95 protein-coding genes and 3 pseudogenes (1 of these 98 only partly in view) are annotated in these 108,494 nt (G+C 55.8%); 55 read left to right on the plus strand and 43 right to left on the minus strand.

Going from position 1 to position 108,494, the window contains the following annotated elements; all coding sequences use genetic code 11:
• Window positions 1–271, minus strand: a pseudogene (locus tag BM155_RS06570) (restriction endonuclease); its annotated part reaches 161 nt to the left of the window's first position; the annotation flags it as partial.
• Window positions 268–1,248, minus strand: coding sequence for a DNA cytosine methyltransferase (locus tag BM155_RS06575; RefSeq protein WP_074901835.1), 981 nt, complete (start codon window positions 1,246–1,248; stop codon window positions 268–270). The gene BM155_RS06575 and the pseudogene BM155_RS06570, both read right to left, overlap by 4 nt.
• A gap of 502 nt (window positions 1,249–1,750) precedes the next feature.
• On the opposite strand from BM155_RS06575, the pseudogene gyrB reads away from it, so the two are divergent.
• A pseudogene (gyrB, locus tag BM155_RS17540) lies at window positions 1,751–2,143 on the plus strand (DNA gyrase subunit B); the annotation flags it as partial.
• 97 nt (window positions 2,144–2,240) lie between these two features.
• On the opposite strand, the gene BM155_RS06585 reads toward gyrB, so the two are convergent.
• The 3 genes from BM155_RS06585 to BM155_RS06595 form a co-directional block, all read right to left on the minus strand.
• Complete coding sequence (locus tag BM155_RS06585; RefSeq protein WP_067149804.1) at window positions 2,241–2,918, minus strand: phosphoadenosine phosphosulfate reductase domain-containing protein; 678 nt, start codon at window positions 2,916–2,918, stop codon at window positions 2,241–2,243.
• A 122-nt stretch (window positions 2,919–3,040) separates the two neighbouring features.
• Window positions 3,041–3,490 carry a GNAT family protein gene (locus tag BM155_RS06590; protein WP_074901838.1) on the minus strand — a complete coding sequence of 150 codons (450 nt, stop codon included), beginning with the start codon at window positions 3,488–3,490 and terminating at the stop codon, window positions 3,041–3,043.
• 79 nt (window positions 3,491–3,569) lie between these two features.
• A complete protein-coding gene (locus tag BM155_RS06595; protein ID WP_083421114.1) occupies window positions 3,570–4,757 on the minus strand; it encodes a class I SAM-dependent rRNA methyltransferase in 1,188 nt (395 codons plus the stop codon).
• A 190-nt stretch (window positions 4,758–4,947) separates the two neighbouring features.
• Between BM155_RS06595 and rimO the strand changes: the two genes are divergently transcribed.
• Entirely contained in the window at window positions 4,948–6,273 is a 1,326-nt protein-coding gene (rimO, locus tag BM155_RS06600; RefSeq protein WP_067149813.1) for a 30S ribosomal protein S12 methylthiotransferase RimO, read from the plus strand.
• 51 nt (window positions 6,274–6,324) lie between these two features.
• Here rimO and BM155_RS06605 read toward each other — a convergent pair whose 3' ends face one another.
• The 5 genes from BM155_RS06605 to glyQ form a co-directional block, all read right to left on the minus strand.
• Complete coding sequence (locus BM155_RS06605; RefSeq protein ID WP_074901843.1) at window positions 6,325–9,306, minus strand: S8 family serine peptidase; 2,982 nt, start codon at window positions 9,304–9,306, stop codon at window positions 6,325–6,327.
• A 232-nt stretch (window positions 9,307–9,538) separates the two neighbouring features.
• A complete protein-coding gene (gene gmhB, locus BM155_RS06610; protein ID WP_074901846.1) occupies window positions 9,539–10,108 on the minus strand; it encodes a D-glycero-beta-D-manno-heptose 1,7-bisphosphate 7-phosphatase in 570 nt (189 codons plus the stop codon).
• Window positions 10,109–10,213: 105 nt separating this feature from the next.
• Complete coding sequence (locus tag BM155_RS06615) at window positions 10,214–10,477, minus strand: DUF2442 domain-containing protein (protein ID WP_197463016.1); 264 nt, start codon at window positions 10,475–10,477, stop codon at window positions 10,214–10,216.
• Between the two features lie 108 nt (window positions 10,478–10,585).
• Window positions 10,586–12,667 (minus strand): glycine--tRNA ligase subunit beta, encoded by a 2,082-nt coding sequence (gene glyS, locus BM155_RS06620; RefSeq protein WP_067149821.1) that lies wholly within the window; start codon window positions 12,665–12,667, stop codon window positions 10,586–10,588.
• Complete coding sequence (gene glyQ, locus BM155_RS06625) at window positions 12,667–13,623, minus strand: glycine--tRNA ligase subunit alpha (protein ID WP_067149823.1); 957 nt, start codon at window positions 13,621–13,623, stop codon at window positions 12,667–12,669. Before glyQ ends, glyS begins: the two co-directional genes overlap by 1 nt.
• Window positions 13,624–13,778: 155 nt before the next feature.
• Here glyQ and BM155_RS06630 point away from each other — a divergent pair, with 155 nt between their 5' ends.
• Window positions 13,779–14,669, plus strand: a complete 891-nt coding sequence (locus tag BM155_RS06630) for a lysophospholipid acyltransferase family protein (RefSeq protein WP_067149826.1) — start codon at window positions 13,779–13,781, stop codon at window positions 14,667–14,669.
• Between the two features lie 39 nt (window positions 14,670–14,708).
• On the opposite strand, the gene BM155_RS06635 is transcribed toward BM155_RS06630, so the two are convergent.
• From BM155_RS06635 to def, 9 genes are all read right to left on the minus strand, one after another.
• Entirely contained in the window at window positions 14,709–15,896 is a 1,188-nt protein-coding gene (locus BM155_RS06635) for an ABC transporter permease (RefSeq protein WP_074901849.1), read from the minus strand.
• A gap of 4 nt (window positions 15,897–15,900) precedes the next feature.
• Window positions 15,901–17,058, minus strand: a complete 1,158-nt coding sequence (locus BM155_RS06640) for an ABC transporter permease (RefSeq protein ID WP_074901852.1) — start codon at window positions 17,056–17,058, stop codon at window positions 15,901–15,903.
• Window positions 17,055–17,750 (minus strand): ABC transporter ATP-binding protein, encoded by a 696-nt coding sequence (locus BM155_RS06645; protein WP_074901855.1) that lies wholly within the window; start codon window positions 17,748–17,750, stop codon window positions 17,055–17,057. Before BM155_RS06645 ends, BM155_RS06640 begins: the two co-directional genes overlap by 4 nt.
• Window positions 17,751–17,893: 143 nt before the next feature.
• Window positions 17,894–18,937 (minus strand): efflux RND transporter periplasmic adaptor subunit, encoded by a 1,044-nt coding sequence (locus BM155_RS06650; protein ID WP_074901858.1) that lies wholly within the window; start codon window positions 18,935–18,937, stop codon window positions 17,894–17,896.
• A 105-nt stretch (window positions 18,938–19,042) separates the two neighbouring features.
• Window positions 19,043–20,494: a TrkH family potassium uptake protein gene (locus BM155_RS06655; protein ID WP_067149841.1), complete on the minus strand. Its 1,452-nt coding sequence runs from the start codon at window positions 20,492–20,494 to the stop codon at window positions 19,043–19,045.
• A gap of 67 nt (window positions 20,495–20,561) precedes the next feature.
• Window positions 20,562–21,947 carry a Trk system potassium transporter TrkA gene (gene trkA / locus BM155_RS06660; protein WP_067149844.1) on the minus strand — a complete coding sequence of 462 codons (1,386 nt, stop codon included), beginning with the start codon at window positions 21,945–21,947 and terminating at the stop codon, window positions 20,562–20,564.
• A 31-nt stretch (window positions 21,948–21,978) separates the two neighbouring features.
• Complete coding sequence (rsmB, locus tag BM155_RS06665; protein ID WP_074901861.1) at window positions 21,979–23,286, minus strand: 16S rRNA (cytosine(967)-C(5))-methyltransferase RsmB; 1,308 nt, start codon at window positions 23,284–23,286, stop codon at window positions 21,979–21,981.
• Window positions 23,287–24,249: a methionyl-tRNA formyltransferase gene (gene fmt / locus BM155_RS06670; protein WP_067149850.1), complete on the minus strand. Its 963-nt coding sequence runs from the start codon at window positions 24,247–24,249 to the stop codon at window positions 23,287–23,289.
• 59 nt (window positions 24,250–24,308) lie between these two features.
• Entirely contained in the window at window positions 24,309–24,815 is a 507-nt protein-coding gene (def, locus tag BM155_RS06675; protein WP_067149852.1) for a peptide deformylase, read from the minus strand.
• A 138-nt stretch (window positions 24,816–24,953) separates the two neighbouring features.
• On the opposite strand from def, the gene BM155_RS06680 reads away from it, so the two are divergent.
• The 9 genes from BM155_RS06680 to BM155_RS06720 all read left to right on the plus strand — a co-directional run bounded on the left by BM155_RS06680 (window position 24,954) and on the right by BM155_RS06720 (window position 32,905).
• Window positions 24,954–26,027, plus strand: coding sequence for a LysM peptidoglycan-binding domain-containing protein (locus tag BM155_RS06680; RefSeq protein WP_067149856.1), 1,074 nt, complete (start codon window positions 24,954–24,956; stop codon window positions 26,025–26,027).
• 87 nt (window positions 26,028–26,114) lie between these two features.
• Window positions 26,115–27,254, plus strand: coding sequence for a DNA-processing protein DprA (dprA, locus tag BM155_RS06685; protein WP_067149860.1), 1,140 nt, complete (start codon window positions 26,115–26,117; stop codon window positions 27,252–27,254).
• 81 nt (window positions 27,255–27,335) lie between these two features.
• Entirely contained in the window at window positions 27,336–28,778 is a 1,443-nt protein-coding gene (locus BM155_RS06690) for a catalase (protein ID WP_067149864.1), read from the plus strand.
• A 370-nt stretch (window positions 28,779–29,148) separates the two neighbouring features.
• Window positions 29,149–29,664, plus strand: coding sequence for a 5-(carboxyamino)imidazole ribonucleotide mutase (purE, locus tag BM155_RS06695; RefSeq protein ID WP_067149866.1), 516 nt, complete (start codon window positions 29,149–29,151; stop codon window positions 29,662–29,664).
• Between the two features lie 10 nt (window positions 29,665–29,674).
• Window positions 29,675–30,241: an L-threonylcarbamoyladenylate synthase type 1 TsaC gene (gene tsaC, locus BM155_RS06700; RefSeq protein ID WP_231902419.1), complete on the plus strand. Its 567-nt coding sequence runs from the start codon at window positions 29,675–29,677 to the stop codon at window positions 30,239–30,241.
• A 55-nt stretch (window positions 30,242–30,296) separates the two neighbouring features.
• A complete protein-coding gene (hemF, locus tag BM155_RS06705; protein ID WP_067149869.1) occupies window positions 30,297–31,205 on the plus strand; it encodes an oxygen-dependent coproporphyrinogen oxidase in 909 nt (302 codons plus the stop codon).
• 14 nt (window positions 31,206–31,219) lie between these two features.
• Window positions 31,220–31,666: a DUF6841 family protein gene (locus BM155_RS06710; RefSeq protein ID WP_067149873.1), complete on the plus strand. Its 447-nt coding sequence runs from the start codon at window positions 31,220–31,222 to the stop codon at window positions 31,664–31,666.
• A complete protein-coding gene (gene aroE, locus BM155_RS06715) occupies window positions 31,663–32,487 on the plus strand; it encodes a shikimate dehydrogenase (protein ID WP_067149876.1) in 825 nt (274 codons plus the stop codon). Before BM155_RS06710 ends, aroE begins: the two co-directional genes overlap by 4 nt.
• Before the next feature lie 16 nt (window positions 32,488–32,503).
• Complete coding sequence (locus BM155_RS06720) at window positions 32,504–32,905, plus strand: hypothetical protein (RefSeq protein WP_067149879.1); 402 nt, start codon at window positions 32,504–32,506, stop codon at window positions 32,903–32,905.
• Between the two features lie 33 nt (window positions 32,906–32,938).
• Here the strand turns inward: BM155_RS06720 and BM155_RS06725 are convergent, their stop codons facing one another.
• Window positions 32,939–33,538 carry a LysE/ArgO family amino acid transporter gene (locus BM155_RS06725; protein ID WP_067149882.1) on the minus strand — a complete coding sequence of 200 codons (600 nt, stop codon included), beginning with the start codon at window positions 33,536–33,538 and terminating at the stop codon, window positions 32,939–32,941.
• Between the two features lie 171 nt (window positions 33,539–33,709).
• Between BM155_RS06725 and BM155_RS06730 the strand changes: the two genes are divergently transcribed.
• Window positions 33,710–34,612, plus strand: coding sequence for a LysR family transcriptional regulator ArgP (locus tag BM155_RS06730; protein WP_067149885.1), 903 nt, complete (start codon window positions 33,710–33,712; stop codon window positions 34,610–34,612).
• A gap of 34 nt (window positions 34,613–34,646) precedes the next feature.
• Here BM155_RS06730 and BM155_RS06735 read toward each other — a convergent pair whose 3' ends face one another.
• Both BM155_RS06735 and BM155_RS06740 read right to left on the minus strand, forming a co-directional pair.
• Window positions 34,647–35,165, minus strand: a complete 519-nt coding sequence (locus BM155_RS06735; RefSeq protein ID WP_067149888.1) for a hypothetical protein — start codon at window positions 35,163–35,165, stop codon at window positions 34,647–34,649.
• A gap of 104 nt (window positions 35,166–35,269) precedes the next feature.
• Complete coding sequence (locus BM155_RS06740) at window positions 35,270–35,827, minus strand: gamma carbonic anhydrase family protein (RefSeq protein WP_074901864.1); 558 nt, start codon at window positions 35,825–35,827, stop codon at window positions 35,270–35,272.
• 59 nt (window positions 35,828–35,886) lie between these two features.
• Here BM155_RS06740 and BM155_RS06745 point away from each other — a divergent pair, with 59 nt between their 5' ends.
• The 3 genes from BM155_RS06745 (at window position 35,887) to BM155_RS06755 (ending at window position 39,126) form a co-directional block, all read left to right on the plus strand.
• Complete coding sequence (locus BM155_RS06745; RefSeq protein ID WP_074901867.1) at window positions 35,887–37,950, plus strand: M3 family metallopeptidase; 2,064 nt, start codon at window positions 35,887–35,889, stop codon at window positions 37,948–37,950.
• A gap of 88 nt (window positions 37,951–38,038) precedes the next feature.
• Entirely contained in the window at window positions 38,039–38,302 is a 264-nt protein-coding gene (locus tag BM155_RS06750; protein ID WP_067149896.1) for a YheV family putative zinc ribbon protein, read from the plus strand.
• Complete coding sequence (locus BM155_RS06755) at window positions 38,302–39,126, plus strand: hypothetical protein (protein WP_067149899.1); 825 nt, start codon at window positions 38,302–38,304, stop codon at window positions 39,124–39,126. Before BM155_RS06750 ends, BM155_RS06755 begins: the two co-directional genes overlap by 1 nt.
• 64 nt (window positions 39,127–39,190) lie before the next feature.
• On the opposite strand, the gene BM155_RS06760 is transcribed toward BM155_RS06755, so the two are convergent.
• Window positions 39,191–39,850 carry a hypothetical protein gene (locus tag BM155_RS06760; RefSeq protein ID WP_074901870.1) on the minus strand — a complete coding sequence of 220 codons (660 nt, stop codon included), beginning with the start codon at window positions 39,848–39,850 and terminating at the stop codon, window positions 39,191–39,193.
• Window positions 39,843–41,282, minus strand: a complete 1,440-nt coding sequence (locus BM155_RS06765; protein WP_254773144.1) for an MATE family efflux transporter — start codon at window positions 41,280–41,282, stop codon at window positions 39,843–39,845. The genes BM155_RS06760 and BM155_RS06765 overlap by 8 nt, the downstream gene beginning before the upstream one ends.
• Window positions 41,283–41,770: 488 nt before the next feature.
• On the opposite strand from BM155_RS06765, the gene coxB reads away from it, so the two are divergent.
• From coxB to BM155_RS06785, 4 genes are read left to right on the plus strand one after another with little or no spacing between them, the layout of a single operon-like run.
• A complete protein-coding gene (coxB, locus tag BM155_RS06770; RefSeq protein WP_074901873.1) occupies window positions 41,771–42,916 on the plus strand; it encodes a cytochrome c oxidase subunit II in 1,146 nt (381 codons plus the stop codon).
• A gap of 11 nt (window positions 42,917–42,927) precedes the next feature.
• Complete coding sequence (ctaD, locus tag BM155_RS06775; RefSeq protein ID WP_067149908.1) at window positions 42,928–44,478, plus strand: cytochrome c oxidase subunit I; 1,551 nt, start codon at window positions 42,928–42,930, stop codon at window positions 44,476–44,478.
• 13 nt (window positions 44,479–44,491) lie between these two features.
• Window positions 44,492–45,064: a cytochrome c oxidase assembly protein gene (locus BM155_RS06780; RefSeq protein ID WP_067149911.1), complete on the plus strand. Its 573-nt coding sequence runs from the start codon at window positions 44,492–44,494 to the stop codon at window positions 45,062–45,064.
• Between the two features lie 5 nt (window positions 45,065–45,069).
• Window positions 45,070–45,960 (plus strand): cytochrome c oxidase subunit 3, encoded by an 891-nt coding sequence (locus tag BM155_RS06785; protein WP_067149914.1) that lies wholly within the window; start codon window positions 45,070–45,072, stop codon window positions 45,958–45,960.
• Between the two features lie 78 nt (window positions 45,961–46,038).
• On the opposite strand, the gene BM155_RS06790 is transcribed toward BM155_RS06785, so the two are convergent.
• A complete protein-coding gene (locus tag BM155_RS06790) occupies window positions 46,039–46,263 on the minus strand; it encodes a DUF2909 domain-containing protein (protein WP_067149917.1) in 225 nt (74 codons plus the stop codon).
• Window positions 46,264–46,314: 51 nt separating this feature from the next.
• Between BM155_RS06790 and BM155_RS06795 the strand changes: the two genes are divergently transcribed.
• The 7 genes from BM155_RS06795 to BM155_RS06825 all read left to right on the plus strand — a co-directional run bounded on the left by BM155_RS06795 (window position 46,315) and on the right by BM155_RS06825 (window position 52,344).
• Window positions 46,315–47,040, plus strand: a complete 726-nt coding sequence (locus tag BM155_RS06795) for an SURF1 family protein (protein ID WP_074901875.1) — start codon at window positions 46,315–46,317, stop codon at window positions 47,038–47,040.
• Window positions 47,041–47,087: 47 nt separating this feature from the next.
• Window positions 47,088–47,717: a redox-active disulfide-containing membrane protein gene (locus BM155_RS06800; protein WP_074901877.1), complete on the plus strand. Its 630-nt coding sequence runs from the start codon at window positions 47,088–47,090 to the stop codon at window positions 47,715–47,717.
• A gap of 10 nt (window positions 47,718–47,727) precedes the next feature.
• Entirely contained in the window at window positions 47,728–48,840 is a 1,113-nt protein-coding gene (locus tag BM155_RS06805; RefSeq protein ID WP_083421106.1) for a COX15/CtaA family protein, read from the plus strand.
• 270 nt (window positions 48,841–49,110) lie between these two features.
• Window positions 49,111–50,004, plus strand: a complete 894-nt coding sequence (cyoE, locus tag BM155_RS06810) for a heme o synthase (protein WP_067149925.1) — start codon at window positions 49,111–49,113, stop codon at window positions 50,002–50,004.
• Between the two features lie 3 nt (window positions 50,005–50,007).
• Window positions 50,008–50,694: an SCO family protein gene (locus tag BM155_RS06815; protein WP_074901881.1), complete on the plus strand. Its 687-nt coding sequence runs from the start codon at window positions 50,008–50,010 to the stop codon at window positions 50,692–50,694.
• 253 nt (window positions 50,695–50,947) lie between these two features.
• Window positions 50,948–51,736 (plus strand): CPBP family intramembrane glutamic endopeptidase, encoded by a 789-nt coding sequence (locus BM155_RS06820; protein ID WP_074901884.1) that lies wholly within the window; start codon window positions 50,948–50,950, stop codon window positions 51,734–51,736.
• A gap of 293 nt (window positions 51,737–52,029) precedes the next feature.
• The gene (locus BM155_RS06825) at window positions 52,030–52,344 is read left to right on the plus strand and encodes a heavy metal-binding domain-containing protein (RefSeq protein ID WP_367620090.1); all 315 of its coding nucleotides are present in this window, start codon (window positions 52,030–52,032) and stop codon (window positions 52,342–52,344) included.
• A gap of 60 nt (window positions 52,345–52,404) precedes the next feature.
• On the opposite strand, the gene BM155_RS06830 is transcribed toward BM155_RS06825, so the two are convergent.
• From BM155_RS06830 to BM155_RS06840, 3 genes are all read right to left on the minus strand, one after another.
• Entirely contained in the window at window positions 52,405–55,020 is a 2,616-nt protein-coding gene (locus tag BM155_RS06830) for a TonB-dependent receptor (RefSeq protein ID WP_074902034.1), read from the minus strand.
• A 465-nt stretch (window positions 55,021–55,485) separates the two neighbouring features.
• The gene (locus tag BM155_RS06835) at window positions 55,486–56,286 is read right to left on the minus strand and encodes an iron chelate uptake ABC transporter family permease subunit (RefSeq protein ID WP_082817330.1); all 801 of its coding nucleotides are present in this window, start codon (window positions 56,284–56,286) and stop codon (window positions 55,486–55,488) included.
• On the minus strand, window positions 56,283–57,044 hold the full coding sequence (locus BM155_RS06840; protein ID WP_175487769.1) for an ATP-binding cassette domain-containing protein: 762 nt from the start codon (window positions 57,042–57,044) through the stop codon (window positions 56,283–56,285). Before BM155_RS06840 ends, BM155_RS06835 begins: the two co-directional genes overlap by 4 nt.
• A 103-nt stretch (window positions 57,045–57,147) precedes the next feature.
• Here BM155_RS06840 and BM155_RS06845 point away from each other — a divergent pair, with 103 nt between their 5' ends.
• The 5 genes from BM155_RS06845 (at window position 57,148) to BM155_RS16990 (ending at window position 64,381) form a co-directional block, all read left to right on the plus strand.
• A complete protein-coding gene (locus BM155_RS06845) occupies window positions 57,148–58,053 on the plus strand; it encodes a metal ABC transporter substrate-binding protein (protein ID WP_254773145.1) in 906 nt (301 codons plus the stop codon).
• A 169-nt stretch (window positions 58,054–58,222) separates the two neighbouring features.
• The gene (gene polA, locus BM155_RS06850; RefSeq protein WP_067149937.1) at window positions 58,223–60,946 is read left to right on the plus strand and encodes a DNA polymerase I; all 2,724 of its coding nucleotides are present in this window, start codon (window positions 58,223–58,225) and stop codon (window positions 60,944–60,946) included.
• Window positions 60,947–61,352: 406 nt separating this feature from the next.
• On the plus strand, window positions 61,353–62,579 hold the full coding sequence (locus BM155_RS06855; protein ID WP_074901893.1) for a hypothetical protein: 1,227 nt from the start codon (window positions 61,353–61,355) through the stop codon (window positions 62,577–62,579).
• On the plus strand, window positions 62,579–63,457 hold the full coding sequence (locus BM155_RS06860) for a hypothetical protein (RefSeq protein WP_074901896.1): 879 nt from the start codon (window positions 62,579–62,581) through the stop codon (window positions 63,455–63,457). Before BM155_RS06855 ends, BM155_RS06860 begins: the two co-directional genes overlap by 1 nt.
• Window positions 63,458–63,502: 45 nt before the next feature.
• Window positions 63,503–64,381, plus strand: a complete 879-nt coding sequence (locus BM155_RS16990; RefSeq protein ID WP_139223165.1) for a hypothetical protein — start codon at window positions 63,503–63,505, stop codon at window positions 64,379–64,381.
• A gap of 184 nt (window positions 64,382–64,565) precedes the next feature.
• Here BM155_RS16990 and BM155_RS06870 read toward each other — a convergent pair whose 3' ends face one another.
• Window positions 64,566–65,579 carry a hypothetical protein gene (locus tag BM155_RS06870; RefSeq protein WP_083421107.1) on the minus strand — a complete coding sequence of 338 codons (1,014 nt, stop codon included), beginning with the start codon at window positions 65,577–65,579 and terminating at the stop codon, window positions 64,566–64,568.
• Between the two features lie 69 nt (window positions 65,580–65,648).
• Here BM155_RS06870 and BM155_RS06875 point away from each other — a divergent pair, with 69 nt between their 5' ends.
• The 5 genes from BM155_RS06875 (at window position 65,649) to BM155_RS06895 (ending at window position 70,586) form a co-directional block, all read left to right on the plus strand.
• The gene (locus BM155_RS06875; RefSeq protein WP_067149950.1) at window positions 65,649–66,305 is read left to right on the plus strand and encodes a phosphoribosyltransferase; all 657 of its coding nucleotides are present in this window, start codon (window positions 65,649–65,651) and stop codon (window positions 66,303–66,305) included.
• 83 nt (window positions 66,306–66,388) lie between these two features.
• The gene (locus BM155_RS06880) at window positions 66,389–67,357 is read left to right on the plus strand and encodes a ribose-phosphate diphosphokinase (RefSeq protein ID WP_074901907.1); all 969 of its coding nucleotides are present in this window, start codon (window positions 66,389–66,391) and stop codon (window positions 67,355–67,357) included.
• A gap of 167 nt (window positions 67,358–67,524) precedes the next feature.
• The gene (locus tag BM155_RS06885; RefSeq protein ID WP_074902039.1) at window positions 67,525–69,342 is read left to right on the plus strand and encodes an adenosylcobalamin-dependent ribonucleoside-diphosphate reductase; all 1,818 of its coding nucleotides are present in this window, start codon (window positions 67,525–67,527) and stop codon (window positions 69,340–69,342) included.
• 592 nt (window positions 69,343–69,934) lie between these two features.
• Complete coding sequence (locus tag BM155_RS06890) at window positions 69,935–70,381, plus strand: hypothetical protein (protein WP_067149956.1); 447 nt, start codon at window positions 69,935–69,937, stop codon at window positions 70,379–70,381.
• A gap of 16 nt (window positions 70,382–70,397) precedes the next feature.
• Window positions 70,398–70,586 carry a hypothetical protein gene (locus tag BM155_RS06895; protein WP_067149959.1) on the plus strand — a complete coding sequence of 63 codons (189 nt, stop codon included), beginning with the start codon at window positions 70,398–70,400 and terminating at the stop codon, window positions 70,584–70,586.
• Between the two features lie 115 nt (window positions 70,587–70,701).
• Here the strand turns inward: BM155_RS06895 and yihA are convergent, their stop codons facing one another.
• Entirely contained in the window at window positions 70,702–71,328 is a 627-nt protein-coding gene (gene yihA / locus BM155_RS06900; RefSeq protein ID WP_175487764.1) for a ribosome biogenesis GTP-binding protein YihA/YsxC, read from the minus strand.
• A 144-nt stretch (window positions 71,329–71,472) separates the two neighbouring features.
• Here yihA and BM155_RS06905 point away from each other — a divergent pair, with 144 nt between their 5' ends.
• The 8 genes from BM155_RS06905 to BM155_RS06940 all read left to right on the plus strand — a co-directional run bounded on the left by BM155_RS06905 (window position 71,473) and on the right by BM155_RS06940 (window position 78,111).
• Complete coding sequence (locus tag BM155_RS06905; protein ID WP_067149962.1) at window positions 71,473–72,129, plus strand: c-type cytochrome; 657 nt, start codon at window positions 71,473–71,475, stop codon at window positions 72,127–72,129.
• A gap of 225 nt (window positions 72,130–72,354) precedes the next feature.
• Window positions 72,355–73,053 (plus strand): thiol:disulfide interchange protein DsbA/DsbL, encoded by a 699-nt coding sequence (locus BM155_RS06910; protein WP_074901911.1) that lies wholly within the window; start codon window positions 72,355–72,357, stop codon window positions 73,051–73,053.
• Between the two features lie 151 nt (window positions 73,054–73,204).
• The gene (locus BM155_RS06915; RefSeq protein WP_067149968.1) at window positions 73,205–73,669 is read left to right on the plus strand and encodes an ecotin family protein; all 465 of its coding nucleotides are present in this window, start codon (window positions 73,205–73,207) and stop codon (window positions 73,667–73,669) included.
• A 275-nt stretch (window positions 73,670–73,944) separates the two neighbouring features.
• Window positions 73,945–74,430 carry a hypothetical protein gene (locus BM155_RS06920; protein ID WP_067149971.1) on the plus strand — a complete coding sequence of 162 codons (486 nt, stop codon included), beginning with the start codon at window positions 73,945–73,947 and terminating at the stop codon, window positions 74,428–74,430.
• Window positions 74,431–74,439: 9 nt separating this feature from the next.
• Window positions 74,440–75,231: a hypothetical protein gene (locus tag BM155_RS06925; protein ID WP_074901914.1), complete on the plus strand. Its 792-nt coding sequence runs from the start codon at window positions 74,440–74,442 to the stop codon at window positions 75,229–75,231.
• 28 nt (window positions 75,232–75,259) lie between these two features.
• Window positions 75,260–75,670 (plus strand): ACT domain-containing protein, encoded by a 411-nt coding sequence (locus BM155_RS06930; protein ID WP_067157196.1) that lies wholly within the window; start codon window positions 75,260–75,262, stop codon window positions 75,668–75,670.
• Between the two features lie 136 nt (window positions 75,671–75,806).
• Entirely contained in the window at window positions 75,807–76,433 is a 627-nt protein-coding gene (locus BM155_RS06935) for a hypothetical protein (RefSeq protein ID WP_175487765.1), read from the plus strand.
• 58 nt (window positions 76,434–76,491) lie between these two features.
• Window positions 76,492–78,111 carry a M28 family metallopeptidase gene (locus BM155_RS06940; protein WP_074901920.1) on the plus strand — a complete coding sequence of 540 codons (1,620 nt, stop codon included), beginning with the start codon at window positions 76,492–76,494 and terminating at the stop codon, window positions 78,109–78,111.
• Window positions 78,112–78,240: 129 nt separating this feature from the next.
• Here BM155_RS06940 and BM155_RS06945 read toward each other — a convergent pair whose 3' ends face one another.
• The 9 genes from BM155_RS06945 to BM155_RS06990 all read right to left on the minus strand — a co-directional run bounded on the left by BM155_RS06945 (window position 78,241) and on the right by BM155_RS06990 (window position 95,331).
• Window positions 78,241–80,475 carry a polysaccharide lyase family 7 protein gene (locus tag BM155_RS06945; RefSeq protein WP_254773146.1) on the minus strand — a complete coding sequence of 745 codons (2,235 nt, stop codon included), beginning with the start codon at window positions 80,473–80,475 and terminating at the stop codon, window positions 78,241–78,243.
• Between the two features lie 1,787 nt (window positions 80,476–82,262).
• Window positions 82,263–84,074, minus strand: coding sequence for a polysaccharide lyase family 7 protein (locus BM155_RS06955; protein ID WP_231902423.1), 1,812 nt, complete (start codon window positions 84,072–84,074; stop codon window positions 82,263–82,265).
• Between the two features lie 190 nt (window positions 84,075–84,264).
• A complete protein-coding gene (locus BM155_RS06960; protein WP_074901923.1) occupies window positions 84,265–87,156 on the minus strand; it encodes a TonB-dependent receptor in 2,892 nt (963 codons plus the stop codon).
• Window positions 87,157–87,305: 149 nt separating this feature from the next.
• Window positions 87,306–88,274, minus strand: a complete 969-nt coding sequence (locus BM155_RS06965; protein WP_067149993.1) for a sugar kinase — start codon at window positions 88,272–88,274, stop codon at window positions 87,306–87,308.
• Between the two features lie 47 nt (window positions 88,275–88,321).
• Window positions 88,322–89,071, minus strand: coding sequence for an SDR family NAD(P)-dependent oxidoreductase (locus BM155_RS06970; RefSeq protein WP_074901926.1), 750 nt, complete (start codon window positions 89,069–89,071; stop codon window positions 88,322–88,324).
• Between the two features lie 58 nt (window positions 89,072–89,129).
• Window positions 89,130–90,428 carry an MFS transporter gene (locus BM155_RS06975; RefSeq protein ID WP_067149999.1) on the minus strand — a complete coding sequence of 433 codons (1,299 nt, stop codon included), beginning with the start codon at window positions 90,426–90,428 and terminating at the stop codon, window positions 89,130–89,132.
• A gap of 15 nt (window positions 90,429–90,443) precedes the next feature.
• A complete protein-coding gene (locus tag BM155_RS06980; RefSeq protein ID WP_067150001.1) occupies window positions 90,444–90,785 on the minus strand; it encodes a cupin domain-containing protein in 342 nt (113 codons plus the stop codon).
• 11 nt (window positions 90,786–90,796) lie between these two features.
• Window positions 90,797–92,965 carry a heparinase II/III domain-containing protein gene (locus tag BM155_RS06985; RefSeq protein WP_074901929.1) on the minus strand — a complete coding sequence of 723 codons (2,169 nt, stop codon included), beginning with the start codon at window positions 92,963–92,965 and terminating at the stop codon, window positions 90,797–90,799.
• A 95-nt stretch (window positions 92,966–93,060) separates the two neighbouring features.
• Window positions 93,061–95,331 carry a polysaccharide lyase 6 family protein gene (locus BM155_RS06990; protein WP_083421109.1) on the minus strand — a complete coding sequence of 757 codons (2,271 nt, stop codon included), beginning with the start codon at window positions 95,329–95,331 and terminating at the stop codon, window positions 93,061–93,063.
• A gap of 426 nt (window positions 95,332–95,757) precedes the next feature.
• On the opposite strand from BM155_RS06990, the gene BM155_RS06995 reads away from it, so the two are divergent.
• Complete coding sequence (locus BM155_RS06995) at window positions 95,758–98,808, plus strand: TonB-dependent receptor (RefSeq protein ID WP_074902047.1); 3,051 nt, start codon at window positions 95,758–95,760, stop codon at window positions 98,806–98,808.
• A gap of 493 nt (window positions 98,809–99,301) precedes the next feature.
• Here BM155_RS06995 and BM155_RS07000 read toward each other — a convergent pair whose 3' ends face one another.
• Together BM155_RS07000 and BM155_RS07005 are read right to left on the minus strand one after the other, a co-directional pair.
• The gene (locus BM155_RS07000) at window positions 99,302–100,066 is read right to left on the minus strand and encodes a FadR/GntR family transcriptional regulator (RefSeq protein ID WP_067150008.1); all 765 of its coding nucleotides are present in this window, start codon (window positions 100,064–100,066) and stop codon (window positions 99,302–99,304) included.
• A 202-nt stretch (window positions 100,067–100,268) separates the two neighbouring features.
• Window positions 100,269–101,150, minus strand: coding sequence for a LysR family transcriptional regulator (locus BM155_RS07005; RefSeq protein WP_067150011.1), 882 nt, complete (start codon window positions 101,148–101,150; stop codon window positions 100,269–100,271).
• A 124-nt stretch (window positions 101,151–101,274) separates the two neighbouring features.
• Here BM155_RS07005 and BM155_RS07010 point away from each other — a divergent pair, with 124 nt between their 5' ends.
• Entirely contained in the window at window positions 101,275–102,051 is a 777-nt protein-coding gene (locus BM155_RS07010; RefSeq protein WP_067150014.1) for a ferredoxin--NADP reductase, read from the plus strand.
• Here BM155_RS07010 and BM155_RS17785 read toward each other — a convergent pair.
• Window positions 101,951–102,529, minus strand: a complete 579-nt coding sequence (locus BM155_RS17785; protein WP_083421110.1) for a phage integrase N-terminal SAM-like domain-containing protein — start codon at window positions 102,527–102,529, stop codon at window positions 101,951–101,953. The genes BM155_RS07010 and BM155_RS17785 overlap by 101 nt on opposite strands.
• 343 nt (window positions 102,530–102,872) lie before the next feature.
• Between BM155_RS17785 and BM155_RS07020 the strand changes: the two genes are divergently transcribed.
• From BM155_RS07020 to BM155_RS07060, 8 genes are all read left to right on the plus strand, one after another.
• On the plus strand, window positions 102,873–103,235 hold the full coding sequence (locus BM155_RS07020) for a molecular chaperone DnaJ (protein ID WP_083421111.1): 363 nt from the start codon (window positions 102,873–102,875) through the stop codon (window positions 103,233–103,235).
• A 78-nt stretch (window positions 103,236–103,313) separates the two neighbouring features.
• The gene (locus BM155_RS07025; RefSeq protein ID WP_074901935.1) at window positions 103,314–103,676 is read left to right on the plus strand and encodes a hypothetical protein; all 363 of its coding nucleotides are present in this window, start codon (window positions 103,314–103,316) and stop codon (window positions 103,674–103,676) included.
• A 135-nt stretch (window positions 103,677–103,811) separates the two neighbouring features.
• Window positions 103,812–104,177: a DUF2750 domain-containing protein gene (locus BM155_RS07030; protein WP_074901938.1), complete on the plus strand. Its 366-nt coding sequence runs from the start codon at window positions 103,812–103,814 to the stop codon at window positions 104,175–104,177.
• A gap of 153 nt (window positions 104,178–104,330) precedes the next feature.
• The gene (locus BM155_RS07035; RefSeq protein WP_139223166.1) at window positions 104,331–104,795 is read left to right on the plus strand and encodes a hypothetical protein; all 465 of its coding nucleotides are present in this window, start codon (window positions 104,331–104,333) and stop codon (window positions 104,793–104,795) included.
• A gap of 99 nt (window positions 104,796–104,894) precedes the next feature.
• The gene (locus BM155_RS07040) at window positions 104,895–105,368 is read left to right on the plus strand and encodes a hypothetical protein (RefSeq protein ID WP_139223167.1); all 474 of its coding nucleotides are present in this window, start codon (window positions 104,895–104,897) and stop codon (window positions 105,366–105,368) included.
• A 95-nt stretch (window positions 105,369–105,463) separates the two neighbouring features.
• A complete protein-coding gene (locus BM155_RS07045; protein ID WP_074901946.1) occupies window positions 105,464–105,970 on the plus strand; it encodes a GNAT family N-acetyltransferase in 507 nt (168 codons plus the stop codon).
• Window positions 105,971–106,027: 57 nt separating this feature from the next.
• Window positions 106,028–106,756, plus strand: coding sequence for a hypothetical protein (locus BM155_RS07050; protein ID WP_067150069.1), 729 nt, complete (start codon window positions 106,028–106,030; stop codon window positions 106,754–106,756).
• A 760-nt stretch (window positions 106,757–107,516) separates the two neighbouring features.
• Window positions 107,517–107,870, plus strand: coding sequence for an HNH endonuclease (locus BM155_RS07060; RefSeq protein WP_074901948.1), 354 nt, complete (start codon window positions 107,517–107,519; stop codon window positions 107,868–107,870).
• A gap of 439 nt (window positions 107,871–108,309) precedes the next feature.
• Here BM155_RS07060 and BM155_RS07065 read toward each other — a convergent pair.
• Window positions 108,310–108,494, minus strand: a pseudogene (locus BM155_RS07065) (IS256 family transposase); the annotation flags it as partial.

The following is a 108,494-nucleotide window of genomic DNA, read 5'->3' on the forward strand; positions in this document are numbered from 1 at the left end:
CGCGTTTGTCGCCGTAGTAAGTAAACAAACCGTTTTCGATATCCAGCTCATCTGGCCAGTCAAGATTCGAGAAATCAGTCTGAAGCACCAGTAACTTAAGGGAATCAACTTCCGTTCTAGGGCTTCCGAGACACCGAAACCCTGCTCCGTTATCAACACCTAACAGTGCAGGAAGCGGGTTATCAGAATAGTTACCCTTTCTCGAGCCGCCATAAATTGCGTCAACGAAAAGGTCCTGACTGAAAAGCTCTGTACTGATAATTTCCATCATGCAACATCGCGCTGGAGGAGTGCGAGTTCGTTCAGCTTTTTAAAGATGATTTCAGTAACGGGGGAACATACCCCGTTTCCACAAAGCTTTATTTTGTCACGGCGGCTGCCTACGGGAAGTTTGTGTTTACTATTACCACACATTGCTTTAAGTAGTTCTGAAGGCTGTAGCATTCTGAGCTGTGGCTCGCCTTTTTTCCATGTGACCAAGCCGAAGCGGTCAAGAGTAGTTACCGTACGCAATGGGTCTTCAAGCCGTTGCCACCCTCCCGCATAGTCAGAGCCGTAGTAGACAATTAGGAAGTCTTTGTTTCTTCCTAGTTCGGCCATCGCACGCTCGGCACGCTCTATTGTTGCCTTTGCTCTATTCGGACTATAAAGCGGCTTGGATTTGTACTGTCCTGACCAATCGATAATTGATGCAGCAGTTTTTCGCTGGCGTCTATGAAGCTTCAAGAGATCTTCTTTGGTTATCTTCGTACCCAACCTGTCGCAAACCAGAAACATACGCTTTCTGGCCTGGGGTGCGCCGAAGTCAGCAGCATTCAATTCCAGTGGACTGACTTCATATTTTTGCCTGCGGATGTCTTGGATAAGCCTTTCCAGGCCCGCCCACTTCTTCATCCGCGGTACGTTCTCTACGATTACCCAGCGGGGTTTTAGGGCTCTCATCCAGGGAATTATACCTAGGGCCGCTTCTTTGCTCTGTTCACAGCCGGGGCGGGCACCACGGGCAATGGAATGAGAGGTACACTCAGGAGAGGTAAGCAGTACGTCTGGCTGATACTTCCGTGCATATTTTTGCGGTGCCACATTTTCAATACGTTCGGTAAGAACCTCCGCCTCGGGGAAGTTATGTTGATAGGTTGCTGTCGCAAGATCCCAAGCATCTACAGCAAGAAGAGGTGTTGCTCCGGCATTGACTGCACCACGAGCACCAAAACCGCCACCGCAAAAAAGGTCTACAAAAGTAAGCATCTAAATATCCAATTTATTTATGCTGGCTAGAGCTTCACGGAGTAAAAAATAGACGAAAAAACAGTTGACATGGCGGCAGAATAAATTTTTCTGCGCGCTTTACGCAATGCCGAAGGCATGAGGTAAAGGGCGCAGCCTCCCGGAATGCGTTGATCACAATACTGTAGGTCGCGATGTACGCGAAGAGATGGAGCAACACCCCTAGCGAATACCTTTAATTGGATTACATTTCTAGCGCAAAGTCTACCTGCGCGATCGGTGTGAATTCACATCGAGCTGCTGTTCGGTACTATGCTGATACTGGCACGCTTCGTGAACGAAACCTGCCTGATTTTGGATATGCGTAATCACTAACCCGGTTACTACAAGTAGTTTCAGAAGGGAAAGTGGTCAAGATTCGCGAAAGTGCATCAATTTTTGATGTTGCTGCTGTTATTGCACGTAGCGTCATCCACTTGGCCTTTGGCGACACATTACCTTCCGGCATCAAAAAGGTACCGGTTATCCGTTCGGCTATGAATTCTTCGATTCCGCTGAATACCGCTCGATCTGTACCTTGGGCGAGAAGCTTCAGGACCTGTTGGAAGAGGGGGCCTATGTCCGCCGTGGTGAAAAGCAGCAACCGGTGACAAGCTTCCCCGAAGCCCTGGAGTGGCTGATGAATGAAAGCCGCCGCGGCTACGGTATACAGCGCTACAAGGGCCTTGGTGAAATGAACCCCGATCAGCTGTGGGAAACCACCATGAACCCTGAGAGCCGCCGCATGCTGCAGGTAACGGTGGAAGACGCCATCGCCGCGGACCAGATCTTCACCACGCTGATGGGCGACCAGGTGGAACCGCGCCGGGAGTTTATCGAGAGCAATGCGCTGGCAGTGGAAAACCTGGATGTATAAGGGCTTGGGTTAACCGGAATAGGGGTTCCAAGCTGCATTCAGCAAGAACAAAAAAGGCCGCTCTATGAGCGGCCTTTTTATAATCGGATAGGACACATCACTTTTCCAGCAACAGCCCGCACTCCCGGTGCTCTTCGCCTTTGGTGGGGTCGAAGTAAACATCGTTGTCCGGCAGGTCGTGCTGATAGACGTACTCTTCGACGTCTATTTCCTTCAAGTGGAACATGGGCGCCACGCGGATGGTACCGTGGCTGCCGGTGGTGAAGATATTCAGGCTCTTCCGGTGCGCGTTTTGATCGTGGCGAATGCCGTTCATCCACACATCTGGTTTCAATTCCTCCATGGCCCGGTTGAAGGGTTCCAGTTTGACGGTGCGGGAGAAGAAATCGTGCGCCGGCGTATCCAGCGGGGGAATTTCTCCGTAAACCGCTTTGTAGTGCGCGGCAGACACCTTGGGGGTATAGGTGAAGAGATTGAGATTGAATTCTTTCACCAAGCGATCGATATGGCGGTAGGTCTCCGGCGTGTTATAGCCGTGATCCACCCAGATTACCGGGATATCCGGTTTGGCCTGAGTGACCAAGTGCAGGAATGCCACCGCCAGCGGGCGGAAATTGGTGAAGACGACCGGATTCTCCGCGTGCTCAATGGTGAAGCGCATAATTTCACTGGGCTTGGCACCCTGAAATTGTTGATTCAGCGCCTCCAGGTCCGCACCGTGATGGAAGGTGCGCTGGGGATAGGCGCGGACGGCATTGCTGCTGGCGTTACCCATAAAAAACTCGAAACTGGTGTTCTATCAGGAGGTTGGCATGCTAACGCTTGCGGCAACTAGAGAGAAACAATAAAAAGAAGTGAATCCATAAGATTCAGTTATAAGGAATCAAGGCAACTTATTTACGCTGCTTTCAGTTTTGGTCGGTAGCGCATCAAGATCTCTGCCTGACCACTAACGGCGCAGGGCTGCCTGCCGGTTTCCTTAAAATCCTGCTGCTGCAGAAAGTAGCGCCCGTTCAGGTTTTCTTCCAACACTGTCATCAGCAGTTGCGGCCGTCCCCGCTTGGCGCAGCGCATCAGTTCACTACCGGCGCCCCGCTTTGTGAACGCTGGGCTAACACAGAGATACTCCAGTTGGTCGGTTCCTGTAATCAGTGCGAACCCCTCCGCAGTTTGCTTTCCATTTGCCGTATAGACCAAACAGAGGTCAGCGGTTTGCAGACAGTGGCCAAAATTGCTCAGTTTGCCCTGCCAAACCTGTTGTGGAATAGAGGGGTGCGCATCGACCAGAGTGCGAAGCCAGAGCGCTTGCAGACGTTGGAAGTCCGAGGGAACCGCGGGTCGGATCATACCAGCACCGTAAGTAAATACTTGCAAACAATCCTAGTCAGGGAACCCGGCAGCTCCTAGTCGGCCAATATAGGTTGCGTTATGCACCGCGTTTGCCGAGGTGGACAAATTGCGCTTTTAAGTAGCTGGTCTCGGGAATCGCCGGGTGCACAGGATGGTCCGCGCCCTGGCCCCCGCTGGCGAGCAGCGCCGCCGGGCGCCCCAGTTGGTGCGCGGCTCCCCGTACACAGTCGACCAGCTCATCCGCTTTTAAATGCATCGAGCAGGAAGCGCTCACTAATAGGCCATCTGCGGCCAGCAGGCGCATTGCCAGTTGGTTGATATGCCGGTAGGCGGCCAGCCCGGATTTGTGGTCCTTGCGCCTTTTGATAAAGGCGGGCGGATCCAGTACCACCACATCGAATTGCTCCCCCTCGGCCACCATGGCTTTCAGGACCTCCAGCGCCTTGCCGCGCACTGTGTGTAAACGCCCCTCCACGCCATTGTGAGCGGCATTTTCCTGGCACCACTGCAGTGCCTGTTCCGATGCGTCCACACAGGTGACATGGTCGGCCCCGTTGGCCAGTGCCTGTACGCCCCAGCCACCGGCGTAGGAGAAGAGGTCCAGTACGCGCCTGCCCTTGACCCACTGGTTCAGCCGCGCGCGGTTGTCCCGATGATCGTAAAACCAGCCGGTTTTCTGTCCCCGGTGCACCGGCGCCAGCAGTGCGACGCCGTTTTCGGAAAACGGCACCATTTCCGGCACTTCTCCGTAGACCACTTCGTTCACCAGTGGCATTTCCTCCGGGCTGCGGCCCTGGTGGTCGTTGCGCAGCAAGATACCGCGCGGATTCAGCAGAGATGCGAGGGCGTCCACCACCTGCGGCAATAGCTTTTCCATGCCCCAGTTGCTCACCTGTACCACAAGGTGATCGCCAAAGCGGTCCACCACCAGCCCTGGCAACCAGTCCGAATCACCGTATACCAGGCGGTAATTGGGAGCGTTAAAGTAGCGCTGCCGCAGTCTCAATGCAGAGTGTAAGCGCTCACTTATTAGGGCGGCATCCAGTTCTTTGTCGCGGGAGACAAGGCGGCCGCAGATCAGTTGACTGGGATTTACAAAGGCGGTGCCGAGCGAATTACCCCGGCTGTCCAGCACCCGGCACTGGCTGCCGGGCTCAATACCCTTGAGGGACGACCGCTTGGTGTCCACTTCGTTGCTGTAGATCCATAGATGGCCGCGTTTCAGGCGGCGCTCCGCACCGCGGTTTAATATCAGATCCGCCAATGTATTCTCCATAGATAGTGGCCGAGGGCGGCATTGTGCGCCTCAACGCGGGCAGGTCAAGCAAACATTTTCCGGCAAAAGCGCACAGCGGCAGGGGCAGAGCGGAGCTCCGGTCGCTATGCAAGCGGGCCCGGCACCGTTAGAATTGCCCGCTTTTTAAACAAACCCAAATAAGTGCTCGGGAGCCAAAATGACCAGCAACACCCCGAAAGTCGGCTTCGTATCCCTCGGCTGCCCCAAGGCAACCGTGGATTCCGAACGCATTCTGACGCAGCTGCGTATGGAGGGCTATCAGCTGGTGCCCAGCTACGAGGCCGCCGACGTGGTGGTGGTCAATACTTGTGGCTTTATCGATAGCGCCAAGGCCGAGTCCCTGGATGCGATTGGCGAAGCCATCGCCGAAAACGGTAAGGTCATTGTCACCGGTTGTATGGGCGTCGAAGAAGAAAATATTCGCCAAGTCCACCCGAGTGTACTTGCGGTAACCGGCCCACAGCAGTACGAACAGGTGGTCAATGCAGTTCACGAGGTTGTGCCCCCGCAACAAGAACACGATCCGTTCGTTGATTTGGTGCCGCCTCAGGGTATCAAGCTGACCCCCCGCCACTACGCTTATCTGAAAATCTCCGAAGGTTGTAACCACAATTGCAGCTTCTGCATTATTCCCAGTATGCGCGGCAAGCTGGTCAGCCGTCCGGTGGGCGAGGTGCTGGGAGAAGCGGAGCGACTGGTGAAAGCCGGCGTGCAAGAGCTGCTGGTGATTTCCCAGGACACCAGCGCCTACGGCGTAGATCTGAAGTACAAACTGGACTTCTGGGATGGGCGCCCGGTGAAAACCCGCATGTTGGAGCTGTGCGAGGCACTGTCATCTCTGGGTGTATGGGTACGCCTTCACTACGTATATCCATACCCCAATGTCGATGATGTGATACCGCTGATGGCGGAGGGCAAACTGCTGCCCTATCTGGATATTCCCTTCCAGCATGCCAGTCCCAAAATTTTGAAGGCGATGAAACGCCCGGCCTTCGAAGACAAAACCCTGGCGCGTATCAAAAAGTGGCGTGAGATATGTCCGGACCTGACCATCCGCTCCACCTTTATCGTCGGCTTCCCTGGGGAGACGGAAGAGGACTTCCAGTATCTGCTCGACTGGTTGAGTGAGGCACAGCTCGATCGCGTCGGTTGCTTCCAGTACTCGCCGGTTGACGGCGCTCCGGCAAACGCGTTGGAGGGAGCGGTACCGGAGGAAGTGAAACAAGAGCGTTGGGAGCGATTTATGGCGCACCAGCGGGAAATCAGTGCGGCGCGTCTGCAGCGGAAGATCGGCAGCGAAATCGAAGTGTTGATCGATGAGGTGGATGAAGAGGGGGCGATTGGCCGCTCCTGGGCGGACGCGCCGGAAATTGACGGCGCCGTCTACTTAAACGGCGAGACACACCTCACACCGGGCGAGAAGGTTCGTGCGCGTGTGACCCACGCAGATGAATACGATCTTTGGGCCGAGTCGCTCTCCTGATCCGGCCCGTTTGTTTGGGCACCTCCACGCGAGCGCGGGGTGCCCTGAAAATCACTGGGTATTGATCATCACTTCCGTCTCGGCAAAGGTTTGTTCCCCATCACCGTGGCGGAGTAATCCCAGTGCACGGCCACCGGGCGCCAGCCCCATCCAATCGAGAGACACACTGCTACGTCTGCCGACGTCTGCCGCGGTGGGTGCGCTCAAAAGCGCATTGCCAGCGTCGCCCTTCAGGTTGAAATTGAACAGCGTGTAGGGTGTTGGACCGGCGGCGGAGGCGTAATCGACCACGAACGCCGCGTACTGTCCCGGCTCCGGATTGCGCAGCGTCACCGTTTCTGCGGAAGTTGGCGTGCCACTGCTGCCTACCAGCGGGAAGTCGGGTGCCGGACCGTAGACTTGCAGATCCAGGTCGTCGGAACCGTCCCCGGCACCCACATCCGCATCAAACAAAGCTATTCGGGACAGCTCCGTGCCTTCGGGTATCTCGAAGAAAATCAGGTCGTTGTCACCATCCTCTACAGCGCCGGGATAGGCGATACCTTCGGCCAAGCCGCTGATCTGTACTTGGTAATTGCCGCTGTAACCGAACTGTACATCGAAACTGAGTGAGCCCTCACTTCCGCTACCAATGACAGATTCTGGCGCGGTGATGGGCACCGGGCGCAGGGCGATGGGGCTGCGCACTTGATAGCGGTTACCCAGGGAATGCCAGGTGAGGGAGCCGAAGGTCCACTCGCCGAGGCTGGCGGCATCGGTGGCGGTAAAAGTCACCCGATAAGTGGCACTCTCGCCCCGCTTGAGGCGCAATACCCGGGGCTGGACATGGACATTGACCCCCTCGGGCGCGTCCACGGAAACCCAATACCACTGGCGTCCCGGTGCCACACTGGTCACCCTGCGGGTAATTGTCTGGCTGCCGGCAAGCTCCGCGACACCAATGGAAGCAAGGTTTAGGTCACTGGAGTCTGTGGAGTATCCAAGGGCTTCCAGTTCGCTGCAGGTGGTGCCATCCACCAATTGGGGCTGCTTTTCAGCGCCACAGAGAAAGGCGAAGTAATCCGGCAGACTCGCGTCGTATACCAGGCCGGGAGTAAAGGCGTCGGACGGACTGATGGCACCGCTGCCTATATCGAATGGATCCGCCGCTTCGGAACCAAAGGATTTGCGCAGGCCACTGCGCGCGGTGGTCATCAAAGCCGATTTGGCCATGGCCGGCGTCCAGTCCGGGTGTACCTGCTTCAGCAGTGCCATTACCCCCGCCACGTGGGGGCTGGCCATGGAAGTACCGTTCATGGCGGCGAACAAATTGCCGCCGCTGGAAACCGGGGAGGTTCCGGCGATGATGCCGACCCCGGGTGCGGCCACATCCGGTTTGATAATATCCGGGGCGCCGCCATTGGCACCGCGCGAGGAGAATCCGGCAATGCGGTCGACCCGCGATACCTGGATCTCCGGGCTGAGGGTACCGGCGCTGTCGCTGCTGGCGGCGATCAGCGCACCGTCCGAGTGGCGAATCATAATGCCGGGAATGGTGGTATCCGGGGCCGACATGACGATGGGGTCCATGCGATCGGGCCCGGTGCCGTCGTTGTACACGACGATGGCGCGGGCACCGGCGGCGGCAGCGTTATTGTACTTGTCGGTAAAGGCACAGCCGCCGCGGATTACCAACGCGATCTGCCCGTCGATGGCGTCACTGTTAGTCAGTGGCCCGCAGGCATCCTGGGGTTCGGTAGTCACTACATTGGCGGAAATAGCGCCAACGTCGGCCAGGGAAACCGGGCCGCCGCCCTCCAGCCCTTCATAGGTTGCGGCGATGTCTGCCGGCGCGTCCAGCCGCAGTCCGGTGCCGAAACTCTGATCGTCTTCCATGGCGGCCACCGCGGTTACCCAGGGCACGCCGGATGGTGTACCGACGGTCTCGGAATCCGGACCCCGATTGCCGGCGGATACGGATACAAACACACCCGCATCGGCGGCGTATAAAAAGGCGATGTCGTCGGGGCCATTGAAGGTGGTACTGCTGCCCCCGACAGAGAAGTTGATGACATCCACGCCGTCGGCTACCGCCTGATCGATAGCGGCCATGGAGTCGGAGGAGAAGCAGCCGCTGTCGTCGGGATTGGGCGCATCCCAGCACACCTTGTACACGGCGATACGAGCGCGGGGGGCCATACCACTGAGGATGCCGCCGGTGGGACCTTCGACACCGTAGTTGCCGCCGGCGGTAGTGGCGGTGTGGGTGCCGTGGCCGCCGGCATCCCGAGCGGAGAGAAACTCATAGTCCGCCAGTGTATTCACCGTCAGGAAAGCGTCGGAATATGACTCCGCTTTAATCAGCTTGCGGTTGCACTCGAAGGGGGCGTCCGCCGGGTTGAATTCCGAATTGCCGAAATCGCAGCCTTCACCGACAAAGTGATCCGGCACTGGCCCGTAGGGGACCGCGCGGCCACGGTTGCCGCGCCGCGGTGTGGGCGTATCCGCTAGGCTCGGATGTTCTCGGTGGACGCCGCTGTCGATTACGCCGATCACGATATCCTCGCCGGTGACGCCCCAGAGCCAGGGCCCGAAGAAGCCGGTGAGACCGAGGAAATCCCGCGTTGAATCCGTCTGGGGTTTGAGCAGTTTATCCTCCCAGACACCGAGCACATCCTTGCGTGCCCGCAGCGCTTCGGCGTCTTTGCTGCTCATCAGAGCAGCGAACCCGTTAAAGGCCACCTGATATTCGTGTACCTTGCGCGCCCCCGGCACAGAGGCCAGTACCGTATCGCGCCGAGCGCGGAGGAAGTCGGCGTAATGGCGGTACTGGCTGCTTTGGGGGTTCAGTTTTGCATTGGCGTTTGGTTTGGTAGCCGCCAGTCCGGGAATGTGGCCTTCGTAGGCCACCAGTGGCTTATCCGCCAACTGGACGATGTATACCTTGTGGTCCCGGCGGATATCCGGCTTCAACGTCTTTGGATCTGTTTCTGCCATACTGCCGAAAGACAGCAGTATGCCGGCAAGCAGCAGTGAACTTCTTATTATCTTCATTTTTTGATGTCCCTTCGTGATTGATTTTTTTCAGGACAGGAAGCGATTGAAAGGCGGGACTTTCCGCCGCTCTCCCGGGCAGGGAATGGCGGTACTGCGGGTCAGATCCTTCAACCCTTCCTCCGCGGGTAATCCGCTACTGATGGTGCGCGAATTGGCGGATTGAAATTTCCTGAAACTTGCTTTTAAAGGAGGGAACGGCGCAATTCAATCGATTGGCGCGACAATTGTTTTATTGTGCTCCGGAGGGAGAAGTGCCGAGCAGGAATTGCGCGAACTGGGCCAAGTTGTCGAATACAGCGGTATCTGCCAGCCGCTCGTCGGGCTGCTGCAGGAGTTGTCGCAGCGTCCCCTCACCGGCCCCTGTTCTCACCAGTACGGGCCTGCACCCTTTCGTGAGGGCCGTGTGTAAATCTTTAAGCTGGTCGCCGACCAGGTAACAGCCGTGCAGACTGGTGTCGAACTCCGCTTCTATCGCATCGAGCAATCCGGGTTCGGGCTTGCGGCAGCGACAGTTATCTTCGGGGCTGTGAGGGCAGTAGAAAATGGCTGCGATCTCGCCGCCGGCATCCTCCACCAGCGCGCGCATTTTTGCGTGCATCGCTTCCAGGTCGTCCAGGTCAAACAGGCCCAGTGCCAGGCCGCTCTGGTTGGTGGCAATCACCAGCTGGTGCCCTGCGCGGCTCAATTCGGCCATGGCTTCGATACTGCCGGGCAGAGGGGTCCACTCGTCAGCGGATTTGATGTGGGCATCGGAGTCATAGTTGATGACTCCATCCCTGTCCAGCACGATGATTGCCATGAAATTCTTTTTCGCTCTGTTGGAGAGAATACCGGGCCGCTATTTGTTCTTTAGCAGGTTGTTTTTATACAGGTCTTCGACTGGAAAAATCACCGTGTAATCGTCTCAATTCAGGTTTCCATCGACGATTTTAAAAGTTCGAAAGTTTGATTCGGACTTATATTTTTCGTAGTCGGGGTGCTCCATCGAAAAAATAAATGTCGCAAAATCGACAAGCTGCTTATGACCATCTGAAAACTCGATTTCCAGTATATGAGGTTTCACATGATGTGCGGCTTTAAGCGAAATTTCTGACATTTTTATTCGCTGTGTAAGAGCCCTTCGAACTCCCTGCGTTTTTAGAACCCAGGGAACCTCTGATGAATTCATCAGAGGTTCCCTGGATAACTATTTCTAATTACCGAGACGTAATTCAGGGTCGTAACATCCGTTGCTGTAAAACTTGGTACTTTCGTTCTGCAGCAAGTGATTTTTTTACTATTTCGCTGGTACCAACAGAGAGATGTCCGCCACTTCGAGGAAGAGAGATTGCAACTGTGCCAGTAATGCCAAGCGGTTGTTGCGCAGTGCTTCGTCGTCGGTCATTACCATTACGTGATCGAAGAAGTTGTCGACGGTTTCACGCAGTCCGGCGAGACCGGCCAAGCCCTCGGCGAACATTGCTGCTTTGTACAGCGGTTCCACTTCGGTGCGCGCCGTCTGCACCTCTGCGTAGAGGGCTTTTTCCGCGTCCTCTTGCAGCAGCTGCTCGTTCACTTCACTGGGAACAGATCCCTCGAATTTGGCGAGGATATTGGACACCCGTTTGTTAGCCGCGGCCAGTGCTTCTGCCTCTGGGAGTTGGCTGAAGGCATGTACCGCGTGCACGCGGTTATCGATATCCAGCGGGCGAGAAAGTTTGCGGGCGGCCACGGACATAAAGACTTCTGCGGCGATACCCTGATCTTCGTAGCGGGCGCGGAAGCGCTCGAGAACGTAAGTGAGCGTTTGCTCGACAACGGTGTTGTATTCGCCCAGTGCGGTGCGCGGGTATTGGTCGCGGGCCTGCTCCAGCAAATCACGCAAATCCAGGTCCAGCTTCTTTTCCACCAGCAGGCGGATCACACCCAAGCTGGCGCGGCGCAGCGCGAAGGGATCGCGGGAGCCGCTGGGCGGTTGCCCGATACCGAAAATACCCACCAGTGTATCGAGCCGGTCCGCCAGGGCAATCAGGGTACCCGTTTCGCTGCGCGGCAGCTCGTCGCCGGCGAACTTGGGCATGTACTGCTCGTACATGGCCTTGGCCACATCCAGCGGCTCGCCGTCATTTTCCGCGTAGTAGTAACCGGCAATACCCTGCAGGTCGGGGAACTCGAACACCATTTCGGTGACCAGATCGGATTTGCACAGCAGGCCGGCGCGCTCGGCGAGGTCAGCGTTGGCGCCGGTCTTTTCGGCGATGGCGCGAGCCAGCGCCGCAACCCGCTCCGTCTTGTCATAGACACTGCCCAAGTGCTGCTGGAAGACAATTTTCTTCAACTTCTCGCGGCGGGATTCGAGGCTGGTCTTTTTGTCGGTTTCGAAGAAGAAAGCGGCGTCAGCCAGGCGCGGGCGTATCACCCGCTCGTTGCCGTGAATCACCTGGGCCGGATCGCGGCTTTCGATATTGGATACGGTGATAAAGAAGGGCAGCAGCTGGCCGTCCTGATCCACCACGTGGAAGTATTTCTGGTGTTCTTTCATGGACGAGATCAGTGCCTCCGCAGGTACTTCCAGGAAGCGTTCCTCGAAGCGACCGGTGAGGGCGACGGGCCATTCCACCAGAGCGGTGACTTCGTCCAGTAGATCCTCATCGATGACAGCCACGCCGTTGACGTTGTTGGCTTCGGCCATCACCTGTTCGCGGATGATTTCGCGCCGCTCGGCGAAATCCACAACCACGTAACCGGGGTCGCGCAATTGCCGCACATAATCACTGGCGGACGCGACTTCAAGTTCGCGGTTGCAGTGGAAACGGTGGCCGCGGGTGGTGTTGCCGGCTTTGAGTCCCAGAACTTCGCAGTCCACCACTTGGTCGCCGAACAGCATCAGCAGCCAGTGCACTGGACGCACGAATTCGGCCCGGCGCGCGCCCCAGCGCATGCGTTTGGGTATCGGCAGCTTGGCTAGTGCCTGGTTGACAATGTCCCCAAGCAGGGTCGCGGTGTCGGCACCTTTCTGCTCACTAACAAAGGCCAGTCGTTCGCCTTTATCGGTGTCGATACGGCTCAATTGCTCAACGCTTACCCCGTTGCTGCGCGCAAAGCCCTCGGCGGCTTTGCTGGGCTTGCCTTCTTTATCAAAAGCGGCGGCCACGGCAGGACCGAGTTTTTGTATCTGCTTGTCCCGTTGTTTTTCCGCCAGCTCGGAAACGGTCACCGCCAATCGTCGGGGTGCGGCGTAAGCTTTTACCGCGCCAAAATCCAGTTCGGCGGCTTTCAGCCCCTCGGTGACGCCTTCGGCAAAAGCGTCCATCAGCTTGCGCAGCGCTTTCGGCGGCAGCTCTTCCGTGCCCAGTTCTACCAAAAATTCCCGCGCCATTACTGCTTCTCCTCTTCTGCGACTTCTTCCGCCAGTATTTCTTTGCGAAGCGCCTCCGCGGCCAGCGGGAAACCGAGGGCCTTGCGTGCGTCGTAGTATGCCTGGGCCACTGACCGGGCCAGGGTGCGCACGCGCAGAATGTAGCGCTGGCGTTCGGTAACAGAGATAGCCTGGCGGGCATCCAGCAAATTGAACGCGTGGGAGGCTTTCATAACCTGTTCATAGGCCGGCAGCGGAAGGCCCTGCTCGATCAGGCGGCCGCTCTCACGCTCGCAGTGGTCGAAGGTGGCAAACAGGAACTCCACGTCTGCCTGCTCGAAGTTGTAGTGGGACATTTCCACCTCGTTCTGGTGGAAAACATCGCCGTAACTGACCGGGCTGCCGTCGGGGCTGCGGGTCCACACCAGGTCGTAAATGGACTCCACGCCCTGCAGGTACATGGCGATGCGCTCCAGGCCGTAGGTGATCTCTCCGGTGACTGGGAAACATTCGAGGCCGCCCACCTGTTGGAAATAGGTGAACTGGGTCACCTCCATGCCGTTGAGCCACACTTCCCAGCCGAGTCCCCAGGCTCCCAGGGTGGGGGATTCCCAGTTGTCCTCGACAAAACGGATATCGTGCACGGCAGGGTCGATGCCCAGGGCGCGCAGGCTGTCCAGGTACAGCTCCTGGATATTGTCCGGGGAGGGCTTCATCACTACCTGGTACTGGTAGTAGTGCTGAAGCCGGTTGGGGTTTTCGCCGTAGCGGCCGTCGGTGGGACGCCGGCAGGGCTGCACATAGGCGGCGTTCCAGGTCTCGGGCCCCACCGCGCGCAGGAAGGTGGCCGGATGGAAGGTGCCGGCGCCCACTTCCATATCCAGAGGCTGTAGAATGACGCACCCTTGGCGCGCCCAGTAATCTTGCAGGGCAAATATTAAGCCCTGGAAGGTGCTGAGGTCGTATTGCTTGGACACCGCTATCTCCGGATCAGTAAGTGCTTGTGTTCGCTGACTGGGGGCAAAGGGACGCAATTATAGCGGCAGCAGGTTGCGCGCTGAAAGCGCTGCGGCTGCGCGGCGGGTAGCCGGTGGCCATACTGAACACGAGTCCGAATGGAGAAGTAGTCGCATTGGATATTAAGAGCCGCTTGGCGGTGGCTGCACTCAAACTGGTTGGCAGATTGCCGCTGCGCTGGTCGCGCCGGCTCGGCCGCCTGTTTGGCCGCCTGGCAATTCTCAGCCGCAGCGATAGTCTGCGCGTCAGCCGTATCAATCTGCAGCTGTGCTACCCGGCCATGGACCCCGACCAGAGGGAGCAGCTGGCGCGGAACAGTGTCCTGCATACAGCCATGACCGGGTTCGAGGTGGCGACAATCTGGCGTCAGCCATGGAGTCGTAGCGAAGACCATATAGTGCGGGTGCGCAATCAACAGTTGTTGTGTGATGGTGTGGAAGAGGGCCGCGGTGTCTTGGTACTCATGCCACACACCGGCAACTGGGAAATCTTCGGCATGTATCTGGCCACCCTCGGCCCTTCCACAGCCCTCTACGCACCGCCGAAAATCGCCGCGCTGGACCCGATCATCCGCAGTGGGCGCGAGGCCACAGGTACCAACATGGTACCCACCAACGTGCACGGCGTACGCGCGCTGCTGAAGGCATTGAAGGCCGGCAATATCGTCATGGTATTACCGGACCAGGAGCCGGATATGGGCGGTGATTTCGCGCCCTTTTTCGGTAGGCCGGCACTTACTATGACGCTGGCTTACAACCTACTGCAACGCACCGGCTGCCGCTGCGTGTTTGGGTTTGGCAAGCGGGTTGAGGGTGGCTTCGAACTGGTGTTCCTGCCTGCGGAGCAGGCGATTTACAGCGATGAGCAGAAGGTGTCACTGGCGGCCATGAACCGCGGTGTTGAGGCCTGTATCGCCGAGGCACCGGAGCAGTATCAGTGGGAGTACAAGCGGTTCCGCAAGCAGCCGGAAGGCAAGAGTCGCATCTATCAGAAAAATCGGCGCTGACCGGAGTGCCCGCGGGCACTCCAGCCTTTTGAGGCACAATCACGCGCCGTTGCGGAATGCGACCACCACCGGTACCCGCGCGGCGCGCCAGGCGGGGAAGAAACCGCTGACGAAACCGATAAACAGGGCCAGAGCTGCGCCCTGCATAAACAGGTCCGGAGACACTTCGAAGCTGAACACCACCTGGGTAAAACTGCCGCCCAATGTGGAAGTGCTGAGGCCGTCGAAAAACAGAAAGGCAGCCAGAGAGCCCAGCAGACCGCCGGCCGCGGCAAGTACCAGCGCCTCGGCGACGGTACCGCAGAAGGCGGAAAAATTGCCGAAGCCGAGGGCGCGCAGGGTGGCGATTTCTTTCGCCCGGTCCGCCACCGATGTGTACATGGTGTTCAGCGCACCGGCGAGTGCCCCCAGAGCCATCACAAAGCTAATTACACGCCCGAAGATGGCCATATACCGCAACTGTTCCCCCTGATTGGCGAAATAGTCGCGCTCTGTCTGGATATCCAGATTCAGGCGCGGCTCACGCTCTATGGTTTCCCGCAGCGGCGCGAGATCGCCGGGGGTTTGCAGTTGCACGCGGATCGTCTGGTAGCTGCTGCCGCGGTTGTAGTGGGCCTGGACCATTGCCGCATCTGCCCACAGCTCGCTTTCAAACACATTGCCGCCGGTGGAGAAAATACCGACCACTGTCCATACATTTTTTCCGAAGCGTACTTCCTTGCCGATCTCAAAGCCGTCAAATTCCCTCAGCACACCGGCACCGACGATCATCTCGTTGGTGCCCGGAGTGAACATGCGCCCCTCCAGCAGATGCATATTTTCCCGCATGGCCATGCCCTTGGCGTTCAGGCCGCGCAGTGGAATATTGGCTTCTGTGCCACTGGCTTTTTTGATGCCGTCAACGATGACATAGAGCTCCGGTGAAATGAGCGGGCCCTGTGCGTCGCGGGCGATACCTGCAGACTCGGCCACCAGATTGACCTGCTCGCGGGTGAGCACACTGTTCAACTCCGCCGCCGCGCCCTCGCGCATTAAAATCGCCACGCGGTCCGATCCGGCGCCTTCCATGGTTGCCTCGAATCCCTTGGCCATAGCCAGAAAGGCCAAAAGTACCGCCACCACCACCGCCGAGGCTAGCACCATTGCCAGGGACATCCACAAGCGACGCGGCAGGCTGCGGATATTCATTGCGGTCACGGTGACAATTTGTGAAAAAAGAGAGCCCATTTCTTTACCCCCTGTTAAATGCCGTGACGATATTCAGGCGCAGCGCATTGAGCGCTGGGAGCAGGCCGGTGACAATCCCCAGCAACAACATATAGCCGACCGCTTGAATAACAATTTTGCCGTCCATGATCAGATTCGGCAGGAACTGGCCCATGGTGGATTTGATGCCTTCGAGCAGAAAGTAAGCCATCGCCAGGCCGGAGAGGCCGCCGAGCAGAGCGATGAGGAGGGATTCCGACAACACCATGCGGAATATTCTCGGGCTGGAAAATCCCAGTGTCTTGAGAACCGCGATCTCGCCAGTGCGTTCGCGAATGGCCAGTGCCATGGTATTGCCCACTACTACGAGAATGGTGAAAAATGCCATAAATACCACGCCGAATATAATCAGCCCGATATTGCCGATCTGTTCAATAAATGCCTTACTGAACGCTTTTTCGGTGCTTGTATCTGTCTCGTAAGGTGAGTTGGCAAACATGGCATCAATAGTTTTCGCCACCTGCTCATTCAAAGAAGCATCTTCCGTGGTCAGTGTCAGCCAGCCTATGGTGTCGCCACCGAAAGTGGCTGTCTCCTGAAAGTATTTGTAGTGGAATACCGCCATGCGAGTGTCCGCTTGCGCATCGGCATTGTGAAATATCCCCTCGACAACGAAATCCCAGGTCTGACCGCCGTCTCTGTGGGAAAAAATATTGGAGGAGATGGGCACCCGGTCGCCGATTTTCCAACCATACATTTCCGCAAGCTTCTGCCCCACCAATATACCCTGGCGGTTGCGCAGCCAAGCCTCGCGTTGTTCCGGTGGCACCAGTTGATCCGAATAGACGTCGAGATAGGATTCCGGTTCCACGGCCATCACACTGATGATATTTGCCGGCTCCTGATAGTAGCCGCCGAACCAGTTGAGGTGTGTTACATCCCGCACCCCTTCGACGGCAGCGACTTTGTGGAAGTAACTTTCCGGTAAGGGGACTGTGAAATTGATGCGGTTAAATACGACCAGGCGATTGTCTGCGGACATTTCCACACCCGCATCCAATGCACTTTTAAAAGTAATTATGGTGCCGAAAATCAGAAACGCGATAAAGATGGAAAAGCAGGTAAGAAAAAGCCGCAGCGGCTTCCTCGTCATGTTTTTGTAAATTAAATAGAAGTCACTCATGCCACCAATTCCCTTTGTACGAATTTGCCTTTGTCCAGATGGAGTGTCTGCTTGGCGTATTTGGCGGCGGCGGGGTCGTGAGTGACCATGACGATGGTTTTTCCGTGCTCACGATTCAATAGCTGCAGCATCTCCAGAACCTCGTCGGCGGTGGTGCGATCCAGGTCGCCGGTGGGTTCGTCGCACAGCAATAATTGGGGGTCAGAAACAATAGCGCGGGCGATAGCCACCCGCTGTTGCTGTCCGCCGGACATTTCACCGGGCATATGCTTGGCGCGGTCGGAAAGACCCACAAGCGCCAATGCGGTCTCCACATGTTTTTTGCGCTGGGCCCTCGACAGTTTTGTCAGTAGCAGGGGCAGTTCCACATTGCGCGCAGCGTTCAGCATCGGCATCAGGTTGTAGAACTGAAAAATAAAGCCGATGTTGCGGGCGCGCCAGCGGGTCAGGGCGCCTTCGCTGAGATTGTCCACCCGCGCGCCGTCGAACCAGATTTCGCCGGCACTGGGCTGGTCAACTCCACCGAGCATATTCAACAAGGTGGTTTTGCCGGAACCCGAAGGGCCCATAATGGCGATGAAATCACCCCGGTTGATGGTCAGATCGAGATCCTCAAATATAGTGATTTTTTCTTTACCTTTGACGAAACACTTACTGACACCTTTTAACTGGAACAATACATCCTGTGGCATTGATTGGCCCCTCGGCTATTTATTGAATTTTCATTTCGTATAAGTATTTCCCGCTAGAGAAGCACTGATTAATACTCGCGAAATCTGTGGTGAGATTCTCATCTGACCTCAATGTGTATCTGCCGCATTGTGCAGCATCTTAATCAGAGGTTTCCCAGTGATTCGCCGGTACTCAGAAAAGCCACTTTTACCCCCATATCAGGCAGAATTCGTGCATCCTTTCCGTCTATGCCGATGCGCACGCGCACTGTGGCCTTGGCGCGATCGGCGGTGGGAATGATCGCGACGACGGTAGCGGGAATATCCCAGTCCGGATAGGCATCCAGATTGGCGATAACTTTCTGCCCCGGCGATACCCTGCCAATAAAGGCCTCGTTTACATCTACTTCGATTTCCAGGGAGTTCATATCCACAATGGTGCAAATACCGGTACGGGTGAAGCCGCCGCCAGCGGAACTGGGCGCGACGATTTCACCGGGTTGAGCATTCTTTTGTGTAACAACCCCTGAAAAGGGTGCGCGAATCGTGTGGTCTTCTAGGTGCTCTCTCTGGCGTTCCACCTCGATTTTGGCCACTTCTATATCGGCGCGCGCGCTGGCCAGGTCCGCCTGAAGACTCGCCACGGTGGCCTCGCTCCGGGTCAGTTCGGCCTGGCTGGAATAGTCCTTGTCGCGCAGACCGGCATAGCGGATGCGCTGGCGTCGCGCCTCTTCCAGGTTGGCGATAATGCTGGCCTGGCGCGCCTGAAGCACCTTCACCTGGGCCTGGGCAAAGGCCAGATTCACCTTCGCCTTACTGTCGTCCAGACGGGCCAGCACCTGGCCCTCGGTCACATACATTCCTTCCTCTACATCCACACTCGAGATCAGACCCATCACTTCGGAGGACACGGTGGCAATGCGGCGCGCTGTGATATAGCCGGAAGCGTTGAGGACTGTCTCCCGTTCCCGGATGGCTGGGGGAGCAATTTCGTGCGCAGTGGTTTTTTTTACTGCGGCTGCGATGGCTGGCTGTGGTGCCTTCCCCTCTCCTTGTATTACCGATACCGCCAAAGCGCCCAGCAGCAGGCCGCCGAGCGCACCGACAGCGGCGGCAATCGCGCGCTGTCGTGCGGGCAAGGCAGTTTCGGAAGGCGCGTCCCGGTCAATACTCAGTTGACCGAGCAACTCGCGAGTGTTTTTGCTCATTAATGCTTTGCTTATTATTAGTGATTTCTAGCCGAGCTTTACTGTGGCAGATATTTAAATTTTTTACCACAGAAGCAGCGTACCACTTGCGCTGAGTGGAGAGGATCAGTGGCGCCAGAACGCTGGGGTGAGCAGTACCAGAAGAGTAAAGATTTCCAGTCGCCCCATCAGCATCGCCAGAATCAGAAACCACTTGGCCACTTCATTCACTGATCCGTAATGACTGGCCGCTTCCCCCAGGGCGGGGCCGATATTGCTGAGACAAGAAGCAACGGTAGAAAACGAGGTGACGAAGTCTTCACCGGTGGCCATAACGATAATTGTCAGTACAAAGAAAGAGAGAATATAAACGGCGAAGAAACCCCACACGGCGTCGGTGACCCGCTCGGGCACCAGTTTACGGTTTACCTTGATCGGTACCACCGCATTGGAGTGCACCAAACGGTTCAGTTCCCGCAGGCCGGATTTCATGATCAGCATGACCCGCACCGCCTTGATGCCTCCGGAGGTAGAGCCGGCGCAGGCGCCCATAATACCGAGCAACAATAAAAAATAGGGAAGGAAGGCGGGCCAGGCGGTAAAATTTTCCGACGCGAAACCAGCGGTGGTGCCGATGGAGACCACCTGGAAAAATCCGTGCAGAAAACTGCTGCCCGGAGAGAACATCCCCAAGAACCAGAGATAGCAGCTGATTAGCAGCCCGGCGGAGACAGTGAGAGTCGCATAAAAGCGGAATTCCGAGTCGCGCCAGTAGTGCGTCAGGCTTCGGTTGCGGAAGGCGAAGAAGTGCAGGCCAAAGTTGATCGCGGCGGTGAACATGAACAGGATGCAGATGGTCATGATCGCGTGGTTGTTGGCGTAGAACCCCATGCTGTCGTCGTGGGTCGAAAAGCCGCCGTTGGCCACGGTGGAAAAAGCGTGGGCCACCGCGTCGAATACCGTCATGCCCGCCCACCAGTAGCCCAGGCCACACAGTAACGTCAGGGTGATGTAAATAACGAACAGTGCACGGGCTGTCTCGGCGATGCGCGGGGTCAGCTTGGTGTCTTTCACTGGGCCTGGGATTTCCGCCTTGTACAACTGCATGCCGCCGATGCCCAGCATGGGTAGAATGGCCAGGGCGATCACGATCACGCCGATACCGCCGAACCACTGCAATTGCTGGCGGTAATAGAGAATGGCCGGTGGCAGGTTGTCCAAGCCGGTAATGACAGTGGCGCCGGTGGTCGTCAGTCCGGAGATGGATTCGAAAATGGAGTCCGTGATCCCCAGAGCCGGCTGCGGGCTGATGATTAGGGGCAGGGCACCGAAACTGCCCAGTACCAGCCAGAAGAGGGAGGTCACCACAAAGCCGTCGCGGGTGCGCAGTTCCTGGTGCAGATCGTGTACCGGCAGCCACAAAAACAGACCGGTGATCAGCGTAATCACAAAAGCGGCGCCGAAGGCCGTATGGGTGCCGTCGTCGTACCAGAGAGACACGGCAATTGGCGGCAACAGCGTCAGGCTGAATACCGTCAGAAGGATTCCGAAAACTCGCGTTATTACCGCTATCCGCATCGGCGCTATTCAGCCTGTTGTCTGTCCTGAAAACGGGTAGATCGCCTTTTTCCGCCCGCATCCGCAGTTAAAAGAAACTGAAGCCCACCTGGAATAATTGTTCCACATGGCGTGTTTGTCGGCGGTCCACCAAAAAGACAATGACGTGGTCATTCGTCTCCACCACTACGTCGTCGTGGGCGATCAGCACTTCGCTGCCCTGTTCCGTTTCCCGCACTATGGCGCCGATTGAGGCGCCCTCGGGCAAGTCGATATCCTCGATCTTTCTGCCCACCACCTTGGAGGTACGTTTGTCGCCATGGGCGATGACCTCTATTGCCTCGGCAGCGCCGCGGCGCAGCGAGTGCACGTTGACCATGTCGCCGCGGCGGACATGGGTGAGCAGGCTGCCAATAGTGTTTTGCTGCGGCGATATGGCGATATCGATTTCCCCTCCCTGCACCAAGTCGACGTAGGCGCGGTTATTGATCAGGGTCATCACCTTGCGCGCACCCAGGCGTTTGGCCAGCAGAGAGGACATGATGTTGGCCTCGTCGTCGTTGGTTACCGCAAGGAAAACATCCGTGTCTTCAATGTTTTCTTCCAGCAGCAGATCCTGGTCCGAGGCGCTGCCGTTCAGCACGATGGTATGGGAGAGTTCCTCTGACAGAAAAACGCACCGCTCGTGGCTCTGCTCAATGATTTTTACCGCGTAGCGGTTTTCCAGTTTGTGCGCCAAGCGCAGGCCGATATTGCCTCCTCCGGCGATGGTGACGCGTTTATAGCCGTGTTCCAGGCGGCGCAGTTCGCTCATGACTGCGCGGATATTGGCGCGCGCGGCGATAAAGAACACCTCGTCGCCGGCTTCGATCACTGTGTCGCCCTGGGGAATGATCGGGGTGTTGCGGCGGTAGATGGCGGCCACGCGGGTGTCCACCTTGGGCATATGCTCGCGCAGGTAGCGCAACTGGCGGCCCACCAGCGGACCGCCTTTTACCGCTCGTACCGCCACCAGTTGCACCCGGCCATCGGCGAAATCCAGCACTTGCAGTGCGCCCGGGTGCTCAATCAGGCGCGCGACATACTCGGACACTAGGTGCTCCGGGCTGATCAAGACATCGATGGGAATAGACTGGGTGTCGAACAGCTGGGGGTGCTGCAGGTAGGCGCCGGCGCGCACCCGGGCGATCTTGGTGGGCACCCGGAACAGGGAGTGGGCGATCTGGCAGGCGACCATGTTGGTTTCGTCGTTGTTGGTTACCGCCACCAGAATGTCGGCGTCTTCTATCCCCGCTTCCAGCAGAATATTCGGGTGGGCGGCATGGCCGATCACGACGCCGATATCCAGGCGGTCGCGCAACTCCCGCAGGGTTTTCTCGTCGCTGTCCACCAGCACTATATCGTTGCGCTCGGAGGCGAGGCTTTCTGCCAGTGAGCCGCCCACTTGGCCGGCGCCGAGAATGATAATTTTCATAGACTGTCGAAGTTCGCGGTTCGGGCCGCTGTTATTCGGCTTTGCTCAGCAGAGCGTAGTAGAAACCGTCGCCACCGTCCGGCTGCGGAAACCGCTGCACACCCGCGATTTGGGGTTCGCCCCAGAGCGCGCCATTCAGCGTGTGCGGCGTATTGTCGCTCGCATCCTCCGCCTCCGCAACGAAGCCTGCCACCACCTCGGCGTTCTCCGCCGGCAGTATCGAGCAGGTAGCGTAGAGCAGGCTGCCGCCGGGTTTGAGCAGTGGCCACATTGCCCGCAGGATTCTGGCCTGAAGATCCGCCAGTTCGGCGATATCCGCTTCGCGGCGCAGCAGTTTGATATCCGGATTGCGGCGGATGACGCCGGTGGCGGAGCAGGGGGCGTCGAGCAAAATGCGATCGAAGAGCTGTCCGTCCCACCAGGCCGCGGGTTCGGTGGCATCGGCACAGATCAGTTCCGCCGCGAGGCGGGTTCTGCACAGATTTTCCCGCACGCGGTCCAGGCGCTCTTCATCTATGTCAAGCGCGCTCAGCGCAATCGATGGCTGCTGTTCCAGCAGATGGCAGCTTTTGCCGCCGGGCGCCGCACAGGCGTCCAGAATCCGCTCGCCCGCCGCGGGTTGGAGCAGTTGTGCCGCCAGCTGCGCCGATTCGTCCTGTACGCTGACCAGACCCTCATTGAAGCCGGGCAATTGATCCACTGCACGGGGCTGGGCGAGCGTGATGCCCACCGGCGAGATGTCGCAGGGGGTGGCGGATATACCGGCCGCCTGCAATTGGTGCAGATAGTCATTGCGGGAAATCTTGCCGCTGTTGACCCGCAGCGTCATCGGCGGGCTGGCGTTGTTGGCGCGGAAAATCTCCCCGGCCCGATCGGGCCAGGCGGCTTTTATGCGCCGCCACAGCCAGTCCGGATGCGCGGAACTGAACTGTGGGTTACCGGATAGTTTCCGTTGTAGCTGTTCGCGGCTGCGCTGATAGGCGCGCAGTACACCATTGATAAGACCGGTGGCGCGATCCAGCCCCAGTTCGCGGGCGGCATTAACTGTGGCTGAGATGGCGGCGTGGTCGGGAATGCGGGTGTACTCCAGCTGATAGAGGCCGAGTAACAGCAGTGCCTCAATTTCCCTATCCGCCGGCCGCCTGCGCAGCAGCTTCTGCGCCAGCAACTGCAGCCGCGGCGCGGTGCGCGCGCTGCCGTAGCAGAGTTCACGCAGCAGCGCCCGGTCGCGTTCACGCACCTTGCCTTCGACCAGCGGCAACTGTTTTGCCAGGGAGCCCTGGTCCGCAAACAGGGCCGCCAGCACTCGCGCCGCCTGGGCGCGGACATCGGCAGTCATTTATTCACCCAGCCGCACACCGGGTGCGAAGAGCGCCCGGTAGCCTTTGAGTATCTCTTCTGCTGGCAGGGCTTTTTTGCCTGGCAGTTGCAGCAGCTGCAGCCGTAGCGCCTCGCGGCCGCAGGCAACCAGTATGCCCTCGGCGTCGGCGGAGAGGATGGTGCCGGGGATGTCGCGGTGGCAGCCGCGCTCCAGTTGCGCCTTGTAAATGCGCAACCGCTGCTTCCCTTTTGCATCGCTACAGGTGGTCCAGCAGACGGGGAAAGGGTTGAAGGCGCGAATTTGCCGGTCCAGCTCCTCCGCTGGGCGGAGCCAGTCGATGCGCGCTTCTTCCTTGCTGATTTTGGCGGCGTAGTTGGCCTTGGTGTCGTCCTGGATTCGCGGTACTGCGGTGCCGGCAGCCAGTTGTTCGAGGGCTTCCAGCAGGGCCGGCCCACCCAGACCTGCCAGTTTGTCGTGCAAGCTGCCACCGGTATCGGCCGGGGTGATCGGGCAGCGCTTTTCCACCAGTACGGGGCCCGTGTCCAGGCCCGCTTCCATCTGCATAATGGATACGCCGCTGACCGCATCGCCGGCCTCAATGGCGCGCTGTATGGGGGCGGCGCCGCGCCAGCGCGGCAATAGGGAGGCGTGCACATTAACGCAGCCCAGGCGCGGTGTATCCAGTACCGCCTGCGGCAGTATCAGGCCATAAGCGACCACTACCATCAGGTCGGCATTCAGTGCGGCCAACTCTGCCTGTGCCGCTTCATCGCGCAGGCTCTGGGGCTGGTAAACGGGAATTTCGTGCTGCTGTGCCAGCTGTTTGACCGGGCTGGCCTGCGGCTTTTTTCCGCGCCCGGCGGGCCTGTCCGGCTGGGTGTAGGCGGCGATTACCCTGTGCTGGCTGTCGAGCAGTGTCTGTAAGTGTACGGCGGCAAACTCCGGTGTGCCGGCGAAAACAATATTCAATGGTTGCGTCATGGGTTCCGCTGTGGAAGGGCCGCCGGGGTCCCCCGGCGGCGAATCAATTCAGAAGGTCTTCAGGCGCGTCTGCGGTGGGCTTTTTCCAGTTTGGAGCGGATGCGGTTGCGTTTCAGCGGCGACAGGTAGTCGACAAACAGTTTGCCGTCCAGGTGGTCCACTTCGTGTTGCACGCATACCGCCAGCAGGCCCTCAGCCTCCAGAGCGAAGGTCTCGCCATTGCGGTCCAGGGCCTTGACGCGCACCTTGCGCGGCCGCTCCACCGTTTCATAAAAGCCGGGCACCGACAGGCAGCCCTCATCGTACTGGTGTATCTCCTCGTCGAGCACCTCGATTTCCGGGTTGATAAACACCAGCGGTTCGTTTTGATCTTCGGAAACATCGATCACCACGATACGCTGATGGACGTTTACCTGGGTTGCGGCCAGGCCGACACCGGGGGCGGCGTACATGGTTTCGAACATGTCGTCCACCAGTCGGCGCAGCTCGTCGGTTACTTTTTCGACCGGTTTTGCGACTTGGCGCAGGCGCGGATCGGGAAATTCGAGGATCTCAAGTTTGGCCATAACACCGTGACAAACTTCTAGTATTCATGGAACTTGCGCTGATAACATAATGATCGCGCTCGATATTTGCCGCTAAACCACCGGGGCGGTGGCCTGGCGCCGTAAGATTATAGCGATAAAGAGCATAGGAATGCTTCAATGAGAAAAATTATTCTGGCGGCCACGGCCCTGTTGCTGGCGGTGGCCTTTGGCATTCAGGCGCAGGACCAGGTGCGCCTCAACCCGGACCACCCGGATGTTTATGTGGTACAGGAGGGGGACACGCTTTGGGATATCTCCGGCCGCTTCCTCGCCGAGCCCTGGCAATGGCCGGAAATCTGGCAGGTTAACCCCCAGGTGGAAAACCCGCATTTGATCTATCCCGGCGACCGGCTGCGCCTCGTCTATGTGGAGGGCCAGCCCCAGTTGCACCTGGAGCGGGGACCGCGTGGCTACAAACTGAGCCCGGCGGCCGGAACGAACAGTTTGCACCCGCAGGTGCGTCGCGAACCCCTGGCGGACGCAATACCGGCGATTCCGCTGGACGCTATCAACGCTTTCCTTTCCCGCACCCGTATTGTCGCACCGGATGCCTTCAAAGGCGCGCCCTATGTAATCTCCGGTGCCGATCAACGCATTTTGATGGGGGCCGGTGAAAGGATTTACGCCCGCGGCGATTTCCGTGAGCCGCTGGCCTCCTACGGTATCTATCGCCCCGGTCCCGTCTACGCGGACCCGGTCACCGGCGAGATACTCGGCCGCCAGGCACTGGACGTGGGTTCCGCTGACCTGTTCCAGCTGGACCCGGATCACCGCGAAAACTTTGCCGTGGCCACGATGCAAGTTACACGTACGGCCCGCGAGATTCGCCTGGAAGACCGGTTGTTACCGGTGGAGGAGCGCTCTATCGCGGCCCTGTTCCAGCCCGGTGCGCCGGCGGTGCCTGTGGACGGCTACATCCTCGGTGTGGACGAAGGTGTAACCCAGATCGGCAAGTACGATGTGGTCGTGGTGAATCGCGGCGAGCGCGAAGGGCTGCAACCCGGCCATGTGCTGTCTATTTACAAGCAGGGCGCTACGGTTCGCGACCGTATCGAGCGCGATACTGTGAAGTTGCCGGACGAGTACGCTGGCGTGATGATGGTATTCCGCACCTTCGAGAAGATGAGTCTGGCGCTGGTGCTCGAAGCGGACCGGCCCTTGGAAGTTATGGATCTGGTGCGCAACCCCTAAAGGCGTTCCACGCGCACTGCCTTGCGTGCGGCGGCACCGCCACTTGGGGCTGCCGCCCACACGCAAAAGCACGAGAAGCCAATTCGCATGGATGCGTTGACTGCTACCTTGGCGCTGTTGCGGCTGGAGGGTTTGGGCCCCGGCCGCTACTGGCAACTGATCGAACATTTCGGCGACCCGGTCGGGGCGCTGCAATCTCTCTCCGAATTCCCTCCCAATCGTTTCCCCGAACGGGTTCAAGGCCAATGGCGCGAGTTGGCAAGGCTCGGTGAGCACAGCGCGCAGGTCGCCTGGGCGTATGCGGAACAAGAACGCTGTGCTGCCGCCGGGGTGCGGCTGTTGTCCCACAGCGAAGACGACTATCCGCGCCTATTGGCGGAAATCTCCCGCCCGCCGCCGCTGCTCTATGTGCGCGGTGCCGTTGAGGCCTTGCAGCTGCCGCAGATTGCGGTGGTGGGGGCCCGGCGGGCCAGCCGCAGCGGACTGGACAACGCCCGCGCTTTTGCCACCGAGCTGGCCGGCAGCGGTTTTGCGGTTACCTCCGGCCTTGCGCTCGGGGTGGACGCCGCGGCGCATCTCGGCGCGCTCAAAGCCGGGGGTGTAACCCTGGCGGTGCTCGGCAGCGGTGTGGACAGGCTCTACCCGCGCCGTAACCAGCCACTGGCGGAGGACATTGTTGCTGGCGGTGGAGCCATCGTCAGTGAACAGCCCATGGGCAGTGCCCCGGAAGCGAGCAATTTCCCGCGGCGCAATCGCATTATCGCTGGCTTATCCCTGGGGGTATTAGTGGTGGAGGCCGCGCTGCGCTCAGGTTCTCTGATCACAGCACAACTGGCCCTGGAGCAGAACCGAGAAGTGTTCGCCATCCCGGGCTCAATCCACAATCCGTTGGCTCGCGGCTGCCACAAATTAATCAAGGAAGGCGCGGCGTTGGTCGAGACCAGTATGGATATCGTCCAGCAACTGGGTGGCCTTCTGGCTCAGCCGCCGGCTGACGCGCATGAACCTGGCGGCGGAATTCTGGAAACACGGCAGCGGCGTCTGGTGGAAGCATTGGGCGGGGATCTCCGCACGCTGGAGCAATTGGCGCGGGATACCGGTGAGGATACGGGCCCCCTGATGGCGCAGTTGCTGGAGCTGGAGTTGGCGGGGATAGTGGAGCAGTTGCCCGGCGGTTATCAATTGACGCCCGCCGGGGCGGCCCACCTGCAGGAAACGATCGATTAGAAGAGGTCTTGCCCGTCAACCGGTTCGCCGTGCATCGCGGGTCCGACAATACTGATTCGGACTTGGAACAGGAGGTAGCCAATGGCGGACAAACCCACTCTCACCACCACGGCCGGTGCGCCTGTACCGGATAACCGCAACAGTCTTACCGCAGGGCCGCGAGGGCCCCTGCTGCTACAGGACTATCAGTTGATCGAAAAGCTGGCGCACCAGAACCGCGAGCGGATTCCCGAGCGCACGGTACACGCCAATGGCTGGGGTGCGCACGGCACTCTGAAGATTACGGGGGACCTTTCTCGCTATACCTGCGCCAAGGTATTGCAGCCAGGTGTTGAGACCCCTATGTTGGCACGATTCTCCACCGTTGCCGGAGAGCGTGGCGCCGCGGATGCGGAGCGGGATGTGCGAGGTTTTGCGCTCAAGTTTTATACCGAAGACGGCAACTGGGATTTGGTGGGCAACAACACGCCGGTATTCTTCGTTCGCGACCCATACAAGTTCCCGGATTTTATCCACACCCAGAAGCGTCACCCGCGCACTAACCTGCGCTCACCGACCGCCATGTGGGACTTTTGGTCCCTGTGCCCGGAAAGTATCCATCAGGTCACCATACTGTTTTCCGACCGCGGCCTCCCGGTATCGCCCATGCATATGAACGGCTACGGCTCTCACACCTATTCCCTGTGGAATCACAGCGGGGAGCGCTACTGGGTCAAGTTCCATTTTAAGACTCAACAGGGGCACAAGTACTTCACCAATGCAGAAGCGGCGGAAGTGATTGGTCACAGTCGCGAGAGCTATCAGGAGGCGCTCTACGGCGCCATCGAAAGGGGCGACTATCCCCGGTGGACCATGCAGGTACAGGTGATGCCGGAAAAGGATGCGGACAAAATGCCTTTTAACCCTTTTGATCTCACCAAAGTCTGGCCACACGGCGATTTCCCGCCCATCGATGTGGGTGTGATGGAACTCAACCGCAACCCGGACGATTACTTCGCCGAAATAGAACAGGCGGCGTTCTCACCATCGAACATCGTGCCCGGTATCGGCCATTCTCCGGACAAGATGCTCCAGGCGCGCATCTTTGCCTATGCCGATGCCCACCGCCACCGTCTCGGTACCCACTATGAACACCTGCCAATCAACGCGCCCAAATGTCCGGTGCACAACTACTACCGCGACGGAGAAATGAACACTACCGGCTGCCGGACTGGAAATCCGGATGCCTATTACGAGCCGAACTCTTTTGCAGGTCCGATTGCGGATCCCCGCGCCAAGGAACCGCCGCTGGCCATATCCGGTGATGCCGATCGCTACGAACACAGCGAGGGCAATGACGACTACAGTCAGGCCCGCGCCCTTTTTAATCTGTTTGACGATGGCCAGAAAGAGCGCTTGTTCGAAAATATCGCCGAGTCCATGTCCGGCGTACCGGAAGAGATCATTCGGCGCCAGTTGGGGCACTTTGCAAAGGTCCACCCGGACTATGCCGATGGTGTCAGGGTCGCATTGGGCATACGCTAGGGAACCTCTGATTAATTTGTGTGAACGCTTTGGTTAGTTCCGTGGCGCTCAGGCAATAGGATGGCCATTTCGAAAACGCACGAGTACTTCCCTGTATCCGACAGTTTCGAAATGGCCATGCTATCACTTGAGCTTCTCATCTAGCGCCAAAGAATTTTTACCGTCAGGAAGCGAATTAATCAGAGGTTCTTCGGGGGCGGATGTGAAGCTCAGGTGAGCTGTCGCTGAGCCCGAGGTGCTTAGATAGAGGGGAGGCAATTCGAAAGCGCATCAGGCTGCTGCTGTAGTTTCGTTGGAGAGCGCCTTGTCCGCGGCGGCGCAATCGGCTAGATTGCCGCGCTTCCTGCATGCCAGAAACAAGAGAACCGACATGAGCAAGCCTTTTGTAGCCATCCTGATGGGCTCCGACTCGGACCTGCCAACCATGGAAGCCGCCTTCGACGTGCTGGAGAAGTTCGGTATCGACTACGAGGTGAAAGTCACTTCGGCGCACCGCACGCCGGAAAATACCCACAACTATGTGGTCGACGCCGATAAACGCGGTTGTGCTGCTTTTATCTGTGCCGCCGGCATGGCCGCCCACTTGGCGGGTGCCGTTTCCGCCACCACCCTAAAGCCGGTGATCGGTGTACCGATCAACGCTTCACTGGACGGACTGGACGCACTGCTTTCCACTGTGCAGATGCCCGGTGGTATTCCTGTGGCAACTGTGGCCATCGGCAAAGCCGGTGCCAAGAATGCCGCCTATCTGGCCGCGCAGATTATCGGCGTGTCCGACGCAACCATGCACCAAAAACTGGTGGATGAGCGCCGTGCCAATGCGGAGGCCATTATTGCCAAGGACGCTGAGCTGCAGAAACGCCTGCAAGAGCGCAAGGCCAAGTAAGCCTGGCGCCGTGCGCTATTCTCCAATCGCCGTAAAAAAAGCCGCTCGCGCTCTGGCCGCGGGCGGTGTTATCGCCCACCCCACGGAGTCTGTGTGGGGGCTCGCCTGCGATCCGAATAACCACCGGGCAGTGCAGCGCCTGCTGCAGCTGAAGGACCGGCCTGTGGCGAAGGGGCTGATTCTGGTTTCCGGAGAAGAGCGACATTTCGCCGGCTTGCTGGATCCGCTCGATGAGCGGCAGTTGCGACAGATTCACACCACTTGGCCCGGTCCGGTCACTTGGTTGGTGCCACACTGCGGCCGCGTTCCTTCCTGGATCAGCGGTGCCCACCAATCGGTGGCACTGCGCTGCACCGACCATCCCTTTACCGCTGCGCTGACGCGCGCTTTTGGCGGCGCTATTGTATCCACCTCCGCCAACCCTTCCGGCTGTCAGCCGGCGAGGCACAAGTACCAAGTTTTGCGCTATTTCGGCGACACCCTGGATTTTGTCGGTGGCGGCGCCACCGGTGGCCGCAATGCGCCCAGCGAAATCCGCGATCTGATCAGTGGTGAGGTATTGCGCCCCGGCGGTTGAAAATCCACTCTGGCCAGCGGCCGGAGACTTTCCCACAACAGAGCGGTTTCACACCATGAGTCAAATTGATATCGAGGCGGTAAAACATTATTTGCTGACGCTGCAGGATCGTATCTGCGAGGCGCTAAGCGCCGAAGACGGCACTCCCTTTCGCGAAGACGTTTGGAGCAGGCCCGGTGGTGGTGGTGGCCGGACCCGGGTGCTGGAAGAGGGCGCTTTGATTGAAAAGGGCGGGGTCAACTTTTCCCACGTCCACGGCGAGGGGTTGCCGCCCTCAGCCACCGCCAACCGCCCGGAACTGGCTGGCCGTTCCTTCAACGCGATGGGGGTGTCCCTGGTGATCCACCCGCGCAATCCCTATGTGCCCACCAGTCACGCCAACGTACGCTTGTTTGTCGCAGAAAAAGACGGTGAGGCGCCGGTTTGGTGGTTTGGTGGTGGTTACGATTTGACGCCTTATTACGGGTTTCACGAGGATGTGGTGCACTGGCACCGCACAGCGAAAAAAGCCTGTGACCCTTTTGGGGCCGACGTCTATCCTCGATTCAAGCAGTGGTGTGATGAATACTTCTATCTCAAGCACCGCGGTGAGGCCCGGGGTGTCGGCGGACTCTTTTTCGACGACTTTAACCAAGGCGGGTTCGACAACGCCTTCGCATTGATGCGCTCGGTGGGCGACAGTTACTTGGACGCCTATTTGCCAATTGTGCGCCGGCGCAAGGACACCGACTATGGTGAGCGGGAACGGCAGTTCCAGCTCTACCGCCGCGGCCGCTACGTGGAATTCAACCTGGTGTACGATCGCGGAACCCTCTTCGGACTGCAAAGCGGGGGCCGCACTGAATCGATTTTGATGTCTTTGCCATCGCTGGTGCGATGGCAATACGATTGGCAGCCGGAGCCGGGCTCCGACGAGGAAAAACTGTACACGGAGTTCCTGCCCCGTCGCGAATGGATTGAATAAACAGGGAGACTGTCGTGCACAAAGTGCGACTGGAAGAGATCAACAGGCTGTTTCAGGACTACCGACGCCAACTGGAAGGGGGAGACGGCTTGCAGGTTGCCGACTTTTACCGTTTCCCTCTGCACTACTACCGCGAGGATAGCGGCAAGGAGGCAATGTCCAGAGAGAAGTTTGTGCAGCAGGTGGCCAGGCTGCTGAAAGTCTACCGTCGCCTGGGAGTCAGTCAAATAGTCGGCTCTGTCACCGATATTATCGAGGTGAACACCAATAGCAGCCTGGTGACACTGAACTGGATTCTGTTGACCGCGCAGGGGGAAAAAAGCGTGGAGCTATACAACACCACCGTCCGCTATCTGGTTAGCGATACCGATGCCGGACTTAAAATCGACAGCTTGATCATGGTGGACGAGGCGACAAAGATCCGCCGCGCCGTGCGCGCACAAGGGAGACAGCGCAAGTGACGGACAACTACGCGGTCGTGGGCAATCCGATTGCCCATTCGCTCTCGCCGCGCATTCACGGTGCCTTTGCCGCGCAGACCGGGCAGGATATCCACTACGGGCGGCAACTGGTGGAAGAGGGGGCGTTCGCGGCCTTTGCGCGGGGCTTTTTCGCCAGTGGCGGCTGCGGATTGAACGTCACTATGCCCTTCAAGCTGGACGCCTGTGACTTCGCGGACGAATTGACCGAGCGCGCCCGTGCCGCCGGCGCCGTCAATACCCTCAAGAAACTGCATGATGGCCGTGTGCTCGGCGACAATACGGACGGCGCCGGTCTGGTTTCCGATATTCGCGACAACCTGGGGTGGGTAATCCGCGATAGGAGGGTCCTGGTGCTCGGAGCCGGCGGGGCCGCCCGCGGGGTACTCTTGCCGCTGCTGGCGGAAACACCGGAGCGAATTCATATCGCCAACCGGACTGTGGCAAAAGCCGAATGGCTGGCTAAAGAATTCTCCGCTGACGCCGAAATTACAGCCGGCGGCCTGGAAGAATTTCCGTGCGCCTTCGACCTCATAATCAACGCCAGCTCCGCCGGTCTCAGCAACGAAATGCCGCATCTGCCGGAAAAAATTCTCGGCGAGAACTGCAAGGCCTATGACATGGTGTACGGCGCGGAACCGACGCCTTTTATGTGCTGGGCTAAAGCACGGGGCGCCACTGTGGCAGACGGCCTGGGTATGTTGGTGGGACAAGCCGCGGAGTCTTTCTTTCTGTGGCGGGGCCTGAGGCCGGATGTCGCGCCGATACTGCAGCAGCTGCGGAAAGAATTGCAGAACAAGTAGTCTAGGGGGATTTTTTGTGCGTGAGTTTCTGCGGAACCTGTCGCTTTGTTTTGCCGCGGGCGCCTTTGGCGGTCTTTGCTACGCACTCGGACTCTGGGCCATGGGGCACTACGGCTTTACCCGCTGGCTGGGGGTTGATATTGCCCCGCACCTCTCCGCTGGCTACCTGTATCAGCGCATCGTATGGGGCGGTATCTGCGGGCTGATTTTTTTACTGCCCTGGCACAGATCCTGGTTCTCCCGGGGGTTTTGGCTGTCGCTGATCCCGGCCGGTGTCTTGTTATTTCTGCTACTGCCAATGCGCGGCTATGGCCTCGGCGCTCTTTCTCTGGGCCTGATGGCGCCCCTGGTGATCATTCTCGCTTGTGCTATTGGCGGCATCGCCGCTTCGGGGCTTTTGCGCGCCGAAGCCAGATAAGCACGTCATTACCCACGCAAATCAAGCCGGGACTCAGTGGCTCAGCAGCAGCTGGCTGGCCACACTGAACATCATCACAGCCACACCCAAGTCAAGCAGGCGCCAGGTTGCTGGACGCGCCAGCCAGGGCGAGAGCCAAGCGGCACCCAGGGCCAGGGTAAAAAACCAGGCCAGGGAGGCGCTGGCGGCGCCCAGTGCATAGGCGCCGGGTGCGGGCTGCTGGGCACCGAGTGAGCCGATCAGCAATACGGTATCCAGATATACGTGCGGGTTGAGTAGAGTCACAGCCAGTGCGGAGAGCAAAACCGCCCGGCGCGAACGCGGGACTGAGTCGGGAGTTTGGAGCCCGCTAGGGCGAAGCGCTCGCATCAGCGCCTTGATTCCGTACCAGAGCAGAAAAGCCGCGCCGCCCCAGCGTGCCACCGCCAACAGTGTCGGGCTTTGCAGCAACAGAGTGGCCAGGCCGAAAACGCCAGCGGAAACCAGTATCGCATCGCACAGCACACAGAGCGCTGCCACTGGCAAGTGATGCTCACGGCGCAGACTCTGGGCCAGGACAAACGTATTTTGCGCACCTATGGCCACGATAAGCCCGGCGGCCACTAACAGGCCGTTCACATAACTTTGCCACATCTCAGCATACTCCTCGCGGGAATCCGGGTACACGGAAGCAGCGGAACAGCGTCGCAAGCGGTGTTTGGGTTCTCATGGGGCAATCATATGGGCAGAGATAATAGTGGTGAGTGTGTCGCGAAAGAATATATAAGAAAAACAAATTTTCATGATGATGTATTAGAGAAATTGATGTTTGACTATAAATTGCTTTTTGCACTTGCCGCCGTGGTGGAGCAGGGTGGCTTTGAGCGGGCCGCAGTGGCACTGGGTCTGTCCCAATCGGCGGTGTCACAGCGAATCAAGCTACTGGAAGCCCGGGTGGGGCAGCCGGTACTGGTACGGGCGACACCGCCCCAGCCGACGGAATTGGGGCGGCATTTGCTCAACCATATCCAGCAGGTGCGCCTGCTTGAGCGCGACCTGACAGAGCTGGTACCGACGCTGTCTGAGGGCGGCGGACCCGAGCGGTTGCGAATTGCGATAAACGCCGACACGCTGGCGACTTGGTGGGCCCCGGCCGTGGCTGAATTCTGTGCGGCGCAGCGGGTATTGCTGGACCATGTGGTGGAGGATCAGGAGGTCGGGCTCAAGCGCATGCGCGCCGGGGAGGTAGCTGCCTGTGTGTGCGCCTCCGAGCGTCCGGTAGCCGGTGCCCGCAGCGTCCTTCTGGGTGCCATGCGCTACCGGGCTTTGGCAAGCCCCGGCTTTATCGCCCGCTATTTTCCCAGAGGCGTGACATCCGAAGCACTGGCGCACAGTCCCGCCATTGTGTTTGGGCCGGACGACTCACTCCAGCACCGCTACCTGGAATCTCTGGGGGTGAGCGGCAACTTCGCCCATCACCTGTGCCCGTCCGCGGAGGGGTTTGTATGCCTGGCTTCCGCCGGTCTCGGTTGGGGGCTGGTACCGGAACTGCAGGCGGTGGGAGAGCTGGCCCGGGGGGAGCTGGTGGAGCTGCTGCCGGATCGCCCGGTGGATGTGCCGCTCTATTGGCACTATTGGCGCAACGGCGGCGCCCTCTTGGACGAGCTCACCCGCCAGTTGCTGCACCGGGCGAAAAGCCTGTTGGTGCACCAGAGAGCCCCGGACTGATTTATGCAGGCGTCGCGGTAAGACTCGAGGGGGCTCAGACGGAAAAATCAACGTCCAGCAGACAGCAGCTTTGCGCATAGCCCATCGCCCGCTTGATCGTGGGGTAAACGGAGGCAGTGGCGACACAAACGCCCAATTCTATGCGTTGGCGTTTTTCCAGAATGGTGTCGATGCGCTCTTCCAGCTGGGGATCAATGTCCTGGTGGCCGGCCACTGCAGTGGCGAAATCAAAGATATCCTTCAGCTTGTCCGGCAGGTGGCTGCCGCCCTGCAGACAGGCCTGCACCAGTGATTTATCCAGTCCCGCTTCCAGGGCCATACGCACGCTTAACTGGAGGCAAGCGCCGCAGTCTGCCACCTGCATAGCGGCAAGTTTGCTGACCCAATAGATGTCAGCCGACAGGAATTCCCGGTGGTGGGAAAGCGGGCGAAAATTGGCAAATTTCTCGTAGCCCTTCGGTGAGGCGTGAAGGAACTCCTTCAGATAATCCATATCGTAGCGGTAGCGCCGGGAGAATGCTTCTATCTCTTGCAGATGTTGTTCCGGTGTCATGTGGTAGCTCCTTGCGTTGACAGACGATCGACACTTCGGCGACCCGCCAGTTTCGGAGAGAATCATGACGGATTGAGCCGGGCAACTGCTCGAGCGGCGGAAGTTTAGGATTGTTGGCACTCAGCTAGGTACTGATTCTTTAACTTTACGTAGTTGTCGGCAGAATAACGGAAGAAAGCTTTTTCTTTATCGGTTAACCGCCGCGCGGGTTTGGCCGGTGAACCGACGTAGAGGTAGCCGCTCTCCAGTGTCTTCCGCGGCGGTACCAGAGCGCCAGCGGCGAGCACGACCTCGTCTTCAATAACGGCGCCGTCTAATACAATGGCCCCGATACCGATCAATACCCGGTTGCCGACAGTACAACCGTGCAGACACGCTTTGTGGCCAATAGTCACGTCGTCGCCGATGGTCAGCGGCCAGCCTTTCGGGTTGAAGGGGCCGGCGTGGGTGATGTGCAGCACCGCCCCATCCTGCACACTGGTGCGCGCGCCGATGCGGATGCGGTGCATATCGCCCCGCACAACCGCCATGGGCCACACGGAGCTGTCGTCTCCCAGGGTCACGTCGCCGATGACGGCGGACTGCGGGTCTATATAAACACCCTGGCCGAGCTGGGGCGATTTTTCACGGTCTGAATCTCCGAGGGCACGCAGTGGGGACATCATCAATCTCCTGTACAATCGGCGCCCTATCATAGCCTTATCCTACACGTGGGTCTTGTATGTCCAATTCCGTACCGACTTCTCCTCTGCTCGATATGCCACTGCTCCCGCCGTTTGACCGTTTGCGGCCGGAGGATGTGGAACCGGCAATCGCCGAATTGATCGATCGATGCTGCCGGAAGTTGCAAGAAGGGCTAAATAAGCCGGGTTGGGAAAGCACCCTGGCTCCCCTGGAAGAGGTCCAGGACCAGCTCAACCGCGCCTTTTCGCCAGTCAGTCACCTTAACAGTGTATTGAGTGGACCCTGGCGGGCACCTTACGAGGCAGCGCTGGCCCGGGTGACCGCCTATTGGACCGAGCTGGGGCAGAACCGCGATCTGTACGCCGTCTACCAGCAGCTGGCGGATTCACCCGAATTCTCTAGCTGGCCGCAGCAGCGCAAGAAAGCCGTGGAATTGGGGTTGCGGGATTTCGTCTTGGGCGGGGTTGGGCTCGAGGGACGGGCGCGGGAGACTTTCGCTGCCAACAGCCAGCGTTTGGCGGAGTTATCCAGCCGTTTTGCCAATAATGTGCTCGATGCCACCAATGCTTGGACCTGGCATACAGAAGACGAAAGTGAGCTCTCCGGCCTGCCACAGACGGCACTGGCCGCCGCCCGAGCGGCGGCGCAGTCCAGGGGACTGGAAGGCTGGGTGATTACGCTCGAAGGCCCCAGTTATCTCGCTGTCATGACCCACGCTGACAACCGCGACCTGCGGGAGCGGGTGCACAAGGCGTATGTCAGCCGCGCCTCTGACACCGGCCCCAACGGCGGCGAGTTCGACAACTCGGCAGTGATGGAAGAGATATTGCGCCTGCGCTCGGAGCAGGCGCGGCTGTTGGGAATGGCCAATTACGCCGAACTGTCACTGGCCAGTAAGATGGCGCCGGACACTGACAAAGTGCTGGAGTTTCTGGGGGATCTGGCTGCGCGGGCGAAACCGGCGGCGGAGCGGGATTTCGCTGAACTGCAGGCTTTCGCCGCGGAAAAACTCGGCTTGGCTGAACTGCAACCCTGGGATATCGCCTGGGCGTCGGAAAAGCTAAAACGGGCGCGTTACGCGGTCAGCCAGGAGGAACTGCGCCCCTATTTCCCCTACCGCAAAGTGCTCGCCGGTCTTTTCGCGGTGGTGGAAAAACTGTTTGGCGTCACCGTGGAGGAGGATGAGCAGGTACCTTGCTGGCACCGAGATGTACAGTTCTTCTGGCTGCAACGGAACGGCGAGCGCATCGCTGGTTTTTACCTGGACCCCTTTGCCCGCGAGAACAAGCGCGGCGGCGCCTGGATGGACAGCGTTTGCGTGCGCCGGCAGACTACCAATGGCCTGCAGCTGCCGGTGGCTTATTTGGTATGCAACTTTTCCGCACCTACTGCGGACAAGCCCTCCCTGCTGACCCACTACGAGGTCACCACCCTGTTTCACGAATTCGGCCACGGTCTGCACCATATGCTGACCAAAGTGGATGTGGCGGCCGTATCCGGGATCAACGGTGTGGTCTGGGATGCGGTGGAATTACCGAGCCAGTTCCTGGAGAACTGGTGCTGGCAGCCGGAAGTTATCGCGATGATTTCCGGGCACTTCGAAACCGGTGAGCCGCTTCCACAGACACTGTTGGAGCGTATGCTGGCGGCAAAGAATTTTCAGTCGGCCATGTTCACCGTGCGTCAGCTGGAGTTTGCACTGTTCGATTTTAAACTGCACTGCCTCGAGCAGGGCGCCTCCGCCGCCGATATTCAGCAGCTCCTGGACAAGGTGCGCGCGCAAGTGGCGGTGGTCCCGGTAGCCGATGAGAACCGCTTCCAGCACAGCTTCAGTCATATTTTTGCCGGCGGTTATGCCGCGGGCTATTACAGTTATAAATGGGCCGAAGTGCTCTCTGCGGATGCCTTCTCTCTGTTTGAGGAAAAGGGAATTTTCGATGCTGCCACGGGTGAGCGGTTCCTACACGCTATTCTCGAACAGGGCGGCAGTCGCGACGCGCTGGATCTGTTCACGGAATTTCGCGGGCGCGAACCTAGAATAGACGCTTTGCTGCGTCATTCCGGTATAGAGCAACAGGAGTTGAATACAACCCCAGGCTGAGTGCCAGCAAGCAGAAGTGGCGATCACCTATACCGCGCTCTGCCGCTGAACTCACGGCATTCAGGTCAACCAACTGAGCAGTAAAACGATGAAACAAGATGAGGGCGAAAAGCCGCCGAAAAAACGATTTATCGCCGGTGCCGTTTGTCCGCGCTGCGGCCAGATGGACCGAATCGTTAATTATCGTCAGAATGATAAAAATTACCGCGAGTGTGTCGCCTGCGGATTCAAGGACGAGATTCGACTGCAGTCCTCGCCCAGGGAGCTTGCCACGCGGGTGCACAGGCCTGCAGGGGAAGAAGAAATCGCGGTACCGGTAAAAATCATTCAACCATCGAAAAAACAAACCTAGTGAAAAAACTGTATCCGCTACTGGCTTTTTTGCTGGTGGTCTCCATAGCCGCTCTCTACGGACTGGACTACTATCGCAACTTACGCGAACAGCAGCGTGAACAAACTGCACACCTGCTGGCCAGCTGCGTTAACCAGGGGTTGCTGGCGTTGTTCCGGCTGCAAGCCAATGACTGGCGCGCGCAGCCGGATTTCCATAGTGAACAGAAACGCAAACTCAAGGAAGTGGAAGCGCAGTTACCGCAACAACTGCTGGAAGGGCAGCCGTTTGCCGAGTGGCAGGAAGCCACGGTTATCTGCGATAAATTGACGCGTCACAGCAATCTGCAGCATGAAACCATCTTCCGCCCCCTGGGCGATTTTGCCGCACCGAAAATGTCCGACAGTCGCACGTTGAAGGATCGCAATGCCCTGAAGCACCGGCTGCGGGTAATTGACCAGCTGAAAATTTCCGCGCAGGCCGCGGACCGCTATCTGCAGGACCTGCTCGCCGATATCGACAATCAATTGCGCAACAGCAATCTGTCTCCGCAGAGCCGCGAGCGCGCCCTGCGCGAGATTAACTCCCAAGTGCTGGATTTTTATCGCAAGGGGAAATTTTCAAAAACGCAGGTGGATGCGCATTTGCAACGGGTGGGGCGTTTCTATCGCTTGCTCGCCGATAATCCGGACGGATACAGTCTGCGCGGAGGAAGCCTGTATTTTTATGACCGGAATCTGCGCCGCGAGATCGACAACCTCAACAGCGCCATCCTACAGGGAGAAGCCCAGTTCTATGGGAATTGGGCGCAGATAGTCGAGCGGCAGCAATTGCAGTACAAATAGCGGTAGACTTCGCACTCAGTGCCCGTGTGGCCGGAGTCTCGCGGACATGTCCGCCTCACGCAGCTTAATGTAGTGTATGGATTTGGCGCTCTCCCAACGGGAGGCGCAGGGCAATACCCATTTCCGCTGCCAAGTCCGGCCAGGTACCTGGGGTTTCGATCAAGCGCTGTCGGGCAAGGATCATTGCCACCAGGCTTTCCGGAGCCAGCCGTTGTTTCCGGAACTGGTGGCCCAAAGCCATGCAGATTTGGTCCAAGTCCACAGCGTAAATCTCGCCGAGCAATTCTCTGACCACCAGATTCGCCACCATGGAATCCATCGGCAACAGCGGCATGCCACAGACTGGCTGCAGGTGATCGTTTATCTCCTCGAACGTGCGGTGTGCCAGGTAGGCATCGTCCAACAGGGCTGCCACACCGACTTGCTCCGGGTGCCGCTCCGGTGGTTCGGCAAAACCGTGAACAATTGTCTCCCGTACTGGATTGAAAGGCATTCCGCCCACTTCGCTCAGTGTTTCCAGCTGTCGCAGCCACTCGGGTACTACCTGGATATAGCGGATGGCGAACTGCGTAAGCTGCTGCGCAATATCTCTCTGGGACACTTGGATAGCCCGGTGCAGCCGGGGCAGAGAGCGCTGGAGTGAGCGAAGGAAGCGGCCCTGGTGACGCTCGAGCGTGACAGCCCGCTCGATGGAATCTTCTATGATCTTATAGTCGTCACACATCACTACCACTTCTCACATCAACGGCGGTATCCCCTTTTCCGTTGATTTGCGAGGTGGCAATACTGCTAACGACAAAAGAAGATGGATGACTCTGTTGTCCCGGTACTACCCAGGACACTTTTAAAGTGTAGTAGCGATAATATACCGCCAAGCCCAAAGAACGTGAAACAAACCACAAAAACAAGCTGAACCACACGCCATGGTTGCCCCAGCCGCGGGTCAACCACCACACCGGGAAAAACACGAGCACGGTTGCCACAAACATGGAATCGCGCATTTCCCGGCTTTTGCCCGCGCCGATAAAAACCCCGTCCAATTGGTAACTCCAGACCGCGATCAAAGGCAGGGTACAGAGCCACCAATAGGCTCGCTCCGCCTGAGCGATGACAGTATTGAGATCCGTAAACAAGGGCAAAATCAGTGGGCGCCCGAATATGAGCACCAGTGTGATCACAGCCGCGCTGCCCAGAGCCCAGATACCGGCACTGCGCACAGTAGCGTGGAATAAGTGCGGGGATTTCTTTGCCACTGACTCGCCCACCAAGGCCTCGGTGGCGTGAGCGAAACCGTCCAGGGCATAGGAGGTCATCATCAACAGCTGCAACAATATTGCATTGGCCGCGAGTACCGCATCACCCTGCGCCGCGCCCTGGGCGGTAAAAAAGGTCAGGGTCAGCAGAAGCAGGCAGGTGCGTACGAAAAGGTCTCCATTGATGCGAGCCAGTTCCAGCCAGGGTGCGGCAGATCGGTGGGGAAAGAAGTCTGTGCGCTGGAGCTGTCGGGAAATATTTTTCCAGATATCCGCGTCCACCCGCCGCAGCCTGAGCAAGCCGCAGGCGAAGGCACAGACGTCGGCACAGACACTGGCCATGGCTGCGCCTTCTGCGCCCAGGCCGAGGCCGGCGATAAACACCAGGTCCAAGACGATATTAAGGGCATTGGCGGCCAAGAGGATAAACAGCGGTGCGCGGCTGTCCTGCCGGCCGATAAAAAAGCCCAGCAGGGCGAAGTTGGCCAGGGCAAGCGGCGCGCTCAGCAGGCGAATCTGAAGATAGGCTGCAGCGTGGGGCGCGGCCTGCGGGCTGGCGTTCATCCACTGCACGATGACCTCGAGCAGTGGAGAGGCAATAATCGCCAGCAACAGACCGAGAAGCAGCCCCGATAGTACCGCGCGCAGCAGCCAGTCAGCGCCGCCATCACCGCTTCGCGCGACCAGGCCAGTGGTCCCCATACGCAGAAAACCGAAAGCCCACAACAGCATCGACATGACACTCGCCCCTATGGCGACACCGGAAAGGTAAACCGGTGAAGGCAGGTGGCCGAGAATTGCCGTGTCCACGGCGCCGAGCAGGGGCACCGAGATATTGCTGAGAATCATCGGCCAGGCCAGATTCCAGACGCGACTGTTCATTGTGGGTTGTGGTTGCGACATACAGCTATCCGAATATGGGGCACTATCGTTCCCGCCGCTAGCGAAACTGTGCGATAAGGTTGCAGGATTTCCCAGTGCGTCAATACTTTACAGAGACGTGCCGCGGCGCCGTCAGAAGACGTTGAGAGCGGTCTTTATGCGGCCGGTTACGGAGCGGGGGCTGATTGACTTTTCCCCGGCGATATGTTCCTGTTAGCGATGCAGTAGTTGCGACAAAAAGAAACAGGTTGTTGGTTGTACCTTCCGGACGACGACATCTGAAGTAAAAATCTTAACTAAGAATAACAAGTTGCACTGACAGCAGTATCACGGGGATGTCTCCCCGTCCAGTGTATGTAGTCTTGTGTTACTACAGCATGTCCACAAAATCTGTGTGGATTTACTCCGCCGTTGCGGAGTACTCCGGTTATCCGTGGTGGCCAACGGCCGAGAATAATAACGACGGGTTTCGTATCTGAATCCCGCGAAAACACGGAGATCTGTAGGCGATGTTGAAAGGCTTCAAACGGCTGTTCGCCTTCCCGGCCGCCCTCGGCCTCGTCCATTCCTCACTGGCGGAGGAGCAAGGGGCGGAGCGCTGGGGGGTCAATATGAGGCAGGGGGTGACGGAGGTTGCCCAGAGTACTTACGACCTGCACATGCTGATCTTCTGGATCTGCGTGGCCATCGGCGTGCTGGTTTTTGGCGTGATGTTTTACAGCATGTGGCGCCACCGCAAGAGCAGGGGTTACAAGGCCGCGCAATTCCACGAAAGTACAATCGTGGAGCTCGTCTGGACGATTATTCCCACCCTGATTCTGATCGGCATGGCGGTTCCCGCCACCAAGACCCTCTACGATATTTACGACACGGAAGAAGCCGATATCGACATCATGGTCACCGGCTACCAGTGGAAGTGGAAGTATGACTACCTGGGCTCCGATGTTTCCTTTTTCTCCAACCTGTCCACGCCTCGCACTCAAATCGATAACCGCCAGCCCAAGAGCGAACACTATCTCCTGGAGGTAGATGAGCCACTGGTGATACCGGTGAACAAGAAAGTTCGTTTCCTACTCACCGCCAACGATGTTATCCATTCCTGGTGGGTGCCGGAGCTGGCGGTGAAGAAGGACGCCATCCCCGGCTTTATCAACGAGGCCTGGGCCAGGGTTGACGAGCCGGGAATCTACCGCGGCCAATGTGCCGAGCTGTGCGGCAAAGATCACGGCTTTATGCCGATTGTGGTCAAGGCGGTTCCGGAGGCCGAGTACAACGCCTGGTTGAGCGAGCGCGCGGAGGCCGCGGCCAAAATGAAGGCGCTTACCGAGAAGACGTTTACCTTCGACGAACTCTTCGCGCGCGGTGAGCAGGTCTACAACCGTACCTGCGCCGCCTGTCACCAGCCCAATGGTCAGGGTGTGCCCGGAGCCTTCCCTGCCATCGCCGGTTCAAAGATCGCCACTGGGCCGCTGGAGGGGCACCTGAACATTGTGATCTATGGTTCCAAGGTCAACCCGGCGATGCAGGCGTTCGGCCAGCAGCTGTCCGAGGTGGACCTGGCCGCGGTGATCACCTATCAGCGCAATGCCTTCGGCAATGATATGGGCGACACCGTGCAGCCCGTCGACATTCTTAATTTCAAGAATCAGCAGTAGAGGAACTGGTCATGGCACACGGCCCGCAATCAGGATTCAAGCGGTGGCTCTTTACCACCAACCACAAAGATATCGGCTCCATGTACCTTTGGTTCAGCTTTGCGATGTTCCTGCTGGGCGGTTGCATGGCACTGGTGATCCGCGCCGAGTTGTTCGAGCCCGGTTTGCAAATTGTGCAGCCGGAGTTCTTCAACCAGATGACTACCATGCACGGTCTGATCATGGTTTTCGGGGCGGTGATGCCCGCCTTTGTCGGCCTCGCCAACTGGATGATTCCGATGATGATCGGCGCACCGGACATGGCGCTGCCGCGCATGAACAACTGGAGTTTCTGGATACTGCCATTCGCTTTCGCGATGCTTTTTTCAACCCTGTTTATGGAGGGTGGGGCGCCCAACTTCGGTTGGACTTTCTACGCTCCCTTATCCACGGAGTATGCACCGCCGAGCACCACCTTCTTCATTTTCTCTATTCATATCATGGGCGCCTCTTCCATTATGGGCGCGATTAATATCATCGCCACCATTCTGAATATGCGCGCGCCCGGCATGACGCTGATGAAGATGCCGCTGTTTGTTTGGACCTGGCTGATCACCGCCTACCTGTTGATCGCCGTGATGCCTGTGTTGGCGGGTGTGGTGACGATGATGTTGATGGATATTCACTTTGGCACCAGCTTTTTCAACGCGGCGGGCGGCGGTGATCCCGTACTCTTCCAGCATGTGTTCTGGTTCTTCGGCCACCCCGAGGTCTACATCATGATTTTGCCGGCCTTTGGTATTGTGTCGACGATCATCCCCACCTTCGCGCGCAAGCCGCTCTTCGGCTACAGCTCCATGGTGTATGCGACGGCCTCAATCGCATTTCTGAGCTTTATCGTCTGGGCGCACCATATGTTTACCGTGGGCATGCCAATCGCTGGTGAACTCTTTTTCATGTACGCCACTATGCTGATTGCGGTGCCTACTGGGGTCAAAGTGTTCAATTGGGTCACGACCATGTTCCGCGGCGCCATGACTTTTGAAACGCCGATGCTTTTCGCGGTGGCCTTTGTGATTCTCTTTACTATCGGCGGTTTCTCCGGCCTGATGCTCGCCATAGCGCCGGCGGACTTCCAGTACCACGATACTTACTTTGTGGTCGCGCACTTCCACTACGTGCTGGTACCTGGGGCTATCTTCTCCATCACCGCCGGTGTTTACTACTGGCTGCCGAAGTGGACCGGAAACATGTACAACGAAACCATGGGCAAGGTGCATTTCTGGCTGGCGTTTATTGGTCTCAACCTGACCTTCTTCCCAATGCACTTCGTCGGCTTGGCTGGGATGCCGAGGCGGATTCCGGACTACGCGCTGCAGTTCGCCGACTTCAACCAGATTTCCAGCATCGGTGCCTTCCTGTTCGGCGCCGCACAGATCGTTTTCTTGTTCAATGTCGTGCGCACCGTGATGGGGGGCAAGAAAGCAACAGACGAGGTTTGGGACAATCCACAAGGTTTGGAGTGGACTGTGCCTTCTCCAGCGCCGTATCACACTTTCAGCACACCACCAGCCGTGCGTTAAGGGGGAGACGGCGATGGGGCTGAGCGATAATGCAAAATTAGCCACCAAGCTGCTGGCGCTTGCCGCCGGCATGCTGGTGTTTGCCATTTTCGTGATGCCTCCCCTGTACAACGCCTTTTGCGAAATTACCGGGCTTAACGGAAAAACGGGCGGCAGATACGAAGCCGTACCTGCCGCAGTGGACTCGGATCGGACGGTAACGGTGCAGTTTGTGGCGAGCAACAACGAGAATATGCCCTGGCATTTCAAGCCGGGCCGTGTGTCAATAAAAGTGCACCCCGGCGAGGAGACAAACGCGGTTTTCCTGGCTTATAACCCGACGGACAGAGATATGGTCGGTCAGGCCATACCCAGTCTGGTGCCCTTCAAAGCCGCGGAGTATTTCCATAAAACCGAGTGCTTTTGCTTCAACCAGCAGACGTTGAAAGCGGGGGAAAGCGCGGAATTGCCACTGCGCTTTATTGTCGATCCGGATTTGCCGCGGAGCGTCAACACCATCACCCTTTCTTATACGCTGTTCGATGTCACGGAAAGAGTTTCAGCCCATTTTGATAACAACAATGCTGACCCCCAGCGAGAGGGATAGAAATTATGGCTACTGAAAGCAGCTACTATGTGCCCGAGCAATCTCGGCTGCCTATTTTCGCCACCATCGGTCTATTCCTGACCGCCTTTGGTGCCGCCTATTGGATTAATGGCGGCAGCGCATATATTTTCTCCGTCGGCGCCCTTGCGATGGCGGCAGTACTTTGGTTCTGGTTTTCCGCGGTAATCAGGGAAAACATGGCCGGCCTGAACAGCGAACAGCTAAAACGCTCCTATGTCTGGGGAATGGGCTGGTTTATATTTTCAGAAGTCATGTTTTTTGCCGCCTTTTTCGGCGCCCTTTACTATATTCGCACTTACTCAGTTCCATGGCTCGGCGGTGAGGGGGATCGGGGACTTTCCAATATGCTGTGGGAGGGGTTTGAAAGTAACTGGCCACTGTACGTAACGCCAGATGCCGCTGCCCACGGCGATGCCGCGAAATTTGTGGGTCCAAAGGAAATCATAGACCCCTGGCATTTGCCGCTGTTGAACACTGTTATCCTGTTGTCTTCCAGCGTTACAGTCCACTTTGCCCATGTCTTTCTGAAAAAAGACAAGCGCCAGGCGTTTAATATTTGGCTGGGTATCACCGTTGTACTCGGTGCACTGTTCCTGTTCTTCCAGGCGGAAGAGTATTACGAGGCGTATAAACATCTCGGTCTCACCCTGGAATCCGGTATCTATGGAACCACTTTCTTTATGCTGACCGGTTTCCACGGCGCCCACGTGACGCTCGGGACCATAATGCTGCTGATTATGCTGCTGCGTTCAGTGATAGCGCACCATTTCAAACCGGACGATCATTTCGGCTTTGAGGCGGCCAGCTGGTACTGGCACTTCGTCGATGTAGTATGGGTGGGGCTGTTTATTTTCGTCTACGTGCTGGGATCGTAATCCCGGTCACCGAAGCGGTCTCAGGTAGTCATAGATACAAAATTGCTACGGTGCCGCCACCCTGACAGCGAAGACCGCTCAATACTTGTCGGCCCAGGGTGCGGTATTGGAAAGCAGACCGCTGTCAAACCCATACCAGATGGCTAGCAACAGCAGTGCTGCCAGGGTAATGCGGATGCCCAGTGCGTAGAGTGTGCGTTTGGATTCCGGAGCGCCCATATCGCGCAGAAGGAAAAACAGAGCACTGGACAAGCTGGCCAGCACGGCGAGAAATAAAAACACAATAACGATTTTCAGCCACATAGTTTATTTGCCATTTTTATTGTAGGGGCCCGCTAGCGGGCCGGAATCGGCATGACTGTACAAGCATCATCAGTGCCAGCGAAGAAGGCCAGTGTAGCACTGATACGCAGCTGGCCTCTTACTCTGTTCAGCAGTCTGCTGTTTCCACTGCTTCTGTGTCTCGGCTTCTGGCAGCTGCATCGCGCCGGGGAAAAAGCCGCGATCAATGCCGCTATAGACGCCCGATTGTCATCACAGCCGCGCTCCATCATCGAACTTGGTGAGGACCTCGATAACTACCAGCCGGTGCGTCTACATGGCCGTTATACCGATGAATATTACCTGTTGGACAATCAAACCAGGAATGGCCGTCCCGGTTACGAGGTACTTCAGATTTTCGTATCCGGCGGGCAGCGCTGGATAATCAACCGGGGATGGGTGGCGGCACCGCTGCAGAGGAATGAGCTGCCAGAAATCCATTGGCCAATGGCGGCCAAGGTAATAACCGGGTTTCTTTATCCGGTCGCAACAAGCGACAAGGGGCGGAAAACCACGAGTGAAAAAAGAATACAGAGGGTTAACACGGTATTTACTGGTCGTCTACAGTTGGCGCGGCCCGACTGGTCCATTCGCTTGACGGCGGACTCGGACACAGCGTTGGTGACGGACTGGCAGCTGTTAAACAGCCCGCCCGAGCGTCACCAAGCATATGCCACACAGTGGTTTGCTATGGCTATTGCGCTTGTGATCCTGTGGTTTTTCGCGGCGACAAACCTGCCGCGGAAGTTGCGAGAGTAAGTGTAGATCCAGCAAACCAGCAAAAAACGCGTAGAGGTGACTGAACAGTGAACCAATACAAGGGTATTGCGGCTAATAGTCGGGAGGTGCCCTCTGCCCGCAGCCGTCTTCAAGGGGTTTTGATGATCGCCGCCGTGCTCGTACCGATGGTCGCGGCCTATATCGTCTACTACACCGGGTATGGCATACCCGACGGCAGGATTAACCAGGGTGAGTTGTTGCATCCGCCGGTGAATATCCTGAATCTTCCTTTCAGCGACTTGAGCGGAAAACCACAGACATTCGCCGGGGAAAAGGCTAAGTGGCGCTACCTGATCATACCGGGTGGTGAGTGCGACACAGACTGTGAAAAAATACTCTACACCAGCCGTCAAGTGCATATACGCTTGGGTGACAAGGCGAACCGGGTAGAGCGTTTGCTGGTAGTGATGGCACCACCGTCGGACGGTCAGTTGCAAATGCTGCAGCGGGAACATCCACGGTTGCGCCTAGTGCGCCTGGAGGAACGCGCATGGCAGCAGCTGCACCAACAGACAGAACACCGTAACATCTCTGATCCCAGGCTGTTGCTGGTGGATCAGCAGGGCTTTGCGATGATGGCTTATGACAACCGCCACAGCGGCAACCAGCTGCTGAAGGATATCAAGCGCTTGTTGAAATACTCCTATGAGCAGTAAAGGAGAGACAATGAATTCATACACTGCACTATCTGCCGACGGTCAGCCACATACGGACTGGCGCCTGCGTTTGACGCTGATCGGATGTGCCCTGGCGCTGGTGGTGGTTGTGCTCGGCGCTTTTACCCGTCTGATGGATGCCGGTCTTGGTTGTCCCGACTGGCCTGGCTGCTACGGTCACCTGACGTGGCCGGTTGAACAGCACGAAATAGAAAGTGCCAACGCCGCATTCCCCCACGCACCGGTTGAAACCGACAAAACCTGGCCGGAGATGGTGCACCGCTACTTTGCCGGCGCCTTGCTGCTACTGGTTGCGGGGCTTACGGCGCTGACGTGGCGCCGCCGGGGGCAACGCGCTTTTATTCAAATCCATATTCTGCTCGCCCTGATCATTTTGCAGGCGGCCTTTGGTATGTGGACCGTGACCCTCAAACTGTGGCCCCAGGTAGTGACCGCACACCTGCTCGGGGGCATGGCGACCCTGTCGATGTTGTGGCTGATTGCCGAGCGGTTGAGAAACTCGCCGCCCAACAAAGGGCGGTTTATCCCCACGCATGAATTCCGTGCACTGCAGAAAATCCGCCCACTGGCGTTTGCGGCTGTTGTGGCGGTCGTGTTGCAAATCGCCTTGGGGGGCTGGACCAGTGCCAACTACGCGGCTCTCGCCTGTGCGGACTTCCCCACCTGCCACGGCCAATGGTGGCCGGAAACGGATTTTCTGCAGGGCTTTAATATTGCTCAGCAGATCGGTCCCAACTATCTGGGTGGCGCACTGGAAAGCGATGCCCGTACCGCGATTCACTTGACGCACCGGATTGGCGCCCTGGTGGTCACTATGCTGGTGTTGACCCTTGCTGTGCTCGCCTGGCGCGCGGGATCGCGCCGCTGGGCTATTGGCCTCGCCGTGGTGCTCTGTCTGCAGGTGTGCCTGGGAATTGCCAATGTATTGCTCTCCCTGCCGCTGCCGATTGCCGTGGCGCACAATGCCTGTGCGGCGGTGTTGCTGTTGGGACTGCTGACATTCGCTTACCGGATACAGACAGCGCAGCCGGCGGCATCAGGCACTATGACTTCACGAGCCGTTTCGCCGGGCGATGATAGCGTGCTGGTGACAGACCTGTGAAAAAGTTATTGAGAGTGTTCGGAATTTGGAAAGGTATGGGTTCCCCTGTTTTTGTTAAGGAACTTCTGATTAATTCGTACAAGCGCTGTAGTTAATTTGCGGCGCTCAGGCCTCGCAACCTCTTTACTGTCGGGCAGCGAATTATTCTGAGACTCCTTAAAACCCAAGGGATAAAAACAGTCACCGAAGGCCCCCACGTCCAACCGTGTGGTTGCTATGATTGATCCCAAACGGGAAAAGATTCACATATAAGAATAATGAGGTGAAACCATGAGCTCGCGTACCGCAACACTGGGTCGTGCCCGCTGGCGCGATTACTACGAACTCACCAAACCGCGGGTGGTGATGCTGATGATCCTCACTTCCGTGATCGGTATGCTGCTCGCGGTGCCTGCTGCCCCGCCACTGGACATTCTGGTGTTGGGCAATTTGGGCATAGCACTCTGCGCAGGCAGTGCCGCTGCGGTCAATCACCTGGTGGACCGTCATGTGGACATCAGAATGGCCCGCACCAGTCAGCGGCCGGTGGCGCGAGGCCGGATTGAACCGCAGAAAGCTCTGCTGTTTGCCCTGCTGCTCGGTTGTGCGGGGATGTCCATTCTGCTTGCTTTTGTCAATTCACTGACCGCTTGGCTGACCCTGTTTTCCCTGCTCGGTTACGCCGTTGTCTACACATTATTTTTAAAGCGTGCCACACCGCAGAATATCGTCATTGGGGGCATCGCCGGCGCCGCGCCGCCACTGTTGGGCTGGACTGCGGTGACCGGAGAGCTGCACGGTCACGGCCTGCTGCTGATGCTGATCATCTTTGCTTGGACACCTCCGCACTTCTGGGCGCTGGCGGTGCATCGGCGCGAGGAATATGCAAAAGCGGATATCCCGATGTTGCCGGTGACCCACGGCGTGGCATACACCAAGCTGCATATTCTGCTTTATACCTTCATTTTGCTGGCGGTCAGTTTGCTGCCTTTCGCTACCGCCATGCTCGGTTGGCTCTATCTGCTCGGCGCTGTGATTTTGGGACTGGGTTTTGTCTACTGGGCAGTGGAAATGTTGCGGGACAAAAATCCGGACGCGGGTATGGAAACCTTCAAATATTCCATTATTTATTTGATGTCTCTCTTCTGCATAATGTTGTTGGATCACTACCTGGTTGCGGTGTAAGTTATGAGCAATTCAATAGCTGTGGAGGAGTACGGGGGCGCGACACCGGAGCAAAGGCGCGGCATTTGGATGACCGTTGCCGTTCTATTGTTGTTTATGGTCATGGTACTCGCGGGCTTTTTACACAAAATGAGCCAGCCGAGGGTACTCACTGATTCCGAGTTGCGAGCCAATGGTGCGGTGAAACTAGAAAGACCGCGTATACTGGATGATTTCCAGCTGGTGGCGGATAGTGGCGAACCGTTTTACACACAAGATCTCAATGGACGTTGGACGCTAATTTTCTTTGGCTTTACTCACTGTCCGGATATTTGTCCGACAACCTTGGCAACTTTGAATCATTTCTATCAGCTGCTCGATGATAAAACCCGTGCGGATACTAATATTCTGCTGGTATCGGTAGATCCGAAAAGGGATTCCCCTGAGCAGTTGCGCGACTACGTGCGCTATTTCAATGCGGAATTCCGCGGTGTGACTGGTGAATTCCTACAGCTCAAGCGATTTGCCAACCAACTCAATGTCCCCTTCAACAAGGTCCCCCTGGAAAATGGCACCTATACCGTAGACCATGGATCACAAGTGGTTCTGCTCAACCCCCGCGGCCACTACCACGCCTTTTTCAAAGCGCCCCTGGACCCGGCTAAAATGAAACTCACCTACCGATCCATGCGCGCGGCATTTAAGGGGTGAAATAATTAATTACGGTTCCGCTTTCTATTCCCACTTGAGATTTCCGTCTGGTGGAGAAATTCCGTTGTCATTAAGGGGCGAATTTGTCGAAGGCTCCCTAGAAATATGTTTACCAAAGGAAAGCGATTAAATGTAAAAGTCCGCTGGCGGAAGAATTTGTCAGTCGCTTTATGGTGTGTCATTGATCGGCGATAGGTATCATGCTGCCGCAGCTTGCGTAGTTGCATATACACCAACGGGAAGGAAACACACGATGCTTTCTGCAAATTCCGTCAGAACGGACAGCAATTCCGCGAAGCCGCTGCTGCAAAAAAACGATGCTATTGCCGTAGCTGCACTGCTTTCTCTATGCGCGCTTCCCTTAGGCTGGGCGGGATTGGTAGCCCCCTTTCTGTGGCTGCTATTGCACGCCATAGAATCCAGTGTCGGATGGAAGCGGGCCCTGGCCTACGGATTCAGCGCTCTATTGATGTTGGCTGCCGCCAGCGGACAGGTGCCGGGCAGCGAGCGAATAGCGCTGATGCCACCCTATATAGATAACGATGGCAACCGGATTTACGCCAGTTTTAACGCTGGCAAAGCGGCCATTGCGGCCGCCGTTATGGCGTTTATGATTCGCCGCCGCCAGTGGTTTAAGCCGGCCGATCTCCCGATAGTACTGGCTGCCATTGCTTTGCCGTTTTTTGCTGGTTTGATGATTTATGGCCCCTCGCTAAAGTTCGGCGCAGCGATTGGAGTCGCTGCACTGATCAATTTATTAGTGGTGTGTATCAGTGAGGAAGGTTTTTTCCGCTGGGTACTGCAGCGCGGAGGGGAGTTGTTCCTGGGACGCTGGATCGCAGCCTTGGTGGTGACGGCGCTCTTCACCCTGCTGCATACCGGTTGGGCAGTTTCCCCGTTGGCATTGGGCTTGGTGAGCCTCGCCGGTTTCGGTTATGCCTTGTTGTGGTGCTTGCGGCGGAACTTCTGGGTCTGTGTACTGGCCCACTGGGGTGTGAATTTGTTGCATTTGTTGTTTTTGCCCTATCCGCTGCCAGCGTAGCTGGGCTGGGCAATCGCTAGTTCGCTCGCTTTGTGTTCTAGTCAACTTCTGATTAATTCGCTTGAGCTTTATAGTTGGCTTCGGGGCGCTCAGGTAATAGGGCGGATATTTCGAAAACGCACGAGTACTTTCCTATAGCTCCGACGGATACATCCCTGTATCCGACGGTTTCGAAATATCCGTCCTATTACCTGAGCTTCACATCCGCTCCCGAAGAACCTCTGCCACCAGGAAATGAATTAATCAGAGGTTCCCTAGATCCTTCGTGTTTTGTAGAGAGGTGAATGATGTTAATGACAACCACTTCCGTGATTGATGGCCGCGAGATCCAGGAGTATCTGGGTGTCGTGGTGGGGGAGGCCATCTTGGGAGCAAATATTTTCAAGGATATTTTTGGTGCTGTGCGGGATATTGTCGGTGGCCGGGCCGGAGCTTACGAGCGGGAGATGGCCAAAGCGCGCAAGGTGGCTTTTGAAGAAATGGAAGAAGAAGCCCGTAAGCTGGGAGCGGATGGGATTGTCGGTATCGATATTGACTATGAAGTGGTCGGCCAGCAGGGAAGTATGATGATGGTCAGCGTCAGCGGTACCGCAGTGAAGTTTCGCTGATAATTGGTAAAGAAGGGGGCTCGCCCCCTTCTTGAAACGGAAACGGCAGAGCCAGCGATCTCAGAAGTTGTAAACCATCTTGCCATAGATAAAGCGGCCGCGAGGGTCGTGCTGACTTTGTACATACCCGTAGAGGTCTGAATCGCCATCGCCGATTGCGAAGGGCGGTTCTTCATCCAGGGCGTTGTCGGCGCCGAGACTCAACACCAGATTATCGAAACCGGTATAGCGGGCCTGCAGATTCAGTGTCAGGAAAGCATCCACAGTACGCGATTTGTTGGCTTCGTAGTCGAGGGTGCCGTCGAAGTCGATATCCGGCGTATCCTCAAATTCACCGATATAATTCAGCCCAGCAGTAAAGGCGAAGTTGTCGAAGGTCCAGTCGCCGGATGCAGACCAGCGGTGCTGTGGATATTCGTATTCGCCGGCCAGATCGCGGGTTTGGAATACCTCGTCTGCATTTAGTTCCACTCGTTCAAACTCTGACAAGTAGGTGTAATCCAGGCGGAGACTCAGATCGCCGCCCGCTAGCTGCAGGCTGGAATAGACCAGGCTCAGATCGACACCAGACACCGTTTGTTCGCCGATATTCTGGAAACTGCTGTTAACGGACTGCAAGGCGCCGAGGGACTCGCCGGGCAGGGGTGTATCGCGTCGGCACATGGTACTGTTCTGGTCGTTGCAGTATTTGTAGTAGATATAACCAACGGGCACTTCATCGATCTTGCCTTCCTGCGTGATGCTCCAGTAATCGAGGGAAAGCTGCAGGTCGTCAATCGGGGTGATGACTGCGCCCAGATTGAAAGACTCAGATTCCTCAGCCTCCAGATCCGGGTTGCCTGAAAAGACAATGGTGTAGTCGGTACTGGCGCAATAGGTGCTGTTTATCGCACAACCGTAGGTATCCACGAAGAAAGTGGATTCCTGGGATGGACCCAGGCCAATCTGTGCAAGGGAGGGGGCGCGGAAACCGGTGCCCCAGGAGGCGCGCAGTGACAGGCGGTCATTGGCGGTCCACAGCAGGTTCGCCATAGGGTTGGTGGTGGAACCGAAATCGCTGTAATCGTCGTAGCGGCCGGCCAGGGTCAGGTCAAGATTGGCGGGCAGGGGAATCGCAAATTCCACGAAGGCGGAGCCAATATCGCGGCTGGCGGATGCCGATACGGACTCCGTGCCGAAGATTAAGCCGCGCTGGAACTGGTCATCGGGGATATCTGAGACGGATTCTTCGCGATATTCCAAACCGGTAGCCATGGCAATGGCGCCGTTGGCAGTGTCAAAGATTTCACCGCTGATGGTGAAGTCCACCCCGGTCATTTGCGACTTGCCCCGGCGCACCAGGCTGGTGGTAATAGCATCGATCACCGATTGCGGATTCTGTGTACCGCCGAAGGGATTGTAGCGGCCCGCATCGATTTCCTGCTGCAGCAGGTCGGTGCGCACCCAGCCCTGGGAGCGGTCACCGCTCTGGATGGATTCGCTGCGGGAGCGTTGTACCGACGCCTCCCAGTCCCAGTCGGCGACAGTGCCGCGCAGGCCAAAGACAGCGCGGATGTTGTCCGTCTCTATATCCCACTGGCGCGCGCCGGCGTCTACTGTACGGTAGCGGTAAATATCCAGATCCGATGTCGTAGAGAAGGGATTGTCCGGATGATCCGCCGGCACTGTGAGGCCGGCATCACCGTCCAGTGGTGTGGGGGCGCCCTGGGCGATAGAGGTATTGTGCTGGTAGGCCACCTCGGTAAACAACTCCACGCTGTCGCTCAGCTGGGTGTGCCCGAGCAGAAGCAGACCGGTGCGCTCGGCCTCGGGAATCAACAGCCCCCAGGGGCCGTAATCGTAGACACAGCCTTCATCGGTGTTGCTTTCGGGCGGGCAGGCCGGGTCCGGTACAATGCTGCCGTCCACATTGAAGCTGCCCGGGTAGCCCCGCGAGGAGCGAAAATCCATACCGCCGCGGGCGGACTGGTCGGCAGTATCCAGCCCCTTGCGCTCAATACTGGCCAGGGTGCTGTTCTTATGATGATCGAAAATCAGTGTGAGGTTGGCGTCGTCGCCATTGATACCCCAGATAGCGGCAGTGGACTGCTCATCGTAGCCATCGGCGCCGCCATAGTCGACGGAGACCTCCATCCCCTCGAAGTCGTCGCGCAGCACTAAGTTGACCACACCGGCCACTGCGTCGGAGCCGTAGATGGCCGAGGCGCCGTCTTTGAGCACTTCAACCCGCTCCACTGCCGCCAGCGGGATGGAATTGATATCCACAAAATTGGTAGTGATACTCTCCGCAAAGGCGCTGATGGCTACCCGACGGCCGTTGACCAGAACCAGGGTCGCATCGGCACCCATTCCGCGCAGACTCACCGCGGCGGCACCGTTAGCGGTGGAATCCTGGTTATTGCCGCGGGTGGAGAAGGTACCGTTGCCGGCTGCGGGATTTTTTTCAAACATCTGCTGCAGGCTGGTATAGCCGGACTTTTCAATCGCCTCCCTGTCCATCACCTGGATAGGCGTGGCAGTTTCAAACTCGGCGTTGCGCTGAATACGCGATCCGACAACAGTGATTTCTTCTATGGCCTCCTGTTCTGCTGCGAGCGGGGACTGGGGAGCAGCCGCGGCGGCTGCAGTGATAATGGCGGTAGCCAGTGCATTACGGTGAAAGATTGATTTGTCCATAATCATTGCCCGTCCAATTTATTTTTCGTTATTGGTGACCGACCTGATCCAGCTGGTCGTGGGGCAACATTAGCAACGTCAAAACGTCGAAACAATCAGACAGTGAGTTTGAGTGCGGTAGTGGGCGTTTTTGGCGGATAATTTCACATATTAAGCAGCAATCAAAAAAGTTTTGCCTAATAAATACAGTATATTTGGGAAAGCTTAAAAGATCGCGATGCCCCAGCTCCTTGAAGGCAAAGATAGCTCTAGGGAACCTCTGATTAATTCGCTTCCTGACGGTAAAAATTCTTTGGAGCTAGATGAAAAGCTCAGGTGATAGGATGGCCATTTCGAAACCGTCGGATACAGGGATGTATCCGTCGGAGCTACAAGGAAGTACTCGTGCGTTTTCGAAATGGCCATCCTATTGCCTGAGCGCCACGGAACTAACCAAAGCGTTCACGCGAATTAATCAGAGGTTCCTTAGTTTTTCCGGAACTGGCAAAACAAAAACACGATACCGGCTGACAGCACGATAGATGGCCCGGCCGGCGTGTCCCAAAGGACGGAAGCCGCGAGACCCAGCACGACCGCCAGACAACCAATGGCGGAGGCCAGGGCGGCCATGCGTTCCGGGGTATTCGACAATTTGCGCGCAGCGGCGGCAGGGATGATCAGCAGGGCGGTGATCAGCAGCACACCCACCACTTTCATCGCGATGGCGATCAGCAACGCCAGCATCAACATCAATGCCAGCCGCACCCGCACCACGGGGACACCTTCCACCGCGGCCAGCTCTTCGTGAAGAGTAAAGGCGAGCAGTTTATCCCACAGAAAGTACATCAGGGCAGCGATCAGCGCGGCAGTTGTCGACATCAGCAGCAGATCCCGGCTGCTCACCGCGAGCAAATCGCCGAGCAGCAGAGACAACAGATCCACCCGGATTTCGAACAGGCTGACGGCGACAATACCCAGCGCGAGCATTGAATGGGAAAGTATGCCGAGCAGGGTATCCAGAGAAAGCTGCTGCCGCTGCTGCAAATAGACAAGTATCAGCGCCAGTCCACAGCAGGTAGCACCTACAGCCAGGGTCGGCATCAGGTGAAGCGCGAAGCCGAGGGTGACACCGAGCAGCGCCGAGTGGGCCAGGGTATCACCGAAATAGGCCATCCGCCGCCACACCGCGAAGCAGCCCAAAGGACCGCTTACCAGTGCCACCAGAATGCCAGCGGCCAGGGCATACCAGAGAAACTGACTCTGTAGCAGTTCGCCAAATTGCACTATTTACCGCGCTCTTGTTTGTTATGGAGGGGTTCTTGGCCGGATGGCCGCACTATGTCACCGCCTATGTCGTGGCGGTGGTCGTGGTCGTGGGTGTAAGGGGCCACCTTGTCGCCGAAGAGTTCGAGGTAGGCCGGGTCCCGACTCACTTGTTCGGGGTGCCCGTAGCAGCAGATATGCTGGTTGATACACAGCACCCGGTCGGTCGCGGCCATTACCAGGTGCAGGTCGTGAGATACCAGCAGCACGCCGCAGCCCAGCTCATCCCGCAGGGCGGCGATTAACTGGTAGACTTCGCCCTGGCCGCCCAGATCCACGCCCTGGGTGGGCTCGTCCAGAACCAAAAGCTGCGGGTTGCGCGAAGCGGCCCGGGCCAGCAGTACTCGCTGCATTTCGCCGCCGGACAGATCCGCCAAAGCGGTTGCACTCAAGTGTTCCGCGCCGACTCTCTGCAATGCCGCGCGCGCCCGCTCGGCACTCAGATCCGCCTGGCCCAGTTGCAGAAAACGCTGTACCGACATCGGCAGGGACGCATCGACCTGCAAACGCTGCGGCATATAACCGATGCGCAGGCCGGGTTTGCGCCGCACAGAGCCGCTGGTGGCTTTGGTCAGGCCGAGCAACAAGCGCAACAGCGTCGTCTTGCCGGCGCCGTTGGGTCCGATAACGGTGACGATCTCCCCCGCGCGCAGTTGCAGCGAAATATCTCGCAGCAGCTGCCGGCCAGCGATTTCCAGGCCGAGGTGGTCAGCGGTGATCAGTGGCTCCGATGGGCTCAGGGTGAAATCTCCAAAATGGCGAGGGGATTGGAATGACTGGCGGGCAATAGCCGGGTGTGATTATATCGCAGTTTTTTGTCGACCCATGTCCAATATGATGTTTCGTCCGCGGTACCTGCTTCTTTTATCGACGCTCATTCTGCTCGCCGCCTGCGACAGAACTCAGCCCGGGGAGCAGTCGCCACTGGTGGTGAGTATCCGGCCACTGGCACTGATTGCACAGGAGATTGTCGGTGACGACCTGCCGGTGCATTTACTGATAGAAAACGCGGATCCACACCACTACGCGCCAAGTGTTTCCGACCGCGCGCTGCTGGAGCGGGCGCGCCTGGCGGTATGGCTGGGGCCAGAGATGGAAGCCGTGCTGGCGAAACAGATGGCACTGCTGCCCGCCGGGCGCCAGCTCCCACTGTTGCGCGCCGGCGGCTACGAATTTGCGGGCGCGAACGAAACCGATGCGCACCTCTGGCTGCGCCCGCGCAATGCCGCGGTCATCGGCGCACACATCGCCGAGCGCCTGGCCGAACTGGAGCCGAGTCGGGCGGAGGATTTCCGCCGCCGGGCGCGCGACTTCTCCCGCCAAATGGCCAACCTGCAAAAGGTGCTGGATCGCGCGCTCTGGGCATACCGGGACATGCCCATCGTGGTGACACACGATGCCTACGGCCACTTTTTTGGTGCCGCCGGGGTGGAAACCAAAGCCCTCAGCCAAACCGGGACTGCGAGTCGCGGTGCCAAGGCGCTGTTGCAGTTGCAGGACGCCGGTGACGGCTGCCTGTTCGGAGAAGTGCCGGAAAATGACCGCGATCGCCAGCTGGCGGAACATCTGGGCTTGCGCTACGTGGCCCTGGACCCGTTGGCAGTGCACCTGGCTGCGCGTGCCAGCTACCGAGATCTGATCGAGCAGTTGCTGGCACAGGCGCGCCGCTGCCTGGCGGCGCTGCCCCATAGTGTTTCTGCCCGGCATGAACACAAGGGAACCTCTGATTAAGTCGCTTTCTGGCGGTGCAGGTACTCCGGGGACAGATGGAAAGCCGATGCGAATGCATCAGCGGTTCCCGGACTTCGCCGGGCAGGTCGGGGAAAATGCCGGCAAAGGACGTTATGCTATCTGCAATTTGCCTCCCGCAATCCAATTCCAACACTGATTTCTGAGATTTATGACGAACAAAAACACCCAAGCTCCGCTGATCCTGGTGGACGGCTCCTCTTATCTCTACCGCGCCTTTCACGCCCTGCCACCTTTGACCACCAGCAGTGGCAAACCCACCGGCGCGGTGCGCGGCGTTATCGCCATGTTGCGCCGCCACCTGAAGGAGCACCCGGACAGCACTGTGGCAGTGGTGTTTGATGCCAAGGGCAAGACCTTCCGCGACGAACTCTACGCCGACTACAAGTCCCACCGCCCGCCGATGCCCGACGAGCTGCGCGAGCAGATCCAGCCAATTCACGACATCATCGATGCTATGGGCTTGCCGCGGCTGGTTGTGGAAGGTGTCGAGGCGGACGACGTGATCGGTACCCTGGCCCTGGAGGCACAGCGTCAGGGCCAGGCAGTGATTATCTCCACCGGCGACAAGGACATGGCGCAACTGGTGCGCCCGGGTATCACCCTGGTCAACACCATGAGCAACACCGAGTTGGATGTGGAAGGTGTCAGGGAGAAATACGGTGTGGGCCCGGAGCTGATCATCGATTTCCTCGCCCTGATGGGGGACAAATCCGACAATATTCCCGGCGTGCCCGGCGTGGGCCAGAAGACCGCCCTGGCACTGTTACAAAACCTCGGCAGCTTAAAGGACATCTACGCGGACCTGGATGCCATCGCACCCCTCGGATTCCGCGGCGCCAAAACGCTCGGTAAAAAAATGGCGGAGCACCGCGAAGCCGCCGAATTGTCTTACAAACTGGCCACGATCAAGACCGATGTGGACTTGCAGCTTCATCCACAGGATCTGCACAACGCCGAGCCGGACATCGACAGACTGATCGCACTGTTCGAGACGCTGGAATTCCGCGGCTGGCTGGAGGAGCTCTCCGGCGAATCCGCGCAAGAGGCAATGGCGGAAGCGGTCGAACGGGAATACGCCATAGTGACCGAAATGGCCGAATTCGACGCCTGGCTGCAGAAACTCAAAGAAGCCGAAATTTTTGCCTTCGACACAGAGACCACCAGCCTCAACTATATGCAGGCCAAGCTGGTGGGCCTGTCTTTTGCCGTGGAACCCTACAAGGCCGCCTATGTGCCCCTGGCGCACGATTATATGGGGGCGCCGGCGCAGCTGCCTTTCGATGAGGTGCTGGCCAAGCTCAAGCCGCTGCTGGAAGACGAAAACCACAAGAAGGTGGGCCAGAACCTCAAATACGACAGCCATATCCTCGCCAACTACGGCATAGAACTGCGCGGGATTGCCCGCGACACCATGCTCGAATCCTACGTGCTCGACAGCACCGGCAGCCGCCACGATATGGATAGCCTGGCGCTCAAATACCTGGGCGAGCAAACGGTCCACTACGAAGACATTGCCGGCAAGGGCGCCAAGCAGCTGACCTTCAACCAGATCGAGGTGGACAAGGCGGGCCCCTACGCCGCTGAGGACGCCGACATCACCCTGCGCCTGCACCAGGAACTCTCCCCGCGACTGGCCCGCGAGCCGTCTCTGGAAAAAGTGCTGGACGAAATCGAAATGCCCCTGCTGCCGGTACTGGCGCGTATGGAGCGCAACGGCACTTATATTGACGCCAAAATGCTCGCCGCGCAGAGCGCCGAGCTGGAACAAAAGATGCGCGAAGTAGAGCAGCGGGCCTTTGAGGAAGCCGGTGAAGAATTCAACCTCGGCTCTACCAAACAGCTGGGGGCCATACTCTTCGACAAGCTGCAGATACCGGTCATCAAAAAAACCCCCAAAGGCGCCCCCTCCACCGCGGAACCGGTTCTGCAGGAACTGGCCCACAGCCACGCGCTGCCGGCCCTGATTATGGAATACCGGGGTCTGGCCAAATTAAAAAACACTTACACCGACAAACTGCCGCAGATGATCGATCCGGCCACCGGCCGGGTGCACACCTCCTATCACCAGGCAGTGACGGCCACCGGGCGCCTGTCTTCCAGCGATCCGAATCTGCAGAATATCCCCATCCGCACAGAGGAGGGGCGCCGCATCCGCCAGGCCTTTGTCGCTCCCGCGGGAAGCAAAATTATCGCTGCCGACTATTCGCAGATAGAACTGCGCATTATGGCCCATCTATCCGGCGACAAAGGTTTAGTGGAAGCCTTTGCCGCAGGCCAGGACATCCACCGGGCCACGGCCGCCGAGGTATTTGAGGTAGCGCCGGAGGCGGTGACCGATGAGCAGCGCCGCCGCGCCAAGGCGATTAACTTTGGCCTGATATACGGCATGTCCGCTTTCGGGCTAGCCAAGCAATTGGATATTCCCCGGGCCGACGCACAGCAATATGTAGACCTCTACTTCGAGCGCTATCCGGGCGTGCACGCCTATATGGAAAACACCCGCAAACAGGCGTCGGAACAGGGCTATGTGGAAACTCTGTTCGGGCGCCGCCTCTATCTGCCGGAAATCAATTCCCGTAACGGCGCCCAGCGCCAGGCCGCCGAGCGCACCGCCATCAACGCGCCTATGCAGGGCACCGCCGCAGACATTATCAAACGCGCCATGATCGCCGTGGACACCTGGCTGGCGGAGCAGGGACTGGAAACCAAGCTGATTATGCAGGTGCACGACGAACTGGTACTGGAAGTGCCGGAACGGGAAGTGGAGCAAGTCAGCACTGGTATCACCGAACTGATGCAAAGCGCCGCGGAACTGCACGTGCCCCTGATTGCAGATTTGGGGGTGGGGGATAACTGGGATCAGGCGCACTGATACAGCCGTCTTAAATAGCCTCTGATTCACTTGTGAGACATTTGTTACAAGTTCAGGGGCACTCGGCAAATGGGATAGGTATTTCAAATATCCAGGACCAATTCCCAATATCTGACGGCTTCACAATGTCATCCCATCACCTGGGTTGCTCGCCCGGACTGGAGAACCTTTTCACCAGAGAGTTACTGAGCAAATTTTTTTGCTTTGCAGATAATTTTGCTCGAATAAAGGTGTGACGCAGCACCCAAAGAACTGGCTGGTCGCCTTTTTCCCGGCTTGTTCAATAAAAATTTTTGCCGAGTAGCTAACAATAAAAACACTCGCCAGTTGATCGGCGTCACATTCAGCTCCTAGAATCCGACGGCGTCGCTATAGCGGCAGGGAATTTTTTCAGGGAGTTAACAAAATGTTTTCGAACAATACTGTCCGGCGGGAAATCCGCATCGCCGGACACCACGCTGGCAAACCCGTCACCATCACCCCGCAAGCCGACCCCATCTACCGAGAACTGGTCAAACTCGCCCGCCGCGGCAATTACTGGGCCGTGCTGACCGTCAACGGCATCCACCAGCTCGCCGCCGGCCGGTTGCATCAGAACAATATTTTCGTCAAACCGGATGCTGTACACAGAGACGGCACGGAAGAGTTTGTAGTGATTCTGCCCGGCTGTCGTGTCACTGCGGAAAAACGCCCCGATGGCAGTTACCGCGTTTTGTATATGCAGGCGGATCTGAATTATTCGGAGCTAATGGAGAAGGCTGAGAAGCCGGGGCTTTATGAGGTAAGTAAGCTTGATAAGCGTTGGCTCGCAAGGTGGAAGAAAAAAGGCAAAATCAAAGAGAGGGAAGATCGGTTGGTGGCGATTAGTGATAGTGGTTATAAAAACCCTGACATAGCAGCAAGCCGATCCGCTTCACGAGTCGCCGAAGCGCCCTTTTCTGGCGGCGGCTTTAGGGTCGAAAAAAATGGCTTCGATATGCACTATACCCCGGGTAAGAAGCGTATCGGTGGACGGATCAATTATCGTGATGCAGTGCGCCCCTTGGATAATGCCACGCTGCATGAGTCCGCGCTACTGTTGGCTAAAACCATGTATGACGCGCGCAAAATAAAAGGTGTGGGCTGGATTGCCGAATTTGGCGGCTCCGCTGTACTGACCCAGGCGTTAAAAATTCTTGCCGATCGCGGTGTGCGGCTGGAAAACCATACCGCCTTTCTGGTGCGGCCCAGAACCTCTCCAAATGAGGCTGTTAAGGCCGCCCATGCGGTGGGTCTGAAATTGGACCGCAAATTCTCCAAAACTCATATGCTGGATTATATCGGCAACCGGGACCAGCTAGAGCTGATCATCAACCGCTGGAGAAATGAAAATGAAAAAAACTACAAATGGCTTCAGGCTATAACGGACATGGTCGAGCATGGTAAAAGCCTGCAGGGTGCTGGTGCTTTTATGGGCTCCTTGGCGGCAGTAGCGGGCCTATCCGCCAGTGCTCCGGCGCCAGCGGCGGCAGCGGCTTTTCTTACAGCCTTGGGCGCAGCGGTGGGCGGTGCCGCGACAATCGGCAAGCTGGGCAAAACCATGACGGAGGCCTGGCTGCCGGATAAATACGACCGGATAAAGAGTAAATTCTAATGCGCAACTATATTAAATACCCGCCATTCGAGTGGCGGGAGCACAAGGGGCTGTGCATCCCCCGGGGGCCCTCTTTTCGTTGGGCAAGGGAAGTGACCATTCGCTTGACGAACTGTACTCTGGCCCTGCGCCTGCCGCGCCACGCGCCGCCGCCCGGGGCCGACAGCGGCGAGTGGAGGCTCCTGCCGCGGGTCTACGATCTGGAGGGGCGGAACCACAATGATAACGTGATGCCCAGTCAAAGCTGGCTCTACGAGGGCATTATTGCGCGCGCCTGGGCTTTCTACGGCCCCTGGTTTACCGGCTGCATGGGCAATGTGCATTTCAGTCTGGTTGGACTGCGCCTGTCGCAGCCCAACCCGCAGATCAACTTTCTCCATCCCCGGGCGCTGGAAACTGGCGCCCTAGGCCATGTCACCGCTGGCTGGGGACACCATACATGTGGAAATAAGCCCTACTACCAGGCGCCGCTTAACTGGACGCCCCTGGAGTATCTGCCCCTGCCAACAGTACGTTTTGATATGCGGCGCGTGATACAAGCGGGAGAACTTGAACGCTTTGTCTTTTTCCCGGTGGGGCGTGATAAGTTGATCAAGATCAGCTTTGTCTGTAACCAGTACGCCACCGGCACTCAGGAAGAGATAGATGCCCGTATCAGCCCTGAGCCGATGCTGGAGCTGGTGGAAAATATCCTCGACAGCCTGCAGGTTACCCCGTCGCCAGAGCTGCAGCGGGAAGTGGATGCGGTGCGGGAGGCTTACCCGGACGCGGCTGTTTCCCCCGACTGCCCGCCGCTGGACTGGCCGGCCCACGTGGACCGGGACGGGCTGACGATACTGCCCTACGACGAGAAGCTGTACGCGGAGCCGGTGCGCTGAGGCTGGCAGATTTGGGAGGTTGATGGTGCAGAAGAGCCGCTACTGATGCGCAACTATATTAAGTATCCGCCATTCGAGTGGCGGGAACACAAGGGGCAGTGCATCCCCCGGGGGCCCTCTTTTCGTTGGGCAAGGGAAGTGTCCATCCGCCTGATGAACTGCACTCTGGCATTGCGCCTGCCCCGCCATGCTCCGCGCCCAGTATCCGGCAGTAGTGAGTGGCGAATTCTGTCGCAGGTCTACGAGCTGAAAGGTAGGAATCACAACGATAGACGAATGCCTAGCCAGAGCTGGTTATATGAAGGGATAGTCGCGCGCGAATGGGCTTTCTATGGTCCCTGGTTTACGGGTTGCAAGGGGAAGGTGCATTTCAGCCTTCTGGGATTGCGGCTTGCGGAGCCCAACCCGCAGATCAATTTCCTGCACCCCAAGGCCCTGGAGACCGCTGCCCTGAGCTATATCACCGCCAGCTGGGGGCATGAAGTCTACGGAAGCAAGCCCTATTACCAGGCGCCGCTTAACTGGACGCCACTGCACGAGCTGCCTGTGCCGGTGCTGTGCTTTGATATGAACTGTATCGTGCAAGCTGGTGAGCGCTTCCGTTTTGTCTTTTTCCCAGTGGGGCGGGACAAGCTGATCAAAATCAGTTTTACCTGTCACCAGTACGCCACCGGCACCCAGGAAGAGATAGATGCCCGTATCAGCCCGGAGCCGATGCTGGAGCTGGTGGAAAATATTATCGACAGCCTGCGCATCACCCCGTCGCCAGAGCTGCAGCGGGAAGTGGATGCGGTGCGGGAGGCCTACCCGGACGCGGCTGTTTCCCCCGACTGCCCGCCGCTGGACTGGCCGGCCCATGTGGACCGGGACGGGCTGACGATACTGCCCTACGACGAAAAGCTGTACGCGGAGCCGGTGCGCTGACCGATTAAGTTACCAACGCCGTCAGAAAAAATTCACATTTTTTTACGCAATTCGGGGAACCAGTCCGGCGGTCAGCCCTCTAAACAGGCAAGATCGTTGGAATGCGTCATCATCCCCCAAGGAAGTCAGATATTTGCCCCGGAATCCCCCAATTCCGGGGCATTTTTTTTGGCTGTATGCGGGGCTATCGACTGTAGTGTTGCGCCGCGCTCAGGTAGATCCGTGTCTTGTGTCGCCATTGGCGGGGTTCCGCCACTGTGCTGTCCAGCAGGTGCGCGGCGGCCAGATGGGCCCGCAGCAGGGCGCGCGCGCCGCGGTAAAAGCGAGACAGGGTTTTGGGGGGCCGGTCGCCGCTTGCCTGGCTATAGTATTCTAGGGCCGCTTCCCCCAGGTCTTTTCTCCCCAGTAATTCGCATTCGAGTGCCAGATAGCTGAGTTCATCCACCGGGTCCACCCAGCGCAGCGGGCGGTTGAACTCCAGGCAGTCGATTATCTGCGGTGGCTGGGTCAGAAAGCAGTGTTCCGGGCGCAGGTCTCCATGTCCCTCGACAATCAGACCGTCTTTGGCGCGCCCACCCAGGAGTCCGGCCTCGCGCCGGGTGAAAGCGAGCAGGGCCTTTGCTGTCGCTTCAATTTCCTCCCCGTCCAGCGACAGTTGCGGTGCCTGCAGCTGATCGCGCCAGTTCTCAATCTGGTGGCGAAGCCCCGCCACATACTGTTCCCCGCGTAGGGCGATGACTTTCGCATTGCGGTAGAAGTCGCACAGCCGCTGCAGCAGGGGCGCCAGGGTCTGTGGGGCAGCAGTGGCGATCAGATGGGGCAGGGCGGTGTCTTCGCGCAGACGGCGCATCTTTACCAGCCATTCCACCACAGTGTCGTTTTGCGCTCCCAGGGACAAGTGGCCATCACTGTCCATGCGCAGGGCCACGACGTCGAGATAAACACCATCGGTCAGGCGCCGGTTCAGGCGTAGTTCTTCGCGGCAGACGGTGTGGCGCTTGTCCAGGGTGCTGAAATCCAGGTAGCTGGAGCGCACCGGTTTTTTCATCTTATAGGCGAAATGGTCGGTCAGAAAGACGCGCGCCATATGGGTTTCCACCAGGTGCACATGGCGGGTGCCCTCGGGATAGCTGGCCGGGGAGAGCAGGAAACGGGTTTTTTCCTCCAAGTCCGGCATTTTGGCGCTGGGATGGGTCATGGGCATTTTGTTGGGGGATCTGTTTGCTAGTCTAGTTTTATTGCCGAAGTCATCGAGGTATAGGCAGTGATGACGCCCTTTGCAGACCGCAACGAGGCGGGGCAGCTTTTGGCGCAGGCTTTGCGCTCCTACGCGGACCGCGAAGATGTGATCATCCTGGCGCTTCCCCGCGGGGGCGTGCCCCTGGGGTTGGAGCTAGTGCGGGCACTGCGGGCGCCGCTGGACCTGATGCTGGTGCGCAAACTGGGGGTGCCGGGCCACAAGGAGCTGGCCATGGGCGCCATTACCAGCGATGCGCGTGCGCTGAACGAAGAGGTAGTGGCGAGCTGCGGCATCAGCGATGCGGAGCTCGATGCAGTGGAGCGTGGGGAGCGAAAGGAACTGGAGCGCCGCGCCCGGCGTTACCGCGGCGATAAGCCTTGGCCACAACTCAAAGACCGCTGTGTGATTTTGGTGGATGACGGCATCGCCACTGGCGCCACCATGGCGGCGGCGGTGCGCGCGGCACGCGCACAGAAGCCCGCGGAGCTCGTCTTAGCGGTGCCGGTGGCGCCGCCTTCATCTTTGGCGCGGTTTACTTCTCTGGTTGACCGAATTGAATGTCTGGAAACCCCGCAATCTTTTTGGTCGATCGGCGCCCATTACCGCGACTTCCCTCAACTTAAAGACGAGCAGGTGATCGCGATGTTGAAAGCGGCGGAAGCTTTGGTGGGAGATCACCTGTGATCAGATGGAAAGCTGTGCGGGGACAAGATTTGCCAGGCGCCAGCCGCTTCCGCATGGCCGGTCTCTTGCGGCGGTAGCGTGCAATGAACCGCCTGAAGCTGTTCAGCCTCGATGCTGGTGCCGAGTTTGCCGGCCGTGTCGCCGCCGCCCTCGGGGAGCCATTGGCCGCCCACGAGGAGCGGGCGTTTATTGATGGAGAGCACAAAATACGTCCACTCGACGATGTCGAGGGCGCCGATACCTACCTGGTGCAATCGCTATACAGCGACGAGCGCAGCAGCGTGAATGACAAGCTGATCCGTATACTGTTTTTTATCGGCGCCTTGAAGGATGCCGGCGCGGCCCGTGTGACTGCGGTTATTCCCTACCTGTGCTACGGGCGCAAAGACCGCCGTACCAAGCTCCATGACCCCCTTTCTAACCGTTATCTGGCAACCCTGTTCGAGTCTTTGGGTACCGATGGGATAGTGACACTGGATGCCCATAACCAGGCTGCTTTTGAGAATGCCTTTCGCTGCCGCACTCTGCATCTGCTTGCGCAGCCTTTGTTCGTGGATTTTATCGCCACGGCGCTGAAAGACAGTGCAAACCCCCTGGTAGTGGCCTCGCCGGATCTGGGGGGGATAAAGCGCGCTGAGCGATTCCACCGCTCGTTGGCAGAGCGTCTGGCACGCAACATCGGTCGCGCCTTTGTGGAGAAGTACCGCAGCGCCGACCAGCTCTCAGGTGGAACCCTGGCCGGGGATGTGTGGGGGGCGGATGTGGTGCTTGTCGACGACCTCATCGCAGGAGGCGGCACCGTCTGCCGCGCGGTGGATGCGGTTCTCGGCGGTGGTGCCGCGCGTATCTGGGTATTGGCCAGTCACGGTCAGTTTTGCGGCGATGCGCTGAGAAAACTCGCGCAGTTACCACTGGAAGCTGTTGCCGTGACTAACTCTCTGCCGCAGCCCTCGTCGCCCCGGCTGGAGGTCATCGACTGCGCGCGGCTGCTGGCCGAGGGGATACGCCGCCTGCACGACAGCGGTCCGGCAGCCCAGTTGAGTGTCCCGTAGAGAGTGACAAGGCGGGCGTCGGGACTAGGGGATGCGTGGCGGGAACCCACCTGGGCACGCACCGCTTGTATTTCGCTCGGAGGTTTGTGGATATGTGTCGCGAAACCAATTCAGAACGGCCCCGGGTGGTTTTTTTCAGCCATCTACTGGGTGCGGAGGAGAGGGACATGGCCCACTTTGAGGCGGAGATCTCGGAGTTTATCTGGGATACAAAGTACCGCCACAGGGATGGCGATTTGCTCTATGACGCCTCCATTGAAGACAGTTGGCGCCGCCTCGCCAATGCGCTGGCATCGGTGGAGCCGGCGCAGTCCGAGCTTTGGGCTCAGCGTTTCTACCAGAACCTCGCGGATTTTCGCTTTCTGCCGGGTGGGCGCATTTTTGCGGGCGCCGGCACTGCCCATCAGGTGACCCTCTTTAATTGTTTCGTGATGGGTATCGTTGAGGATTCGATGGAGGTGATCTTTGAACGCCTGAAGGAAGCGGCGTTGACCATGCAACAGGGCGGCGGTATCGGCGTCGATTTTTCGACGCTGCGCCCGGCGGGGAGCATCGCGCACCGCACGGGCAACATCGCCTCAGGTCCGGTTTCCTTTATGCGCATCTGGGACGCTATGTGCGCAACGCTGCTGTCCACCGGCAGCCGTCGCGGCGCCATGATGGCCACCTTGCGCTGCGACCATCCGGATATAGAGCGCTTTATCGAGGCCAAGCGGGATCCCCGCGAACTGCGCCATTTCAACTTGTCGGTTTTGGTCAGCGACGATTTTATGCAGGCGGTGGAGGAAGATGAGGAGTGGCCGCTGGTCTTCCCGGAGCGGCAGTTGGAAGGGCGGGGCGCGGAGCTGATAGAGCGCCGTTGGAGCGGGGAAGCGGACCCATTGCCCTGCCGGGTACTGAAGCGCGTGCGCGCGCGGGATCTGTGGCGGGATATTATGCGTGCCGCTTACGATTGTGCCGAGCCGGGGGTGCTGTTCGTCGATCAGATCAACCGTCACAACAACCTCTATTACCGGGAACAGATCAGTGCCACCAACCCCTGTGGCGAAATACCGCTGCCACCCTACGGCGCCTGCAATCTGGGCTCGGTAAATCTGATGCGCTTTGTCCGCGATCCCTTTGGCGAACACGCTCGCCTGGACTGGGAAGGCATCGCGGAATGCGCGGCCCTGGGGGTGCGCATGCTCGATAATGTAATCGATCTGTCCCGCTATCCGCTGCCGGCTCAGGAAGATCAGGCTAAGGGTAGTCGTAGAATCGGCATGGGCGTAACCGGGCTCGCGGACGCGCTGATCGCCCTGGGGCTACACTACGACAGCGGCAGCGCGAGGGATCTGGCCGCGCGCATCCTGCGGACGCTGCGTGACAGCGCCTATAAAACGTCCATTGCCCTGGCGCGGGAGCGGGGCAGCTTTCCTTTCTACGACCGAGAGGCCTATCTGAACGCTGCGGACATCCGCGCGCTTCCCGATGCCCTGCGCCGGGAAATAGCGAAGCACGGTATCCGCAACAGCCATCTGATCGCCTTAGCGCCTACCGGCACAATCAGTCTGCTGGCTGGAGGTGTCTCCAGCGGAGTGGAGCCGGTGTTTGAGTTTCGCCACCGGCGCCGGGTGCTGACAGCGGACGGTAGGTATCGCCACTTCGACATTGTCGACCCGGCCTACCGGCTCTGGTGCGAGCGGGGCGGTGACCCGGATGCGCTGCCGGCGTATTTTGTATCTGCCCGCCAGCTGTCACCCTGGGCCCACCTCGCTATGGAGGCGGCGCTGCAACCTTATGTGGATAACGCGATTTCGAAAACGGTCAACGTGCCCGTGGGCTGCCCGTTCGAGAAATTTGAATCCCTGTACCGCGAGGCGCACGAATTGGGCCTCAAGGGCTGTACCAGCTTCCGCCCCAATCCCATCAGCGGCTCGGTGCTCACCGGACCGGGGGAGCCGGCACCGAGGCACTGCTGCGACATTGAGCGGGAAGGGGAATAGGGCGGTGAATTAGGGAACCTCTGCCACCAGGAAATGAATTAATCAGAGGCTCCTTAGTACGGAAATGCGAGTGTCGTATCTGCTCCAGACGTCCCTTTGCCGGATTAACGAATCTTTACTCAGGGGCGCGGAACCGAGACCGCTGGGCCGGCTCTAAACAGACAAATCATTGTTGCTCCTTAACCCTTCCCGACAATTCGCTTGACCCCACCCCGATACCTCCCCAAACATCGGGGTTTTTTTTGTCCGGCCGGCATAAATGGAAACCATTTCCGGAAACGCGCCAATTGCTGATTTAGAATCCGCCAAGTGCCGTCACCCCGGCAATGCACAACCTGGGGAAGCAGGCGCTGCGATCCTATCCTTCAGTATCAGTAGGAATGCTGCTTCTTTTGAGAACCCACAGGCGTGCCCGTCCCCCTGGGTACGTCTGGTTAGGTGCCCATCCCCAAGGGCACCGACCCCCTGGCCGGCAGGCCCCTTCTGCCGGCCTTTTTTATGCTCAGATTTTGGCGGAAAAAACGCTGGCTTTCTTTGCAAATGAGAACGATTCGTATTAGCATGATTTGTAGTTCGAATCGAGGAGTTCAGCGTGAATCACCGTTATCTCTGTGCAAATCATCACCAATGGCTGACAGCCGATCCGCTCCGCGCCGAGCAGGCCTGGATGGACTGGATTGAGCGGGGGGCCAGCCTGTGTGAAGACGGCAACCAAGGCGAGGCCATTCCCTTTCTCGGTTGTGCCTATGAACTGGCGGATTTCCTGCTCAGCGTCCGCCGTCCTGCCTACGCCATCGCGGCGCAGAGGTTTGCCGAAAGTGCGCGGTTGCTGATGGACGCCTACCATCATCGGGGCCAGCAGAATCACGGCAATTACATCTTAGTAGGGGCCAGTTCCAGGCTGGCGCGGGAGTTAAAGGATGGAGACAACTACCGTATTACCGCCGATTGCATCCGCACCCTCTACACCCGCGAACCCAATCCGCCGGCACGCCAGCAGTGGCAGCGCCAGCTCGGCGGCATTGTCAGTTTGCACTGAAGCAGTGCTGTCAGGCGTGGCCGCTGCCAGTTCATCACAATTTCTCGAGATTGAGATTCGCGAGGATACACTGACTTCGTTGCTGGCCGAGCGGCGTCTGAAAGTGGAGGATCTGCGCTGCCTCACGCCGCGGGCGCGGCGGCAGTTGCGAAGGGTGTTGTTGCAGTCACTACTCGCGGATGTGCGCGACGGCCAAACTCTCTAGGACTACGCGCGGATAGCTTTGGAACGCAGGGCCCGCCGTTACGTGGAGGTTCCCCGCACGGGATCAAAGCGGCCGAGGCCGCTTTAGGTGTGCCGCACGATTCGGTGGCCTCCATTTACGGGCCTACCGCCAACCACTCACTCAGTTTGAGTTCCAATTTGTCCAGCCCGGTTTTCTTGGTGGATGAGAAGGTCTGCACCGTCACTCCATTGTCCAATCCCTGTGCCTTCAGTGCCTTTTCGACTGCGAAGAGGGTGTTGTTGGCGGGGCCCCTTTTAAGCTTGTCCGCTTTCGTCAGCAATATGTGCACGGGCAGACCCGACTGAACTGCCCAGGTGAGCATATGAATATCGAATTCTTTCAGCGGCTGGCGGATATCCATCAGTAGCACCAGGCCGCGCAGACAGTGGCGCTGTTCGAGATAGAAGGCCAGGTGCCGCTGCCACTCGTCCTTCATCGCGCGCGCCACTTTGGCGTAACCGTAGCCGGGCAGGTCGACCAGGCGCTGGGTGTCACCGACGCGGAAGAAGTTGATCAGTTGCGTGCGTCCCGGGGTTTTGGAAGTGCGCGCCAGCTTACTGTTGCCGGTCAATGCGTTGATGGCACTGGATTTACCGGCGTTGGAACGGCCCGCGAAGGCGACCTCGGCGCCGCTGTCCTCCGGACATTCCGCGAGGGTGGGTGCGCTGGTAAGGAACTGAACGGCGCGGAAGTTTAGTTTTTCGATGCTGGATTCGGACATTGGCGATTTGTTGACTCAGTACACTCAATTGGCGCACAAGTATATAATGCCGCCGTTTTTGCGTCGCAGAACTATGGGGGCGACGCGAGTCAGTCTCCGCCCGGGTGGAGCGAACCAGTCATTCAGCGCGCAATGGGACGACGTATGAACAGCATCATAAAGAATACAGCTCTGGCCCTGGGCCTCACCTTCGGCCTGGCCGCGCCAGTTGTGATGGCGGCCGGAGATCCTGCCGCCGGTAAGGCGAAGGCCACTGCCTGCGCCGCTTGCCACGGTGCCGACGGCAACAGTCTGGCGCCCGCCTTTCCGAAAATCGCGGGTTTGGGAGAAAAGTATCTGGCCAAACAGCTGATGGATATCAAAAGTGGTGCACGCCAAGTGCCGCAGATGATCGGTCAGCTGGATAACTTCAACGAACAGGACCTGCAGGATCTGGCGGCCTATTTCGCTTCCCAGCCGGTGCAGCTGTCTGGTTCCAAGGCGATTTCCGTGACTTTGAACAACGGTGAGAGTGTCGATGGCCTGATGCTCGGCCGGGAGCTGTTCCGCGCGGGCAATCCGGAAACCGGGGTACCCGCCTGTATGGGGTGCCATTCTCCGACCGGCAAAGGCAATGCGCCCGCTGGCTACCCGCGCCTGTCCGGACAGTACGCCGAGTATGTGGAAACCCAGCTCAAAGCCTTCCGTGCGGGCACCCGCACCAATGATGGTGACACCCGCGTGATGCGCAGTGTGGCGAAGCAGCTGTCCGATGCCGAGATCACAGCACTCGCCAACTATGTGGCGGGTCTGACGGACTGATCGCCAGGCTGTCTGTCGCGAATATCACAAAAAAGGCCGGTCTTAGACCGGCCTTTTTTGTAAAGCCTCCGTAGCGCTTGTAAGGGGCCCATTGCCGGTGACGAGGCCCTGGGAATGGGTGCACATGTTGACCGGGTTCCTTGCTTCCACCTGCCGGAACTTCAATAATCTGCGCTGTCTATTACGTAGCCCCCTGGTCCCGAGAGAATAACGTTGGAGAAGACTATGAATGTCGTTGTCGCCCCCCTGTCCAGGCTGTTTGCCCTGGTCTTCACTCTGCTGTTCAGCCTCGTTGCCTGTGCACAGGAAGACGGCCAGTTCAAGGCCGGCCAGCACTACCAAGTACTGCCGCAGGCGGTACCGCAGAAGGACGACAGCAGGATCGAGGTGACTGAAATGTTCTGGTACGGCTGTGGCCATTGCTACCACTTCGAGCCGACCCTGAACCGCTGGAAAGAAAAAATGCCGGAAGACGTGGCGCTGCTGAAGATTCCCGCCATCTGGCAGCCGCTCATGGAGGTGCACGCCCGCATGTACTATGTGGCCGATACCATGGGGGTGCTGGATCGACTGCATGCCCCCATCTTCAACGCCATCAACAACCAGCGCAAAATGTTTGCTGTGAAGGAAGGCCGCAATTGGAATCCGGATTTGAAGGCCATCGAGGAACTGTTTAATGCCCATGGCGCCGATGGTGCCAAGGCCGCCAAGCTGATGAACTCCTTCACCATCAACAGCAGGGTCAAACAGGGCATGGCCAACCAGCGCGCCTATCAGTTGTCCGGCACCCCGGAAGTGGTTGTGGCGGGCAAATACCGTATCAGCACCTCCCTGCCTGGCTTTAAAGGCAAGAGCAATGGCCAGGAACTAATGCTGCAGGTGGCCGATTACCTAATTGCCAAAGAGCGTGCCGAGCGCAGCTGATGGCAATGCTAACGAAACCCCGCCCAGTGCGGGGTTTTTTGTGCGCACCGACAGGCCGCACATCCCTTGTGCGCGGATCAGATCGCACCTGGCGATAAGTTAGGGCTACACTAAGTGGTGCAATGCCCGTCAATCACCAACAGGGCTCCTCATGTCGCTGCGCCGTGCCGCCATTCTATGCCTCAGCTGTTTCACCGGTACCGCCGGGGCTTCTGATCTTGATGCCTTCCCCGCCACCGTGGACGGAAAGGTGCGCCTGGTGATCCGCCTGCCCAGAGCGGCGGATGAAAGCCGCTTTATGGTGGAGCTGGTACCGGGCAAGAGTGAGGTGGTGGACTGCAACCTGCGCAGTTATCGCGCCGCGATTCGGCGCGAGACGTTGGAAGGGTTGGGTTATCCCTATTATGTACTGGCAGAGCCGGAGCCTGGTCCGGCCGGTCACAAGACTTGTCCAGCGGGCTCTAGGTCGCGGCGCTTCGTGCCTGTGCGCGGCGAAGGGCTGATGTTGCCCTATAACAGCCATCTTCCGCTGGTCGTTTACCTGCCTCCCGGGCTGCAATTGAAATACCGTGTCTGGCGCGGGGATAAAATTTTGTCTAGCGCCCGGGCTGAATAACTGCCATTGGAATCACCGCCAGATTCGTCAGCGGTTCCCATACCTGCCTTTATCCCCATAATTTTCACACTTCCCCCCCGTTCTGGCGCACGAAGAAATATTTTTGAGGCTTCTACTGCCAAAAGTTGGATTCTACGTCTAGCCTATAAAAACAAAGGACGTGAAAAATAGCGCCTGGGCCATTTTTCATACCGCTGTAGCGACCGCTGCATCGCGGAGAGGAACACCGGCGGCTGCGGCCGCCAGTCGCAGTAATCCTATACAGAGAGTCGCGCATGAAGTTTTTGCGTCACCCCTCGTCTCACCGCCTCTTCCTCGCATTCTTACAGGTCTATGTCTTGATTCTCCTGCTGTTTCTAGTGCTGCCCCTGGCCATTGCGGAAGAGTCGGCGCAGCGCAAATGGGCCGGGAATTGGCTGGTCGTGGGTGAAAATGATGAACAACTGGTATGGCAGCTACACGCCGACGGCACAGGATTCGCCTATGGGTTTCACAACGGCGGGCGCCTGTCTCACGGTTTTGCCATTAACTGGAAATTGCAGGGTGATCGGGTGCGCGTGCGTACCGGCGCGTCGTTGCGCTGTCGCGGCGGTGTGGTGGCGGTGGCATTTACCGGCTGGAGCCCCGTCACCTTAGATTTCTCGATTGTGGACGGTCGCCATTGGCTGCAAGACGGCGGCGGACTGTTGAGTTTTCAGCGCCGCCTCGGCAGTTGGCATACGCCCAGAGCGGGTGGTAAGTGTCCGGACTTGGCCGGATGACACGAGCCGATGTACCAGAGCGCAAAACTGATAGGCGGTTTCGGCACTGGCCCGGGCAGGGGCCAGCGGCGGAGTGTTTTATCCAATTTTTGGCGGTTTGCATTCGCCGTTGTCATTTTTGCCACGGCGAGCGGTTCGACGGGGGCCTTTCAGGCTGCCAATCACGCAGGTGCGACTACAGGGACTAGCTGGAAAACGGACTCCCATCTGGATGCCAAGCAGTGGGTGGGGGCGTGGTTGATATCCCGCGATGGTGAGGCGCGGCATGTTTGGAGCCTGAAGGCGGATGGCACTGGCCGCTCCTACGCATTTCTGGAACACGGTGGCGAGATGCGTTTCGCCTACGGTTACGATATCCGCTGGTATTTCGATCCCTTCACGCAGATGGCCCATATCAAGACTGAGCGGCGTATCGTGTGTCGTGGCGGCAAAATATATCCCTACTTCCTCACCCTCAAGTCCTACGAGAGTGACTATGCGGTGAAGGATAAATTCACATGGCAGACCACTTGGACCGAAGCCAGCATCGGCAAAAACCGTTTGCACAAATCCCAGGTGGTTTTCGTCGCTGCCTTATCTTCCTGGCAGGACCCAACCCGCGGCGTATCCTGTCCGAAATTTCCCAGCCTGAAATTGGAAAGAGACATCGATTTGGCGTTGGACCGCTGGGAGCGGGAGATTCAGCGGGGCGCTGATCAGGGAGCACCGGGCGAACAGCGGTCGCAACCGGAAGGGGATGCCGATAAAACTCTTCGCAAGGCTGCACAGCGTGCAAAAAGTAAGCGGGTAAAAAGTCGATGAAACCAAAGCGGCGGTGGAAAAACGCTATATGAAAGTTGAAGCATGCCTGGAAAAATTGCTGCGGAACCTAGACCCCCAATTACAGGGCGATGTGTACGTTTTCTGTTCTCTGCCGGAAGCGCGACTGCTGGATCTCATCGATGATTGCCTGTGTGTATTCCGGGAGCGTGAGGGGCTCTCGGCGATACTGCCGCGGACCCTGGCTGAGCGTGAGGGACTGGCGTCGAGTGGAGGCTTCCGCCAGATCACTCTACAGGTGTATTCAAGCCTCGAAGCCGTCGGCCTCACCGCTGCGGTTACCGCCGAACTGGCCAGCTGGGGAATCAGCGCTAATGTCGTCGCCGCGCTGCGTCACGACCATGTGTTTGTACCCGAAGAAGAAGCCGAAGAAGCGTTGCGCCTTCTGCGAGGGATAAGCAGCCGCGCACAGTACAGTTGAGCCGGGGAGCCGCAGTGCGATGCGGATCGACTATCCTCCTTCCCAGCCTCACGGCGAAATCCGCCGCTTGTTACCGGATTTCTTCTGTGTTCCGGGAACCATAAAACTTGCCCCGGCGGTTGTGATCAACCGAAATATGGCAATTGTACGCTGTGGGGATGACCTGACATTGGTGAATCCGGTGCGCCTGCGGCCACAACAGGAGGAAAAGCTGCAAGAACTGGGGTGCATCCGCCACGCTGTACGCTTAGGCTATTACCACGGATGCGATGATCTCTACTACCGCGACCACTTCAATCTCACTTTCTGGTGCCAGGCACACTCCGACTTTTATCCTCCAGCACCGGACCGGCTCCTGCGCGAGGGCGGTGACTGTCCTGTCCCCGGCGGCTGTTTCCTGGAGTTTTCTCACAGCCGCTACCCGGAAGCGGTTCTCTGGGTACCTCACAACGGGGGGCTATTGCTGTGCTGCGACGCATTGCAATATTGGCGGACCTGGCGCGGGTGTAACTGGTGGGGCAGAAACCTGCTGCGTTTTGGCAGTATGCGCCGTGGAATGCAGGTGGCACCTGGCTGGCGTTCCTGTATGACCCCACCGGGTTGCGATCCCTTGCATTGGCTGGAGGACGATTTTCGCCGTCTATTGAAATTAGACTTCCTGCACTTTATGGGCGCCCACGGTGAATTTCTGCCGGATTATGCCCATGAAATGGTATCTGCCGCCGTACTGAAGGCATATCCGGGTATAGGGCGCGCCGCCTGAGCTGTGGTGGTCATGGTAAGCTAGCCGGTCGATTCAGCAAGCCGGAAAAGATTTACCAATGCGATTTCCTTTCTTGTTCACCACCTTGATCGTGGGCGCGCTGGTGGCCTGTACTACCAACTCCCCCGCGCCGATTCCAAGTGCTGACAGCGAAAATATCCGTGTGCACGTAGAGTATCTGGCCTCGGACGCCCTCGCTGGCCGGGACACCGGCTCCCGCGGATACCGCGAGGCCGCTGACTACGTGGCCCGGGAATTCGAGCGCATGGGGTTGCAACCCGCCGGCGAGCAGGGCTACCTGCAACAAGTGCCGTTGGTCAAGGCGAGTTGGGGCGGACATGTACCCACCTTGGTACTACAGGGGCGCGACGGCGATATCACTTTCCACTTTGGAGAGGACTTTGTGGCTTCGCCGCCTACTCACAGCGAGAGCACAGCGACCGCTGCCGGCCTGGTGTTTGTGGGATTCGGTATACAAGCGCCCGAGTATGGTATTGATGACTACAAAGATCTGGATGTGGAAGGCAAGATTGTGGTTCTGCTCTCGGGGCGACCGCAAAAGCTGCCGAACGAAGTCGGCGCCCACTATGCATCTTCGCGCACCAAGCGTGAGACGGCTGCCCGTCACGGCGCCGTGGGTTATATCACTCTGAACACGCCTCAACGCGAACAGCGCTGGTCTTTCAAGCGCTCGCTCGAGCACCTGGACGACGACAACCTCGACTGGCTGGGCGACAAAGGTGTACCCGGCAATAGCCTTCCCGGAGTGCATCCCGGCGTGTTGATGGATATAGGCCCCGCACGTCAGCTTTTCGTAGGTGCCGAGCGCAGTCTCGATGCTATTTTTACCGAAATGGAAAATGGCTTGGTACCCCGGGGGTTCCCGCTACCTTACCGGGCAAAAATGACCAGTGGATCGACTCATGCAATGATTGACAGCCCCAACGTGGTTGCACTGCTGCCTGGCTCCGATCCGCAGCTTAAAAACGAATACGTGGTCTTTTCCGCGCACCTGGATCATATCGGTGTGGACAAAAATGGTGCTATCCACAACGGTGCCCAAGATAATGCCGCCGGTATTGCTGTCATGCTGGAAACCGCGCGCTTGTTTGCCGAGTCCGGCCGCGCGCCGCGCCGCTCACTACTATTTGTTGCGGTGACCGGTGAGGAAAAAGGCCTGTTGGGCTCCGATTACTTTGCCCATCACCCGCCAGTGCCGACCCATGCGATTGTGGCAAACCTCAATTTGGATATGCCGATGTTGTTGTACCCCTTCAAGGACATCATCGCCTTCGGCGCCGAGCACTCCACTCTCGGCAGGACTGCTGCGCGCGCCGCAGAAAACGCCGGCCTGAAACTAAGCCCGGACCCAATGCCGGAACAAGTGATCTTCGTCCGTAGCGACCACTATAACTTCGTACGCCAGGGTATACCGGCAATCTATCTGATCAGCGGCCGCGAAGCGCGGGACCCGGAGGTTGACGGTACACAAATGCAAACCACCTTTCTAAAGGAGCGTTACCACCGCGCAAGCGATGAGGCCGACGAACAAATCAGCTATACCGCCGCCAAGCAATTTACTGAAGTGAACTACGCTATTGCACGGGAAGTAGCGGATGCGGATGAAAAACCGCACTGGTATAGCGGGGATTTTTTTGGGGAGTTGTATAAGCGGTAAAAACGATTTCTAGTACAGATCATCAGCTACTGCGTAAAAAAGGCCTGCTCAGCAAAACCAAAATAGTCAATGGCGGATGCAAGAGCAGGCCTAGAACTCAAAAAGAGTTATTGGGGGTTACAATTTACCTCAGTAGTCGTAACCATCGTGACTGTTTTCCAGCGAGTAGAATGTCGCCTGGACATAGTCATCGTCATCACCGGTGTTGTTTTGGTTGTAAACACCGGCTTTGAAGTACTGATACTGGTCTTCAGTATCATAGCCACTATCACTCATATCAACTTCCTGAACGACATCTTCCTTGCCATCGCGGGAGATGGTGACAGTGAGTGTATTGCCGACAACTTTAACTTCGTAGCTGAATATTTCATTCAACGCGATACCATCGGCTGGATCAGAAGCGTCGTCGGAACGGCTTCCGATCATTTCATACCATTGATCACTACCACCATTGGGTTCGTGAGCAATGTAGATTGAGCCTTTGGTATTGTCGGGCAGTTTGCGATAGTAGATTCGCAGCGGTTCGTCATCATTGGCGTGAATCTGACCGATGATAACGCGCCCTACCTGGCTGCTTTCGCCGGTGGTGGTGACATGGTTGACTGCGAGTGTTGCCCGCAATACGCCATCTACACCACCTGCAGCTTCCCGCGCTTCGGCAGGTGCACTACCAAATACCCAGTTGTTTTTATTGACACCTTGAGTATCAATACTGGTATCTCCACGGCGCAGCATTTCCCGCAATTCAGTCCGTGTATAGGAGGTACCGCTTGAGGTTTTGTAACCATCGATCGGGCAGCGGAATACCATACCGCCATCACTTGCGGTGTAGAAGTAGCTACTATTTTCGTAGCCTCCGCTCAATGCCCCTTCTTTAATGGAGTCCGCTTTCCCGTTACCGTCGTCATCGGTGGGAATACTCAGATACCAGTCTTCCAGCTCAAAATTACTGCCAGGCGGCAGAGACGGGTCTAGGTTTGAGAAGCCACCACTGCTCGAGCTTGAACTGGAGCTAGAGCCACCGCCAGAGCTAGAGCTGGAGCTGGAGCTGGAGCTGGATCTGGAACTGGAACTGGAACTGGAACTGGAACTGGAACTGGAACTGGAGCTTTCTTCTGAACCATCTCCACACCCAATTACGTCAAACTCGAGTATGCTGTTCCAGCTGTCATAGCTATTGCCACTTCCAGTAAGGCGGACGTAACGCGCAGTAGTATCGGCAACATCATAGAATTCCATATCGGAACTGGTACCAGACGACTGACCGCCGTTCAGTACCGTGGTCCAATTGATGTTGTCTATGGAAGTTTCTATATAGAAATAATTTTTGCGCTGGTCGCCGTTGTACCAAGCAATATCAACGCCTTCCACGGTCTTTTCAGTACCGAGATCAAGAGTAATCCACTTGACTCCTTGAGAAGACCAACGGGACTCATCGGCCAAACTGCCATCCAACACATTTTCTGGGTCATGTCCGTCGTTCGTGTCGTCGTCGTATGCGTCTACAATGGTGAGACTGGAAGTAGAAGCACAACTACCGGAACTAGAGACTTCCTCTAAGGAAAACTCGTCAAACCGTCCATCGCTTCCGTCGTATTCGCCGAAGATGGTTATGGTTTGAGCACTGCCGCTATTGAACTGAACAGTTTCAGCTTCCCAGTTGGAGTTGGAGACACTTTTTTCGTAGGTGCTTCCATTCGCCTCAACGCCAAGGATTCCATCGCCAAGGATGTAAGCAGTTAACTTATAGTCAGTGTAGGGCTGAACAGCAACGTTTTGCTCAAAGCGTCCGTTACTGCCATTGACTTTAGCCGATTTGCTGCCTTTGTAAGAGATATCTGAAATAGCCGATGCACCGCTTGAAGACCAGTTATCCCAATCGTTTTCAAAACCGGCATTTTCAATAGAAGTGCTAGAGCTGGATATTTTCTCTAGCGCAAAGTCGTCAAATCGGACATCACCATCAGTATAGGCACCGAAAACGGTAATTGTCTGAGAGCTGCCGGTGTTGAACTCTACAGTTACAAGCTCCCAGTCTGAGTTGGAAACTTCCTTGCTGTATACATTTCCGTTTGACTCAACTCCGACAGAGCCTTCGCCAAACACATAAACAGTGAGGCGATAGTTAGAGTTAGCGTCTACAGTTACTTCTTGCTCGAAGTAACCGTTGCTGCCATTAATTTTTGCCGATTTACTGCCACTATAGGCTATATCGGAAATAGCGGAAGACCCGCTAGAAGTCCAGCTATCCCAGCCGTTTTCGAAGCTGGAATTTTGGATAGATGCATGGGCATGGGCCATGCATAAGCTAAACAAAGCTGCACAGCTTATCGTCGTTGCTGGTGTATATTTTGAGTTTTTCATCAAACCCTCTTCTCTATTTTATGGTTGAGATTTTCTGTCACAGATACCGCATCGTGACAGATTATTTGGGTTGCAAAACTTCTATCACCACTAGAAGAACAGCAACAACCCAATAACGATGGCTGAGATAATTATCGAAATTTCTGATACCGATAAATATCAGCCAAAATCTAGGTAATCTATTGCTTTTTCTGTACAGTTAATAATCGCGCACAAAATTGATGCACGCGGATTTTGGAAAGCAGTTTTTGTGAAAGTGTTAGGCATATATCAATAGGAAAATATATTTGAACACCCATTAACTATTCGACGTTGTCGTTCAGACACATTGTTGTTGGGGGAAAATCATCGAGGGAGTCTCCGATTAACTCTAAAGAGTGCTGAAAGCACTCAGGAAATAGGATAGATTTTTCGAAAACGCACAACAGGTCCTAGTAGCATCCTCCGGATGCTCCCCTTAATCGGATGATTTCGAAAGATCTATCCCATAACCAGATCTTGAATTCCGTTTGATGCCAGGAGATGAATTAAGCAGAGATTCCTCTGTTTTCAGTTAAAGTACTTGTGAATTACTATGTCTGATGCTGAAAATATCGATTGAACGACAAATAAAACTTGATTAACTTTTCCACGCTTATATTCCCGTAATAGGATTTATATTTACCAATAGGTAAAGGTTCCAATCATTTGAAAAATGATTGGAGGATTCTGCTCATTTGTGATCACGCTTATCCGGACTGTGCGCTTATCAATGCATTAGTAGGCAGCAAAGCAACGCTGTATGATATTGCCGCGCCCCAAAAAAAAGCATTCATTGCAGGTAAAATTCAACTGATATTCATTTTTCCTGAAAAAAATACGAGTTAATTATCAGTCGGTAAAAATGAAGCAAGATATGGTTTGGACCGCATATTTTTGTTGGCTCATGACAACTAGAATGTTTCTTATCTATATCTGATTCTGTGCGCCTTTGATAGAGTCTAATTTCTGTTTTGCCAACCATTTCTCTATCTCTTCTCGCTCATAGAGAAAAATTTTTCACAATTTTCACATTTTTAAATAATTCCAATTTTCCTGTTTTGTAGCTGATTTAAAGTGAAATTTTGATGCCTTATATGACCGATAATTCACGGTTTTTCGTGCTTTAAGTTGCTCAAATTTTTCAGAAAAAGATGTAACGAATTCGGTCTGCCAGTATGTGTTAGACGCAGAGGGCTAATCGGCATAGAGATGTAATAATTTGTCCGGTTTTTTGTGTTTCATTCCCATTTCCGAAGAATCGATGCCCCAATTTAAAGCAATGCATCCTTCAGGCAGAAGCATGAATGCAGGCGGTCATTGAATAATTCACAGAGGAAGTGCAGTGGGTTTTCTGACGCGTAACTGAAGGGGTAGGATTCTCATCCGAAGTCAGAGAATTTAACCAGTAAGGAAGTGGATTAACCAGAGGTTCCATTGATAGAGAGCGTATCCCCCATATGACAGGGAGGTAAAAGCAGGGATTTCCTTGCTCTATGGTCCATACATATAGATAGCCAAAGCTCTAATGACAAAGTAGTCCAGTAGGAGAAAGCAGCCGTATGGAGAAGTATTTGTATCTGCAGAAGAAAGTGTGGATGACTGATAAAGCAACAATTTGCTTATTTTATGAATCCGATACGGTTGTCCGTCATCTTTGAGAAGGCTCGATGCCCAAAAATGGCCCACGCTGTTACAAATATTAAATTAATTCCTTGTAACAGCGCAGGCCGCGATGCGATCGCTAAGTTAAGGTTGCCCTAGTTAAATCAGTAGGGATAGCCGTCGTGACTATTTTCCAGAGCGTAAAATGTCGCCTGGACATAGTCATCGTCATCGCCTGTATTATTTTGGTTATACACACCGGCCTTGAAGTATTGGTATTGATCCGAGCTATCGTAGCCGCTATCACTCATGTCGACACTCTTAACGACATCGTCTTTGCCATCGCGAGAAATGGTGACGGTGAGCGTATTACCTACCACTTTAATTTCATAACTGAACACTTCGTTCAACGCGATACCATCAGCGGGATCCGAGGCACTGCTGGAGCGGCTGCCGATCATTTCATACCACTGATCGCTGCCACCTTCAGGCTCATGGGCAAAATAGATCGAGCCCTTAGAGTTACCCGGCAACTTGCGGTAGTAGAGGCGCAGCGGTTCGTCATCATTAGCGTGTATCTGCCCGATGATAACGCGACCGACCTGACTGCTGTCACCTGTGGTGGTAACGTGGTTGACTGCTAGCGTCGCGCGCAAAACACCATCCACGCCACCGGCTGCGTTACGGGCGGATGAAGGTGCACTACCAAATACCCAGTTGTTTTTGTTGACGCCCTGGGTATCGATACTGGTATCGCCCCGGCGCAGCATTTCCCGTAGTTCGGTACGGGTGTAAGAGGTGTTGGTGGAGGTCTTATAGCCAGCGATGGGGCAACGGAATACCATGCCGCCGTCACTTGCAGTGTAGAAATAACTGCTGTTCTCGTATCCGCCGCTCAACTCGTTTTCCTTGATGGAGTCGGCTTTACCGTTGCCATCGTTATCGGTGGGAATGCTCAAGTACCAATCCACCAGCTCGAAGTTGCCGGACGGCGGCAGAGTCGGGTCGAGGTTTCCGCTACCACTAGAGCTTCCGCCTGAGCTGCCGCCAGAACTGGAACCGCCGCCAGAACTGGAACCGCCGCCGGAGCTGGAACCTCCATCTGAGCCATCGCCGCAACCGATAACATCGAACTCGAGGATGCTGTTCCAGCTATTGGCGCTGTTGCCGGTGCCAGTGAGGCGCACATAGCGGGCTTCGATATTGGAAACATCATAGTGCTCCATGTCGGCGCTGGTACCACTGGACTGACCGCCGCTCAACACAGTGGTCCAGTTGCTGTTGTCAGTGGAGGTTTCAATATAGAAATAGCTGATACGCTGGTCACCCTTGTACCAAGCGATATCCACTCCTTCCACATTTTTTACGCTACCGAGATCGAGAGTTATCCACTTCACTCCTTCGGATGACCAGCGGGATTCATCCGCGAGGCTGCCGTCCAGTACATTAGCGGGGCCGTGACCATCATTAGTGCCGTCGTCGTATGCTGCGGAAACGGAAAGATTGCTACCAGACTGGCAGCTTCCGGAGTCACCCAACGCCTCGAGAGTAAAATTATCAAACCGGCCTTCACCACCATTATAGGCCCCAAACACAGTGACGCTTTGCGCGCTACCACTGTTAAACTCCACATTGACCGCCTGCCAGTTTGAACTGGAAACATCCGCATCATAGGTAGTGCCGTTTACGACAGCGCCCACAGTTCCATCGCCATTGACATAAGCGGTTAGCCGATAATTAGTTCCGGTTTGGACGGATACCTGTTGCTCAAAGCGGCCGCCACTGCCGGTGATTTTGGCAGATTTGCTCCCACTATAGGCAACGCCGGAAATTGCGGATGGGTCTGAATCCGTCCAATTATCCCAGTCACTTTCAAACCCGGGATTTTGAATGGAAGCATTGGCGGCGGCCATGTAAACACTCAAGAAAGCCGCGCAACCGATCGTCATCGCTGGGGTTGCTTTAAAGCGTTTCATAAAACCCTCATTTTTTCATTGTTTTGAGGTGAGTTTGTCTGCTACGAATAAGGCCTGCAGCAGGGTTTAATTGGGCCGCAGTAGATTCCGCTAAAACTAAAACGCGAACTGAAGCCCAGGGAAAACGGCTGATATGCTTTTCGATAAAGCAGACCTCGAAAGCTTTCAGCCGTTATTCGAAAAGCCAGATTCAGAACCGGGCACGAAGACCGAAAGCGTAGCGGCGATCCGTTTCCATAATCTGAAATACCGTTCCGTTGGCTCCTGTGTTGATGGTCGGCTCAGCAGTGAGGTTGGTGATGTGGGCAACCAGAGTGATGTGGTCGCCAATATCATAGGTGGCGGAAAGATCCAGTTGTTGCAGATCCTCGCGGTAATCGTTGCCCAACGTCGGATCTTCTGGATCTGCACCGACGCTGACACCGAGTGGGCGTACACGCTTGGTGTCGTTATTATCTAAAAAGCGGTCTCGGAAAGTGTAAGCCAGCCGGATACCAAGCCCCTCATATTCATAGTAGAGCTGAGCATTGAAGGTATCTTTCGATATGTCCTCCAGTGGTACACCGTCCGGATCCTCACTGTCGGAGTAGGTATAGTTGGCACTCAGTCCAAGGCCGGACCAAAAGCCTGGGAGAAAATCAAAGGATTGTTGGTAACCCAGCTCGAAACCTTGAACCTTCCCTTGTTCACCATTGGTAACAAAGTCTGTTTCAATTCCCATTTCTTCAATAGGCGTGTCGGCATCGGCATATTGAATGGGACCATCGACATTCCACAGACAAATTTTTTCGTAGTCATCAGTGTTACTGAGGGTACGAACGATTTCTGGAAGATTTGCACATTCTGAAGTGGTTTTGAGAAAAGAAGCCACGTCTTTATAAAAAACCGCTGCGGAGAGCATATTGCCTTCACCCCAATAGTGCTCCGCGGAAATATCGTATTGCGTCGCCCGATAGGGCTCTAACTCTGGGTTGCCCCGGTCGGCGGCGATATAAGCGTCTCTGAATTGATAAGCCGGGCTCAATTCATTAAAGTCCGCTCGGCGCATTACCTTGCCAGCCGCAAACCGCAATAAGGTATCTTCTGATAGGTTCCAGGTGACGTTCACGCTGGGCAGGAAATCATCATAGCTAGTGCCATCTGTGACAATTTCATAGAGGCCATCAACGTTCTGATAGGCACTGGATTCGATATCAGTTTTTACATAGCGGCCGCCGATAATTGCGCGTACGTCACCAAAATCCAGATTGGCCTGCAGGTAGAAGGCTGAAGTTTCCTCCGTGATTGCAGAGAAGCCGCTTTCCATATATTCAAGGTTTTCATCGAGGTCGCCCTCGATAGCGTAATTGGTGCCTTCCAAAAGCTGCTTCACAATATTGAAAGTTGCTTCCTGATCTTGCAGTAAACCTACGTCAAAGGCACTAATTGCGGCGAGTTCGTAAGCACCACGTGTACCCGTGTGCTCGAAGGCGTCGTTAAAGTGATAAGTGGTAATAGCGGAAGGGAACAGGGCTGCAATATCCTCCATCCAGATGATATCGGGGTTTCCTTCACTGTCCAGGAGGTTTTTATAGATATTGGTCAAGCGAAACTGGCGTTGATTTTGTTCAAAATCCCGCTCTGTAAAACGGAAGCCGGTTTTTACTGCAGATACCCATTCGAGATCGAAAGGTTCTGTGTACTCGAAATCCAGCCGGAATGCGTCCTCCTGATTGGTAATATAAGTGCGGGTGTCTTCGTAGCGGCGGAACGCCTGATTTTGCTGATTGGTAAATACATATCCATCGGTGAAATCGACTACCGGAGCACTGGAAGAGCTATTTTCAAAGATAACCGGCACATACCATTCATTGGCATCGATGTGCCCGTCGCCTTCCAGTGACTGGTCGATGCCTCTGAAGCGGAATTCGGATTTCGGTTCATAGGTATCCGATTCCGCGGTGGCAAACTCAGCTGAAACCTTCAGATTTTCAGTAAAATTCCATTCACCGCCAAAGGCATGGCTGTAGGAATCCGTATTGCGGAAATTTGAGGCGGACGTCTGAATTGGTAAAACTTCCTCATAGAGAAAGTTTTGTAGCTGGCCATCACTATCTTCATAGGTCTCGCCGGGAATAGTGACCGGCGTTCCGCCAATATGAAGAATGGAGAAGGCCTCCTGATCGCCACTTCTCTCCGTTGCGTTGAGGTCGACATAGAACATGCCCTGGCCAGATGCAGGTGCCCATTGCAAGGCAACATTGAATGCGGTTCGCTCGCGGCGTTCGGTATGTGGATTGTAGGTATGCTCGCGGCCATACACATAGTTGCCACTTGGTGTGTTACTAGCTGCATCGGCGTCGTCGATAACGCCGTCGTTATTGAAGTCGACGGGGCCCACTGCCAATTGAAGGAGTGATTCGTCACGGCTCAGTGTGCGATCCTGATAGGATATCGATGCCATGGCGCCAAATGTACCGGCACTGCCCAAATCCCAGCTGTCACCGAATGAAGTGTTGAAAATCGGGGCCCAATGATCCGCTTTGTCGGCATACTCTCCCTGGATGGATACAGTTGCCAAAGGTGCGTTGAGATCCAAGGGGCGCGCAGTAACAAGGCTGATGGTTCCCCCTAAAGCACCCTCGATCATCTCAGGTGTAGGTGACTTGATAACTTCTACTTTGGAAAGAAAGTCAGCAGGAAAATCCTGAAAATTAATGCCGTTGCGACCATCACCCAGGGTTGAGCGCCCGTTGATCTCAACGCGATTCTGCTTCAGTCCGCGGATGGATACTTCAGATCCAACGCCAAAATCCCGGTTGATCGATACGCCCGTTACCCGCTGCAGGGCTTCGGCGACGTTGTTGTCTGGAAGCTTACCTATATCCTCCGCCACCACCGCATCCACGATGCGATCTTCATTGCGTTTGGCATCCACAGCCGCTTCGAGGCTGTGCCGAATGCCCACCGCAATGACTTCTTCCATCGGAGCGTTTTCTTGCGCGGTGACAGAAGGGATGAGAGTGACACTAGATGCGGTGAGCATCAGCATGCTTATATCTCTCATCAGGCGCTGTTTATTTATTTTTATATTTTGTTTCATCTGACAGTTTCCTCCGCTGATTACAAATTATTCTTATTTGTTCACATCCTTGGGATTGACATCAGACAACCTAACCCCGGTATTTTTTCTGCTTTTACCTCCAGCTGTACCTTAACGGTGATTATTATGCAGTTAGTGTTGGAAAAGGATCATCCAGCTTCCTGCATCCCAGAAGATTCTTCGAAATCCCGCATGGCGGAAACAGGAATAATTGCCCCTTTATGGCGGATTACGACCGCTGCCAACCGGTTACCGTTTTGTGCGGATTCCAGCGTTGTGCCGCCAGAAAGTCGCCGAGCGAGATAGCCGGCATTGAAGGCGTCACCAGCTGCTGTAGTATCCACGGGGACAACCCGCTCACATGCAACTTGCTCTCTTCCGGAAGCTGCTACGATTTCACAGCCTGCCGCACCTTTCTTAAGTACGATTTCCCTAACACCAAATGACTGCAGACGGTCAATCACAGCGTCGGCGTTAGAGTCTCCAAAGAGTTGCTGTTCATCCTCCAGTGTCGGTAAAGCGATGTCTGTAAGGCGGTAGATTCTCTGGTACGCCTGCTGAGTCAAAGACTCTGCGCCCCATAGCTTGGGACGGTAGTTACCGTCGAAAATTACCTTTCCGCCAGCGCGCCGGAAGTCACCCAAAAAATTCAATAGGCATTCACGGGCATAGGGGGAAAAGATCGCAAGAGTAATGCCGGACAAATAGAGTGCGGGAAAGGTTTTAAGCTGATCGAACAAAGCTTGCGCTTCGGCGGGGTTATCGAGCAGCCTACGCGCGGGCGATTTATCCCGCCAGTACAAAAAACGACGCTCGCCGTGTTCGTCTGTTTCAATCAGATACAGTCCCGGCGCCGAATCCTTATGGCGCCGGACCAAAGCGCAGCCAATGCGTTCATGCTGCCACTGTGCGAGCATCCAATCACTGAGGTGATCGTCGCCCAGTGCAGTCACATATTCCACAGGAAAATCCTGCCGCGCCAAATACAGGGCAGTGTTTAAGGTGTCCCCGCCGAACGACAAACCGGCGGGTAGCCGGTTGCCATTCGTGGCTTTGTCGCCAGACAGGAGGTTGATTTCGAGCATGCACTCACCGAGTACAGCCAATTTATTTCCCATAGTTGTATCCGCTAAGTCGTTCCCGAACTAAACGTTCGGGAATCAGATCAGGAGAACAGCAGGCCGCCGTTGATATCTAGATTTGCGCCAGTGATAAACGAAGCTTCTTCCGATGCAAGGTAGGCCACAGCATCGGCGACCTCAGAAGCTCTGCCCTCGCGCTTCAGCGGCGTAGCGTTAGCCACATTGGTTCGCACCTCGTCTTTCGTGAAGGTGTCATGGAAAGTCGTACTGATCATGCCCGGGCACAGGGCATTGACGCGGATATTGCGCGGGCCCAGTTCTTTGGCCATTGCGCGAGTGAAGGTCATAACAGCACCTTTTGACGTGGCGTAAGCAGACGCACCCGGACCGCCACCATCGCGTCCGGCCTGAGAGGCGAGGTTGATGATAGAGCCACCGTCCATGTGCGGGACCACCGCTTTGGTGAGTAGGAAGGTGCTGTTGAGATTGAGCCCGATAACTTGATTGAAGAATACCTCGTCCATTTCTTCCAGGGTTTTACGGGCGACCAGACCACCGGCCACGTTGACCAATATATCGATCGTGGAACCGTAAGTTTCAACGGCTTTCTGCACCAGCCGCGCGACATCGTCCTGGAGGGTCATATCACCTTGGACGATAATGGCCTCGCCGCCAGCTTGCTGAATTTCTCGCAGAGTTTCCTCGGCACTTGCACTGTTGCTGCGATAGTTGATAACAACTTTTGCTCCTTCGGCCGCCAACTTGAGGGAAACGGCTTTACCGATGTCCCGGGCTCCCCCACTGACGATTGCAACTTTGTCTTTTAAGTTCATGTGTACTCCTGCAGATTGATATACAGATAATGCTGTGTGCGCAAAATAACGATGTTGGTTATTCAGGCAGTTGGACTAAATTATTGTTATTGCTCTTTTTGCTCACCGGCTCAATTCGGCCACCAATGAAGAGAACGGAAATCAACATCAGCGGAACCAAAGATGCGCCGAGAATAAAAAATGGTGGGTAATAGGTCCCGTCATTGGTGATCACGGGCACCAGCTGAATTGCGGTGATTACGCTGATTACACCAGCCGCACCGCTGATTCCCGCCAGACTGGCAACACTTTTTCCAGAGAAGTAATCACTGGGCAACGTCTGGATATTGTTGATCGCGGCCTGAAAACCAAACAGGATAATGGTAATCAGTCCAAGAGCTAGAGCAGGAGTATTGGCTACGGTAGTAGCCAACAGTGCCGGAAGCATTAGTGCACCGCCAACGGCTACGGCGAACTTACGAGATTTATTCACAGTCCAGCCACTGCTGATCAATCGGCCGGAAAGCCAGCCACCGAACAGAGCTCCCAATGCGGCACCCACGTAGGGGATCCATGCGGAAGCACCGATAGCTTTTACATCGAAACCGAATTTATCGTTGAGGTATAGCGGCAACCAGGCGACAAACAACCACCAGATCGGCTCTATAAAAAAGCGAGCGCCTATGACACTCCAGCTCTGCCGGTGTGATAGAAGTTCAAAAAAAGTCGGCACATATTCTTCTTCATCATCGCTGCGAGCGGCGATTTGCCCGGAGAGAATCAGCTCGCGCTCTTCGGGGGTAATCCAAGGATGCGCATCGGGACCACTTTTGTAGATAATCAACCAGGGAACCAGCCAGATGAAACCGAATAGTGCGATGACCACAAAGGTGGCTTGCCAACCCAGGAACGCATATAGAAATGCGACAAGCGGAGGAGCAATAATGCTGCCTGCAGAGGCGCCGGCGCCGAAGATTCCCTGGGCCAAGGCCCGTTCCCGCGACGGAAACCATTCAGCATTGGCCTTAGTTGCTCCCGGCCAGTTGCCAGCTTCACTAAAGCCAAGTAGGACCCTGAACACGCTAAAAGACGCAACTGATGTGGCGAGAGCGTGCAGTGCAATGGATATCGACCAGACGACAATGGATAACATAAAGCCGATCCGCGTACCCACGGCATCGAATATACGTCCGAAAACCGCTTGTCCAACGGCATAGGCAACAAGAAAAACGCTCATGATGTTGGCGTAATCATGACTGTCCATGCCGAGGTCGTCGGAAATTCCGGGCCACATCACTGAAATGGCTGTCCGATCGATGTAGTTGATAATGGTAGCGATGGCCACCAGGGACACTATGGTCCAACGTAGGTTTTTCATTATTGTTTTTCCCGTTTACGCTTTGAGAAAATCCTCTCGATGAGGGGTAAATGTATCGATCAAGACACCGGCCTTTCTGCAGACAGCGCCGTGCTCCAGATGCGGCGCTATATAAAAGCTGTCACCCGCACGAAGAATCTGCTTTTGCCCGTCAATCTGTACTTCAAATTCGCCACTCTCTACATAAGTCACCTGAGTGTGGGGATGTTTATGGACATACCCGATGCTGCCCTCTTCGAACCAAACTTTGACCACCATCAGGTTATCGTCGTACCCGAGGATCTGACGCTTTACACCGCCACCGAGATCCTCGACCTCTATTTTTTCCGATAAAACAAACGCATCGCTCGCCGGCATAGAACCTCCAGTCAATTCTCTCTGTCGCTTATCGAGAATAATTCCGCACGTCCGCGGAAGGTGTATTGATTGCCATCGAAATCAAAATGACTGACCGATTTATCGGTGATCCCAGCAGCGTCGTTAAATGCCAGAAGTTGTGTGCTGCCGTCTTTAAGTGCAATCGAAAGTAATTGCAATGTGCCTTCGCGCTTGTGCGTGATTCCTACAATCTGACTTTCGGATTGGGCGGTAAACTCACGGGCTGGATCGTACTCACCATGGGGTTCAAGCACGCCGACGAATGTGTGCGCGCGAGCGTTGGCGAGTCTAGTGAGGAATGCTTTTTCCGAGCGCAGATTGAAATTCGGATCGTTAGCGCCCAACTCGGTAAACAGGATTTCTATATCACCGTCGACCAGACTGGAATAAGTGTAAAAACGTCCGTTGTCATTTAGCCATGTAATCTGTGCAAGACCCTGCTCAGGCTCACCACGACCTCTCAGCCAGAGGTGCTGGTAGCCATTTTTGCTTCCCAGCGCTGATATTTTGTCGGTGTATGCATACAGATTGAAATTGGTATCGATCAGCTGCCCGTTGTAGTGTAGAGGGAGGTCCAGCTGGTGTTTTCTGTCTGCTTGCACATCGAATAGGTCGATCGCGAAGCTCTTTTGATGATCCGGAGTTTGCACCAGAGCCATAGTGCGTTTGAGTGTCACGCCAGGGTAGGCGCTGTCTATGGCGGCGGAGCTTATCTTGACATTATCCCCAGCGTGGAAAAACAGAAGTTCCGGGTGTTTCTGATTGGCAACTTTCAGATTGCCATCGAAATGAGAGCGTTCATCAATGACCAGCGTATTGTGGGCAATGGTTTGTTTCGCGTAGCTTTCGTTTTCGGGCAGATAGCGGCCGCCGTTTTTTGCCTCCACATTGAGAAAACGCGCGGCGCCGTAATCGGTGACCACCTCTGCGCCTGAGTCATAGAATTGCCAGCTCAGTTTGTCGAAGTGGCCGTGACCCATTCCCTGAGCGGTGGGCTTGAAGACCAGGGCCTGATCATCCGGTGCCTGTTGTCGCAGAACCACCAGGGCACCCTGATCGCCTTTCGCACCGTCACGGAACACCCGGGATGTAAAGGGATAGGCGGTTTGTTTGTTTGCATCCAGGTCTTGGGCTACCTTCAGCCCATCGCCAGTCAACAGTGTCTCTCCCTGGCGGCGGGCAATATCCAACAGCCGTGCATCACCGGTTTTTCCATAGGAGATGGCTACACCTAAAACGAGTTCCGGTGTATCTATCCCTTTGTTTTTTATCGCGTCATTGATGGGGAAAAAGCGACCGTTGTAACTGAGCTGAATGGTGCTATCCACCGCCTTCAGGAGTATTCGATCGCGATAGCCAAAGATATCCCGTTCCGGCTGATTGTTGTCTATGGCCTTGGCGAAAGTAACGAACGGCATCAGCGCATAGCGCTGGTAATAGGGGCCTTCCGTGTAGTATCCATCGGGTGAAAACAGTTCGGCCAGTTGCCGTAGAAAGCCGCCTTTACCGGATTTGTCGAGGCCCAGCAAGGCTTTCTCTACCCACTCTGGTTCATCGAGCACATAGCCAGTCATGCCCACGGCTGCGGTAAGCCAGGTCCCATGATTGTGGACTTTATTAAAAGTTGCCGGGGACTCTTCCGATAGAAATCTCGCCACTGGGCGCAGAACGCCATTTTCAATTTTGCGGGCGTCTTCTTTACTGAGTGAGGGCCGGATCAAATCGTATGCCTGTATGGTGTAAACCAGCCACACAGCTTCATTTAGGCTCTGCCAAAACAGTTTACCGGGGTTTTTCGCTCCGGGACGGCGCTTGGGATGCAGCGGCAGATCGGGATACATTTTCGCGTAGGCGAGCAGCATGTCCCTTACCCGGTCGGCGTAGCGTCTTTCCCCGGTGATTTGGTAAAGCACGCCGGCATCGTACATCAGCCGGTAGTTTTTTTTGTGCTGTTCATGGCTGTAGCCGCCACCGGCATCTGTTGGCAAGGGTACGGAAAAAGGTTCGGTTAGAAACGCGTCCACGTCTGCTTTGACAGCAAGAAACGCGGTGCGGAAACGCCCGGGCTGAGAGACTGCACCCTGCATAGCGTCTACATCTGCGGCATTGATCACCAAGTTTGGCGATGTGGCAGACGCAGCCAGGGGGCTCCAGGTCATTGCCACCAGACAGAAAGCACCGGCGATTCCTGCTGTTAATGCTGACAGCGCAAATGTTTTTGGTGTATGAACAGTCGATTTACCAAGAGTCATCACTACTTCACCTGGTTGTTGGCAAGAATGGCTGTATGGGGCCCTTGCGCTACTAATTCTTTAATACGCGGCATTGGTGAAGAGTGGAACTGATTGTCGGCGATACGCGTAATGGGTTCGCCTACCGTGTGTTCGACCAAGATACCTAGGCTATCGGTAAACACATTATCTTGGATATCGGTGACCTGAACACCGTGCAGATAGAGCAGGGCGGCGGTCTTGTTACGCTTGCCCTTGCCAGAGTTCGTAATATTGTTGTTGGAAAAATTTAAATGTGGCCCAAAGGTGCTTTCATCAGTGCCGCCGCGATACAGCTTCAACAGAGCACCGTTGACGTCAGTGAATGTATTACCCGTAACACGTACGTATTCGGCGTTATAGATACCGAGGTCGTCTTGCTCTTTGTCCAGCCGGATGAGGTCTCCGCTGATATTGCGGAACTCACTGTTTTCGATCACAAATTCAGTGGCGAAGGCGCGGCTGCCGGAATCAAAGAAATGGTAGGAGTGATTTACATCGAGATCTTCCACCACACTGTTTTTTAACGAGAAGCGGTAGTTTCTCAACATGCCCCATTTTGCGGTACGGATCAGTGTATTGCCAGCAGCGTCGGGGCTGGCGGATCCGGACAGCGTCAGGCCTTCCAGTGCCAGGCTGCCGCCATTGTGTATTTCGAACAACGTTGGCCTTTCGCCACGGATAATTACCTTGTCAGGACCTTTGCCCAGGATGCGCAAGACTTTGTCAATTTCCAACCGTTTGCGCGCTATATAGGTTCCGGGTTGAAGTTCCAGGGTATCGCCGTCGTGGGCATTTTGAATGGCATTGAACAGCGCGTCCTCTCCGGGTTTTACTTCAATCGTTTTGCCGCTGCCAAATGCGATTACAGGGTCAGTTTTAGGGTACCAGTTAACGCCGGTATCCTCTTTGCGGGTAGGCTGAAGGTCCGGACTTACGCCTTTATTCGATAGCTTGCTATCGACGGGATAAAGCAAACCGTTGTCGGCCCGGTGCAGCTTACCTAGGCCGGTATTGATCCCACCGGATAAGTGTTTGTCCTTGAATCCGTTAGAGACATTTCCGGAAAACCGAATACCGGAAATATCATCGAAAACGGAAAATGGTGAGCGACGGTTCGCACTGTAAAATATATTGTCTGCTACGCGTGAATCTTTGGGAACGGCACTGCGCTCTGTGTCGCTACCCGCAGCGAGATGTATATGCTCTACATTGATAAAGCTGTTATTTTCGATTTTGGCATTAACAACTTGGTGATAACGGTTAATGGGGGAGTTGGGGACACCGTTCATTATGGTTAACCCGCTTCCAAACCGATAACCTTTGAGCCCTTCGAGGTAGTTGTTGCGCACGGTCTGATCGCGATTAATAACGCGAATACCGCCGGTGTGGTCAACGTCATTACCCCAGAAAACGTTGCCTTCGATCAGATTTCCATTTCCGTGCCGCAGCGTCAGGGTGCCGCGTGACTCGTAGAAAGTGTTGTTACGTATTGTGTTTTTACCGGATTTGACCGAGATAATTTCCACCTCTCCGTCGCAGCGGTCGAAGTAGTTATTTTCAACGACTGTGAAAGAATCTGTGAGAGAGTAATGGCTGGTGCCGATACGCAGAGTTTCTCCGCCGTTAGAGCCGAGGATGGGGCGGGGGCCGAAATAGTTATGATCGATGCGGTGGTAATTTTCCCGGCTCGCTTCACTGTCCAGCCGCACAGCGACGGTGACGCCCTTGTTATGTTTTCCCGACAAGTGGCTGTGATCGAGGCGGTTATGCTTGCCGTAAAGGGTCACCCAGTAATCCGTTTCCATCCGGTCAGGTTTGCTGAAATTGTCGATCACCACCTGGGTGACGCGGGAGTGGTTCGCCAGCCGCTCCCGATTCTGCCGAAACGCGATGACTTCACCACTTGGCGAGTAGCCATCTTTAAAGACAAGGCCTGACACCTGTAAATATTCGCCGGCGAGCCGCAGATTGGACTGGCCCGCCAGAATCACTTTTCCGCTGTCTTCCGCCCGCAAGGTGATTGGGTGTTTTTCTGTACCCTCACCGGTAAACAGTATTTCAAAATCCCTCCAAACGCCGTTGGCCAGAACAATAGTGTCTCCCGGCGTTAGGTTTTTGGCCGCGCGAGCGTATTCCCGCTGTGTTTTGACCAGGTATTCCTCCGCATACGCGGGTGCAGTGGGCACGAGGGCGGAGTGGCCGATAAGGAGCGCACTCGAAATGAACAATCTGAGGGGAGCCGGAGTTTGCATAGTCACCTGAAAATTATTTTTGTCCTGTGTTTATGTGGCTATACGCAGTGCACAACCATTTTCTCAATCATCGCGGGCCGTGAGGCTAAACGGCAGACTAAATTGGACAGAATTTATTGTCAACCAATCTGGCAGACCAAAGGAAGCCGCTTAAGCGCGGCTAAGCGACGATAAAACGCACTATATTGGTGCAAGCAGGCTAAAAAATAAGCAGAGGTCAGTCCATTATGGGGATTTTGTGTGAAAATTGGTTGACTATCCGGTTTATGGGTGACAAGTTTTCAACCCAAGGACACCTTACAAACATCTGGATTGGTGACAGTGGTCAACAAACTGGTATGAAGGGTGTGCTTTCGTGTGAAGATGGGCGCCAGATCCGGCGCCTGATACTATAAACAAAAAACGCAGACTTCCTTGGAGGTACTGATGCGTAATAATAATAAATACGCAAAAGATGTACTGGCGATTGAGAGAAACTTCAAAAAATCCATTCTCGTGACCGCAATTGCCGCGGTTCCCTATATGAGTGCTGCACAAGCGCAGGAAGCGGCGAAGGAATTGGAAGAGGTCGTGGTGGAGGGATCGAGGGCCACGATTCAGAGCACTATCGACATCAAACGCAATTCCACCACCATCGTCGATGGTCTTTCCGCGACGGAAATTGGTGAGTTGCCCGCTCTGTCTATTGGTGAGGCTCTCGAATCCGTTACCGGTGCCGCTTCCCACCGGGAAAACGGGGGCGCAACGGAAATTTCCATCCGCGGGCTGGGTCCTTATCTGAGTGCGACCACCTTCAACGGACGCGAAGCCACCAACGGCAGTGGCGACCGCTCGGTTAACTTTTCCCAGTTTCCGTCCGAGTTAATGAACAAGGTGGCGATCTACAAGACGCAAGACGCAAGCCTTGTGGAAGGTGGTGTGGCCGGTGTTATCGCCCTGGAAACCCTGAAGCCGCTCGATTACGGAGAGCGCAGAATCCAGTTCGATACCAAGGCCAACTACAACCCCAACCAGTCCAATATCGACGACCCAATGGCCGATGATCTGGGCTTCCGGGGCACGGCCAGTTATGTGGATCAATTCGAGTTCGACAATGGCATGGCGCTCGGGGTATCCCTGGGATATCAAAAGAGCGATATTTCCCAGCCAGAGTCGGAAATGCGTTCTTCCAGCCCTTCAGGAACCTCTCTGTACGCGTGTATCAACGATCCGTCAGTGACCAACGAGGGCTTTTATCGCAGCAGCGCCGGCGACTGTGAAGATCAGGTCGGTGGCAGCAGTAACCAGGGGTATAACACTACGGTTGATCCTGAGACCGGAAAAGCCGTCAGCGATGGCCTCGACTACGCCTTTGCTCCAAGCTCCAACGGCTATCGCCAAAACGATACCTCTGACGAGCGCGATGCCATCTTTGTGGCATTGCAATTCCAGCCCAACGATAAAACGGATATTAACTTCGACCTGCAGCAGTCAGAGCGGGTACAGTCCGAACAGCGCCACGATTTGAACTTTGCCAATATGAAACGGGTCACCCCGGGTGTTACCGGCCCCTCGCTGGTAACCACAGACAGCGGCGCTGTTCTGGAGTGGGCTGGCGAGACGGCAATTGAGTCCAATAGCGAAGTCTATTCCCGCACTGAGGAATACTTCGGCTACGGCCTCAATGTCGCCTATGATTTTACCGATAACTTTACCGTCTCTGCAGATTACTCCTTCTCCGAGACAACCAGGGATGAATTGCAGATCTCCGTGCGCACCCAGTCGGACAACGAGGATGTTGCCGGGGATAGTACCGTGGCGGGTTATCGTCCTCTGGTGAGTTGGGATATGGATTCCGGCATCCGCCAGTATGTCATTAACGACTTTGACGTTACTGACCACAGTCTTTTCTCAGATGCTTATCGAGTTCGTATCGATAATGACGTTGACCGTAAGAACACCATAGAAGCGTTCCGCACGGATTTTGACTGGCGCCTGGATGGTAAGTTTATTACCGGTATTCAGGGTGGGCTGCGTTTTTCAGAGCTGGAGTACCTGGATCTCGGTTCGGACAGATATGAGTACAGCATAAGCCGCAGCTCCGCGGAGGGCGCTGCCACCATTGCGGCGATCAACGATGCTTGTGCGATTGACTTCCCGGAAAGCGATTTTATGGACGCGGAGCGGGACGGAAATCTGTTTACCGTTATCGATTCCTCCACCGGAGAAGTGATGTCCGGTACGGGTAACAGTTGGGCCACCTTCGACACCATGTGTGTGACCAACATGATTCTCGCTGCCGAAGGCGAGGAGTTTGCCTATCCAGAATTGGAGAATCAAAGCGCCGGTGTGACCGATGTGACCGAAACCACCACGGCAGCTTACGTGATGGCCACCTTCGACAGCATGCTGGCCAATAAACCCGTGTACGGTAACTTCGGTGTCCGCGTGGTGCAGACGGAAGTCGATTCAGTAGGCTACCGTACTCCTTATGAAGTGATCACCAGTGATACTGGTGCCCTGTCTATCCAGGCGGTGGAAGGGGCCGATCTCGAGAGAGTCTCCGCCGGCGGTGACTATACTGAGGTGCTGCCCAGCTTCAATATTGTCGCGGATATTCAAGAAAACGTATTGGTGCGCGGTGCAATTTACCGCGGCTTGTCGCGCCCGGACCCCAGTGATCTCGGTTACAAGCGCACTTTCAGTATCAATACCTCCGAAGACATTACTGACGTCAATGAACTGATTGATGCGGTAGAGGGGGACGGCAACCCCGATATGCAGCCGCTGACCAGCTGGAACTTTGATGCTGCGATCGAGTGGTATCCCAACGAAGACACCATGCTGGCGTTTGGCGTTTACCACAAGAAATTCCAAGGCGGCTTCGAGCAGGCCAGGGTCACGGAAAGCTTTGTGGTGGACGGTCAGAACGTAGAGGCGGACTTCACCATTACCCGGACCAATGAGGATACAACAGACCTCACTGGTTTCGAGGTTACCGGTACGCACCGCTTCTCATACTTGCCCGGCTACCTGAGCGGCCTCGGTGTCAAAATGAGCTACAACTACGCCGATTCCGACTTCGAGTTTGAGGATAGCAGTTACGGCAGCATCACCATTCTGGCTCAGGACGGTTCCGTATATTCCCAGACTCAAGGCATCATCGAGCCGGGCAATGTACCGGGCTTTTCCGAGCATGTATTCTCCGGTCAGCTCTACTACCAAATCGGCAAACTGGACACCAGCCTGATTTATAAGTACCGGAGCGAATACTTCCAGCCGTACACCAGCAATGGTACCCGCTTGCGTTACATCGGTGACGTGGGTGTTTGGGAGGCGCGCGCTTCCTATCGCATCAACGACAACCTGAAGTTGAGCCTGGAAGCCATCAACCTGTTTGATGAACCCAAAGAGCAGTACTTCTATGTAGATGATTATCTGGGTGAATTGAACAGTTACGGCCCGCGGATCTTTATGGGACTGCAGGCGCGCTTCTAACAGACGCTGTACGTATGGCACATGGGGCCGGCAGAGGTTGCCGGTACCCGGTTCCGGTGATGTCATGTGCGCGCCGGTTCCGGGCTTCCGCCGGCGCTGCCAGGCCCCACCTCTCTTGAAAAAGACGCTTGTTGTCAATTGCTTAACAGAATGGCGTTATCAAATAGCGGCCAAACTGTTTTTTACGGAGGGTAAACCTTCAAGATTTCCATTGACGCTTCTCCACCGGCGTATTTTGCCCGCCGGAAAGTAGCTTGCCCGCTTTGCGCGGGCTTTTTTGTTGATACGCTCCGTGCCCGGCTTAGATCTGTCGAGGAATTTCCGATTATTGGGAGTGGCGGGCTATGGCCCTGGACAATGGGTTAAACTTTCCAAGAGCGCACGGCTACGGCCATTTATGCGACGGTTGCGCAGTGTCCCGGCATCATCTGTACGCCTGGCCTGAGTGGTGCAAAGCCCGCTGCTACTCCCGCGTGAATAAATTAGGGGATTCTTAATCGCCGAGGCGCTCGATGGAAAAGCGCTTGCGCCGTTCGTACACTTCGCGCCGGACCACCTCAACGGCCTTGGCCTCGGTCGCCTCGTGCAGCGCATTAATGGTGCGGGAAAAGTGGCGCCGCATCGCTTGGCGAGCAGCTTGGGGATCGCGGTTCTCCAGTGCCTGCAAGATCGCCTTGTGTTCGGCGAGGCGTTTCTGGCCGTCTTTTTTACACACGGATTTGTGTACCGCCAGGATATCAGGGGAGTGCTCTTGAATATTCCACAGTTTGTAAATAGTGCTCATCAAGACGCGGTTATTGGTGGCTTTGGATATCGCTTCGTGGAACTTTCTGTCCGCGCGCTCTGAAGTGAGATTGCCCGCCTCGTTCTCCCGGACCATATCCCGATAGGCATCACGCACTTCTTCCAGTTGTTCCTCGGTGATAATGGAGGCCGCCAGCGCCGCGGTTTCCCCTTCGACAAGCACCCGCGCCTCAGTTAGTTCGAAAGGGCTGAACTCCTCGGCATCATGGAAGGTGCTGACCGGTTTAGTCACGTAAACCCCGGCACCGGTGCGGACGACAACCCGCCCCATGACTTCCAGTGCAATGATCGCCTCCCGGATACTGGGGCGGCTCACGTCAAACATTTCCGACAGTTCCCGTTCGGAGGGGAGGCGCACACCGGGGGGGTATTCACCGCTGTCCAGCAGTGCCAGCATTTTTTCAACTACTTGCTGGTAAATACGGCGGCCATTGCCAATCGGTGCGGTTTTCATAAGTTCAATCCGGCCAAGTGCATGGGTAGACGGTTAAGTACCACTGCGCCAAAGTGTTGGAGGCTGATGATCTAAACTCGCGGATAGGAGAGCGAGGCAGCGGCGTGACGGGAAAATATATTACCACGATTGGTCTTACAGACAATTTCTATTGGTCTGATGGCGAGAGGTGGCAGGTTGCCGTGCCTGACGGCATAGGCGGTCAGGGTACCTGCCGGCATAGCTCCAGCCAGCGCTCGATACCTGTACTGCGGTACTTCTGCCGGTGCAGGGCGAAATAGAACTCGCGGGAAAAATCCCGCTGTGGTACCGGCAATTCCACCAGGGCGCCGCGCTTCAACGCATCGGTCAGTGATACCCTGGAAAGGCAGCTGATACCCAGCCCGGCTTCCACCGCGCGTTTGATGGCCTCGGTATGCTGTAGTTCCAGCCGGATGCACAGGTGTGGCAGCAGGCCCGCCATGGCGCGCTCGAAGGTCTGGCGGGTGCCGGAACCGGATTCCCGCGCGATCCAGGTGGCGGCGACCAGATCCCGGTCGGACAGGCGTTTGCGCCCGGCCAGTGGATGCGTCGGTGCGCAGAACACCACCAATTCATCGCCGCGCCAGGGAATCATTTCCAAGTCCGGATGATTCAGCTCCCCTTCAATCAGGCCGAGATCCAGCTCGAAGTTAAGGACACCCTCCGCAATGGCGGCGGTGTTGGCTACTTCCAGTTCCACCCGCGCACCCGGCTGTTCCTCCATATAGCGCGCCATGACCCCTGCGGCCAAGTAGTTGCCTATGGTTAAAGTGGCGCCAATCTTCAGCCGTCCCAGGTCCCGGTGGCCGGCCAGGGTCTGTTCCAGCTCCCGCGCCCGCTCCAGCAGTTCCTCGGCTCGCGGCCACAGCTGCCGGCCCAGCTCATTGAGTCGCAGGCGCTTGCCCGTGCGTTCGAACAGGCGCAGCTCGAACTGCTGCTCGAACTCTTTGAGCGCTGTGGAGGCGGCGGACTGGGACATGTTGAGGCTCTCCGCCGCGCGGCTGACATTTTGGTAGTGGGCGCAGGCGAGAAAGACTTCCAGCTGGCGGAGGGAGTAGCGCAAAGGGGGCTTCCTAATTCATCGGAATAATCGATAAGCAGTATCGAAATATCCCATTTCGTCAATAGATATTCCAGGGCTAAAATTCAACCACTAAGAGAATTTTGGAATAAATGGTTCTATATATATGTCTAATTTGAATATAGAAAAGGTGCTCGAAGTACACCACTGGAACGACACCCTGTTTAGTTTCAAGACCAGCCGCGACCCCGGTTTCCGCTTCGAGAACGGCCATTTTACGATGATCGGCCTGCCACAGGAAAACGGCCGTCCGTTATTGCGCGCTTATTCAATTGCCAGTGCCAACTATGAGGATCAACTGGAGTTCTTCAGCATCAAGGTGCCGGATGGTCCGCTTACCTCACAGCTGCAGAAAATCAAACCCGGTGACGAAATCTTCGTCGGCCGCAAGCCCACCGGCACCCTGGTGGCGGACCACCTGCTGCCCGGCAAGCGCCTGTGGCTGCTGTCCACCGGCACAGGCTTGGCGCCCTTCCTCAGCATCATTAAGGACCCGGATGTCTACGAGCGTTTCGATCAGGTGATTCTGACCCACGGTGTGCGCTTTGTGTCAGAACTGGCCTATCAGGATCATATTCAGAACCAGCTGCCGAACCACGAATACTTCGGAGAGATGATCCGCGAGCAGTTGCTCTACTACCCCACGGTAACCCGCGAGCCCTACCGGAACAACGGCCGCCTGACCGACCTGATGTTGTCCGGCAAGATCTTCCAGGACCTGGGTCTCCCTCAGCCAAATGTTGAAGAAGACCGCTTTATGCTCTGCGGCAGCCCGGCCATGCTTAAGGATCTGACCGGCATACTGGACAACTGGGGTTTCCGCGAGACCCGCGCCGGCGTGCCCCACGAATACGTGATCGAGCGGGCATTTGTAGAGAAATAATCCCTTTCCCAAAGCGCGGCACAGCGCCGCGCTCCTCCACATGTGACAACCCCCCGGAACCGTACATCAACGACGCTGCCAATCTATGATGACTTTGTAGTTGTGCGATCACAGCCATGGCCTCTTCATGCGTAAACACCACCGGTAGGCGCCGCCCCCGAGTGGTCTTTTCAAAATGCAGATTACCGAGCTCCATGCTCAGAAACTGTTTGTAAAGAAAGACCACGGCATTGAGAGCGGTCTTCTGCGTGTTAAGACTTACCGAACGCCGGGTGGCCAGGTGTCCCAGCCAAGCATCCACTTCCGCCGCGCCCATATCCTCAGGGTGGCGCATTTGATGAAAACGAATAAAGTCCCTCACCCAAAAGCAATAGGTTTTCTCTGTGCGGTATGACAGATAACGGGACCGTATAAAAGCCCGGAAGCGGTCCATGAAGCGGGTAGGACGATTTGGAATTGGAGGGGGAATATCATTCATAGGCTGCTCCTTGCCTGATAACTGTTTATTTATACAGTTTTTTCTATTCGTGACCAACCTGCAGAAAAGATTTCGGTCGCCGGGACCGATATTTATGAAATGCGAACGAAGTTGGCAGAAAGGCCTAACGAAATCAGAGAGTTACAACAGGCATTGAAAATATGGATATGAGTCGTGAAGGCCGTTTTTCATAATTGGCACCATCGAGCCACTTTTGGCCGAGGCTTGACGTATCAGGGGATTCAGAGCATTCTGGCGTTAATTACGCCTTGGGATATGGGGCGTGGGGAAATTGGTCCTTGGGGCTACGATATAAATGTTACGTGTGCAAGGAAGTATCTGAATGCAGGAAGTAAGGTCAAATTTGTACCCCTGTCGTCACTGCGACGAGACCGGTGTCTGTAAGTCTGGGCCGAATGGTTCGAGTTGCTTGGCCTGTGCGAAATACCACGAATTGAAGGGAAAGGAATTCGTTGGGCTGGCATGCGGTACCTGTGGCGGGCTGGGGCAGTCGGAACCGATGACTGAGCGATTGAATAAACGAACCAAGCCGTTGCTGGCAATGGGGATCGTTTTTCTGGTTCTGGTTTTTGTGTTTGTTCTCGCTCTGAGCAAAAACCCGCATTTTCCCGAATTTCTAGCCTTCGCAGGTACATTGATTGGCGGTGTCACGGCCTTCTATTTCAACAGCCGAAACAACACGTAACAATGTGGTCAACGGGACGCCAACTACGCTGCGCTCCGTTGTCGCCCATTACCACTGGCGTTAAGTGAATAATCGAGCATGGATAGAAAGCCAGATCTAGAAAGAAAACTATTAGAAACATTAAGCGCCTTCTCTCCAAAAATTGAGGTGGCGAAGGATGCCTATCAATTATCGGTTTCGTTGCACACTAAAAGAGCCGAAATAGTTTGGCCTTACCCTCTTCACGAAGTTTTCTTCGACTTTTGGGAGGAGGACTGCAAGGTGCTTTCTGAGTCTTTTGAGTTCTATGAGGGCGAATCAGATTCCGAGCTTGTTGAGTATTTGGGCTCTGTGCTCAATCGGTTCTTTAGTAATACCGTCAGAGTTTATGTTCAGGGCAAGTTATTCAAAACAACAGAGCTACAGTATCAACAGGGTGGTCTATGGCAACCGGTGTTCTAGCATCACTTAACAAGGCCAGCAACAGCGACAGCTTTTCCGTTGCTCGTTTTGTGGCTTAACGCTACGCTACCACAAAACAATCAACTACAAAGCTGCGCGTTCTGGCAGCGTTAACTGTAATACAAAGGATCCAATATGTTGCAAGATTCGGCAACGTCGCAGGCAAACTACGAAAGATTTATATCGAGAGTTTTAGAATCTGGAGAGGTTTGGGGAATTCAGCATGAAGATGGAACTTGGGCGACTAGCGAGTCAAACGAGTACGAGGATACAGTGGTGTATGTATTCTGGTCCGATAAAGCTTATGCACAACGACAGTGTAAAGAAGAGTGGAATAACTCGGAACCGTCCAAAATTTTATTAGATAGCTTTATTGATAATTGGTTAAAAGGAATGCATGAGGATGGCCATTTGGTTGGGCCAAATTGGGACGCTCAGCTTTTCGGTAAAGAAATAGAGCCAATAGAAATTGCCGAGCAGCTAACCAACATACACAGTTAACAAGTTGCTCAAGTTTACTCCGGCCGCAAGCGGCCTCCGCGGGACGCCCACTGCATCGCTTGGTTTTACATTGGCTATGCCAATTATATGTAAAACCAATCAATACAGCGTGCGCCCCTTAGCAAAGCGTTAAATGTAAACATGGGCCAAATAATGAAGTACTTATTTATAATCTTGCTATTGAGCACTTCGCTGAGTCAGGCTAAAGAATGGAAAACTGACTTATTTACGATTGATTTGCCAGAATCATTGATTGTGGAGACAGATAAAAAGCGACGCTTGTTGGCTTTCTCAGAGTCAGGGCCTAACTCGCCACCATTTCTAAGTATAGAGTTTGGTAAAGGTGTGCCTATAGATGTAGTGTTAGAAGAAGTTAATAGCTCTATCGCTGCTTTAGGCGGTGGTGAATTAAAACAAGAAGAATGCTTAACTAATTGCAAAGCGTACTATTTCGAATGGAAAATGGATGTAGAAGGCGAAGGAGCTTTCCTTTACTACTATTTGGGTCAAACTAGTACACTTAGTTTTATCATTTCCTATACAGGTACTAATAGCATAGAAGCTGGTAGGGAATTTGTAAAAAACGTGGCGCGTCAAATTCGTGAACAAAACATTTAACAAAGCCATCAAAAACCGGCCGCAAAAGGTGCGGCCTAGGACGCTCCTGGCGTCGCGCCTTTTATGGCGGCGTTATGCATCACCACATTGGAGCTAATCATGCAAAAAATTAAAATTACCAGCTTGCTACTTTTCATTACTATAGCTGTTGGCTGTGCGCCAGCTAGAATTGTTTCTATACCAGCTCCAGCCGAAAATGAGAAATCAACCTTGTTGGTTTATAGGGAATCTGCCTTTAACGCTGGCGGCGTTGGTTTAATATTTGGGGCGGATTCAAGAGATTACGTAAAATTAGGAAATTCAGATTACTCTGAAATCGAATTAAAAAATGGTCACTATAAGTTTTTCGTCAGATCAGACCAAGCTGATAAACCATATATCTTGGCCGAAGAATTAAAGGCGGGGGACAAGAAATGTCTCAAAGCTTATGCAAATCCAGCAAACCTAGGGAAGGCTCTTGTTCCATTAGCTTACTATATGTCACATACCTTTTTACTGGAGAAAATTGAATGTCCATCGGAGGAAGAGCTTTCCAAATACAGGAAAGTGCCGGTTAAATACACTGATGCATAACAATCAGCGGAAGAGCGACAGCCAACGCTACGCAACTTTTGTGTTACTCGCTCGCGCTCAAACATTAACATAAAAACTCTCAAGGATATATCCGATTGAGTATTAATATTCGAAAGGAACAACCAAAAGATACTCAAAGCATCCATGAGGTTACTGTTGCCGCCTTTCTTGAAGCACCACACACCGATCATACGGAGCAGTTTATTGTTAAAGCACTTCGTGAGTCAGGCGCATTATCAATTTCACTTGTTGCCGAATATGAAGGTAATGTTGTTGGGCATGTGGCACTTTCTCCGGTTACCATTTCTGACGGTACAGATAGTTGGTATGGTCTTGGCCCAATCTCTGTTCTTCCAAACAAGCAGGGTAAAGGTATTGGCGCAAAGCTTATGAGTGCCGCTATCCAAGAGCTAAAGAATATAAAAGCTAAAGGTTGTGTATTACTTGGAGATCCAAACTATTATCATCGTTTTGGCTTTAAACCTAGAGAAGGTTTAGTGCTTCCTGGTGTGCCACCTGAATATTTCCAAGCTTTATTATTCCAAGGTTATTTACCTCAAGGAATCGTTACTTACCATGAGTCTTTTTCAGCAAAGGATTAACAAGTCAAAGTACTCGGACGCAGCAAAGCTGCGCCGGTGTTTGAGGCGTTAAATTCTATGAAGAAATGTCTGTTCACATTACTGTTTCTTAGTTCTTTGGTCTTAGCTGAGGAGCCAGATCTTGATGCTCTTATGGAAGAGCACAATCTAAAGCCTTATCCCATTGAAAAAATTGGCCATAGGCAATTTTTTACAAATCACAAATATGTGAGAGTCGAATCAGGAAAGCTGATAGTCGAATCTGATGGCGAATCTACCAACAATACAAAACTATCTGTTGGTGATGTCCAATATATTGGCACAAACAATGGGGAGTGGGGAGGAAAGCTAGAGGTAATCCAAGATGGTGTGTCTAAGGAATTGATGAAAGGTAATATTGTTCATCTGCTACCCATAGGAAAGAAGCTATATATTATTGAAGGATTAGCGCATTTAAGTATGAGTGGAGGCTCTATCAGTGTTATCGAAGACATGGAAAAGCCTGAAATCCCTCGAAGAATTACATTGCTTCCCGATGCTCCAAGATTAGTTTATCTGGACACTACACGAGCCGATTTTCAACCAATAATAATCGTTGGGTATCGTAGCTTGATGGAGCTTAATCCGTTTGAACAACTGGATATTCTGCACTGGGATGGCTTTTGGTCTTATAAACTGAGCCCTACGAGTATTACAAGATATCAAAACAACTTTCTAATAGGTCTACCGTTTGGCGTTGCAGCAATCCCGGCGCCAAGGGGCTCACAGGAAATTGTATTCTATGCCGAACCAGAATTTAACAAGTAAAGGAACCGGACATTAAAACCGCTGCTTCGCTCTGGTTTTTATGCCGGTGCTTTAGGAGTTAAGATATGTATGGATCAACTTTCGAAGGCAATACAGAATCTAGGAATGATCCGCCTTTTGAAATTGCAGGATCCCCCTGTGTCAGGATAGTTGTCGCCTCCACTGAAACGAAGAAAGCAAGACAGGGGGCAAAGCAAAAATGCAAGCAAAAAGCAAAAATGGACACCCACTAATTGAAAAATCGGGGGAAGTCTACCGTATATTCAGTCCGCTATTACCAGAGCTTGCTACACGGGTAAATCGGCTCGATGTTCCGTGTGGAATTGAGCCAAACGGTTGTGTTGGACTGCAGCAGTCCTTAGTAGAAGCCCGCGAAGATGTTTTTTAAGGAAGGGCAAAGCTTTAAGAAGAAATGATCGGCGGGGATAGATAGTGCTCACAGTCGCGAATACCCTGAGCCCAACGTTTGCCGAGCTGCTGGCAGGCAGAGCACACTGAATGGGCGGCGCCAACCAAGGGCTTGAAGTGGCTTCCGAAGCTGCGCCCAGTACGCTCATCCCGCCCGCACAGGAATGCGTGGCGTACACAGCGAGAGACGCAATGATAGTAGGTAGGGCGTCGCTTCGAGAGAGATCAGAGATTTGCGCGGGCGTCCCATTTTGCTATTCACATAACTGTATAGATGAACAGCATTTTCTATGAGATAAGAAATGTTGCAATATGACTGTCGTCAAAATTGTTTTGTGGGTGTCCATGATTTGTGTCCTATAAATCAAAGGAAAGTCTTTCAGAGCCAAGTGGTATTAAAGAGCCGGAGAAAACATATTCTCAAGTAACTAATTTCAGAAGAGATCCAAAAGTTAAAGCATGGGTTCTTAAAGAGGCATCAGGTAAATGTGAGTGTTGTAACTCTGATGCGCCTTTTACAACAGCAGAAGGTGAGCCTTATCTAGAGGTTCATCACCTTCGTCGCTTAGCTGACGGGGGTTCAGACACTATTACAAATGCCGTGGCCTTGTGCCCAAACTGCCACAGAGAAATTCACTACGGAATCAATAAATCTTCTTTGGTAGACTCATTGTACAAAAAGTTATCGAGGCTTGTGCATGAGTAAAACGTGTAACAAGTTTGTCTACAGGATCTTTTTTGCTACGTTTCGTTTTTTTGTTGCTGCGCCACTTTACCGAAAAACTACACTACACAAAAAAATGCTTGTTACAAAGGCGTTAGGTTTTCGTATGTGCAACTGCGCTGAATTACCAAAATCGGTTTTAGATATTTCATTGAGTTGGTCCTTCCGATCTATTGAAATGGAAGGAGTAAATCTATTTACGCAGTATTTTTCTGGCTTGGAGGCTGAGGAGTTCTAGCCCGAACTGAGCCATGAAGAAGAATACTATCGTTGCAAGGAATGTGGGCAGGCTTGGTACATTTATCTTGATAGGACGAATCTCCGTTGCCTTGGTTAGCTATCAAGGTGGCTGAGGTATCCACTTCGCTTTGTGAAACTGATATTAGAGTAGGGTGTTCAAAATTCTGTGTCAGCCAAATAGTCACAGACTGATGTATTTCTCCAAGCGCTCTGGGAAGTGGATCGTCAGCTGTGACAGCGTCAGGTTCCAGTTCTGGATTGGGTGCGTCCAGCGCTCGGACGCCTTCAGTATACCGGCGTACAGCAGCTTGAGTAAGCTGTTCTCATTGGCGAAGCCACCCTTGGTTTTGGTCAGTTTTCGAAACT

This window comes from Microbulbifer thermotolerans (assembly GCF_900112305.1).
Lineage (GTDB): Bacteria > Pseudomonadota > Gammaproteobacteria > Pseudomonadales > Cellvibrionaceae > Microbulbifer > Microbulbifer thermotolerans.

What these genes read in the sequence shown, in the direction of transcription:
- BM155_RS06575 (WP_074901835.1), bottom strand. Translation starts at nt 1,248, where the DNA reads ATGCTTACTTTTGTAGACCTTTTTTGCGGTGGCGGTTTTGGTGCTCGT.
- BM155_RS06585 (WP_067149804.1), bottom strand. Translation starts at nt 2,918, where the DNA reads ATGGGTAACGCCAGCAGCAATGCCGTCCGCGCCTATCCCCAGCGCACC.
- BM155_RS06590 (WP_074901838.1), bottom strand. Translation starts at nt 3,490, where the DNA reads ATGATCCGACCCGCGGTTCCCTCGGACTTCCAACGTCTGCAAGCGCTC.
- rimO (WP_067149813.1), top strand. Translation starts at nt 4,948, where the DNA reads ATGACCAGCAACACCCCGAAAGTCGGCTTCGTATCCCTCGGCTGCCCC.
- BM155_RS06605 (WP_074901843.1), bottom strand. Translation starts at nt 9,306, where the DNA reads ATGAAGATAATAAGAAGTTCACTGCTGCTTGCCGGCATACTGCTGTCT.
- gmhB (WP_074901846.1), bottom strand. Translation starts at nt 10,108, where the DNA reads ATGGCAATCATCGTGCTGGACAGGGATGGAGTCATCAACTATGACTCC.
- BM155_RS06615 (WP_197463016.1), bottom strand. Translation starts at nt 10,477, where the DNA reads ATGAATTCATCAGAGGTTCCCTGGGTTCTAAAAACGCAGGGAGTTCGA.
- glyS (WP_067149821.1), bottom strand. Translation starts at nt 12,667, where the DNA reads ATGGCGCGGGAATTTTTGGTAGAACTGGGCACGGAAGAGCTGCCGCCG.
- BM155_RS06635 (WP_074901849.1), bottom strand. Translation starts at nt 15,896, where the DNA reads ATGGGCTCTCTTTTTTCACAAATTGTCACCGTGACCGCAATGAATATC.
- BM155_RS06640 (WP_074901852.1), bottom strand. Translation starts at nt 17,058, where the DNA reads ATGAGTGACTTCTATTTAATTTACAAAAACATGACGAGGAAGCCGCTG.
- BM155_RS06645 (WP_074901855.1), bottom strand. Translation starts at nt 17,750, where the DNA reads ATGCCACAGGATGTATTGTTCCAGTTAAAAGGTGTCAGTAAGTGTTTC.
- BM155_RS06650 (WP_074901858.1), bottom strand. Translation starts at nt 18,937, where the DNA reads ATGAGCAAAAACACTCGCGAGTTGCTCGGTCAACTGAGTATTGACCGG.
- BM155_RS06655 (WP_067149841.1), bottom strand. Translation starts at nt 20,494, where the DNA reads ATGCGGATAGCGGTAATAACGCGAGTTTTCGGAATCCTTCTGACGGTA.
- trkA (WP_067149844.1), bottom strand. Translation starts at nt 21,947, where the DNA reads ATGAAAATTATCATTCTCGGCGCCGGCCAAGTGGGCGGCTCACTGGCA.
- rsmB (WP_074901861.1), bottom strand. Translation starts at nt 23,286, where the DNA reads ATGACTGCCGATGTCCGCGCCCAGGCGGCGCGAGTGCTGGCGGCCCTG.
- fmt (WP_067149850.1), bottom strand. Translation starts at nt 24,249, where the DNA reads ATGACGCAACCATTGAATATTGTTTTCGCCGGCACACCGGAGTTTGCC.
- def (WP_067149852.1), bottom strand. Translation starts at nt 24,815, where the DNA reads ATGGCCAAACTTGAGATCCTCGAATTTCCCGATCCGCGCCTGCGCCAA.
- BM155_RS06680 (WP_067149856.1), top strand. Translation starts at nt 24,954, where the DNA reads ATGAGAAAAATTATTCTGGCGGCCACGGCCCTGTTGCTGGCGGTGGCC.
- dprA (WP_067149860.1), top strand. Translation starts at nt 26,115, where the DNA reads ATGGATGCGTTGACTGCTACCTTGGCGCTGTTGCGGCTGGAGGGTTTG.
- BM155_RS06690 (WP_067149864.1), top strand. Translation starts at nt 27,336, where the DNA reads ATGGCGGACAAACCCACTCTCACCACCACGGCCGGTGCGCCTGTACCG.
- purE (WP_067149866.1), top strand. Translation starts at nt 29,149, where the DNA reads ATGAGCAAGCCTTTTGTAGCCATCCTGATGGGCTCCGACTCGGACCTG.
- hemF (WP_067149869.1), top strand. Translation starts at nt 30,297, where the DNA reads ATGAGTCAAATTGATATCGAGGCGGTAAAACATTATTTGCTGACGCTG.
- BM155_RS06725 (WP_067149882.1), bottom strand. Translation starts at nt 33,538, where the DNA reads ATGTGGCAAAGTTATGTGAACGGCCTGTTAGTGGCCGCCGGGCTTATC.
- BM155_RS06730 (WP_067149885.1), top strand. Translation starts at nt 33,710, where the DNA reads ATGTTTGACTATAAATTGCTTTTTGCACTTGCCGCCGTGGTGGAGCAG.
- BM155_RS06735 (WP_067149888.1), bottom strand. Translation starts at nt 35,165, where the DNA reads ATGACACCGGAACAACATCTGCAAGAGATAGAAGCATTCTCCCGGCGC.
- BM155_RS06740 (WP_074901864.1), bottom strand. Translation starts at nt 35,827, where the DNA reads ATGTCCCCACTGCGTGCCCTCGGAGATTCAGACCGTGAAAAATCGCCC.
- BM155_RS06745 (WP_074901867.1), top strand. Translation starts at nt 35,887, where the DNA reads ATGTCCAATTCCGTACCGACTTCTCCTCTGCTCGATATGCCACTGCTC.
- BM155_RS06750 (WP_067149896.1), top strand. Translation starts at nt 38,039, where the DNA reads ATGAAACAAGATGAGGGCGAAAAGCCGCCGAAAAAACGATTTATCGCC.
- BM155_RS06760 (WP_074901870.1), bottom strand. Translation starts at nt 39,850, where the DNA reads ATGTGTGACGACTATAAGATCATAGAAGATTCCATCGAGCGGGCTGTC.
- BM155_RS06765 (WP_254773144.1), bottom strand. Translation starts at nt 41,282, where the DNA reads ATGTCGCAACCACAACCCACAATGAACAGTCGCGTCTGGAATCTGGCC.
- coxB (WP_074901873.1), top strand. Translation starts at nt 41,771, where the DNA reads ATGTTGAAAGGCTTCAAACGGCTGTTCGCCTTCCCGGCCGCCCTCGGC.
- ctaD (WP_067149908.1), top strand. Translation starts at nt 42,928, where the DNA reads ATGGCACACGGCCCGCAATCAGGATTCAAGCGGTGGCTCTTTACCACC.
- BM155_RS06780 (WP_067149911.1), top strand. Translation starts at nt 44,492, where the DNA reads ATGGGGCTGAGCGATAATGCAAAATTAGCCACCAAGCTGCTGGCGCTT.
- BM155_RS06785 (WP_067149914.1), top strand. Translation starts at nt 45,070, where the DNA reads ATGGCTACTGAAAGCAGCTACTATGTGCCCGAGCAATCTCGGCTGCCT.
- BM155_RS06790 (WP_067149917.1), bottom strand. Translation starts at nt 46,263, where the DNA reads ATGTGGCTGAAAATCGTTATTGTGTTTTTATTTCTCGCCGTGCTGGCC.
- BM155_RS06795 (WP_074901875.1), top strand. Translation starts at nt 46,315, where the DNA reads ATGACTGTACAAGCATCATCAGTGCCAGCGAAGAAGGCCAGTGTAGCA.
- BM155_RS06805 (WP_083421106.1), top strand. Translation starts at nt 47,728, where the DNA reads ATGAATTCATACACTGCACTATCTGCCGACGGTCAGCCACATACGGAC.
- cyoE (WP_067149925.1), top strand. Translation starts at nt 49,111, where the DNA reads ATGAGCTCGCGTACCGCAACACTGGGTCGTGCCCGCTGGCGCGATTAC.
- BM155_RS06815 (WP_074901881.1), top strand. Translation starts at nt 50,008, where the DNA reads ATGAGCAATTCAATAGCTGTGGAGGAGTACGGGGGCGCGACACCGGAG.
- BM155_RS06820 (WP_074901884.1), top strand. Translation starts at nt 50,948, where the DNA reads ATGCTTTCTGCAAATTCCGTCAGAACGGACAGCAATTCCGCGAAGCCG.
- BM155_RS06825 (WP_367620090.1), top strand. Translation starts at nt 52,030, where the DNA reads ATGACAACCACTTCCGTGATTGATGGCCGCGAGATCCAGGAGTATCTG.
- BM155_RS06830 (WP_074902034.1), bottom strand. Translation starts at nt 55,020, where the DNA reads ATGGACAAATCAATCTTTCACCGTAATGCACTGGCTACCGCCATTATC.
- BM155_RS06845 (WP_254773145.1), top strand. Translation starts at nt 57,148, where the DNA reads ATGTCCAATATGATGTTTCGTCCGCGGTACCTGCTTCTTTTATCGACG.
- polA (WP_067149937.1), top strand. Translation starts at nt 58,223, where the DNA reads ATGACGAACAAAAACACCCAAGCTCCGCTGATCCTGGTGGACGGCTCC.
- BM155_RS06855 (WP_074901893.1), top strand. Translation starts at nt 61,353, where the DNA reads ATGTTTTCGAACAATACTGTCCGGCGGGAAATCCGCATCGCCGGACAC.
- BM155_RS06860 (WP_074901896.1), top strand. Translation starts at nt 62,579, where the DNA reads ATGCGCAACTATATTAAATACCCGCCATTCGAGTGGCGGGAGCACAAG.
- BM155_RS16990 (WP_139223165.1), top strand. Translation starts at nt 63,503, where the DNA reads ATGCGCAACTATATTAAGTATCCGCCATTCGAGTGGCGGGAACACAAG.
- BM155_RS06870 (WP_083421107.1), bottom strand. Translation starts at nt 65,579, where the DNA reads ATGACCCATCCCAGCGCCAAAATGCCGGACTTGGAGGAAAAAACCCGT.
- BM155_RS06875 (WP_067149950.1), top strand. Translation starts at nt 65,649, where the DNA reads ATGACGCCCTTTGCAGACCGCAACGAGGCGGGGCAGCTTTTGGCGCAG.
- BM155_RS06880 (WP_074901907.1), top strand. Translation starts at nt 66,389, where the DNA reads ATGAACCGCCTGAAGCTGTTCAGCCTCGATGCTGGTGCCGAGTTTGCC.
- BM155_RS06885 (WP_074902039.1), top strand. Translation starts at nt 67,525, where the DNA reads ATGGCCCACTTTGAGGCGGAGATCTCGGAGTTTATCTGGGATACAAAG.
- yihA (WP_175487764.1), bottom strand. Translation starts at nt 71,328, where the DNA reads ATGTCCGAATCCAGCATCGAAAAACTAAACTTCCGCGCCGTTCAGTTC.
- BM155_RS06905 (WP_067149962.1), top strand. Translation starts at nt 71,473, where the DNA reads ATGAACAGCATCATAAAGAATACAGCTCTGGCCCTGGGCCTCACCTTC.
- BM155_RS06910 (WP_074901911.1), top strand. Translation starts at nt 72,355, where the DNA reads ATGAATGTCGTTGTCGCCCCCCTGTCCAGGCTGTTTGCCCTGGTCTTC.
- BM155_RS06915 (WP_067149968.1), top strand. Translation starts at nt 73,205, where the DNA reads ATGTCGCTGCGCCGTGCCGCCATTCTATGCCTCAGCTGTTTCACCGGT.
- BM155_RS06920 (WP_067149971.1), top strand. Translation starts at nt 73,945, where the DNA reads ATGAAGTTTTTGCGTCACCCCTCGTCTCACCGCCTCTTCCTCGCATTC.
- BM155_RS06925 (WP_074901914.1), top strand. Translation starts at nt 74,440, where the DNA reads ATGTACCAGAGCGCAAAACTGATAGGCGGTTTCGGCACTGGCCCGGGC.
- BM155_RS06930 (WP_067157196.1), top strand. Translation starts at nt 75,260, where the DNA reads ATGAAAGTTGAAGCATGCCTGGAAAAATTGCTGCGGAACCTAGACCCC.
- BM155_RS06935 (WP_175487765.1), top strand. Translation starts at nt 75,807, where the DNA reads ATGGCAATTGTACGCTGTGGGGATGACCTGACATTGGTGAATCCGGTG.
- BM155_RS06940 (WP_074901920.1), top strand. Translation starts at nt 76,492, where the DNA reads ATGCGATTTCCTTTCTTGTTCACCACCTTGATCGTGGGCGCGCTGGTG.
- BM155_RS06945 (WP_254773146.1), bottom strand. Translation starts at nt 80,475, where the DNA reads ATGAAAAACTCAAAATATACACCAGCAACGACGATAAGCTGTGCAGCT.
- BM155_RS06955 (WP_231902423.1), bottom strand. Translation starts at nt 84,074, where the DNA reads ATGAAACGCTTTAAAGCAACCCCAGCGATGACGATCGGTTGCGCGGCT.
- BM155_RS06960 (WP_074901923.1), bottom strand. Translation starts at nt 87,156, where the DNA reads ATGAAACAAAATATAAAAATAAATAAACAGCGCCTGATGAGAGATATA.
- BM155_RS06965 (WP_067149993.1), bottom strand. Translation starts at nt 88,274, where the DNA reads ATGGGAAATAAATTGGCTGTACTCGGTGAGTGCATGCTCGAAATCAAC.
- BM155_RS06970 (WP_074901926.1), bottom strand. Translation starts at nt 89,071, where the DNA reads ATGAACTTAAAAGACAAAGTTGCAATCGTCAGTGGGGGAGCCCGGGAC.
- BM155_RS06975 (WP_067149999.1), bottom strand. Translation starts at nt 90,428, where the DNA reads ATGAAAAACCTACGTTGGACCATAGTGTCCCTGGTGGCCATCGCTACC.
- BM155_RS06980 (WP_067150001.1), bottom strand. Translation starts at nt 90,785, where the DNA reads ATGCCGGCGAGCGATGCGTTTGTTTTATCGGAAAAAATAGAGGTCGAG.
- BM155_RS06985 (WP_074901929.1), bottom strand. Translation starts at nt 92,965, where the DNA reads ATGACCTGGAGCCCCCTGGCTGCGTCTGCCACATCGCCAAACTTGGTG.
- BM155_RS06990 (WP_083421109.1), bottom strand. Translation starts at nt 95,331, where the DNA reads ATGCAAACTCCGGCTCCCCTCAGATTGTTCATTTCGAGTGCGCTCCTT.
- BM155_RS06995 (WP_074902047.1), top strand. Translation starts at nt 95,758, where the DNA reads ATGCGTAATAATAATAAATACGCAAAAGATGTACTGGCGATTGAGAGA.
- BM155_RS07000 (WP_067150008.1), bottom strand. Translation starts at nt 100,066, where the DNA reads ATGAAAACCGCACCGATTGGCAATGGCCGCCGTATTTACCAGCAAGTA.
- BM155_RS07010 (WP_067150014.1), top strand. Translation starts at nt 101,275, where the DNA reads ATGTCTAATTTGAATATAGAAAAGGTGCTCGAAGTACACCACTGGAAC.
- BM155_RS17785 (WP_083421110.1), bottom strand. Translation starts at nt 102,529, where the DNA reads ATGAATGATATTCCCCCTCCAATTCCAAATCGTCCTACCCGCTTCATG.
- BM155_RS07020 (WP_083421111.1), top strand. Translation starts at nt 102,873, where the DNA reads ATGCAGGAAGTAAGGTCAAATTTGTACCCCTGTCGTCACTGCGACGAG.
- BM155_RS07025 (WP_074901935.1), top strand. Translation starts at nt 103,314, where the DNA reads ATGGATAGAAAGCCAGATCTAGAAAGAAAACTATTAGAAACATTAAGC.
- BM155_RS07030 (WP_074901938.1), top strand. Translation starts at nt 103,812, where the DNA reads ATGTTGCAAGATTCGGCAACGTCGCAGGCAAACTACGAAAGATTTATA.
- BM155_RS07035 (WP_139223166.1), top strand. Translation starts at nt 104,331, where the DNA reads ATGAAGTACTTATTTATAATCTTGCTATTGAGCACTTCGCTGAGTCAG.
- BM155_RS07040 (WP_139223167.1), top strand. Translation starts at nt 104,895, where the DNA reads ATGCAAAAAATTAAAATTACCAGCTTGCTACTTTTCATTACTATAGCT.
- BM155_RS07050 (WP_067150069.1), top strand. Translation starts at nt 106,028, where the DNA reads ATGAAGAAATGTCTGTTCACATTACTGTTTCTTAGTTCTTTGGTCTTA.